We start from the raw sequence: 115,343 nt of genomic DNA, 5'->3' as shown, positions 1-115,343 counted from the left end.
GGGCCGAAAAAAAGATAATAACCAGAACAATAAAAGCCGATGGCAGCAAATGGCGCGCTGTGCGGTCCAGCTTCTGGCCAAGCGTTAGGCGTGGTTCAAGATCTGGGTCCCATGATGGGGGTGAGGGATCGGACATCAGGTTACCCTTCCTGCCCTTGTCCCAGAAGTGTTTTGAACGGCAATGCTAATGGCCTATGCGGGCGGGTAAGTGGCACGTGGCCCGGTGCATCAGGTGGTTCAATTTCAGATTGTCCAAAATCAAACACGCGTAGCATGGTCAATTTATCCAGTTGCACAAAGGGCTGCACAACCGGTTGTCCGGGGTGCAGATAATGTACCGTGCCAATAGGCAGCCCCATGGGGAAGGCGCCCGCCTGATCACTGGTGACAACACGCTCCCCTTCAATGGGGCGTGAATCCTGCGGGTAATACATCAACCTTGGCATGGGGGAGTTGTCGCCTGCCATTATGGCCGTGGCATGGCTGGATTCCAGCTCAATGGGGAGGCGGCTGGCAATATCGGTTATTAACAAGACGCGTGCTGCATGAGGGCCAACTTCGGTAACCCGTCCTGCCAGACCATTTGTTGCCAAAGCCACATTGCCAACATGCACACCACTGGTGGTGCCAGCTACAAGCAACACAGCACGGGCATACATGCCGCCACTATCTGCCACCACCCGGCCTGTTACAAAGGCCGGGGTAGGTTCTGGCACCCAATGCAGCTCAGTTTTCAGGTTATCATTTTCCCGCGCGAGGGAGACAGCCACATCATACCAACGGCGCAACTTGGCGTTTTCGGTTTGGAGCTTGGCGTTTTCTTCAGCCAAATGCCGGGCGTCTTTCACGCCCTGCACAAGGTGGCTGACATCTGTTTGCGTATGAGCAATAAGCCCCCACAAAGGGGCTAAGGCATCTGCTACATACATGCGGGCCGTATCAGCCAGCCTTCTATCGGCTTGTCCAGCAATAATAATCCCAACAGACAATAGCAGCAGCACTGGCAAAACCAGTTTGCCAAGAGCTTGTCTTACCTGGATGGAAACCGGGATCATGAAAGCCGGGAACCCCAATTAGAGGGAAGGAAAGCGGAAGGCATGCCCGTTTGCATTCTGGCGCCGGATTACAGCCAGATAGCTGGTGCCTTGGGTTAATACATTGTTGTCAGCACGTTGCGCAGACGTTTCATTTCTTCCAAGGCACGGCCTGTGCCCAAAGCTACGCAGGAAAGTGCATCTTCAGCTACTGTAACTGGCAGGCCTGTTGCAAGGCGAAGTACATCGCTTAGCCGGTAGAGCAACGCGCCACCGCCGGTAAGAACAATGCCTTTATCAACAATATCGGCAGCAAGTTCTGGTGGGGTGTTTTCCAGCGCAGTTGTTACGGCATCCACAATCTGGCTTACGGGCTCCATAAGGCTTTCCGCAATTTGGGCTTGTGAAACCTGCACTTCACGCGGGACACCGTTAATCAGATCACGCCCTTTAACATCTTGCCACGGGCCGTTTTCATACGGTTCATCCGGCATCATGGCGGAGCCAAGGCTGATTTTGATACGCTCTGCTGAGCTTTCACCAATCAACAAGCTGTGGGTGCGACGAATATAGGAGATAATGGCTTCATCCATTTTATCTCCGCCTACGCGTACGGAACGTGCATACACAATACCGCCGAGGGAGATAACGGCCACTTCTGTGGTACCGCCGCCAATATCTACAATCATGCTGCCAGAAGGCTCTGTAACCGGCAGGCCAGCACCTATAGCGGCTGCCATGGGCTCTTCAATCAGGAACACACGCCGCGCTCCGGCACTTTCTGCGCTTTCCTGAATGGCGCGGCGTTCCACAGCAGTGGAGCCGGAGGGCACGCATACAATAATCTGGGGGCTGGCAAAGGCGCGGCGATTATGAACCTTGCGGATGAAATGTTTGATCATTTCTTCCGCCACTTCAAAATCAGCAATCACGCCATCACGCATGGGACGAATGGCCGTAATATTACCCGGTGTACGGCCAACCATCTGCTTGGCTTCTTCCCCTACGGCAAGAAGCTGCTTTTTTCCTCGTATATCTGCAATAGCCACAACAGACGGTTCGTTCAGAACGATACCCCGTCCTTTTACGTAAACAAGGGTGTTGGCAGTACCCAGGTCAATAGCCATGTCGGCAGACATGAGACCGAGCAGACGAGAAAACATCCAGGACTCCTGGTTGAAGCGGGCACCATACAACAGAGGACGAGAAAGCCGGGCACGCTAACCTGCCCCTGCTGCTTTGGAAATATGTGAGCAGGAATTACCGGTGCGTAACGAGGCAGACAAGACCTTCCGTCAAGAAACTGACATATAATCTCAAGGTAAGGTCTGTCTGCCCGGTTTTGCAGGAGGGTCTGAAAAGTTTTTTCAGACTGTCAGGGCTTCTGGTTCTGTCCGTGCACGTTTAACCAGCAGCTTGTTCAGTGCATGCACATAAGCGCGTACGGCAGAAACAACTGTATCTGCATCTGCACCCTGACCGTCTACCATTTTGCCGGCTTCTTCCAGACGCACGGTTGTGCGGGCCTGTGCATCCGTGCCTTCCGTTACAGCACCTACAGAGAACAGGGCGAGACGCGCTTCATGCGGGAAGGCCTTGCGCAGGGCATTAAACGCAGCATCCACAGGGCCATTGCCTGTGGCTTTGGCTTCAATGGCCTTGCCATCCACGCTCAGTTCCAGATAAACTTCGGAAGGCTGGCCAGAAATGGATTTCAGGCTCAGCGCACCAAAACGGATGCGGTCGTGGTCACGGGCTTCATCATCCACCAGTGCGATGATGTCATCATCGTACACAACCTTTTTACGGTCAGCCAGATCCTTAAAGCGGGTAAAGGCTTCGTTCAGGCGTGTTTCATCCATACCTTCATAACCCAGCACCTTCAGCTTATCGCGGAAGGCAGCGCGCCCGGAATGCTTGCCCATAACCAGGGAAGAACGGCTCCAACCCACGCTTTCGGGGGTCATGATTTCATAAGTGGCGGCGTTTTTCAGCACACCATCCTGATGGATGCCACTTTCATGCGCAAAGGCGTTACGGCCCACAATGGCCTTGTTAGGCTGCACATCAAAGCTGGTGATGGTGGCCAGCATACGAGAAACCTTCAGCAGGCCTTCTGTATGGATGCCGGTCGTGAAGGGGTATTGGTCATGCCGTGTGCGCAGCGCCATCACAATTTCTTCCAGCGCGGCATTTCCTGCACGTTCGCCAATACCATTGATGGTGCATTCCACCTGCCGCGCACCACCACGGATAGAAGCCAGCGTATTGGCAACAGCCAGACCCAGATCATTGTGGTTATGGGCAGAGAAAATCACCTGATCTGCACCCGGCACACGCTGGCGCAGCATGGAAAAGATTTTTTCCATGTCTTCCGGTGTGGCGTAACCAACCGTATCGGGAATGTTGATGGTGGTGGCGCCAGCCTTAATGGCGGCTTCCACGCAGCGGCACAGAAAATCCGGTTCTGTGCGGGAGCCATCTTCAGCAGACCATTCCACATCATCTGTCAGATTGCGGGCTGCGGCATTGCCAGATGTAATCAGTTCCAGAACAGTTTCTGGCTCCATCCGCAGCTTGTATTTCATGTGCAGCGGAGAGGTGGAAATAAAGTTGTGGATACGCTTGCGTTCTGCCGGGGCCAGAGCCTCACCCGCAGCAGCAATATCCTTGGCGCCACCACTACGTGCCAGTGCGCAGATAACGGAACCCTTGGTATTTTTGGCAATTTCGTTAACGGATTCGAAATCACCTTTGGAAGCAACCGGGAAGCCCGCTTCAATCACGTCCACGCCCAGACTGGCCAGCGCTTCCGCCATGCGGAGTTTTTCTGCCAGGTTCATGGAAAAACCGGGAGATTGTTCGCCATCACGCAGGGTGGTGTCAAACACAATCACGCGGTCTGGCGTCATGCGGCCAAAGGACGGATGATTGAAGCTGGTGGTATCAGCAGACATGGAATTCTTCCTGAAAAAGTCTGGTCTGGAACAAGAATAGAGGGGCTGTGCCATATTCTGCCCGTTTATGCACGGGCGCTCTTTTCGTTCTCCCCTGGGCGTGGCAGCGTTGGGCCACCTGGCTCGCTCAGGGGCAGATTAGTCGAAGGAGAAGATCCAGACGGAGGGCCACGCCGCCCGCACCCGCTAATTTGCGGGTCTGCAGGGAATCGGACGTGAACCACTCGGAATTCATGCGCAGCACCATACCGTCCAGTTTTTCAAACGCAACACTAAAACGTTCTTAAAGGCTCTCTCAGGCCACAGCCTTGGTGCCGCGCAGGCAATGCAGCACATACAGCATAACGCCCAGCAACACGGCAGCGAATGTTTGGTGCACAGCACCAGCCCACACAGGCACCACCAACAGCAGGGTGGTTACGCCAAGCGCGTACTGAATAACCACAGCCCATCCCAGCAGAATGAAGGCGTTATGGGCTTTGGACCCCAGATCCGTTGCTTTCAGGCCAACAAGAAGCACAGCGCCAATACTCAGGGCTGTAAGAGTGGCCAGAAGGCGATGGTCAAACTGCACAGCCGCTTTGTTGATGAACCAGTTCATCCAGAAAGGGGAAAGCTGGGCATAATCAGTCGGGATCAGATGCCCATCCATCAGCGGGAAGGTGTTGAACAGGAACCCTGCATGTGTGCCAGCCGTAAACCCACCGGCAATAATGGTGGTGCACAGCAGCACGATGGTGAAGCAAGCCAACCGCTTGGCCAAACGTGCGGCGGAAGATGAGCCATGGCTTTCTGGCGTAGGCCAGCGGATAGAAAATGCCGTCCACAAAATAGCGCCATACAGTAGCAGGGCTGCACTCAAGTGTAGCACCAGACGGACAGGTTCCACCGCCGTGCTGTTGGGACGGAAGCCAGAAGCCACCATAAACCACCCAATGGCACCCTGTAGCGCACCCAGAATAAAAAAGATGAACAAGCGCAGGGCCAGCCGACGCGTAATCATCCCTCTCACAACAAACCAGATCAGGGGCAGCAGAAGCACCAGCCCCATCAGGCGGCCCCAGAAGCGGTGAATCCATTCCGCCCAGAAAATTTTCTGGAACCCTTCCAGCCCAAATCCTTCATGCTGAAGGTGATATTGTGGAATGGTTTGATAAAGCGCGAACAATCTTTCCCATTCAGCGTGGGAAAGGGGCGGGATAAAGCCGCTTACGGGCTGCCAGTCCATAATGGAAAGGCCAGAACCCGTCAGGCGCGTTACGCCGCCAATGGCGATCATGCCCAGCAGCATGAAGCAAAGCAGAAACAGCCAGCCTGAAATGAGCTTGCGATGGGCGGGTGTCATGTCTGTCTGGGGGGATGATGAGGTGGGCATGGCAGCCTTTGGCGCTGTGGGTTAAATTTCTGTATCGGGTTTACAGCCAGCTTGCGGGCTGCTGCAAGAAGATGGTACCGCTAGGCTGGATGGAACAGCATATTCGTCCTCCCTCTCGGTCCTCTGTATCGCTTTTGCGTCCACTGCTCATGCTGCTTGTATTGGTGGTGGGGGCGGTTGGGTTGCGGCATGTGCCAGCTCTTCATACCATGCTGCATGGTACGGATGTACTGCGCCAAGGCGTATGGGGCCGCATGGTGTTTCTATCTGGTGCTGTTTTGTGGTGCGGGTTTGGGCTGCCACGTCAAGTGGCCGGATTTGCCGCCGGATTGGCTTATGGATTGTGGGAAGGCCTTGCACTTATCACCATAGCCTCCACATTGGGGTGCTTGGCCGGGTTTTTCTGGGCCAGATGGGGTGGGCGTGCATGGGCGCGGCAGAAATTGGGGCAACGTTTTGCCCAAATGGACGCATTTCTGACACGTCAGCCGTTTTCTAGTATCCTTACCTTGCGGCTGCTGCCCGTGGGGTCCGCATTACTGCTGAACCTTTTGGGGGGCATTTCAGGTATGGATGTGCTGCCGTTTTTTACAGCAACCCTTTTGGGCGGTATCCCGCAGAACCTTGTTGCCGTTTTGTTGGGGGCAGGGGTTCAGGTAGGTACTTTCTGGCAGTATGCCGCAGGTGGCGCGTTGTTTGTGCTGTCTAGCGCCATTGGGGTGTGGTTATGGCGGCATGCACGTATAGCCCGGCAGGTTTCCTGATCCGTATATGGTCTGGCTGTTTCTGAGGTGTCAGGAACTAAGGGCTCATTCTAACCCTCTTGTAAAATAGTAAGGCGCTGGCCCGCAGAGCTGTTAGCGCTGTTTTTGCCAGACATTTTTCTTTTTCCTTCTGTTTTTGTTTGTTTTTGGAGTGCTGCTTATGGCTTCTCCCTCTGCTGTGCGGGATGCCGGAACGTCTTTTATTGGTGGGCGCATCCCCATGTGGGTACCTGTGCTTTTAGGGTTCCTGACAGCCGTTGGACCTATTTCGACAGATATCTATCTGCCTGCTTTTCCGGCCATGGAGCAGACCTTCCATACAAGTGCGGGCAATGTGCAGTTTACGCTGTCCATCTGGTTTGTGGGGTTGGCTATCGGGCAGATTACGGTTGGCCCTTTATCGGATAGGTTTGGGCGCCGTAGCCCCATGCTTATAGGCAATGCCCTGTATGCCGTGGCTTCTGCCGTATGTGCATTTGCGCCAGATATCACCACGTTTTCCATTGCGCGGTTTGTGGCATCCGTTGGAGCATCGGCCAGTCTGGTTATTCCCACCGCCTGTGTGCGCGATATGGTGCCAGACCGTAATGCCGGGGCACGCATGATGTCTCAGTTGGTCATGGTTATGGGGGTTGTGCCTATTTTGGCCCCCATGCTGGGTGGTCTGGTTGTAGAGTTTGTGTCCTGGCGGATTATCTTTTGGGCTTCTGCGGCCTATGGCGCGATATGCGTGGCGCTTATTCTGTTCGTGCTGCCAGAAACTCTTCCGTATGATCGGCGGGTTGCACTGTCTCCCTTCACGCTTGTGACACGTTACGTCACCCTCATCCGGGATCGGGCCTTTGCCAGCCATGCGCTGATAACGGCTTTTTCCACCTTCATGTCTTTCAGCTATCTTACGGCAGCTCCGTTTGTGTTTGTGCAGCTGTTTCATTTCTCACCGCTGCATTTTTCCATGCTGTTCGGCTTTTTTGCGGTGTTCATGATCGGGGCTTCCCAAGTGAACGGGCTGTTAGTGGGGCGTATTGATTCCGGCAAGCTGCTGATGGGCGCGATCTGCCTTTCCGTTACCGGAGGGGTTCTGCTGGTAGCAGTGAGTTTGTGGAGCGCGTGGTACGCACCTCCGGCATGGCAGCCATATGAGGTGTGGTTGGTTATTGCGGCCATGTTACTGGCCCTTGCGCCTACAGGTATTATTTTCCCCAATGCCATGATGGGGGCTTTAGCAGACCATCCCTCTCTTGCCGGGGCGGCCTCGGCTCTGGCTGGCACGCTGCAATATGTGCTGGGTGCTGTGGCGGGTGTTGTGGTTGGCCAATTTCCGGCTGTGTCTGCAATTCCTATGGCAGGATGCATGTGTTGTGGTGCTATTCTGATGTTCCTGATGGGGCTGCTGCGGCCTAATCGACAGAATGTGAACTAAAAATTGTACAAAAAGCGGTTATGCCCGCTCTGCTCTTGACGGCGACAGGGCTGCGGCCCAGTCCAGATGAAAAGATGGGGTGAGGGAAGGGAGCGTGCATAACATGCCACGGCATCCAGCAAGACGGGCCCACGTTCTGGCGCTTATTGGCGCCGGGCTGCTGATTGTAACTTTTGGTACAATGGGGATTGAGCTGGGCAATGAAATGGCCCGGCATGGTAATCTGGACCGTCAGAGCACCGCGGCAGGCAATTACTTGCGCGGGCTGCACCACGCTACCAGTGATGCCCGTATATGCCATTATGCATGGATGGCCGAACATAAGCCGCAGGATGGCAGTTGTTATGTGCAGGCCATTCAGCAGCTTTCTGATGCACGGCGTGGGTTCGAATCCTTTCGTGTGGTGCAACTGCGTGAAGGCGGTGGCCGCGTAGAACCACTGCAAAGCGTGTGGCAGCAGCTTGAAACCATAAGTGCATGGCCCCATTCACCAGAGGGCACGCCCGCCGGAGGGGCGCAACTTCTGGCGGATCTGGATCAGAACCTTTCCATTCTCAGCCGGGCCAGCACGCTTGATCAGGCAGACCGTGTTGCCAATATGCTGCGCAACACAAGCTGGCAGCGCCGTTTGGCGTTGCTGGGGATTCTGACAGGTGTTTTCAGCCTTGTTTCAGCAGGTTGGGTGCTGGATCGTTCTTCCTTGGCAGCAGCACGGGCCGAGGCTTCATCGCGTGATCTGGCTTTGCGTTTGCGGGCAACGCTGGACAGTTTGAGCCTTGGCGTGGCCGTATTTGGTGCCGATGGCCACTTATGGCACTGGAACGAACAATTGGCTGTGGCGCTGGGTTTGGAAAAGAGTTTTTTCAAACCTGGCCTGTCTTACAATGATTTAAGCGCAGTGCTGGTGGTAGATGGTGTGCCGCTGCTTGAGCCATTGGAGCATGTGGAAACCAGCTTGGCCAAAGGGCAGCCCGCACCGCCTGTAGTGGTGGAATGCAAGGGCATTAATGGCGCAGATCTGGAACTGTGCCGCACATTGTTTTTTGCTCCAGATGGAGCAGCAGAACGGCGTGGCTTTGTGCTGACAGCCGCAGATATCACCATGCGTTTGCGTAGTGAGCGCGCATTGGGTGAGGCGCAAAAGCTGCGCGCGCTGGGGCAGTTTACCGCAGGCATTGCCCACGATTTCAAAAACCTTCTGACCGTTATCTTGGGAAATCTGGAGCTTGCAGCAGAGCATGATTTGCCAGATCAGGTGGAGCAGCGGCAGGAATATCTGTCTGCCGCAACACATGCGGGGCATAGGTCTGAAGCTCTTACAAGCCAGCTTCTTTCCTTTATGCGCAGGCAGCAAACTGGCGTGCCAGACTGCTTTGATCTGGCCGATCTGTTTTCCCTGCTCGATGGGCTGTTGGCGCGCGTGATTGGCCCCAGAATTGTGGTGGAATGTGCAGATGTTTCGGGCGTATGGCCCGTGCGGGCAGACCCGGCACAGCTTGAAAGTGCGGTGCTTAATCTGGCTATTAATGCGCGGGATGCCATGCCTTCTGGTGGTCGGCTGCGCATTGCCGCCCGGAATGTGACATTCTCCGTGAACGCAGATCTGATGAGCCTGCCCGTTGAGGAAGGCCGCAACATGCGCGTGGTGTCCGATCCGACTCCGCTTCCTGCCGGGGATTGGGTGCGGCTGGACGTGATTGATAGCGGCAGCGGTATGACACGTGAGGTGTTGGACCATCTGTTTGAACCGTTTTTTACCACCAAGCGAGAGGGTGCAGGAACAGGGCTTGGCATGGCCATGGTTCTGGCTTTTTCTCAACAGGTGAAGGGGCGCGTTGTGGTGGCAACTGGCAGTGGGAGTGGAACGGAGGTTTCCTTGTGGTTGCCCAAGGCGACAGCTCTTTCCGCCGCGCAGGTTTTGCAGCCGACAGCGCTGCCTAAAATAAGCAAACCAGCGCCATCACAGGCTTTGCAGGTGCTGGTGGTGGAAGATGACGCAGCTATTCGCGATATTGTCGTGACTATTCTGAGCATGGCGGGCCACCGCGTGTTGGAGGCAGGCGATGGTGAACAGGCGTTTGATGTGGCTGCGGCTGCGGAAGGGCCTCTTGATCTGCTGGTAACGGATATCCAGCTTCCCGGCCCGTTGGATGGTTTAACCCTTTCACGCGTGTTGGTGGAACGGTATCCTGAACTGGCTGTGGTTTATATGTCAGGGGATCTCACAGCGGATTCCAAACTGCCAGAAGGTGGTGTGGCAAACGCGCGGCTATTGGCCAAACCCTTCCGCCGGGATGGCTTGATGGAAATGGTCACAGCAGCACTGAGTGCACGTACCGGGGCATAAGCAGACCATAAGGGAAAAGCCGCCATACCTTGCAGAACCGGCGCATGCAGGATAGAGCGGGCGCCGGATTGCCCGAACGTGTTCTTCTTTTTGGCAGGATACAAGGCAGAAGTAACAGAGGGTCAGCCTTGGGCTGGCACGCAGGAAGGATTATTAAGGCCATGACGGCACATGAGGAAATCGACCTCAAGCGCTTTATCCGGCACGTTCCCGATTTTCCTAAACCGGGCATTCTATTTTACGATATTTCCACTCTTATGCGGAATCCAGATGCGTGGCAGCTGGCCATGGGGCGTTTGGCGCGGCAGGTAGCGCCACTTAAGCCAGACTTGCTTGCAGCCGTTGAATCCCGCGGGTTTTTAACAGCTGCACCGCTGGCGGATCGCTTGGGATGTGGGCTGCTGATGCTGCGTAAGTGTGGCAAGCTGCCGGGTGCAACCATTTCTCACACCTATGATCTGGAATACGGCAGCGATACGCTGGAAATTCAGGCAGACGCCATTCAGCCCGGCCAGCGCGTTGTGGTTATGGATGATCTGCTGGCAACCGGTGGCACCTTGGCCGCTTCTGTAGCACTGCTGCGCAAGGCAGGAGCCAACGTGGTAGGCGCTTCTGTTATGGTAGAGCTAACCAGCCTGGGTGGCCGTAATAAAGTGGATGCACCAGTTTCCACTTTATTAACTTACGAAGAATAAGCACTTTTCAATATTCATATGTTCTGTTTGCACATCTGGGTGCAGAACAGAACATATGAGGTGTGAATACGCTTTTCTGCCATGTTGGGGTAAGAGAAGATGTATGGCACGTTGTTTCCCCATTAGCACCTCAGGTTTGGCCGCGTGAAAAGCATGACGCTTTCCTTGGGGCAGCTTTGGCGGTCGGTCTCTATTATTGTCCGGCAGGCGCTTGTTGGTGGCGGTCCACCACGCAAGCTTGACCACTTGCGCTGGCTGTTTGCGCCCAATCTGCTTTCTTTTGGGTATGCGCTTCGCACCACCATTTCATCCTTAATCGCTCTTGGCATTGCCTTGTGGTGGGAATTGGGGAGCCCGCAATGGGCTGCTCTTACCGTATGGATGGTGGCGCAGGGCACGCGTGGTAAATCCATTGCCAAGGCGCGCTGGCATATGTTCGGCATGGTGGTGGGCACAATATGCGCCATCGTGCTGGTGGCCAGTATGCCGCAATCACCACTGCTCTATATCTTTTTTGTGGCTGTAGGGATTGGCACTTTCTGTTTTATAGGCACGTTGTTGCCCGGGCCCGCGGCTATGACCAATTACCGTATCCATGGTATGCGGGCATCGGGTTTTACATACGTTATTATTGCGCTGGACGGCATAGTAGCGCCCGATCATATTTTTCAGATCGCAATGGCGCGTGCCACCTACATTACGCTTGGTATTGTGGTGGAAACCACAATTTCTTCCCTATTTCAGTATCAGTTGGGGCTGCGGGCCAGAACACGTCTGGCAACCAACTTTGTGCAGGCCCTTAAAGGCGCGGTGCCCGCCATTTTGCGCTTGTTGCAGGGCGATAGGCGCGCAGTGGCAAATTCGCCCGGTGTCTTCTCCACTCTTATCGCACTGAGCGATCAGGTCGAGTTTGCTGAAATTGAAATGGGGAAGCACCAGCACGAGGGTGACCACGCCCGAGCTGCTCTGGCAGCCATTACAGTGTTGCTGTCACGCGGGTTGGATTTGGGCGCGCTGCTGGAAGTGCCGCATAGTCAGGGGGCGGAGTATCAGGATACAGCCCGGCAGGTGAGCACTTTTTTGCAGGCTCTGCCAGACAGGCTGGATAATGATCAGCCTATTGAGCCGGTTTTACGGGATCTCACGTCTTTACGGGCAACCTGCCGACAACTGGCCGCGAGTTGTCTGGAAAAAGAAATGGAAGCCGCCACGCATCCCCCAATGGATGTGAATCAGGAGGAAGTGCTCACCCGGCAAGGGCAACTGTTGCATAAGCTGGATACCATGCTGGAAGAATTGTATCTGGCCATTGAACAGTTTGAAATGAGCCGCAATCCGCAACCGCATGATCACTTCCGCTACCCCATGAAGTCTTACCGAGACTGGCGGATGGCGTTTACCAATAGCTTGCGGGCTTCCGTCACCATCTTTCTGGCTGGTGTTATATGGATTACCACCGCGTGGCCTGATGGCCTTACATTTATTATGTTTGTGGGCATTGTGTGTGCGCTGTTCTCTACTTTGGAGCAGCCTGCTCTTGCCACACAGGCGTTCCTGCATGGCACTGTATGTGTCATTGGCATGAGCGCACTGCTTGATCTGTGGGTAATGGCCCAGCCGACCATTTATGAAATGATGGCCATGTGTCTGGCTGTGCCCATGTTGATTGGTGGGTTAGCCTTTGCATGGCCTCCGTTAGTGCTTGCGGCTGTGGCCTATAATCTGTTTCTGCCTATTCTGGTGGGGCCAATCAATCAGGGCCGGATGGATGAAATCATGTATTTCAACACCGCCATGCCGCTCTTGTTGGCTATGATGTTCTGCATGTGGATGTACCGCGTGTTTCTGCCGTATGATCCAGATGGTTTGCGGTGGGATATGCGTGTGAACATTCTGCGTGGCTTGCGCCGTTTGGCAGGGCAGCGCAGACCACCTGCGGTAACGGAAATTATCGGGCGCAGTGTAGATGGTTTTGTGCGCCTTTCCACCATGGCAACGGATGATGGAAATACCTATGTCTTGGAACGGTATTTAAGCGGCGTGCTATCTAGCATGACCATAGCATTGAACGTGCTGCGGTTACGTACCGTTCTGGCCAAGAATATTCTGCCGCCAGAAGCACAAAAGGCCGTAGAAGTTATGATGGAACGCATGCAGCGTTTTACAGGCCGATATGGCGGACAATATGGTCGGACTGCGCGCGCAACACATATAGCTGTAGAGTATTTGTTAAATTGCGAAGAAACCGAAGCAAATCTTTCAGTTCGTGAAGAAATGTTGCGGGCATTGGCCAGCCTGCGCGTGATAGAAACAGAATTGGCAGAGAACCGAGCGTTCTTTGATGCGTCTTCTCCATATCTGGATAAAGCATTTACCTAAACCAGATGGGCCATAAACAGGTTCTGATATTAGGGTAAAGCATTGCAGGAGAATGTTTCATTGGCGCAGTCAGACATCAAAATAGAACAGGATGAGCAAGCCCGTATCCTGTTGCGCAGCATGTTTGATGCAGCGGTTGCTGCAGCAGATCCATTTAAGGTGTTGGCAGAATATTTGCCGGAAAAACCCAAAGGCCGCTGCATTGTTGTGGGGGCGGGCAAGGCCTCTGCCGCTATGGCGGCCGCGCTGGAAGCTGCGTGGCCAGATGTGCCTTTGCAGGGTGTTGTGGTTACGCGGGATGAGCATGCTGTTCCAACGCGCCATATTACAATTCTGGAAGCGTCACATCCCGTGCCAGATGCGCGGAGCGAACAGGCGGCGCATGATATCTTGCGGGCCGTTCAAGGGTTGGGATCAGATGATCTTGTTATTGCCCTGATTTCAGGCGGAGGGTCTGCGCTACTGGCTTTGCCGGTAGAGGGCATCACTCTGGCAGAAAAGCAGAATATTGGCCGCCAGCTTTTACATTCTGGCGCGGCAATTTCTGAAATGAATACAGTGCGTAAGCATTTATCAGCTATTAAAGGTGGCAAGCTGGCTTTGGCAGCCGCACCTGCGCAAGTGGTGACACTTGTGATTAGTGATGTACCCGGAGATGACCCGGCAATTATTGCCAGTGGCCCTACCGTGCCAGATGCCACAACACCTCAAGATGCTTTGCGTATTCTTGATAAATACAATTTAGACGTGCCTGAATCTGTTCGTCATGTTCTGGAGAAAAATACCACTGCATTTTCTGCTCAGCATTCTGTCAACGCAGACAATCGGGTTGAAATGATAGCAACCCCTTTTATGGCACTACAGGCAGCAGCAGAGGTGGCGCGCAAAGCAGGCGTTACTCCTTTGATTTTAGGAGATGCCCTGGAGGGGGAAAGCTGCGTCATGGGTGTGATGATGAGTGGTATTGCGCGTTCTGTTCAGGCGCATGCTGTGCCTGTGCGTGCTCCGGCTGTTTTGCTGAGCGGCGGGGAAACAACCGTGAGTATTCGTGCAGGTACAAAACCAGGAAAGGGCGGGCGTAATACGGAGTTTCTGCTTTCCTGTGCCGTCGCTTTACATGGGCAGGCAGGTATATGGGGTTTGGCAGGGGATACTGATGGCATTGATGGTACAGAAGATGCTGCAGGCGCCATATTTACCCCGGATACATTGGAACGCGGCTTGCAAAACAATGTAGCGGCCGAGGATTTTCTGGCACGGCATGATAGTTACAGCTTTTTTGAGAAATTGGATGACCTTGTCAAAACAGGTCCAACGTTAACGAATGTGAATGACGTGCGCCTGCTTTTGGTGCTCTAGCTCTGTTTAATCAGCCAGTGCCCGAGCCACTTCGCGCCGAAGAGCTGGAATGATTTTTTCCTGAAACATGGGGGTTTTACGCTCCCATGCTCCGGTGCGCCATGATGGGTGCGGCAAGGGAAAATATTGCGGGAGAAAATCCTGAAAATGCTCTGTCCGCTCATATACTTTGCCTTTTCCCAAAACGTAATTCTGAGCGTAGGATCCAACCAAAAGGGTTAGGCGCAGGTTTGGTAGTAAAGCCAGAATACGTTCGCGCCATAAGCTGGCACATTCCGGTGGCGGTGGACGATCGCCCCCCTTAGGCAACACGCCCGGATAACAAAGCGCCATAGGTAAAATGGCTACGCGGTTGGAATCATAAAAAATGTCTCGGCTCATACCAAGCCAACCTCGTAGGCGATCTCCCGAAGCATCGTTAAAAGAAACCCCGGTTTCATGTACGCGTGTGCCCGGTGCCTGTCCGGCAATAAGTAAACGTGCATGGGGGGAAACATGCAAAACGGGCCGTGGGCCTAATGGTAGCTTATGTGCACAAGCCGTACACTGTCTGATTTCCTGCACCAAACAGTTCAGTTGTGTTTCCACATCACTGCTTTCTGCAGAATGTGGTGTGTACAATTTCAATTTTGTCTGGGTCTGACTCATGTTGTTCAAACATGTGGGGATGATCTGCTCACTCACAATGCAAACAACATAAAAAAAGCGCTGTAGTGTTACCACTACAGCGCTTTTTAACCAGCCCGATGAAAGAGGCCAGTTATTTAGGCAGAAGCTTTACTGTGCTTCATCCACACCAGCATGTGTCTGCGGTGCGAAGGTCCAGCCAGCGCCGTAAGGCTGCGGCATGAAGAGGCCCCATGTAGCGGATTCTTCAGTTGCATTAGCCCAACCCGGTGTTGGCAGCGGCGTATGATCCAGACGGAGTTTCTGGATATCTGCTGCTGTTGTGTTAGCCGGTGCGCGGTTACCCCATGCAGAACGGATGAAGTTTACAACATCTGCAATCTGCTGGTCAGACAGGATGTTTTTGTAATCCGGCATGGCCACGGCAGAAGGTGCCCAGTTGGTAGGAGGCAGAACGCCACCATCAACTACAATGTGAGCAACAGATGTCGGGTTATCGGAAACAACAACCGGGTTACCAGCCAGCGGCGGGAACATACGGGCTACACCACCACCATCGTTACGATGGCAGATTGCGCACTGATCCACATATGTTTTTGCACCAGCATTGCCGGAGATGTTGTTGGAATCCAGCATCTGAGCCGTAGAAGCATCGTAGCTGTAATCACCACGTGCAGGCGGAACCGGCGGCAGGGATTTAATGTATTTCACCATGGCGTGCAGATCTGCATCGGTGAAGTACTGGGTGCTCCAGCCAACCACGTCTGCCATGCCACCAAAGGCCGCGGAGTGATCGGTACGACCGGATTTCAGGAACAGGAACAGGTCTTCATCAGACCAGCGGCCAAGGCCCAGAACCGGATCGTTACGCAGGCTTGGGGCAATCCAGTTGTCGATTACGCCACCGCCGCCAAGGAAGTCTGGCCCGCCAGATGCATCCAGAGCTTTTTCCTGCATACCAAAGCCGCGCGGTGTATGGCACGCACCACAGTGGCCAGGGCCGGTTACAAGGTATTCACCACGTGCAATTTCAGCATCCGTGCCGGGAGCCGGTGTGAAGTCCTTAGGAGCCGGAGCAAATACAGAGCGCCAGATAGACAGCGGCCAACGCATGGACATTGGCCAAGAAATATCAGTTGGATGATTTTTCTGAGCAATCGGCTGCACGCCATGCATGAAGTATGCGTACAGAGCCTTCATGTCATCCTGCGTCATACGGGCGAAGGATGGGTAGGGCATTGCCGGATACAGCGTAGCACCATCCTTACGCACGCCATGGCGCACGGCTTCATCAAACTCTTTAAATGTGTAGGTGCCAATCCCGTACGTGGGGTCTGGCGTGATGTTGGTGGAGTAAATTGTGCCGATGGGGGTCTTGATAGAAAGACCACCAGCATATTTCTGACCGTTCAGGGATGTGTGGCAAGCCACACAGTCCCCTAGGCGCGCAACATACTCGCCCTTCTTGATCAGATCTTCATCAGCGTTCTGTGCATGCGCCAGGGACGTTCCCGCAAGAAGCCCGACAGCGACTGCCCCCAGGGCAGCTTTTAGCCTGTTAATCATCATTTTTACCACTTATCGCCTGTGTGCTGAATGACGTCGTAACTCTGCCTAGGCATTAGGGGTTAATGCCAAGTGTCGGGTTTTCGGGAATATTCTTGTCATTCTTCCGAGCATCCACTTCACGCTGATACGTGTCGTTTGCCCGTTTGATCAGATACTGACGGATAGCTTCAATTTCATCCGGCGTCATGCTGGTGTCAAAGCGATCCATCCCGTAAGCCGTCAGCGCACCGCGACCAACCACATTGTAGAAGGCATCCTGGTGGCGGATAGCACCGGCCCAACGCAGATCAGGCAGCATGCCTGCACCTTCGCCGTTATCACCATGACAGGTCTGGCAGTAGGTCTGATACTGGAAGTAACCGTTATCAACGACCTTCTGGTCATACTGTGCAGGTGGTTTTACGGGCAGGAAGCCGCGGTTGTTCAGAGCTGGCAGCTTGGCTTTGCCATCCAGAGAGAACGCAGCGATGTAGGAGTGGTTAACTGTCCAGCCAGAAGTACGGCCCACACCACCCATGGAAATGGGGTAGATGCCGCCCCAGCCCACTTCAACAGCAACATACTGCTTGCCGTTGACGCTATAGGTCATAGGCGGAGCGATAATGCCGCTCTGTGCGTCAAACTTGTAAAGATCACTACCGTTCGTGGCGTCATAGGCGTGGAATTCACCATTGGCCAAGCCCTGGAACAGAAGATCACCGCCGGTTGCCAGAACGCCGCCGTTCCACGGACCTTTGTGGTCAATTTTCCAGACGGTTTCCATCTTGACCGGATCCCATGCTAGCAGCCAGCCGTGCAGATCCTTGATGTAGGCTGTACGGGCTTCTGGGGTATCAGGCAGACCGTTCTTGGTCATATCCAGACCAACGTTCCAGGAATCCGGGTGAGGCTTAAAGCCACCAACCTGGTTTTTATAACCGAACGGAATCTGGTGAGCCGGGATATAGACCAGGTGCGTTTTGGGGCTGTAGGCCATAGCCATAAAGTTATGCGCACCCAGTGGGCCGGGGATACCGTACCAGAACTTGCCGTTCAGGGTGTACAGACCATCTGGATTGTAGATCGGGCGACCTGTCAGAGGATCCAGACCATTAGCCCAGTTCTGGTAAACGTAGTTTTTGCCGGACAGGAACTCACCGGTCTTGGCATCCAGAACGTAGAAGAAGCCGTTTTTAGGTGCATGCACGATCACGTGGCGCATTTCGCCATTCACTGGCATATCCAGTGTCATGATCTGCTGAACCGAGGTGTAATCCCACTGATCCATCGGAGTTGCCTGGAAGTGCCAGACATATTCACCGGTTTCAGGCTTCAGTGCGACAATGCTACCCAGGAACAGGTTGGAGCCAATGCCTTCGGAACGATACTTATAGTTCCAGGGGGACCCGTTACCAACAGCCAGATAGATCAGATCACTGACCGGATCATAAACCAGAGAATCCCATACGGTGCCGCCGCCACCCTGGCGTACCCAAGCGCCTTTGGGACCCCAGGTTTTGTAGGCTTTGTTCATCAGAATATTATCTGATGCAGCGTGGTCAGGTTCGTTCTTGTTGTTCGGAACGGTGTAGAAGCGCCATTTCAGCTTGCCGGTTTCGGCATCAAATGCAGAAACAAAGCCACGGGCACCAAACTCGGCACCACCGTTACCAATCAGCACCAGGCCTTTTGCTACGCGTACCGCGCCATCCACTGTGTAGGAGCGCTGCTTGCCCAGAGAGGCATCGGCTGGGATGGTGTTAACTTCCCAAACCTTTTTACCGGTTTTTGCATCGGCAGCAACCAGACGGCCATCAAATGTGCCCCAGAAAACCTTGCCGTTCCAATAGCCTGCACCACGGTTAACCGTATCACAGCAGCCTTTGTCAGCAATGTTGCCTGGCACTTTGGGGTCATACTGCCAAAGCAGCTTACCTGTGGCAGCGTCCAGCGCTTCCATTTTGGACCAGTTGGTTGTGGCATACATAATGCCATCTACAACCAGCGGGGTTGCTTCCTGACCGCGGTTGGTATCCAGCGTGTAGTACCAAGCCAACTTAAGATCACCCACGTTGGAGCGGTTGATCTGATCAAGCGGGCTATAGCGCTGTTCGCTGTAGGTGCGACCATAAGAAAGCCAGTTTTCGGGGTGATCATCTGCATGGATGATCGCTTCCCCCGTATTACCCTGACCGTCAGCGCGGGCAGGGACTGCCGCGTAAGGCAAAGCAGCGGCACAGATTGTTCCGGCCGCGAGAATTCCTAGCAGTGAACGTCTCTTGGCGGAGGCGGGGCGGGTCATGCGTTCATGTCCTCGACTATTATATACGGTGAGGAAAAAGATAGCCGGCAGGCCGGTTTCTCACACAACAGCCAAGGGGAACGCTGTCTGTCAATCACGGGGAAGGAATAGCAGCTTCCATTCTGCGGGATAATTTCCCGTGCTTACAGGCCTGTAGAGCAGGAAATTATGCTCACAATCAGGTTATGAAAGGCGCTTACAATCCTTGTTATAACAAGGATGAGGGTGTGATGCAACCTGATGTAAACGCATAATCAGCCAGAAGTTCCATATCTGTCGTTTCACGATTTTTCCAAGAACTGAACAGGGTGAATTCATAAACCTCCTCTTCTGGTGCACGCAGGCTATGGTGGATACGTAACCAGTTGTGGACGTCTTCTGGGGGAACTGTTGAGATCGTGGCGAGTGGCACGCTGAGTGGGTGGCAGGTGCGCTTCACCTTCAGGCCTGCGTGTTGAGCCTGACGCCTGATTTTCACGGAAAGGTGATCACACACAGCCGACAGAATCTTGGCCGTAAGAATGATTCGTTCACCTTGCTGCACAACGTCTAACCCAGCGTGAACAAGTGTGGCCGGTGTTGATGTTTGGATAGAAAGCAGACCCGCATCCAGATTCTCCATGATGTCAGGATCAGAGGTTTCTCCCACAATCACCAGAGGCAGAAAGAGGAAGGGTTCAGGCTCCCATTCCCGGTTGGGGAAGAAGGTCTGAATCTGTTGGAAGAACTCCAACGTGGGGGCGGGGAGGCGGATCCCGGCAATCAGAAACATACTGGTACTTTATTCCTTGGCTTGTGAGAGCCGATTTGTGGGGGAATGCGTTATATTAAGAGATAACAATCAGGCGGGAATAAAACGCCCTGTTTTTGACCTGATTCTTTGTAACCCTTGACGACAGGGCAGGGCAGCCACAAGTATTAAGCAAAGCCGGCCTGTCCGGACAAGGAGAGTTAAACACCATGTCGTTTAGTCACGACTACCGATCCCCCGCTACGCCCACAGACTGGAATGCGCAGGCAGCCAATCTGGATGCTGGGCTGCGGGCCTATATGCTACGCGTTTATAACTGGATGGCATCTGGCCTGCTGCTTACCGGTATAGTGGCATATGTTATTGCCAACACAAGTTTGAGCCATCTGTTTTTTCAGGTGGTGCAAGTGCCGGGTGGCTTGGTGCCACGCCCAACATTGTTGGGTGACGTTGCCATGCTTTCACCATTGGCGTTTGTGCTGGTGATGTCCTTTGGTTTGAACAGGCTTTCCCTACAGGGTGCGCAAGCACTGTTCTGGGCGTTCTGCGCTGCCATGGGCGCCAGTATGGCCAATATCTTCGTTATTTATACAGATACATCCATTGTTCGGGTTTTTCTGGTAACGGCCTGCATGTTCGCCGCAACATCTTTGTGGGGATATGTCACCAAAGCCAACCTGTTGCGCTTCAGCTCTTTCCTGATGATGGGGCTTTTTGGGCTGTTGATTGCTGGTTTGGTGAACCTGTTCCTGAAGAGCCCGGCTTTGTACTATGTGTACAGCATTGTCGGCGTCTTCATCTTCACAGCGTTCAGTGCGTTTGATGCACAGCGTATCCGGGTCACCTATCCGCAGCTTGCTGCATATGAAGGCCCGGAAATGACAGCCAAGCGCAGCGTATATGATGCGTTGAGCCTGTATCTGAACTTCATCAACCTTTTCCAGTTTCTTCTGCAGTTTATGGGCGCAAGAAACTCCAACGACTAATTTATAAAGGAGTCGGCATAGGTTACTGGCTTTGTCGGCATCTTGGAAAAGAAAACCCAGCCTCTCAAAGGGCTGGGTTTTTTTGTATGGGAAGGTATGCTCTGGATGAATGGCGGCATGTTTGTCTGGAATGCGTACTAAAACAGGCCGTTATTGTGATTCAAGATTCTGTAACGAAAATGTGAGATAAATTTTTTTCATGTAACGGCATGAAATCGAAAGCGAAATTGTATTTCGATAAGATATAATGAAATATTTTGTAATATTTCGTGAAGTTGTTTGCCCCTGTTTTTATCGCACCAGCGTACCCATGCCGCAGCGCCATATCAGCTAACCTGATTATGACGAAAGGCTGATGGAACTTTTCCGACATTTGAGAATCTGCGCTTTAGGAATAAAGTGCCGACAAGGTGTTTTCGCACTCCGTTCATTTTGTCACCGGCATGATGTGCCGTGTTCCCTCTGTTTATGAGGGAAATAACGGTCTGGCATGTGTTAGTGGTAGGGGGGACGTGTTGAAACGCGGTTTTTCTTGCTGTTGTCAGGCTTCTATGGCAGCAGAACAAAGAGTCTTAGTGAGGCTAATTTGATGTCAGAACCAAGAGGCGTGCGATGAAAAACAAGTTACTGGCGAGAGTGGCGCGATTGGGCGGCCTATCGTCAGCATTGCTGCTTGCCGGGTGTGAACTTGATGTTCTCGACCCGAAAGGCCCGGTGGGTGAAGGGGTTAAAACCCTAATTGCCACCTCCACAGTCGCAATGCTGATTGTTGTGATTCCGACCATCCTGCTGACGCTTCTGTTTGCCTGGCAGTATCGCCAGTCTAACACGAGCGCCGAGTATCTGCCGAAGTGGTGCCACTCCAACAAAATTGAAGTGATTATTTGGGGCGTGCCTTCCCTGATTATCCTCTTCCTGGCAGTGATTACCTATCAGACCTGTCATTCTCTGGACCCGTATAAGCCACTTGAAGCAGAAGCTAATACCAAGCCTCTGCACGTTGAAGTGGTGGCTCTGGACTGGAAATGGCTGTTCATCTACCCAGAACAGGGTATTGCAACGGTCAATCAGCTGGCCATTCCGGTCAACACTCCGATTGACTTCAACATCACATCTGATTCCGTGATGAACTCCTTCTTCATCCCGCGTCTTGGTTCCATGATCTATGCAATGGCAGGCATGCAGACCCAGCTTCATCTGCTGGCGAGCGAACCAGGCGACTATCTGGGTGAATCTGCCAACTACAGTGGCCGTGGCTTTTCTGACATGAAATTCCACACGCTTGCTGTAAGCGGTGATGAATTCAATGCCTGGGTTGAAAAGGTGAAGTCTTCTTCCGAGCAGCTGGATAGCCAGACCTATCCGAAACTTGCTGCCCCAAGCGAAGCGAACCCCGTCGAGTATTTCGCGCATGTTGAACCCGGCATGTTCAACACGATCGTTGCCAAGTACAACAATGGCATGGTCATGGACAAAAGCACTGGCAAGATGATCCAGGTGCAGCAGTCTGCGATGTCCGACATGAATATGAAGGAATAGGATCTATGCTAGGGAGACTATCGCTCTCGGCCATCCCGTTGGATGTGCCGATCCTGGTAGGGACGTTCATCGGCGTTGTCATTGTCGGTGTCGCGGTACTGGGACTTATTACGTATTACGGTAAGTGGGGCTACCTCTGGAAAGAGTGGTTCACTTCTGTTGATCACAAGCGTCTAGCCGTGATGTACATCATCTTGGCACTGGTCGCTCTTTTCCGTGGTTTTGCTGACGCTATCATGATGCGTACTCAGCTCGCGCTGGCGTATGCAGGTAACCCAGGCTATCTACCACCACACCATTACGATCAGATCTTCTCCGCTCACGGAACGATCATGATCTTCTTCCTGGCCATGGCGTTCATGACCGGTCTGTTCAACTTCATCGTGCCTCTGCAGATTGGTGCGCGTGACGTTGCTTTCCCGTTCCTGAACAACCTGAGCTTCTGGATGACGGCTGTTGCGTTTATCCTGGTGAACGTTTCTCTGTTCATTGGTGAATTCTCGCAGTGCGGCTGGCTGGCATATCCGCCTCTGTCCGAAAATCAGTTCAGCCCTGGCGTTGGTGTTGATTACTACATCTGGGCCGTTCAGATTTCCGGTGTTGGCACGCTGCTGACCGGTGTGAACTTCTTTGTAACCATCGTGAAGATGCGCGCTCCGGGCATGACCTGGATGAAAATGCCTGTTTTCACCTGGACAGCTTTCTGTGCTTCCATCCTGATCATGGTGGCCTTCCCTGTTCTGACGGTTGCAGTTGCTCTGCTGGGTCTGGATCGTTACTTCGGGATGCACTTCTTCACCAATGATGGTGGTGGCAACCAGATGTTGTACCTCAACCTGATTTGGGCTTGGGGCCATCCAGAAGTTTATATTCTTGTTATCCCTGCCTTCGGTGTGTTTTCGGAAGTTGTTCCTGCATTTTCCGGCAAGCCGCTGTTTGGTTACAGCACCATGGTTTACGCAACCTGCTCCATCATGGTTCTGTCCTTCCTTGTGTGGGTTCACCACTTCTTCACAATGGGCGCTGGTCCGGACGTGAATGCCTTCTTCGGTATCGCGACCATGATCATCTCCATTCCTACTGGTGTTAAGCTGTTTAACTGGCTGTTCACCATGTATAAGGGCCGCATCCAGTTCCATGCTTGCATGTACTGGGCTGTTGGCTTCATGATCACCTTCACCATCGGTGGTATGACCGGCGTTATGCTGGCTATCCCGGGTGCTGACTTCGTTCTGCATAACTCCCTGTTCCTGATTGCTCACTTCCATAACACCATTATTGGTGGTGTGTATTTCGGTTACATCTGCGGCATGAACTTCTGGTTCCCGAAGGTGATGGGCTTCAAACTGAATGAAACCTGGGGCAAGCGCGCTTTCTGGTTCTGGTTTGTTGGCTTCTATTGCGCATTCGTACCGCTCTACATCGTCGGTTTCGAAGGCATGACCCGTCGTCTGAACCACTACGACAACCCGGCATGGCATCCGTGGCTGCTGGTTGCTGAAGTTGGTGCAGTTCTGGTTATGCTTGGTATCGCTTGCCAGCTTACACAGCTGTATGTTTCCATCCGTGACCGTAACCTGCCGCAGAACCGCGACGTGACCGGTGACCCATGGAATGGCCGTACGCTGGAATGGTCCACGTCTTCTCCGCCGCCGGTCTATAACTTTGCTATCGTTCCTCATGTGCACGAACTCGATGCGTTCATGCATGATAAGGAAAATGGTATTGATACCCGTCAGGCTGGTGCTCAGTACGAAGCAATCCACATGCCCAAGAACACCTCTTTGGGTCTGGCTTGTGGTATCTTTGCCCTGATCTTCGGTTTTGCTGCGGTTTGGTACATCTGGTGGCTGGCTGTTATTGGCCTTGTTGGTGTTATCGGTTCGGTAATTGCCCGCAGCGCTGATAAGGATATTGATTACTATATCCCTGCCGAAGAGGTTGCCCGGATTGAAAACGAGCACACCCGTAAACTGATGGCACAGGCAGCTGAATAACATGGCACAGAACACAACTGTTCAGACCGCAGGCCACGACGAACATCACCACGAATCTCCGGTGGTGTTCGGGTTCTGGGTCTATCTGATGACGGACTGCATTATCTTCGGCACGCTTTTTGCCGTGTTTGCAGTTCTGCGTAACCAGTTTAACGGTGGCCCAACCGGCCACGAACTGTTCGAATTCGGTGGGCTTGGGCTGGAAACAGCCCTCCTGCTGGTTTCGTCCATCACTTATGGGTTCGGCATGATTGCCGCCCATAAGAGCCAGGTTTCCAAGGTTATCCTTTGGCTTGGCGTTACCTTCCTGCTTGGCCTTGGCTTTGTGGGGCTGGAACTGCGTGAATTTGCGCACATGATCGCAGAAGGCGCCGGTCCGGATCGCAGTGCATTCCTGTCTGCGTTCTTTACGCTGGTGTCTACTCACGGTCTGCATGTCACGTGTGGTCTGATCTGGATTGTTACCCTGATCGCTCAGCTGATGGGTACGACTGAAATTCCGGAACGTATGATGAATAAGCTCACCTGCCTGAGCCTGTTCTGGCACTTCCTGGATATCGTCTGGATCTGCGTTTTCACCTATGTCTATCTGGCGAGCATGATCTGATGAGCAATCCGCATACATCCTCCTCAGGCGAGAGCCACGGTAGCGTATCTTCTTACATTATCGGGTTTGTTCTTGCCGTTGTCCTGACGGTCCTGTCGTTTGGCGTGGTGATGAGCCATAGCCTTTCGCCAGCCGGCACTCTGGCTGCTATTTCAGCTCTCGCTCTGGTTCAGGTTCTGGTGCATCTGCACTACTTCCTGCACATGGGCGGAGACTCCGAACAGCGCTGGAACAACATGTGCTTTGTTTTCACCGTTGCTTTCGTGGCCATCCTGATTGTTGGTTCGGTGTTCATTATGAACAACACCGCGCTGCACATGATGTCCCGCTAATATGGTGAGGTTTCTACCGCCACGTTAAGTGGCGGTGGGAAAGCAAGCTGAAAAAAGCCCCTGTAGCTATAATGGCTACAGGGGCTTTTTTTTATGGGCTATGTCTTTGGCGGACCTATGCAAGGCAACTGGTATCCACTGTTCTCTGCCGCGATATGAGCTGTGAATGAAGTGTGGAACATCCACCAAGCTGTTAGGTTCTGGGCATAAAAAAATGGTGCCAGCCTAGGGCCGACACCATTCCTTCAAACCCAAGTAAATAAGGGTTTTCAGTCTTTCTGCGGATTGGGAGAAAGCAGCTCTGTTTTGTTAGGCTTGTCTTTCCATTCTTCCGCATCGGCCGGGGGCGTGCCCTTGCGTGTAATGTTTGGCCACTGGGTGGCGTATTTTGCGTTGATTTCTGCCCACGCTGCTGCACGGTCGTCGCTATCAGGGAAAATGGCTTCGGCGGGGCATTCAGGCTCACACACGCCGCAGTCAATGCATTCATCTGGGTTGATGACCAGAAAGTTTTCACCAGCGTAGAAGCAGTCAACGGGGCAGACTTCCACACAGTCCATGAATTTGCAGCGGATGCAGTTTTCAGTGACCACGTAGGTCATTGCCATCTCCGAAAATATCTGGCGGTGGAGGAGGGGCTCTCACCGCGTGGGGTCAGATGGCAGTACCGTTATATAGAAGCCTGCCACCAAGGATGGCGCAGATATGAGGCGCTTTTGGCCTAATGGCAACCCGCCTGTGTAAGGAGGGCAGCTTTCTTTTTACAGCAGAGCTAGGGTTAGGGGTGTTGCCGAAGCGTTGCCAGCACAGCAAAGGGACTGTTGTGGTTATATTTTTCTGACGGAACTTTCCCTGTACGCTTTTTTGAGTGTTTCCGATTTTTTACAGTTTTCCGGGGGATAATTAGAAAAGGGGCAGGTGGTCCTGCGTGTGTATCCGGTAAAATCTGGGGTTTTTGCACATGTAACCCAAGGCTGCGCAAAATGCCCGGAAGAATAGCCTTTTTTACCCCTAACCGAGAGGCAAAGAAATTCGGAATCTGCCGTGATCCGTGTGCAATCAGGGAAACAGATTCTGCATACAGCGCAGCAGCAATATCGACGCTGATTTCTCACACTTGAGGCAATTTCGGGTTATTTTGTAGAATTCAGTCATCCCACAGGAGCCCGATCTGGAATATTGACGATATTCTGCTTCTGGCAGCGGGTTCTGAACGCAGTGAGGGTGTCACGGCCTGAGAAGGCAGTGTTGGTGGAAGCTATGTGGTCTGTGCACTGTCTGTTTCTTCAGATGGCCTGCCGGAGCCTTCGCAATCGTGCATGAGCGAGGGCGAATTCATGCTGACAGGGGAACATGTCCGGCATGGACAGGACAATCCGACGGACGCTGACCTTTACGACTGTTGCGATTTTGAGCAGTCGTGCGCGTATGGTGCCACAGGTCGCCGTCTCCAGGCTGGTCTGGCCAAGGGCCAGTCTTTGCAGAGCGGTCAGCAGGACATAGGCTGCGGCCGAGAACCACAGCCGGAGCTGGTTGGCCCGGATGGTGTGGGACGAGGTCCTGTCTGAGAACAGATCCATCTGGCATTCCTTGATGCGGTTTTCCATATCCCCGCGTGCGCAGTAAATCTGTTCGTAGAGATGGCGGGGGTCGGACATTCCCTGCGGTAGCGTGGTGACAATAAAGCGATGATAGCGGTTGCCGTGGCGCCATTCGGCCTTGGCCACGACCCGCCTGCGGCGCGTCCAGCTGTCCTTTGTGATCCAGTCAAAGGAGGCGAAACCGCGCGCAGCTCTGCCTGTCGTGGCGGCTTCGTCACGCACCTCAGCGGACAAAGAGGCAATCCGGTCATACAGGCGGGTGTTGCCTGCAAGCCCGAACAGGAAGTCAACGTGGTTGTCTTCGCACCATGTCATCAGACTATCCCGGGCGAAACCGCTGTCCCCACGCACCAGGATACGCACCCGGGGCCAACGGCTCCTGATCTGCTCCACGATCCGGCGGATGTCTGCCAGTGCTTCCTTCCCCGGGTCCCTGTCTGCCGTGCGCAGGGTAGCGCTGAGGAGATGGTCCCCGCAGAAGACATACAGGGGAAGATAGCAGTTATGGCCGTAATATCCATGAAAGGCGCGGCCTTCCTGATGGCCATGGATACGGTCATCGGTGGCATCCACATCCAGAACGATCCGGGCGGGTGCGTGCTCATGCTGGTCAAGGAAGAGCGTGACGAACAGGGTAGCCAGGGCCTCATGATCAGCAATGATGCGGCAGTAACGATCTGCCTTGTGCCCACTGCGCTCCAACCGGTTCAGTGTAGATTTGCCAGCCAATGCTGCGCAGTTTGCCCGGCCTCCTGACAGACGGCCCGAGGCCAGACCAAAGATCAGGTCATGCCGCAGGGCATCGTGATCATTGAGATCTTCATAGCCCAGTGCCAGGCCCATGATCCGCTGACGGACAAGGTCTTCAACCCGGTATTCCACAAAGCCGGGATGCCGTTCATCGCGAAAACAGGCAGCAAAGCGGCGACTGAGACCCAGAATGTCATCAGCCTGCTTCACCAGAATGACGCCCCCATCCGAACTCATGCGACCCCCGTCAAAACGGGCCACAACACGCCGTCCACAGGAGGCTGGAAACTCATACGCGCCTGCGCTACACTCTGTCTGCATCGGGTTTTCTTATAGCTTACGAAAATTTCTTTTACGTAAAACAGACTTTTTCATAACCTAACCCGATGTACAACCCTTCTGTGAGATTTCCGCGTCGAGTCGGATTAAGGTGCCTTCGGAAATAACCCACCCAAGTTGCATAAGCAGAGATTTTTGAGCCGCTGTTAGATTGGCGGGTAAAGGCGCAGAAACGGCACCTGGGCGTGGAAGTTCTGGCAATACAATGCCAGAGTGCAGGCTGAGCAAAAGCGCGCGCAAAGCCATGGCGCCAGGACGCATCATTTTACTACAGAACACCGTATTTTTTTGCTGGGTGATCTGAAGGCGCTTCAGTATGTGTCTAGCAGATGCAGGCAGGGTGGAAAGGTGCGGCACCTCCGCTACGCCACCGTTTTCTACCAGCATATGCACCATGCCGCGGAGTAACGGTTGATCTGCAACTGCTTTTTCTGCCCGAAAGAGCGGTGCCAGCTCTTTGTGGATGTATGCGTTCACAAAGGTAGCCAGCCGTTGCCGGATTTTTTCTTTCTGACCGGGTTCCAGAAATTCTGCCTCGCGCACTTCAATAACTGGGTGCAGCACATCTGCCCCGGCTTGCAAACGCGCAATCGTATCTTCCTGCCAATTGAGTGCGCCACTTTGCAGGTTCAGCGTTATTTCGGTGTCTGGTGCCTGTAGGAACTGCGCAACACGATGGGGAATCTGGTTACGTGCTGCTCTGCGCGCTGCTTTAAGAATCAATTTCTGGTCAGACTGCGCAGCTTCGGGGTCTGGTATAAAGCTAAAGCCCCGCATATGGCCTACAGCATGCCCTTCTACGCTTACTTCTCCCGTCCGCGTAATGGCCGAAAGCAAAGGGGTGGTGTCTGCTTCTTCTAGGCGTCGTGCCAAGCTTGCCGCGCGTTTATCTACAAAGCGCGTTGTCAGACGTTCATGTAATACATCAGAAAGAGCATCTTCCAGCCTTAGGGTATGGTTACGCCAATGTGCAGCGTTTTCCACCCAATCCGGTCTGGCAGAAACGTAAGACCACGTGCGAATGCCCATTAGGCGCTGCATCAGAACATCAATGTCCCCTTCCAATTGCTCCAAATTGGCAAGGCGAGATTTCATCCAAGCAGAAGGTAGGTGTCCTTTTTGGGCAAGAAGAATGAAAATTTGCTCACACAACCGGATGTGGCTGTCTTCTCCCAGTTTGCGAAAATCTGGAATCTGGCACACCTCCCACAATAGCTGAGTGCGCGCAGGTGTATGGGCCAGTTTTTGCACTGTGGCATTCTGCATGAGCGCAGAGAGTGCCAAGAGATCAGATGCTGGAGCGGCAGATTTCAGGCAGCGGTCAGGGGGCTTTTGGCACAAGCTGGCATAAAGAGTGCTGGGAGACGTAAAATTGAGCTTGCTGTTACGCCACCACAAAAACGGTAGCGGTTCAAAATGGTGGGTTTCTATGGCCTCCACCATTCCTTCGGGAAAGGCAGGACATTCCCCAGTTGTGCCAAAAGTACCGTCCTGCGTGCCGCGGCCTGCGCGGCCTGCAATCTGTGCGGCTTCTGCTGGGGTAAGCAGCCGGTTTCTGTAACCATCAAATTTGCAGATATTGGCAAAGGCTATGTGCCGAATATCCATATTCAACCCCATGCCAATGGCATCGGTTGCTACCAGATAATCCACTTCCCGGTTTTGATAGAGGGCTACCTGCGCATTGCGAGTACGTGGGGAAAGCTGCCCCATTACCACAGCACATCCCCCGCGTTTGCGGCGGATGAGTTCTGCAATGGCGTACACTTCGGCCATGGAAAAAGCCACAATAGCCGTGCGCGCTGGCAGGCGTGATAGGCGCATGTGCCCTGTATATGTCAGGTTGGAAAGGCGCGGGCGTGTGTCTATTTCTATGTCGCGGATCAGGGTTTTCAGCAGCGGCGCGATAGTTTCTGCGCCCAGAAAAAGCGTTTCAGACAGCCCGCGCGCATTCAAAAGCCGGTCTGTAAAAACATGGCCGCGTTCTGGGTCCGCACACAGTTGAATTTCATCTACGGCTACAAATTCCACCTTACGGTCAGATGGCATGGCCTCTACCGTGCAGGAAAACCAGCGTGCCTGTGGTGGGATGATTTTTTCTTCACCCGTAATCAGCCCAACAGAGCGCACGCCCTTAAGCTTGACCATGCGTTCGTAGTTTTCACGCGCCAGCAGCCGCAGTGGAAAGCCGATCATACCAGAGGAATGGGCCAGCATCCGTTCTAGCGCCAGATGTGTTTTTCCGGTGTTGGTGGGGCCCAGAATGGCCCGCACGGGAGCATCGTCCGGCATAGATGCGTGATGAGCGGCAGCAGCCATACGGCGGGAAGAAACCATCATGCAAACATCGTCTGCTGCTGCGTGTGGAAAAGCAAGCCATCAGATGCCATTATCCTTACAGACCGAAATATGCTGACAGGCCATTTGCCTGAAAGCGAAGGGAGAAATGTCATGCCTGTTCGTGAAGCCGATTGTCTGGTTGTGTCCCGCCGAGGAAGCAAGGTGCGTACTGTTCATGCTGTTCGCCCTTCAGATCAGGCAGTTTTGGGCTCATGGATAGGGGAGCAAGCAGCGGCTTTTGCAGAAAGTTGCGGCTTTAAGGCGCGTCCGGGCCAGCTGGTAATGGTGCCAGATACAAATGGGGTGCCAACAGCATTATTTGGAGTGCCCGAACAAGGTGTGGTGGACCCATTTGTTTTCGGGGCGCTGGCACAAGACCTGCCCGCAGGAGATTGGCGGGTAGAAGCGCCGGATGACATTGCGCGGCATGATGTCATTTTGGGTTTCTGCCTTGGGGCTTATCAGTATGGGCTGAAATCTGCATCCGCCAAAAAACCCACAACACGCTTGGTGGTTACGGCGCAGGAACGTGCAAGCGTGGCATCGGAAATGGCGCGTTCCATCTGGCTTGCGCGTGATCTGATCAATACGCCCGCCAATTTGTTGGGACCATCAGATCTGGCACGTGCAGCCAAAACGGTGCTCAAGGAATTTGGTGCCCATGTGGACGTTATAAAGGGTGCTGCGCTGGATAAAGCCTATCCTTTACTGGCGCATGTGGGGAATGGATCAGACCGCGGCCCACGCGTGGTGGTGGCGCAGTGGCAGGGCAGCACGGCAGATAAAAAAGCACCGCTGATTTCTTTGGTGGGTAAGGGTGTGTGCTTTGATAGTGGGGGTTACGATCTCAAGCCCTCCAGCGGCATGCTACGCATGAAAAAGGATATGGGTGGGGCAGCAACTGTTTTGGCTCTTGCCCGCCTGATTATGACGCAGGATTTGCCCGTAAGGTTGGAAGTGCGCCTGGGGTGTGTGGAAAACAGTGTGTCCGGTCATGCCATGCGCCCGTTGGATGTGGTGCGCAGCCGTTCTGGCCTTACAGTGGAAATTGGCAATACAGATGCAGAAGGCCGTCTGGTTTTGTGTGATTTGCTGCACGAAGCCGGGGAACAGAAACCTGATCTGTTGTTAGATGTTGCAACCCTAACAGGGGCTGCGCGTGTGGCGCTGGGGCCAGATTTACCCGCCTTGTTGTGTAATGATGAAGCTGTTGCCACGGCATTTTTGGAAGCCGGGCAGCAGGAAGCAGACCCCATGTGGCGCTTGCCCTTGTGGCAGGGGTATAAGGAATGGCTAGGAAGTTCTGTTGCAGATATTAGTAATATTTCATCAAGACCTATGGCAGGCGCGATTACTGCCGGATTATTTCTTGAACGATTTGTAAATCCAGATCAGCGCTGGGTGCATATCGACAGTTATGCCTGGAATGACAGCTCTCGCCCAGGACGGCCAAAAGGTGGGGATTCTCCTGGGGTTCGGGCCATTTTTAAAGCTATTACGCACCTTTTTTGTGAAGAACAAAATGCTGCTGCCACAAAGGTGTCATAAAAGAAGAGACAATATGTTTTTATTAATACTTTAAAAGAGTCGTTTCGCCTCCTATATGAAATCCCAAGGGGATTCGTTCCGTAACAGGAAGCGGGAACATGTCGCTTTATCCTGAGAGATCGGGATAAGCGTGCAGCAAAAGGAAAGTGAAGCTTATGCCTCAGGCAGCAGAAAAAACAGAGGATCTGGCCAAAACTCTGCGCGATACGATTGTGTCTTTGGTGCGTGGAGATGCTCCAGATTTATCCGCTCGCCAACTGGCAGTGTTTTTGACGTGCTATCTGGATGAAACCGGCCATACCGTACGTGGTTTGGCTGCTAGCCTGAATGTTTCCAAGCCCGCCATTACACGTGCTCTGGACCGGCTGAGTGAACTGGATCTGGCACGCCGTAAGGTTGATCCGCTGGATCGTCGTTCCGTGCTGGTGCAGCGTACACCTAAAGGTGCTGCTTACCTGAAGGAAATTCGCACCATTATGGGTGAAACTGTAGAAAACGCAGCCCGCAAGGCCCAGCGCTCTGCAGAGCGTGAACCCGCCGCCCGTCGTGTGCGCCGTGTGATGGCTGCCTGAGTTCTAGCTGCTTCGTCCAGTTTGAAACTTTTGTAGACAGTAAACGTTTTTTCTTCACGGTTTTCTGAAAAGCCTGCTGTTTTATATATTAAAGCAGCAGGCTGATTTTTCAGCCTGACCAACAAGAAGAAAGGAACGTTTCATGCGATTTTCTTCATTTTTTGCTGCAGCAGCGCTTGCGGCATCAGCTAGTTTTATTCCTGTTGCCCATGCTGAAGATGCTATGGGCTCGCCCACAGCTACGGTTACCATTACGGCAAGATCAGCCGATATTGGTGTAGGCTATACATGGGGTGGTGGCAGGCTGCGTTATGGCGGAAAAACTTATAAGTTTTCCATTACCGGTGGCACAATTGCTGCCGTTGGCTATTCCAAAATTGAAGGCAAAGGCACCGTTTATAATCTGCATCGTTTGTCAGATTTTAATGGCACCTATGGTGCTGCTCATGGCGAAGCAACGCTGGGCCAAGGCTTGGGTGGTGCTGTTCTGGAAAACAAGAACGGTGTGCGCATCAAGATCGAAACCATTTCTCAGGGTGCTCGGCTTGCCGGTTCCGCACAGGGTTTGACCCTAACGTTGGAAAAATAAAGCTATATTTACCACGCGCCAACAGGGTGTTGGCGCGTGCGTAAAATGGCAAAGCCTGTCCATACAAGTTGGGGCACACACACAAGTATAAAAGCCGTTATACTTCCCGCCACAACCGGCATGGGGGCTACAAAACAGCTTACCATCATACCCCAAAGCGTGAAGGCCCATTCCATAATGGAAAGGGCAGGGGCGTATATGCCGCTCCGGTGTAACACCTGATATAAATGTCCACGATGCGCCTGCACCAAGGAATGCCCGGCCAATTTGCGGCGAATAAGCGTAAAAATAACATCATAAATCAACGGAAACAGCAGTGCAGACCCAACAACCCACCCTGAGGGCAGTGGAGAATGTGCCGCGATATACAGGGCTGCAGCTCCAGCTAATAAGCCACACCCTTGGCTTCCTACATCACCCAGAAAAATACGCGCATTGGGGAAATTGAAAGGCAGAAAACCTGCCAAACAACAAGCCATGAGCAATGCAGGCCAGCGTAAGGCTGGCACGCCCAGATAAGTGGCGGCTCCGGCCAGACATAGTGCTGCAACACATAAACAGCCAGAAATCAGCCCGTTTAACCCATCCATAAAGTTGACGGCATTGGTGATAAATATCAGCCACAATATGGAAAGAGCAGCCCCAATAACCGGTGTGGGCCAAGGCAGAGTAATGCCTCCAGCTACAATTATGCAGGCTGCGGCACATTGCGCTGCAAATTTAATAGCCGGAGACCATTGATAAATATCATCCAGCCACGAAACAGCGCACAGCAACAAGGTGGCAGCAGCCAACGCGCAGGCTGAGAAAGAAAAAAGTGGCTGGCCAGTAACATACATAAGAACCGGCAAAACACCTGCAAAAGCAAGCATTACGCCTATGCCGCCTCCTTTGGGTGTAGGCGTATCATGGGCGCTGCGGTGGCCCGGTGTATCCATAACGGCAAGCCCGATCATACCCCGCACAAGGCAGGCTGAAAGAATGCAGGCACCTAACAGGCAAAAAATTGCCACACAGGAAAAAGAAAAAGACATGAAAAGACAGTCGTCCGGTTGAGCCGCTTCTAGGATGGCAGGTGCTACGCTATAGGTGCAAGATAATGGCATCACAACACTCTCAGCCCCTGCACCGTAATCCGCGCCTGCGCCCTGTAAACAGGATAGCCGTAAATATCCTGTTGGATGGCGTATTGGCAGCCTTGGCAGCACCTCTGGCACGGTGGTTGGCAGCCCCGCAAGATGGGTTGCTGCATCCACTCTGGTTTCTGGCCGGAGGGGCTATCACGCTGCTTGTCAGCGGGGTGCCATTTCGTATGCCGCAACAGTACTGGCGGTTTTCGGGCGTTTCAGATCTTTTGGGTATTGCCGGGGCCTCTATTGCCAGTTCCGTACTGTTTTCGTGCGGGCTTGTGGCTGTGGGCTTTCCGCTACCCAGTCTAACCTTTCCCATTATTTATGCGCTGGTTCTGTTGGTGATGTTGGGCGGGCTGCGTGTTGGGTACCGCTTGGCGCACAGAATAGCCCTCCGCCGCGCCAATTTGCGGCGTGTGGTGTTGATAGGGGCAGATACGGTTGCTGATCTGTATTTGCGTGCGTTGGAGCGTAACCCGGAAGCCGGGATTCGTGTTGTCGGGCTTGTGGCTTTGGGCACGCATCAAGCAGGTCGGCGCATCCATAACGTGCCTATTCTTGGGCACGTAGAAGATATTGGTGCCATTTTAGACCGGCTGGCAAAAAACAACGTACTGCCCGAATCCTTGGTGGTGACAGACCCTTCTTTCCGTGGTCGTGCCCTGACAAATGTTCTGGATGCTGCGGCTGTGCATGGTATCTCGGTATTGCGCACACCCGCTTTAACAGATCTTACTCCAGCAGAACGTGTGCAGTTGCGCCCTGTGCCGCTGGAAGATCTGCTCAACCGCCCGCAAGTGCCATTGGACCGGGAAGGTATGGAGCGGCTTGTGGGTAACCACACAGTTCTGGTTACGGGGGCCGGTGGCACCATTGGTTCAGAACTGGTGCGGCAGATTGCTCTGTTAGGCCCTGAACGCCTAATCCTGCTCGACCATGGTGAGTTTGAACTGTGGCAGATAGATGTAGAGCTGGCAGATTGTGCCCCCCATGTGCCGCGTGAAGTGGTCGTGGCCGATGTACGAGATGAAGCCCGGCTAGATGAGGTAATGGCCCGTTTCCGCCCAGAACTGGTGTTTCATGCTGCCGCCCTGAAGCATGTACCAATTGTAGAGGCAAACCCGGCAGAAGGGTTGCTAACCAATGTGCATGGTACACGCGTTGTGGCGGATACGGCATCCCGCCACGGAGCGCAGGCCATGGTGGTGATTTCAACAGACAAGGCGGTAAATCCGTCCAGCCTGATGGGGGCATCCAAGCGCGCGGCAGAAATGTACTGTCAGGCGCTGGATGTACGTGCCCGTGCATCGGGTAAGCCTGATGCCATGCGGTGTGTTACCGTGCGCTTTGGCAATGTGCTGGGGTCTACCGGTTCTGTGGTTCCTCTGTTCCGCCGGCAGCTAGAACGCGGTGGCCCACTTACAGTCACACACCCGGAAATGCGCCGGTATTTTATGACAGTGCCAGAAGCTGTGGGGTTAGTGCTGCAAGCCAGCGTGCGCGGCATGCGCCATACCGATGGTTCTGGCACTGATGACCTGCTGCGGCATGGTGGTATTTTTGTGCTGGATATGGGCGAACCCGTCCGTATTGTAGATCTGGCCCGGCAGATGATCCATATGGCCGGTTTGCGCCCTGATGAAGATGTAACCATCCGTTTCACGGGTCTGCGGCCCGGTGAAAAACTGTATGAAGAACTGTTTCACGGTCGGGAAGCCCCGGTGCCAACCGATGAACCCGGCTTACTGATGGCTACCCCTCGGTTGGTGGATCTGGAGCAGATACGCCAGGCGGTGGATCAGATTACGGCCTATGCGCGAGAAGGTGATGTGCAGGCTGCTTTGCGTATTCTGGCATTGCTGGTGCCGGAATTCGATCATAACCCAGCGGGAGAGGTGCGTGCCCTGGCGCCGGAATCTGCGGCGTCTGGTGCTATGGCTGCGGGTGTTGTACACAGCGGACAGGCGCAGGCCGATGGCAATGAGCAGGTGGCATTATGAGCAGTTCACAAAACAGGCCTATCGCTTTTCTTGATCTCGCAGCCCAGCAAAAACGGCTGGAGCCCGCATTGCGGCAGCGGCTGGAGGCTGTTCTGGCGCATTGTCGCTTTGTAATGGGGCCAGAAGTTCAGGAACTGGAACAGCGTTTGGCCCAGTGGTGTGGTGCGCAGGAATGCGTGGGTGTTTCCTCCGGCACAGATGCTTTGCAGATTGTGATGATGGGGGAGCAGATTGGCCGGGGTGATGCTGTGTTCCTGCCAGCGTTTACCTATACCGCCACGGCAGAAGTGCCTTTGGTTTTGGGTGCCACGCCCGTTTTTGTAGATGTTGACCCAAACACTTTCCAGATTGACCCAGAGCATCTGCGCAGCCGTATTCGTGCTGTGCGAAAAGCAGGTAAACTGAAGCCCCGCGCCATTGTTGGGGTGGATCTGTTCGGCCAGCCTGCACCGTGGGCAGATTTGCGCGCCATTGCGCAGGAAGAAGATCTTTTTCTGTTGGCAGATTGCGCACAATCCTTTGGGGCAAAGCTGAATGGTGCGCCTTTGGGGCGGGAAGCCACAGCAACAACGCTTTCCTTCTTTCCGTCCAAGCCTTTGGGTGGGTACGGAGATGGCGGCGCTATTCTAACGGATGACCCGGAACGCGCTGCTCTTTATCGTTCCCTGCGTACGCATGGCGAAGGCACAACCCGGTATGAGGTTTTGCGCACCGGTATGAATGGGCGGTTGGATACCCTGCAAGCCGCTGTGTTGCTGGCCAAGCTGGATGATTTTGCACGAGAACTGACGCGGCGTGAGGAAATTGCCTGCCAGTACGATGCAGGTCTGAAAGATGTGGTGCAGGTACCCGCGCGCGTGCCAGACAGCCAGAGCGCATGGGCCATTTATTCCGTATTGCTGAAAAATAGTGCCGAGCGTGAGCAGATGCAGGCCCGCCTGAAAGAGCAAGGTGTGCCTTCAGCCATTTACTATCCGCTGCCGCTGCATAAACAGCCAGCCTACCGTGATCATCATGATGGTACGGCGCTGCCTGTTTCTGAAGATCTGGCACAGCGGATTTTGGCGCTGCCAATCCACCCGGAACTGACTGATGAAGAAGTAGCCCGCGTTATTGCAGCGGTGCGCGGGTAAGAGAAAGATACAGATTATGCGGAAAGAGACGGCTTTTATTATTGGCTTTTTTATTTTTACGCTCAGTACGGCAGCGCTGATCTGGAAAGTGGCGCTACCTAACCTGAAGCCGGTTTCCTTTCCGCAAGTAGCCAGCGGCACTTTGGATGTTGGCCCCATGCACCGCACACGTGCTCTCAGCCCAGATGAAGTAAAAGCGGTGAATGACTGGTTTAAGGATAACAAAGGTGGCTGGGGGCCGTTAACACGTACGCCGCCATCATCGGGCGATGCCCGCATGGTGCTGAACGATGCCCAAGGCAAGGAAGCACTGGTGCTTACACTTTGGACAGGTATCAGTGCCGCAGATTGGAACTCTACCGTGTTTGTTGAAAACCCGGATGGCTCACAGGTGCATTACAGGTCATTTTCCAACAAGGAGTTTGCGCCTTTGCGGATGATGGTTGATCGCTACCCCTATAAACGGTCCAGCTTTCCCTGATTTTTACAAACGTATAGCACCATAAAAACAAAACCCCTTCTACCAATACGGTGGAAGGGGTTTTTGCTATGCGCTGAATGGCTGCGCCGGAGGTTTAGCCTGCAGGCCTGTCTGTGGCATCAAAACGGAAAGGCTCACCAATAGCTTTGTCTGCCAATGTGCCTTCCCACATCACCTGATGACCGCGGATAATGGTGCCAACAGGGCGGCCAGTAATGGTGTTTCCTGTAAAGGGAGACCACCCGCAGCGTGAGGCCAACCATTCTTCCTTGATCGTCCACTGGGCTTTTAGATCCACAATCGTGAAGTCTGCATCATACCCAACAGCAATGCGGCCTTTACGCACCAAGCTAAACAGACGCTGCGGACCAGCGGATGTTAAATCCACCAGGCGGCGCAGTGTGAGCCGATGGTGTGCAACATGGTTGAGCATAAGGGGCAGAAGCGTTTGCACGCCCGGCATACCAGAGGGAGAGGCCGGATAGGTGCGGCCTTTGGCTTCCTTGCTATGGGGCGCGTGGTCAGACCCAATCACATCTGGCAAGCCTTGGGATACCCAATGCCACAGGCCATCACGATGTGCACCAGAACGGATTGGCGGATTCATCTGCGCAAAGGTGCCGAGCCGGGGATAGGCTTCTTCCCCCGCCAGTGTCAGATGCTGGGGGGTGAGTTCACAGCTTGCCACGTCGCGGTGCTGGGCAATGAGGGCCAGTTCTGCGGGGGTGGTGATGTGTAGTACATGCACGCGTCGCCCGGTTTTGCGGGCTAGGTGCAACACACGTGTGGTGGCACGCAGGGCTGTTTCATCATCCCGCCAAACGGGGTGGGATGAAGGATCTCCTTCAATCCGTTCCCCCATGCGTTCTTTCAGCCGAGTTTCATCTTCGGCATGAATGGCCACGCGGCGCTGGCCAGATTTCAGCACGCGTTCCAGCATACTGTCTTCTGAAACCAGCAGACTGCCGGTGGAAGAGCCCATGAACACCTTGATACCAGCTGTGCCCGGTAGTTTTTCCAGTTCACCGCATTGGTCGGCGTTATCAACCGTAGCGCCTACGTAAAAGGCGTGTTCACACCACATGCGGCCTTTTGCGCGTGCCAGCTTGTCTGCCACCGCTTCTGGCGTAGAGGTGGTGGGTTTAGTGTTGGGCATTTCAAACACACCCGTTATCCCACCCAGCACAGCAGCACGACTACCGGATTCGAGGTTTTCGTTTTCCTCTGCACCCGGTTCACGGAAATGAACCTGCGTATCTATAACGCCCGGCAGAATGGTCAGGCCCGTGCAGTCTATGGTGCGGGCGGCATCAGCCTGCCCGCCAATGGCGGCAATGGTGCCATCTTTCACGTAAACAGTGGTTTCTACTGTGCCATCAGGCAGCACAACGGAACCACCTTTTAATGCCAGATCAAAGGGGCCGCGCTGGTCGCCAATAAAAGGGGCAGAAGGTGCCATAGGGAATTATCCTTCAGCTTTTGGGGTTTCCCGCGTGCGGGTACGCATGGTCACCAGCTCTTCAGCCGATGTGGGGTGAATACCGATTGTGCGGTCAAAATCTACTTTTGTCAGTTCAGCCGTTACAGCAATGGCAACACCCTGAAGCATTTCTGGTGCGTCATCCCCCAGAATATGCACGCCCACAACCTTCTGGCTTTTTTGGTCAACAACCAGCTTCATCACTGTTTTACGTGTGCGGCCGGTCAGAGTGTGCCGCATGGGGGTAAAGCGTGTGAAATAAATGTCTACCACGCCATTGCGGGCGGCTTCTTCCTCTGTCAGCCCAACAGTTGCCAACGGAGGAGAGAAGAAAACAGCCTTGGGGGTTGTGGCGTAGCACCATTGGCGGGCAGGCCCTTTGCCAAACAGGCGGTCAGCCAGATTATGGCCTTCTGCAATGGCAACAGGGGTAAGGTTGATACGGTCTGTAACATCCCCAATGGCGTAAACGCCCGGCTGGGCTGTCTCACTATTCATATCCACCTTGATGCGCCCATTATCTGCGGTGGTAATGGCTGTATTTTCCAGCCCCAACGCATCAATTTTAGGGCGTCGGCCCGTTGCCATAAATACGCAATCTGTGTGCAGGTGCTGGCCATTATCCAGCGTTACCACAAGGTCTGCGCCCTCTTTGGCAATGGCGGTGGAACAGGCGTGGCGGTGCTGGGTAATGCCGCGTGCATCAATGGCTTCCGCCATGGCGCTGCGCATTTCTTCATCAAAACCGCGTAAGGGCAAATCACGCCGATAGACCAGATCTACCTTGGAACCCAAGCCTGCAAAGATACCGGCAAACTCTAGCCCGATATACCCGCTGCCAATAATAACCACCCGTTCTGGCCGTTGCGGCAGGTGAAAGGCCTCGTCTGATGTAATGGCCAGTTCTGCGCCGGGGATATCAGGTTTTACGGGTGTGGAACCGGTGGCAATAACAATGCGTTCTGCCGTAATGGTGCGGGGGGATTCATCCGGCGCAAGGGGGGAAGGTTCAATGCGGACAGTGTGCCCATCTACAAATCGGGCATGGCCGGTCAGGAGCGTAATACCGGCTTTTTCCAGCATGGAGACATAAATGCCGTTCAGGCGGGTAATTTCCCGATCCTTGGCGGTCATCAGCTTGCCCCAGTCATGCGTGCCGCGGGTAGAGGTCCAGCCAAATCCGTGGCTGTCATCTACCATATCACCGTATTCACTGGCCTGTACCATAAGCTTTTTGGGCACACAGCCCAAATTCACACAGGTACCGCCCCAGTGTCGGCTTTCTGCAATGGCAACGCGCGCACCGTGGCTGGCCGCAATGCGCGCGCACCGTACGCCGCCGGAGCCCGCCCCAATAACCAGAAGATCAAAATCATAGCTCATGGGGCGTGCTCCTTTAATAATGTGTCTTAAGCGGCGGTGTTGGGCATAAAAACGCGTGCCTTATCGTTCGGCAAACGCTTTTTCCACCACGTATGCGCCCGGGGTGGACATGTTGCCTTCATCAAACCCACGCGCACGCAGCAGGGCTTCCGTATCAGCCAGCATTTCCGGAGAACCGCAGATCATGACGCGGTCATGTTCGGGATCAAGCTCAGGAATGTTCAGATCCTTGAAGATCTTGCCCGATTCAATCAGCTTGGTGATGCGTTCTGTTACGGCAAAGTCTTCACGCGTAACGGCTGGGTAATACAGCAGCTTTTCCTTGATTTCTTCACCAAGGAATTCGTGTTCCGGCAGTTCGTGGCGGATATGGTTGGAATATGCCAGTTCGCCAGACAGACGCACGGTGTGTGTCAGAATAACGTGGTCATACCGTTCGTAGCATTCCGGATCCTTGATCAGGCTCATGAACGGGGCCAGCCCTGTGCCGGTGGACAGGAAATACAGGTTACGGCCGGGGCGCAGGTTATCCAGCAACAGTGTGCCGGTTGGTTTGCGGCCGATCAGCACCGTATCACCCACTTTTACGTGGCGCAGGCGGGATGTTAGCGGGCCGTTGGGCACAGCAATGGAAAGAAATTCCATTTCATCCGCATAGTTGGGGGATGCAATGGAATAGGCACGCAGCAGGGGCTTGCCGTCTACTTCAATCCCGATCATGGCAAACTGGCCGTTTTCAAAGCGTAGGCCGGGGTCACGGGTGGTGGTGAAGCTGAACAGGCGGTCCGTCCAGTGATGAACGGTCAGAACCTTGGCGGGGTAAAGGTGCCCGTATTCTTTTGTAGGCGGGGCCAGATGCCACACGCCTTCCTGTCCATCAACAGGCAGCAGGCCGCTGGGCACTTCAGAGGCAGACATCCGTGGCAGGATATCGTTTTCAAGCATGGTTTCAGACATGGACCGCTATGTACTCCGCTTGTAGCAGATCAGAACAATGTGCCTTTGCGTAGTAGATACAAAAGCACCGTGAATTTCTTGCTGGCGGCGTTTTTAGAAGGGTGAGGCGTCTAATGCCAGTGTAAATTCATCACACAACGTGTTCGCGCAACACGTAACTGGCTGAAAACCGCCTGCCGCTTCTGTCTGCTGGGTAGGTTGGGGGCGCCACAATGGCCAAATCGGGCTGTAGGGGCAAGGCAGGTTTCTGATTTATTTTGCATGAAGTATGCCGCCAAGGCATTGTTCCGGCCCGCAGGATGACGCAAGAGAGAAAGCATGACGTCAGACAGCTCTGCTTCTCCAGCCCGTCAGGCTCTTGCCTGCGCTGTAGCCCGCACCACTATTGCCCCAGAGGCGAAGGAAGAACACGAAGTTCTCCGCCGCCTTGCCCGTAATCTTGAGCCCGGTGCCCATGAAGTGCCGGATGAAACCTACCTTCAGGTTTTGTGCCAGGTGCGGCGCAAGCGTTGGATTTCCCGCCTGCTGGATAAAACACGCCGCAGCGGACGTATCTGGATCAGCCGGGAAGAAATAGAAGAAGCTGTTTCTGGTATTACAGACCCACAGGCTGGTGATCAGGAGCTAGAGCGCGCGCTAGCACCTGTGGCCGAGTCTCGCCTGCGTGGATATGCTGCAACACCTCGGGCTGTGTTTGAAACAGTGCAGGCTGATCTGGTGGATACAGGGCGTGTGCTTTCCCCCGATCAGACAGATCTGCTGCTTATGGCTATTGCCGTGGCGTTTGGTTTGCCAGAGGGAGATCCGTTTCTTGAAACGGCCCGGCGGGAGGAAGCCCGCAGGCAGCAGACCGCCAGCAAAATAGAACAGACCGCCCGCCAGAAGCGCGACAAGGAAGAAGCGCAACTGCGGGAATGGGAAGAAAGTCTTGTTCCGTTTGCAGAAGTACCGCGCCTGCTGCGTTGCTCCCAACGTGAGGCTTTGCGCTGGATTGCAGAGAATCGTCTGCCAGTTGCCAGAAAGGTGCGCGAATCCGGCGGCCGTGAGAAGTGGGAGTTTGACCCCGCCGCATTGGTGGCTTTGCGTGGCAAGCTGGGTGAATGGCGGAAAGATAATGGCCGCGGGGCAGAATTTGGCGGCCCTAAAACGGCACCGGATATGGGCCGCAAGGTTGCCAACTCCGTTATTGCCCGTGTGGCTGCGCTAGACCGATATGCCGCGCATTTTCGTACTGCCCGCGCGCTTAACAGACAGATTACTCTTGTTACGGGGCCAACCAATAGCGGCAAATCCTATACGGCCCTGAATGCACTGGCGCAGGCTGAAAGCGGCTTGGCTCTGGCTCCGTTGCGGTTGCTGGCGCATGAATTTCGTGAAGCACTGGCTTCCAGAGGCGTTGAGGCCTCTCTTTCTACGGGTGAAGAGCGGATTGTGGTGCCGGGCAGCAAGCATCTGGCTGCAACGGTGGAAATGTGCCCGTTTTACAGCCCTGTAGATGTAGCCGTTATTGATGAAGCCCAGATGCTGTTTGATACAGACCGTGGTGCCGCGTGGACAGCCGCCATCATGGGCGCACCTGCACGGCACTTATATGTATTGGGCGCGCCAGATTGTATTCCCATGGTGCGGCGTATTGCCGAATTGTGCGGTGATCCACTGGATGAAATTTCTCTGGAACGCAAAAGTCCGCTGCGCGCAGCATCGCACCCTGTGCGGCTGGCGGATCTGGGGGCAGGGGATGCGTTGATTGCGTTTTCCCGCCGGGAGGTTCTGGATTTACGCGCAGCCCTGCTTCAGCACGGCAAGCGTGTGGCCGTGGTGTATGGGGCGTTAAGCCCGGAGGTGCGGCGTGCAGAAGCCCAGCGTTTTAATGATGGAGAAGCCGATATTCTGGTGGCCACAGATGCCATTGGCATGGGGCTTAACCTTTCCATCAAGCGCGTGGTGTTTGCGGCCCTGAAAAAATATGATGGCCGCCAGACGCGGGATCTGACCGTGCAGGAAGTAAAGCAGATTGGCGGGCGTGCAGGCCGTTTTGGCAAGCACGAAACCGGCGTTGTTGCCGTTCTTGCTGGTGCAGGCAGCCCAACCTTTATTCGTCGGCAGTTGGAGGCAGACCCCGAACAACCTGATGATTTGCGGCCATACGTGCAGCCTGATGCCGATATCGTAAAAGCTGTGGCAGCAGAAATTGGCTCTCAAAGTCTGTACGGTGTTCTTTCACGTATTCACCGTGCCGTGCTGCGTAAGGATGATCCGAATTATCGGTTGTCAGATATGGAGCAGGCTTTTGCCATTGCTTCTGCCTTGGAAGGGGTGGAAGGGCTGGATCTGACAACGCGCTGGTCTTACGCCATGTGCCCGGTGGATGACCGAGATAATGGAATCCGCCGTCTGGTAGGTTGGGCCGCAGACCATGCCGCAGGGCGGCGTGTGCTTCCGCCGGGAACGGGCCGTTTGCCTTCAAGTGAGCGGGCAGGGCGTGAAGAACTGGAACGTGCTGAAAAACGGCACAAGCGTTTGGTAGCATGGCGTTGGCTGGCGCTACGCTTTCCCGAAATTTACCCAGATCGGGAAGAAGCAGAAGACACAACACGCAGGCTGAATGACTGGATTGAAAGCGTATTACGGCAGCAGAGCCGTACACGCCGTTCGACTCGCTTCTGAATACAATAAAGGGTGGTGTCTGGTTTATGAGACACCACCCTTTTTATAAGATATTACCAGCTTGTACCGGTCAGTCTTTCAGAAACATCCCATAGGCGTGCGGCAGTGCTGCCTTTGCGCGCCGTAGGAGGAATATGGGCTGGTCCGGGTGGGCCGCGGCGTTCATGATGCCCTTGCGGGCCGTAATAATCCCCATCTCGGGCGGTGGGGGACAGTGCAGCGTATAAAATGGGCTCAGCCCCATGCGCGGCGGATTGCCCCATAACGCGTAGAATCATGCCGCCTAGAAATTGCTCAATACGACCAAGGGGCGCGGGCAGACTAGCAGCCTGCCCATTGGCAATAATGGATGTGCTGGCCCAACCGGGATGTGCTGCGCGTGCGTGCACATTCCATCCCTGTTCACCCGCCCGGCGCGCCAATTCCATAGCAAAAAGCAGGTTGGCGAGCTTGCTTTGCTGATATGCCCCAAAAGGGCTGTAGCGATAGCGGGATTGCAGATCATCAAACTGAATATGGCCCTTGCAGGCTGCCAAACTGGCCACACTCACAACAACCCCACCGCCCGGAGCGTTTTCCAGCAAATGTCGCAAATGGGCTGTCAGGGCAAAATGCCCCAGATGATTCACGCCGAACTGAAGCTCAAAGCCGTTTTTGGTTTCCTTGCGGCGTGTTGGGGCCATAACGCCCGCGTTGTTCACCAGCAGATGCAGCCGGTCTGTGTATTTTGTGGCAGCCGCAGCACATTCCGCGACAGACTGGAGCGAAGAAAGATCCAGCGGTAAAGGAATAATCTGTGCCGTTGGGCATTCTGCTTTGATGCGGGATATGGCTTCACGCCCACGCTCCGCGTGTCTTACGGGCAGCAATAAACGTGCCCCCCTGTGGGCAAGCCCTAAAGCAACCTGAAAACCCAGCCCGCTATTGCCACCGGTTACAAGGGCAACCTGCCCTTTCAGATCAGGTTGGCTGTGGTTAACGCGCCATGCTCTGCGCCCTGTCATGAGGGAAGAACTTTCAAGCGTTCATCCTGCTCGGCTGCTTTCATGGCTTCCTCCGTCAGACGTTTTTCATTGCGCTTGATGAATATGAACAAAGACCCGATGACAATACAGGCCACTGCCCCAAAGGCGATAGCCAGCGGCCCGGAAAGCCGAAGGATCTCGTTTCCCAGCAGGTAGGCAATAAGCGTGTAACCACCGGCCCAGAATATGCCACCAAGCGCGTTATGGAATAAAAACGTATGCCACGGCATATGGTTCGCTCCGGCCAGCAAGGCTACAAACATACGCAGTACGGCAATAAACCGTCCAAAAAATACAACCGGGCCACCGTGTTTGAGAAAAACATAGCGTCCTAACAAAAGGCGCTGAGATGTCAGGCCAATTTTGGGGCCATATTTCTGCAACATCCGCAGCCCAACAAGATGGCCAATCAGATAGCCGAAATTGTCGCCCATAATGGCACCCAGCACACCGGCCAGCGCTACGCCCTCAATATGCAACTTGTGCGTTGTGGCACAAAACAGCGCTCCGGTAATAAGCAGGCTTTCTGCAGGCAGCGGAAAGCCCATGCTTTCTAGCATTACCACAACCCCTACCACCCCATAACCGTATTGGGCGAAAAGGCTGCTCAGGTAATCTACCGAAAAGAAATTGTGCAAAGAGTGTAACAGAACAGAACATCCAATTTAGACAGAGCACGAGATTGCTCACGGCAGAAACCGTTCAGGTTCTGTTGTGTCAAGCATTCTGCGTAAGAGCGTATGGTGCAATGCTTAACACGTGCGGTGTCCGGGTGCATGTTTTTCTGGATGCAACTGCCAGAATGGTAAAAAATACCAGCATGAATAACACACCTCCTCTTTCTTCTTCTGTCACGCCAATGCCGTGTGGCACATGGCCTTCCCCTGTTACGCCGGATCTGGTGGCAGGAAAGACACTGTCTTTTTCCGAGGTTCGGGCTGTAGAAAATACGGTTTTCTGGCTGGAACGACGGCCCGCAGAGGCAGGCCGCTCTGTGCTGATGCGTTGGACGCAGGAAGAAGGTGCCTCTGAAGCGCTGGAGCCAGATACAGATGTGGCAACCCGTGTGCATGAGTATGGCGGTGGCGCTTATGCTGTAAAAAGAGGCTGCATTGCCTATTCCGATAAACGTGCAGGAAGCGTGTGGCTGCGCAGGGAAGAAGATACCGCAGCAGTTTTTGTGGCTGGAGAGACAGGGCTTCGGTTTGCTGATCTGCGGTTTGACGTAAGTTCCGAAACAGTGCTGGCCGTGCGGGAAGATCACCGAGAAGCGGGTGAGGCCAAAACGGCACTGGTGGCATTGCACCCTCAAGGCAACAAAGCCGGTACGGTGTTGAAAGCTGGAGCAGGTTTTTACGCAGCACCGGTTTTGTCACCAGATGGAACATTGTTGGTATGGGTTGAGTGGGATCACCCCAACATGCCGTGGGATGCCACGCGCCTGTGCCTTGCCCGTGTTCAGAGAAATGCTTCGGGTGACATCTGCAGTATTGCAGATGCTCGTGTGCTGGCGGGCGAACAAATAAGCGAATCGCTTATAGAGCCGCGCTGGACATCTGATGGGCAATTGCTTGTTTTGTCTGATCGTTCAGGAAGTTGGACGATATGGAACGTGAATTGGCAGGAAAAAAGCCCGACCTTATCCCGTTATCCTGCTCCTGAAGGGGAAGTAGGGCAGCCAGCATGGGTGTTTGGGCAGAGTAGCTATCAATTGTTCAAAAATGGTGGCTGTCTGGTTCTGGCCGTTACGCAGGGCCAAGCAACATGTTGGATAAAACAGGACGGTGCATCTGAGTATCGCATCTTCCATGCCAAACCGGACCAATGCCCTGTTCCCTTGGCAGATGGCCGTTTTACCTGGTTGCAAGCGCCACCAGATGCTCTGCCTTCTGTTGTGGTGGGCACGCCTGAGAAAGGTGCAGAGATTATTTTGCAGCGCGCATCAACTGAACAATTGGATGTTGCAGATATTTCTATACCCGAATCGATTTGTTTTTCAGTGGATGGAGAAGAGGGCTTGATGGGGCATGCCTTCTTTTATCCGCCGACTAACCGCCATGTGTGTGTGCCAAAGGGGGAACGTCCTCCTATGATTGTGCAGGTTCATGGAGGGCCTACTGCACGGGCGCAGGAAGGTTTGTCATTTAAAATCCAGTGGTGGACGTCTCGCGGGTTTGCCGTGCTGGATGTGAATTATGGTGGTTCTACCGGATTCGGTCGTGCATGGCGGAATCGTCTTAAAGGCCAATGGGGTGTGGTGGATGTGGCAGATTGTCTGTCTGCTTGCCGTGCCGTTGTAGAATCGGGGCGTGTAGACCCGAATCGTATTGCCATCCGGGGTTCCAGTGCAGGAGGTATGACTGTGCTGGTAGCGTTGGCTGTTTCAGATATCTTCGCGGCAGGTGTGAGCCTGTATGGCGTAACTGATTTGCGCGCTTTGGCGCAGGAAACACATAAATTTGAAGCACGCTATCTGGATGGTTTAATTGGCCCGTGGCCAGAAGCTGAGGCTCTTTATCTGCAGCGCTCTCCAATTTCCGTTGCGGATCAGATTCGCGCCCCTGTGCTGCTATTGCAGGGAATGGACGATAAAGTTGTACCGCCAGAACAGGCATATTCCATGGCCAAAGCTTTGAAAGCCGTGGGAACGCCTGTGACTTTACGAGAATTTGAAGGGGAGGGGCATGGCTTCCGCAAGGAAGCGACTATTCGCACGGCCTTTGCAGAAGAATTGGCTTTTTATGCCAATGTGTTTGGATTTGCTGTGCAGCACTAACCACGGCAATAAAAAAGGCTGAAGGAGCAAATGTCCTTCAGCCTTTTTTTAAGGGTTAGTCCGTATAGCGTGGTTTGTAGGTTAGATTTTCAATCCAAGCCCGAATGTCTTTGGGGCGTTCCACCGTCGCGGCGTTTTTATCAAAAATAAACTCCGCAATACGTGTGGCGGAGGTGATGGACACTTCCAGAATATCGCTTTGTGGCGGGAACAACCGTCCCCGTTCACGCGCTGCCGGATCTACTTGATCCGCCAGAGCCTGTGCGGCTTCAATTACCATTTCATCTGTAATCAGCTTGGGGCAGGTAGCATACACAGCCAGCCCCAGAGCGGGGAAGATGTAGAAGTTATTGGCCTGCCCCGGATAGAACGTGCGGTCATTATACGTCACTTCTGGGTACTGTAGGCCAGCAGCAAAAAGTGCACGTCCTTTAGACCATTCATAGGCCTGCTCAGCCGTGCATTCCCCATTTTTCTGCGGCAGAGAGAGCGGGAAAATAATGGGGCGTTCGTTCAGCTTGCTCATTTCTTCCACCACGTCTTGGGTGAAAGAGCCGCCAGCGGTGGAAACACCAATCAGCACTGTGGGTTTAACAGTTTTGATCATGCCCAGCAGATCACGTGATGGCGGGAGATTCTTGGCGAACCGTTCCTGTTCGGGCAGCAGATCAGTGCGTGAGGTTTCTAAAAGACCGTTCACATCCATTAACGTAATGCGGTCAATGGCTTCCTGCTCAGATAGCCCTTCCTGCTTCAAGGCGGAAACCAGCATATCGGCAGTACCAATGCCGGAGGAGCCCGCCCCCAGGAACAAGAAGCGTTGCTGAGCAAGCGATTCGTTCTTGATTTTCAGTGCTGTAATCAGGCCTGCTAAGGTAACAGCGGCCGTGCCTTGGATATCATCATTATAGCACAGCACGCGGTCATGATATTTTTTGAGGTAGCGTAGGGCATCCGTGCCCTTCCAATCCTCAAAATGGATACAGCTTTGCGGGAAGACTTCCTGCACGGCCTCAATAAATTCTTCTACAAAAGAATCGAGTTCTTCTAACGGGGGTGGTTCACGCCGCAGCCCCAGATACAGAGGGTCAGCTCTTAAAGCGCTGTTTGTGGTGCCAATATCAAGCTGCACAGGCAAAAGCGAATCGGGGGGCACTGCGCCGCAGGCTGTATAAAGATCCAGCTTGCCAATGGGGATACCCATACCGTTTACGCCAATATCACCCAGCCCAAGAATACGGCCGCCTGTGGTCACACACATGAAGCGGACATTTTCCATCGGCCAGTTGTGCAGCACATCCTTAATACGGCCACGCATATCCAAGCTGATATACATGCCACGGGGACGGCGATAGATATGGCTGAATTGCTGGCATACGGCGGCCAGTGTGGGCGCATATACAATCGGCACGAATCGGGCCGGGTTAGACATCAGAACTTTGTAAAAGAGGGTTTCGTTCTGATCGCGCAGGCCACTCAGATAAATATAGCGTTCCAGATTGCTGGGTTTGGCCTCAAGGTGGCGGTGGATGCGTTCTACCTGCCTGTCTAGGTTTTCAACCTGTGTGGGCAACAATCCTTCCAGCCCATAAAGGCGGCGCTCTTCCTCGGTAAACGCCGTGCCCTTGTTCAGGTGCGCATTATTAAGAAGGGCCATTCCTCGCAGTTGGGGCGTGGAAGCAGATGGCATGATAACTCCATGAATTGTGAGGCCAAGGGCAAGATTACAGCGGTTTTTTATGCAGAAAGAAAGAGCGCAAACAGCAAGTCTGGGTTAAGGCAATAAAAAAGGCGGCACTACGGCGTGTCGTCAGTTAAGCAGGATGATGATTGAGGCGAACTGCACGGCTGCGAGGAAGGTCGATTTCAGTTTATCGTAGCGGGTTGCGATAGCGCGAAACTGCTTGAGTTTATTGAAGAACCTCTCAACAAGGTTCCGTTCGCGATAGAGAGAAAAATCGGTTTTCCGTCGTGTCGTTCTGTTGCGTTTTGGCGGGATGACCGGGGTAATCCCGCGCTGTATCAGCCGATCGATCAACCTGTCCGCGTCATACGCCTTGTCAGCAAGGAAAGCATCCGGTTCGATGTTTTCCAGAAGTGGTTCTGCCTGGGTGATATCGGCATCCTGTCCCGGTGTGATGCCGAGTTCCACTGGATTGCCCAGAGCGTCGCAGATGGCATGGATCTTTGTAGTTAGCCCGCCTCGTGATCGTCCGATGGCCTGATCCGTGCCCCTTTTTTGAGAGCTCCGGCACTATGCTGATGCGCTCGGACAATTGTGCTGTCGATCATCATGTATTCGTTGTCGTAATCAGCGGCCAGATAACGAAATATCCGTTCGATGACGCCGCTTTCACACCAGCGGCGCAGACGCCGGTGCACGTTTTTCCAGTCACCGAAACGGGCAGGAAGGTCGCGCCATGGAATACCCGCGCGATAGCGATACAGCACCGCCTCCACGAACAGACGGTTGTTCACCGCAGTGCCGCCGACATAGCCTTCTCGACCAGGAAGAAGATCCTTTATCCGCTCCCACTGGTCATCGCGTAAACTATAGCGCCGCATCTGTCTGTCTCCCCAAAAAATGGGAAAACAGTCAGCACACGCAGACACAAAGTACAACCCTCACGTGCCACTCTCAGGGCTTAACTGACGACACGCCGTAAGGCCGCCTTGAGTTCTTTCGGATAAAAAAGCTGATTTTACAGCTTTTCCACCTGATTGTATTCCAGATCCACCGGTGTAGAACGCCCGAAAATAGAGACGCTGACTTTCAAGCGGCCTTTTTCTTCGTCCACTTCTTCAATCACACCATTAAAGGATGTGAACGGACCATCTGCCACGCGAATCTGCTCACCCACCTCAAACGAGACGGCAGAACGAGGATGCTGCACACCTTCTTCTGTCTGCTTGATAATGCGTTCAGCTTCAGCTGCAGAAATAGGGGTAGGGCGGTTTCTGGTTCCCAGAAAACCCGTAACCTTTGGGGTATCCTTCACCAGATGCCATGTCTCGTCAGTCATTTCCATTTTGACAAGCACGTAGCCGGGGAAGAACTTGCGTTCCGTATTTACCTTCTGGCCACGACGCACTTCAATGACTTCCTCAGAAGGCACCAGAATTTCATCAATATGGTCGCTCAGGCCCTTCTGTTCCGCTTCTTCACGGATGTGCTGGGCAATTTTCTTTTCGAAGCCCGAATAGACGTGAACCACATACCAGCGTTTGGCCATGTCGTTAGCCTCCCAGCCCGAAAAGTTGACGCACACCGAGACCGATCAGCTGGTCAACAAAAAAGAAGAAAATGGATGCCATGCCTGCCATGGCTAGAACGGCGCCCGTGGTTACCAAGGTAGCACGGCGGGTGGGCCATGTGACCCGTTCCGCCTCGGCACGCACATCATGCAGGAACTTACCGGGACTGAACGACACGAACCACCCTTTCTACACTGCACGAAAACCGGATGTTTTCCGGCGGCAGTCCTGAATACACCACACATTCCGCACAGGATTTCCGCGTTGAAACTTAGAAAAACAAGGCGGAAACTACGGCGCAGAACCTGCAATCTTAAACCTGGCAGGGGTGGAGGGTCTCGAACCCACAACCTCCGGTTTTGGAGACCGGCGCTCTAGCCAATTGAGCTACACCCCTACAGCCTGTCTGCCGTAGCTGGATCAATGCTATAACGGATAACCGTCAGCCTGACCAGCCACTTAACAGCAGCCTTTGCAGGTGGCGGAAGAAAATATGTTGCGGGCTTAAAGTCAAGAGGCAAACAACAAATGTCTGCCCTTTTTTGGCGGATGGTTAAAATTTTTATCTTCAAACTTGCAAAATGTCGCCTTTGCAGGTAGTGGCAAAAGCACATGGAGTATGCGGGCATAGCATAGTGGTAATGCAGTAGCCTTCCAAGCTACTGAGGAGGGTTCGATTCCCTCTGTCCGCTCCATCTTCCTTCCTGAAAATTTGGTTAGTCAAGAATTTCTCCCCCATCATCGTGGATGTTGGCAGGTGAGTTTTTTATTACGTGTCTGGCGTCTTTTTCTGTTTCGTGGTTTGTGGTGATTTATGGCCTGTTTTTGCGCGCTTTGGGTGGCACAAACGGGTGTGGAAACAAAAATGGCGCGTCAGGGATGTTGCGTGGGGCTGATGAGCATGCTAGAGGCCGCGCCGATGGTTGCGTGCTGTAAGACCTTTAACGGATAAGCCGCGGCACCGTCAGAGTTTGTTAGTGTGGAATGCCGGCGCGCACAGAAGGAAAGAACCAAAAGAGTGGTGGCCTCGGGCGTAACGACAGCACAACCGGTTGCTTTTGCTTCCAATGGTCTTGAAGGCCGTTATGCAACGGCGCTTTATGATCTTGCAGCCGAACAGCGCCAGTTGGATGCAGTGCTTGATGAAGGTGCCGCTCTTGCGCGCCTGATTGATGAAAGTGCGCCTTTGCGCACGGTCCTGGAAGACAGGCGTCTTGATATCCTTGTATCTCGCAAAGCCGTTTTGGCTGTGCTTGAGGCACAGGGGTTCGGGCAGACTCTTCGTAATTTTGTGGGCGTTGTGGCTGATAACCGCCGCCTGCCTGTTTTGCGCCGGATTCTGGCTGCGCTTGATGCGCTGGCCGTTTCCCGCCGGGGTGAAGTGGTGGCAGAAGTTGCCAGCGCTTATCCACTTACGCCTGAGCAACGTGCCCAAGTGCAGGCACGGCTGGCGGAAGCCGGATACTCCCGTATCAATATTCGCGAGCGTGTCGATTCCTCCCTCCTCGGCGGTTTGGTCGTGCGGGTGGGGGCAAAGCTTTATGACGCCAGCCTTAAGACTCGCCTGTTTCGTTTGCATTACGCCATGAAGGGAGCCGCGTGATGGAAATCCGTCCCGCAGAGATTTCGGATATCCTCAAGCAGCAGATTGCCTCGTTCGATAAGGAATCTGATGTTGTCGAAACCGGCACGGTTCTGTCTGTCGGAGACGGTATTGCCCGTGTGTTCGGCCTGCAGAATGTAATGTCAGGCGAGCTGGTGGACTTTCCAACCGCCGGTCAGAAGGGCATGGCCCTGAACCTGGAAAGCGATAACGTCGGTATCGTTATTTTTGGTGATGACACCAATATCCGTGAAGGTGACACTGTTACCCGTTCCGGTATGGTGGTGAGCGTTCCCGTTGGTAAGGGACTGCTTGGCCGCGTTGTTGATGGTCTGGGTAACCCGATTGACGGTAAAGGCCCGCTGGCAGACGTTGAGCTGCGCCGCGCTGAAGTTAAAGCGCCTGGCATTATGCCGCGTCAGTCCGTGCATGAACCGATGCAGACCGGTATTAAAGCCATTGACGCCCTCGTGCCGGTTGGACGCGGTCAGCGTGAACTGGTGATTGGTGACCGTCAGACCGGTAAAACCACCATTCTGACAGATACCATTCTTGCCCAGAAAACCGTGAATGATGAAGGTGACGACAAGAAGTCACTTTACTGCATTTACGTTGCTATCGGCCAGAAGCGTTCCACGGTTGCGCAGCTTGTGCGTCTGCTGGAAGAAAAAGGCGCGATGAAATATTCCATCGTCGTTGCTGCCACCGCATCTGATCCGGCTCCGCTGCAGTATCTGGCACCTTATGCCGCTTGCGCGATGGGTGAATACTTCCGCGACAACGGTATGCATGCCCTGATCTGCTACGATGATCTTTCCAAGCAGGCTGTGGCTTACCGTCAGATGTCTCTGCTGCTGCGTCGTCCGCCAGGCCGTGAAGCTTATCCGGGTGACGTGTTCTTCCTGCACTCCCGTTTGCTGGAACGCGCTGCGAAGATGTCTGATGAATATGGCGCAGGTTCGCTCACGGCTCTGCCTGTTATTGAAACGCAGGCTGGTGACGTTTCTGCCTATATTCCGACAAACGTTATTTCCATTACAGATGGTCAGATCTTCCTTGAAACCGACCTGTTCTATCGCGGTATTCGCCCTGCGGTGAACGTGGGTGGTTCTGTGTCTCGTGTGGGTTCTGCTGCACAGATCAAAGCCATGAAGCAGGTAGCAGGTAAGATTAAGCTGGAACTGGCGCAGTATCGTGAAATGGCTGCGTTCTCTCAGTTTGCATCTGACCTTGATCCGGCAACCCAGAAGATGCTGGCACGTGGTGCCCGTTTGGTTGAGTTGCTGAAGCAGAGCCAGTCTTCTCCGCTTACAGTTGAAGAACAGGTTGTTGTGCTCTTTGCCGGCACCCGTGGTTTTGTTGATGGTATTGCTGTCGATAAGGTTGTGAGTTGGGAACGTGCGCTGCTGAACGATGTGCGCAGCGCAGGTAAAGATATTCTGGATACCATTAAAAAGGAAAAGGCTCTTTCCAAAGATTTGGAAGCACGCCTGACAGAATACCTGACAACCTTCAACCGCAACTTTGCCGGCTAAGAGGGTAGAATCGTCCAATGGCTTCCCTGAAGGAACTCCGCGCGCGTATCGGAAGTATCAAATCGACACGGAAGATCACGAGCGCCATGAAAATGGTGGCGGCTGCCAAGCTGCGGCGGGCTCAGGCCAGTGCGGAAGCCGCACGTCCCTACGCAGCGGCCATGCGTCGTATGCTAGGTGAGCTTGCTGCTGCTACAAAAGGTGAGGACGGTGGTCCGCGCCTTTTGGCAGGCACAGGTCAGGATAAGGTGCATCTGTTGGTGCCGTTGACCAGTGACCGCGGGCTTTGTGGCGGTTTTAACTCCAATGTGCATCGCTTGACAGTGCAGACAATCCGTCGCCTTCAGTCTGAAGGCAAAACGGTCAAGTTGCTGCCTGTTGGCCGCCGTGCATTCAACTTCTTTTCTCGTGATTATGCTGATCTTATCATTGATAAGGTTATCGGCGTTAGCGGTAAGGAAGTACCTTTTTCTGCTGCCAGCAATCTGGGTGAAAAAATCAACACCCTGCTGGAAGCAGGAGAGATTGATGTCTGCTCCCTTGTGTTCAACAAGTTTAAAAACGCGATGACACAGGTGCCGACATGTCAGCAGCTGGTGCCCATGGTTATGGATGAGGCAGAAGAAAAACCTGCTGCGGCATCTAATGATGTGGCTCTGTATGAATTTGAACCAGATGAAGCAACGCTGCTGGAAATGCTGCTGCCGCGTAATCTACAAGTTCAGATTTATGCTTCGCTGCTTGAAACCGCAGCGGGCGAAAACGGTGCCCGTATGACGGCAATGGATAACGCAACGCGTAATGCTGGGCGTTCCATTGATAGTCTGAGCAAGGTTTATAACAGAACCCGCCAGACAAACATTACTAACGAACTGATCGAAATCATTTCGGGCGCACAGGCTGTCTGAGCCCGCTCGTTTGCCCCGCAGGAGCTGACCCATGTCGGATACCACAACCCAGACCCAGGCCCCTGCGGCCACGAAGACCAATGCAGTTGGCCGCATTACCGAGATTAAGGGCCCGGTTGTTGACGTGCAGTTCGAAGGTGAACTGCCTAAAATTCTGAATGCCTTGCACGTCAAGCTGGGTGATCAGACACTGGTGCTGGAAGTTGCGCAGGAAATTGGTGAGCACGAAGTGCGCTGCATTGCCATGGACAGCACAGACGGTTTGGTCCGTGGTGCAGAAGTGGCTGATACAGGCGCACAGATTTCTGTGCCAGTTGGCCCGGAAACACTCGGCCGTATCCTGAACGTTATTGGTGAGCCGATTGACGAAAAAGGTCCGATCCCGACCTCACGTCGCGCTCCTATTCACCGTCAGGCACCTGCTTTTGAAGATCAGGCCGCCGCATCAGAAATTCTGATGACCGGCATTAAGGTTGTTGATTTGCTTTGCCCCTACCTTAAAGGTGGTAAGATCGGCCTGTTTGGTGGTGCCGGTGTGGGCAAAACCGTTATTATTCAGGAACTGATCAACAACATCGCAAAGGCGCACGGTGGTGTGTCTGTGTTTGCTGGTGTTGGTGAACGTACCCGTGAAGGGAACGACCTGTATTACGAAATGCAGGACGCTGGCGTTATCAAACTGGGTGAAAACGGTTCTACCGAAGGCTCCAAAGTGGCGCTTGTGTTCGGGCAGATGAACGAACCGCCGGGTGCACGTGCGCGCGTTGCTCTGACGGGCCTGACGCTGGCTGAATACTTCCGTGACGAAGAAAATCAGGACGTTCTGTTCTTCGTTGATAACATTTTCCGCTTTACGCAGGCTGGTTCGGAAGTGTCCGCTCTGCTGGGTCGTATTCCTTCCGCTGTGGGTTATCAGCCTACGCTGGCTACGGAAATGGGTGCCCTGCAGGAACGTATTACATCCACCAAAAAGGGCTCCATTACATCTGTGCAGGCCGTGTACGTGCCAGCCGATGACTTGACTGACCCTGCACCTGCCGCAACTTTTGCCCATTTGGATGCAACCACGGTTCTTAACCGTTCAATTGCAGAAATGGGTATTTATCCTGCCGTGGATCCGCTGGATTCCACATCTCGTGCTCTGGACCCGCAGATTGTTGGTCAGGAACATTATGATGTGGCCTGTGAAGTGCAGCGTATTCTGCAGACCTACAAATCTCTGCAGGACATCATTGCCATTCTGGGTATGGATGAACTGTCTGAAGACGATAAGCTGATTGTGGCACGTGCCCGTCGTATCCAGCGCTTCCTGTCTCAGCCGTTCCATGTGGCAGAAGTGTTTACGGGTGCACCGGGTAAGCTGGTTTCTGTTGCCGATACCGTGCGTTCCTTTAAAGCCATCTGCGCTGGTGAGTATGACGATCTGCCAGAAGCTGCCTTCTACATGGTAGGTTCTATCGAAGACGTTGTTGCCAAAGCAGAAAAAATGAGAGAGTCGGTTTAATAACCGACTTCGGGAAGGAGCGCATTCATGCCGATCCAGATTGAGATAATCAGTCCTGAAAAGGTTCTGGTGTCGCGTGAAGTAGATATGGCTGTTCTGCCTGGCATGGAAGGTGATATTGCCGCCATGCCAGAACGGGCACCCATGATGCTTCTTCTGCGTGGTGGTGTTGTTGCCCTGTATGACGGGGATACAGTGAAGGATCGCTACTTTGTTGGCGGTGGCTTTGCAGACATTACCCCCACACGCTGCACCGTATTGGCTGACAAGGCTGTGCCGGTAAGCGAAATTTCTATTGATAATGCAACAGCTCAGCTGGAAGCGTTGTCTGAAGCTTGGGATCAGGCAGATAAAACGGATACAACCCGTTTGAGTGTGCTGCAGGATCAGATTCAGGCTGTGCGTGCTGAAATCGAAGCAGGCTCTCCCGCTAACTGAGGTTGTTGAGTATGTTCTAAAAAAAGCCACCTATATGGTGGCTTTTTTTTATGCCTAATTAGCCGCGACCACGATAAGTGGGCACATCTTGTGCAGGCACCCATACACCAGCAGGTGGTTCACCCGTTTGCCAGAATACATCAATCGGAATACCGCCGCGGGGGTACCAGTAAGCACCAATTCTCAGCCAGCGTGGTGCTAGCCTTTCAACAAGGGTATTCGCAATCTGGATTGAGCAAGCTTCATGAAAAGCACCATGGTTACGGAAGCTGGTGAGGTACAGCTTCAGTGATTTGCTCTCTACAATCCATTTATCCGGCACATAATCAATAACAATGTGTGCAAAGTCCGGCTGGCCGGTAATGGGGCAAAGCGATGTAAACTCTGGTGCGGTGAAGCGCACAAGATAGTGTTTATCTGGGTAAGGGGCGGGCACACGTTCCAGAATGGCTTCTTCTGGGCTTTGCGGGGCAGCAACCTGCTTTCCTAGTTGGGTTAACTGGTCGCGGCCATCATCGGCTGGGGTCATTTTGTTTTCCTGCACATGTGGTTTTTTGCAGATGTTCCGTGCCTTGGCTTTTTCGTCAAGTTTCACGTGTAACGTTTGGTCACTTCTTTTTCTAACGGTCTGGATGTATGAAGAAAAACATGGCCAGATCAGCAACCCCTGCATTCCCTCCCGCGCGCCTTATTTCCTCTACTCAGGAGTTAGAGGCGGCTCTTGCACCCTTTCATACTGAAAGCTTCGTAACGGTTGATACGGAGTTTATGCGGGAGCAAACGTACTGGCCAGAACTCTGTCTGGTTCAGATTTGTGCGGTTCATGATGTCGTGCTGATAGATGCGCTGGCAGAAGGTATTGATCTGACCCCGCTGAAAAATCTTTTTGCAGATACGGCAGTGCTGAAGGTGTTTCACGCAGCTCGGCAAGATCTGGAAATTTTTCTGCACCTGTTTGATGCCTTGCCGACTCCGCTTTTTGATACGCAAGTTGCCGCGATGGTTGCTGGGTTTGGAGATCAGGTTGGGTATGACAGTCTGGTTGGTTCTTTAACCGGACATATGATTGATAAAAGCCACCGCTTTACAGATTGGTCTGTGCGGCCATTGTCTCCCGCCCAGCTGACATATGCTGCGGGCGATGTAACGTGGCTGCGGCTGGTTTATGAGCGGCTTGTTAAAAAACTGGAGCAGGAAAAGCGTTTGGATTGGGTTGCGGCTGAAATGGCCGAGCTAGAAGACCCTGCCACATTTCGCCCAGACCCGGAAAAACAGTGGGAGCGTTTACGTGCACGCACCAATAACCGGCGTATGCTGGCAGTGTTGCGTGCCATTGCCGCCTTGCGTGAGCGTGAAGCCCAGCGCGTGAATGTTCCGCGCCAACGACTGGTGAAAGACGAAAGCCTGCTGGAAATTGCAGCAACGACGCCAGCAACAACTGAAGCTTTAACGCGTGTTCGCGGTGTTTCTCGTGGGTTGGCAGAAGGGCGTACGGGGCAAGCTTTGTTGCAGGCTATCAAGCAGGCACAGGCTTTGCCAGACTCGGAACTTCCGCGTTCTCCACGCAGCAAGAGCAAAGATACACCAAGGCCTTCAGCATCGTTGGTGGCATTGTTGAAGGTGCTTTTAACATCTTGCTGTGAAAAGCACGATGTCGCTCCGCGCTTAGTGGCATCTGCAGATGATCTGGATGCCTTGGCGCTTGATCCTTCCCAGCCTCATGCTGTGCTGGCTGGGTGGCGGCGCAAGGTGTTTGGTGAAACAGCTCAGGCTTTGTGCGAAGGGAAAATAGCCCTCTGCGTAAAGTCTGGTCGTGTTGTGGCTATTCCACAAAATACGGATGTGTCTTCCGTTTAAATAAAAACGGAAGACACAAAGCTATCAGGCTTAGAAGCCCATTTCTTCCCACAGGTTAGAAAGTGGGCGTGCGCCGTAATGTGAGATAATTTCAGATGCCGCGACTGAAGCTAGGCGGCCACATTCTGGTAATGTCCGGCCAGATGTCAGGCCTGCCATAAAGCCAGCGGCGTAGGCATCTCCAGCGCCTGTTGTATCCACAACCTGAGTTGGCACGGGGGCAACCTTGGTCATTTGTCCATCGTGCAGCACAACACTGCCCAAGCTAGAACGTGTAAGCGCAGCAAAGGTAGTGTCCTGCGCGGTATGGCGCGCGGCAACATCAAAGTTTTCTGTTTCGTACAGAGCGCAGATTTCATCCTCATTTGCAAAAAGGATGTCTACATGGCCTTTCACCAGATCCAAAAAGGCCTGACGGTGGCGGCCAACGCAGAATGGGTCTGAAAGGGAAAGAGCCACTTTGCGCCCAGCCGTATGTGCCAGCGCAGCTGCACGGCGGAAGGCTTCCTGCGCATGCGGTGGGTCAAACAGATAGCCTTCCAGATACACAATGCTGGAGTCTGCAATCATGTCTGGCAGCACGTCTTCTGGCGTAAAGCAGGTGCACGCGCCCAGATAGGTTGCCATTGTGCGCTGCCCGTCTGGTGTTACCATAACAATGCAACGTGCTGTTGGCAGGTTATCAAAAACCTGTGTGTTCAACGGCGCAGATGGGAAAGTAATACCATTGCCGCGCATATCTTCGGTAAACTGTTTGCCCGCATCATCTCGCGCAACTTTACCCAGGTAAGCAACGCGTGCGCCAAACTGAGCAGCCACAACGCAGCTATTTGCCACAGAACCACCGCCCATAATCTGTTCTGGGGCCAAAAGGGCCTGCAATGTGTCGGCCTGGTCTGCATCAATCAGCGTCATGCTACCTGGGGTCAGGCCTTGTTTTTGCAGAAAGGCAGGTTCTACACGGGCAAGAATATCCGTAATGGCATTACCAATGCCGAGGATGTCATATTTTACATCTGAAACAGTCATGATAGCGGCAGATTTTCCTGAAAAATTTCACATACCAGCTGTTTCGCTACAGTGCTGCCATAAAAAGGGCAACACTAGGGCTTATGGAATGCTTGCCGCAGAACCGCCTGGCTGTATAAGAAAATGAGCACATGGCGAGACGGTTTGATGCGGACGGGTGCCTGAGTAGTGGGGCCTGTCCAAGAGTGAACAGCCAGCAAGGCGGGGGATTTTCTTGTTTAAAAGACGTAAGCCCGAAGATAATCGGCCATCTGAGCAGTCTGGTTCCGCCAGTCAGGCGGGCGCGCAGCGTTCCGCTGGCGGGTTTGGTTCCATTTTTTCTTCTAATCCAGCGGGAACGCCAGCAAAACCTGCGCCCCGCCCTGACACAGATACAGTAAAGGAGACCTCATCCATGGGTCGTGCGCCTCTTCCTTCCGGTTCCCCTCTTCCTTCCGGTGCAGGTATGCCGCCGTTTCCTGGTGCGGCTGCAGCACGCGGTATGCCGCAGCAACCTCAGCAGCCTAAAAAGGATGAGCCGGAACAACGCACTTTGGTGGTGGGGCGTGGCATTAGCGTGCAGGGAACCGTGCAGGACGCAGAACGTCTTGTGGTTGAAGGCACTGTTGAATCCAGCATGATTACAGCCAAGGAACTGGTGGTTAAGCCCGGTGGCCTGTTCCGCGGTGGTGTAGAAGTGGAAAATGCAGAAATTGCTGGTACCGTTGATGGTACGCTCACGGCGCGTGGTAGCCTGACACTGCAGGGCAGTGGCCGTTTGCTTGGCAAGGCAGCCTGTCATCGCCTGAAGGTTGAAGATGGTGGCCAGATTACAGGTCAGCTGGAAATGCTGAGCGGTGATTCTGCTTCCAAGCCTTCTTCTTCATCAGCAGCGCCGGCGCCAGAAAAGCCAGCAGCAGCCGAAGGCTGAGTATAACGCCCCTGACTTGCCCCTGAAGGCCTACTTTATAAGGCCCTCAGGGGATGGGGTTTATATTATTTTAGAAGATATAGATTTAGGCGACGTTATCGCGCCTATCGCGCAGCCTTACATAGGTGTCAGGTTGTGAGACGTCATTGGCGTAATCAAGGATTTCGTCGACCTGTTTCATGATGTCACGACCAGCCGGTTTGATATAGTCTTGATTACGTGACGCGGGATGTTTTTCAAGCCATGAGATGATGCATTGGGCGGGAGCGATGCCGCCCAGAACACGCTGCGGGCGATGATTGTAGGCGAAACAGAAGCCTCTGAGCAGAATTTCCAGATCTTCATGGTTTGAGACACAGACCTGCAGTACTTCTGTAGCGACACGGCCATTGAAGCGTTCCACCATTCCATTGGTCTGAGGGGAGTAAGCCTTGGTCCGGCGTCGGTCGATTCCCATGTCATGACAGGCTTTTTCGAAGGCGTCCGCTGTAAAGCAGGAGCCACGATCGGTCAGGATATGGGTGATCCGGAAAGGAAAGGCCGATTTGACGGCATTGAGGAAATCAACGGAATTATCCGCATTTTCCGCGTCATAAACAGCCAGGTGCACTGAACGGGAACAGCGATCGATGGCGACATACAGAAAACGTTTCCGCCGGTCCCCATCTGCTGTCTGTAATTTTGGCAGATGTTTCACATCGATATGGACATAACCGGGATCGTAATCGCGGAACTTTCCCTGTCCCCGAACTGGTCCGGCCTTTGGAACAGGAGGCAGCCTGTTCAATCCGGCGTCTTTCAGTATCCGCCAGATATTGTCCCGGTTCAGATGCGGCAGGAAATGCCGTAAGACAAAGGTCAGATCATCCAGACCAAAACCGGTAGAACGCCGAAGCTGACAGACAATGGCGCGCTCCTCCTCCGAGGCTTTCCAGGCCAGCCTCCAGGGACGGCTGCTGCGGTCCTGACAGGCGTCCGAACCACGCCTGCGCCACTTGCGGACTGTTTCATCGCTGATCCCGTAGCGTCTGGCGAGCACGGATGTCGGTTCTGACGAACGAGCTATCTCAGCCCGGACAGCCGGTGTCGTGCGTGCCTGTGGGTGGATCTGAAGCATCATTCGGTCTCCCTGCAAACGGAAGAAAACAACGAAGCATAACGCGGTATCGCCCACGCTACATCATCCCAATGACGTCTCACAACCTGACACATAGGCAATCTGCGCATGTTCCTCACAATATGGTTTGCCCGGTATCGGGGTGGCACCACAAAAGTGGAAGCCCGGCGTGCCAGGGTCACCGATCGGCCAGCAGCAAGATGGGCCGCGGCGTTTTTGTGGTTCCGGATCAGAAATGCTGCGCAAAGGCGCCTTGGGCTTGCTTTTGCTTGAAGCCGCAGGTTTTTCTTTTTTTGCGACTTTTTCTTCCACAGCAGGAGCAGGCGCGGCTTCCGGTGGTGCAGAACGTGCAGGAGCTTCGGCTTTTTCTGCTGTTTTGGGCTTGGCATTACGCCGAATGGGGGATGGCCGCGCTGGCAATCCCAAACGATGCGCCTTTCCGACAACCGCATTTTTGGTGATGGAAAGACGCCTACCAATTTCTGCCGTTGAAAGACCTTCCGCCCATAATGCCTTGAGCTGGGCGATAATTTCTTCGGTCCACTCCATTTACGGCCACCTTACTATAAATATTGCATCGTTCGCGGGGAAAATACCACGCTTTCAGTCGCGGATATATTACGGTGATGCCCGTTTCATCTCAAGAAGAAAGCCTGCAAGACAGGTTGCACTATAAGAATAAGTTGGGTGCGATGGTTAGCCCTGCTTGTTTGGGGTGTCTGATGTTCCGAGTAGATCATCGGTTAGCGTGATGGAAGATTGTGTGGGGGGAACAAGGTGAATGGGCTTGTGGCTGAAGGTTTTCCAGCCAACAAACAGGATGATGGCCAGAATGGGAATACAGGCCACAGAGAATGATCCTGTTGGGTAATCAAACGCCATGAGCACAATGATGCTGCAAAAGAACAAAATGGTTGCCCAAGATGTAAATGGTGCACCCGGCATGGCAAACCCGGTAGGTGCTATGCGGCCTGCATTAATGGCTTGGCGCAGCTTGATCTGGCTAAGCAAAATAAAGCACCAAGTGCTGATAATTCCCAGAGAAGCCAGATTGAGAACAATTTCAAAGATTTGCGAAGGCAGTAAATAATTCAGAAAAACGCCAACAAGGTAAATGCCAACGGTTGTAAGAATGGCAGCAGAAGGAACGGACTGTTTGCTCATATGCGTCAGATAGCGCGGGGCAGAGCCATTCAAAGCCAATGCGCGTAAAACACGGCCTGTAGAATATAAACCAGAGTTCAGGCTGGAGAGTGCTGCTGTAAGCACTACGATGTTCATAATGGAATCCACGCCCGATATACCCAGATGCGAGAAAAATGTCACAAATGGGCTGGTGCCAGCCTGATAGGCAGACCAAGGCAGCAGAAGAACCAGCAAGGTAACCGTGCCAACATAAAAAATGGCAATGCGCCACATCACGTTATTGATGGCCGTGGGCAGAACGGTGCGCACGTCCTGACATTCACCAGCAGCGGTGCCGATCATTTCTATGCCTGAATAGGCAAAAATAACCCCTTGGGTAAGTGCCAGCGCCGGTAAAATGCCATGAGGGAACAGGCCACCATGCTGTGTAATCAGGTTCAATCCTGTTTCATGGTGATCTATGGGCACGCGTAGGCCCAAAATGGCACTTCCGATAATGAGAAAGAGAACCAGCGCGACAATTTTGATGAGGGAAAACCAGAACTCCATCTCCCCAAACCATTTCACGCCAATCAGGTTCATGCCGGTTATGAGCAAAAGCGCCAGCATGGCAAATACCCATTGGGGCATGTGCGCAAATGTGCCCCAAAAATGCATGTAAAGCGCCACAGCGGTAATATCGACAATGCCCGTCATGGCCCAGTTGAAGAAAGACATGGCGCCAGCAATGTAAGATGCCTTGGGGCCGAGAAATTCCAGAGTGTAGGAAACAAAGCTGCCACTGGTAGGGCGATACATGACCAACTCACCCAAAGCGCGCAGCATGAGAAAACAGAAAATCCCACACACCAGATAGATCAGGGCTAACGAGGGCCCCACGGCTTGCAGGCGTCCACCCGCACCCAAAAACAAACCCGTGCCAATCGCGCCACCAATGGAGATCATCTGGATCTGCCGTTTATTGAGGGCGCGATGATAACCTTCTGCCGTATGTGCTGGTTTTGTGTGCGGAGTGGAGGTTTTGTCGGGCATACAAACATTCCGTGCAGATAGAAATTCTGTATTTTCACAATAAATTGAAAATACAGAATCAATTTATACAGAAATGCAAAAGGTTATCTAAGTTCTTGCATATCAACCGTTATTTTAACGCAACATATAAAATCTGTGCTGTCAATCCGGCTTATGGGCAGAGCTTTATCCTACGGCAGATTTGAGAAGATTTTGCCATGTGAAATATCCAACCCAAATTGTTCACTTTCGGAAATTTCAGTTGGCATTGGTGTTGTAATATCAAGCGCTTTTTGCGTGGTCTGCACGGTATAATGATACAACCCGTTGGGGTTGCGGCTGCGAGAAAGGATATGAGCCGCTCCTTTGCCGCGTATAAATTGCACATCGCAAGGACGGATAAATACGGTTGTTTTGCCGTTCTTTTCACTTACCGGAAATGGCAGGGCATCAGTATCTTCCAGGATAAACTGCCCATTCTGTATTTCCCCCGCAAATTCGAGTGTCTCACCCAAAAATTGCATAACAAATGGTGTTTGCGGAGATGTGTTGAGCGTATTGGCATCAGCATCCTGTACAATACGGCCATCCTGCATGACCACCAGCCTGTCAGCAATATCCAGAGCTTCCTCATGGTCGTGCGTAACCAGAATGGTTGTAAGGCCCAACTTGTCATGGAGCTCTCGCAACCAGCGGCGGATGGTGCGGCGTACAATTGGGTCCAACGCTCCAAATGGTTCATCCAACAAGAGCAGCTTGGGTTCTGTTGCAAGGGCACGCGCCAGAGCAACACGTTGCCGCTGCCCGCCCGAAAGCTGATCCGGGCGGGCAGCGGCTAAATGTGGAAGCTGAATAAGTTCCAGCAGATCCTGCACGCGGGCGGCAATAGCTGTGCGATCTGGGCGCTGTTTGCGCGGTAGAACATCCAGCCCAAAGGAAATATTGCGTGCTACACTCATATGCCTGAACAGCGCATAGTTCTGGAATACAAAGCCAGTTTTACGTTTTGGCAAATCTGCATGACCAATGGGGAGACCATCAATCAGCAACTGCCCTTCATAGACTGGGGAAAGGCCACCAATAGCGCGCAGCAAAGATGTTTTGCCTGCACCAGAAGGGCCAACCAACGCAATAAAGGCGCCGTCTTCAACTGTCAGATTGATATTGTCCAAAATCTTGCGGGAGGAACCAGGAGCATATTGTGTAAAAGAGTGCAGGTTAACGCTCATGAAGGCTGTTTCCTAAAAGAATGCTCAAATAGTGTGCGAAGCAGAACTGTGCTCATGGCACATAGGGCAAGAAGTGCGGCCATGCTGAAGGCCGCTACTGTTTGGTATCCATTGTAAAGGGTCTCGATATGCAGTGGCATCGTTTCTGTCACACCCGGAATATGGCCTGAAACAACAGAAACGGCGCCAAATTCACCAATGGCGCGGGCAGTGGTGAGCAGAATGCCAGAGAGGAGTGCCCACCGAGCATCTGGCAGGGTAACTTGCCACAATGTTTGCCAGAAATTTGCCCCCAGCAAAAATGCTGCTTCTTCTGCATCGCGGCCCTGCTGTTCCATATAGGGCATAAGTGTGCGCGTGACGTAAGGGAAGGTAACAAACAGGGTGGCCAGCACGATGCCAGGCACAGCAAAGGCAATTTGCATATTATGGGTGGTTAACCAGTTGCCCCACCAGCCTTCCTGCCCAAACAGCAAAAGCCATATCAGGCCGGCAATAACGGGAGATACGCTGATAGGCAGCTCTATGAGCATAATGAGAAAACGTTTGCCTGCAAAAGAATATTTTGTCAGGCACCATGCGGCGGCAATACCACCCAGCGTGTTTGTTATGGTGACAATGACGGTTACAAATGCAGTCAACCGAATGGCGGCCAGAGCATCGGGTTCCAGCAAGGTAGATACGGCAGCATGCATTCCTTGCCTCAGCGCTTCTGTAAAAATAAGCACGAGTGGCAGCAGGAGCATAAGCAGCACAATAGCGTAACTGCATCCGCACAGAATAAAGCGGCTTATGGAAAAACGTACGGTTGTCATTTTGTTTCTTCCATAATCAGCCCGCGTGAGGCGCGCTGGCGCAAGAAGCTTACACCACCAAGGCAGAACAAGGCGGTAAGCAGCAGCATGACAGCAATAGTGGTGGCACCAGAATAATCGAATTCCTGCAGGCGCATAACAATCAGCAGAGGCGCAATTTCACTGCGGAAAGGCTGATTGCCTGCAATAAAGATAACAGAGCCATATTCACCAATGCAGCGTGCAAAGGCCAACCCAAAACCGCTTAATGTTGCAGGCAGAATGGCGGGCAGAATGACGCGGTAAAATTGCTGAAAAGGTGTTGCTCCCAGCAGGAAAGCGGCTTCTTCCACTTCTGATGGAAAGTTTTGCAATACAGGTTCGATGGTACGCACCAGAAACGGAAGGCCCACAAACATGAGGGCAATGACAATACCGGTTGGCGTAAAGGCGACTTGTAAACCGGCATGGGCCAGCAGCTTTCCCATCCAGCCATTGGGGCCGTACAAAGTGGCAAGCGTAATACCTGTTACGGCTGTGGGGATAGCAAAAGGCAGATCAATGCACGCATTAATGATTTTGTAGCCCGGGGGACGAAGCCGCACTAATGTCCATGCCAGCAAAATGCCTAAAGGCAGATCAAGCAAAGCCGCCAACAGCGCACAACCAAAGCTAACCCGAAAGGCCGCAAATACCCTGGCATCATGTAGGGTTTGCAAAATGGCAGCCGTGCCATCCTGCCAAGGGCGTAAGATAAGGGCCAGCAAGGGCAGAATAACAAGCAATCCTACCCATAAAAGCGTGATGCCAAAGGTAAGCGGAAAGCCGGGCAGAGTATGGCGGCGCAGAAAAAACATAGGCAAGCAGGTAAATCCATCGTAGCGGCACGTTATACGTATGATTTGTTTTGAAGATGGAATATGCCATGCGGCATACTCTGTGGGTCAAACCATGCTGGGTTTTGAGAGTCTTTCCTTACGCTGAATGTTATTAAAACCTATCCTATCGCTGGAAATAAAAAAATACGAAAAATGGACGTGTTAAAAAATTTTCTGCGATTCTCAGGGGTGGTGTCTGCTGATATAAAAATTTTTCCGAACAGGAGTTTTTAGTTAGAGGATTGATTTAACAATGAAAATTAACATGCGTAGATTTTTGTTGTTAAAAAAAATAACCATTCGTAATGGTTTATTATTGCGTGGTTGTGTGTTTGCTCATAATGTCTTTCAGGTGACAACGTAGCAGAATCACAAAGGGTGATGTGCATGTATCCGGTTTGTTTACGAATGTGCTGCACGGTTCGATGTCGTGCTGCAAAGGCGTTTGAATATGCGCCTGTATTCCTTTCCTGATCTGGCCGGATAATCAGTTTGCCGGCTGGGTGTGTTCTTTATCCAGAGGCATTAAAATGCTGGAATCTCAGATTATCGAAGTGAATGGTACTTTTTTGGGTACTGTTATTTTGGAAGCAGATCGTTCCACACGTCGTTTTTATGCGGCGCATGAAAGCGTAAAATCTTTACATAACAGCAGATTTACGCAAACGGATAATCCAATCTTGTCTGTTACATGCGTGTTCCGTCGTGGGAGCCAAGGGCGGGGTGGGATACGCACCTAAAAACAGGTGTTTCGTGTATTAAAGCAACCTGACTGATCTATTGGGTGTATGCAGAAATAAAAGCCTTTCCAAACAGTGTTTTATGTTTTGACAGGAAGGGCTTCTGCAAGCTAAATAGTTCTCGGTTCGAAATAATATACGTAAAAGCGTATTCAAGTAAAACAACAAGTATTTCCCATGTGGGTTAAAAACAACCAAAGTGGTTGTTGGGGGCGCTTAATGACTGGTTCCGTTCGCTCTGGTTTTTTGCTGACAACAGCCATATCAGGTCTGTTTTTTCCGTGCGTATTACATGCAGAAACATCAGAAGCTGAAGTTGCGGCTTTGCGGCGTGAAATGGCCATGATGCGGCGTGACATGCAGGGTGAAATCCATCGCCTGCAAATGCGCGTTTCACGATATGAGCATATTGCGCAAAGTAAGGGCAACAATGCCAAGGTTGCATCCCGCACTACGCACCCGCACCTTGTGGCCGCTGGGGCGGAGGAGCCTCAGCCTGTGTTTGCAGAAGAACCTTCAAATCCTGTGCATCATGGCCCCCGCACCGGGGCGGAAGGTCACCCGGCTTTGCCGGAAGGTCCTGTGGCTTCATGGGCTGAATTCAAGGCTGCTTCAGCAAAGGAAGAAACAGTTCATATTGGTGGCATTCAGGTTGGTTTTCCTAAAGGACGTCCAACCATTGCATCAGATGATAAAGCCTACGCGTTTTCTATTGGCTTGCTAGCTCAGGAAGATGTGGGCGGATGTTTTGGTATGTCCCCACGCAATGGGGAAACCAAAGGCAATTTCAATTCTTTAACACAGAATGCACGTCGCCTACGGCTTTATCTTTCATGGCGGTATAAAGATTGGGTTGTGAACGTCACACCAGATTTTGGATCCAGCAGTGTTGATGGAACCGTAGGCTTGTTTGAAGCAAACCTGAATTATACAGGGTTGCGGAATACAACGCTAACAGTTGGGTACTTCCAGCCGCGTATGGAAGAGGAAAGTGCAGAACGTTCTGGCGCTTTTGAGTTTCTGGAACGTCCCACCATTGTGGATCTGGTGCGTAATCTTGCTGGTGGCGTGGCACGCTTTAGTGTTGGTGGTGAGCATTACGAAAAACGTTGGCTTGTTTCAGGTTATTTTACGGGACAAAAGTTTGGGGACCGTTCCAAGGATACCACGATAGTTGATAGCCAGACAGGTGCGGTTATCCGTGCGGCTGGTCGTCCTTATGTTTCAAAAGACATAGATGTGCATGTAGGTGCCGGTGCAACTTCTGTATTCAAGGTTAATGAAAACAGTAGTGGTCGCCAGTTGAAATTGTCAGACAATATGGAAGTGCCGCTGGGGGAAACCAGCCTGTTAACATCAGGCGCTCTTACAGATGTTGCGCAAATCTGGGCTGCTGGGCCACAGTTGGCATTACGCTGGAAGCGCTTTTTGCTGAAAGGTGAATACTACCATATTGGCGTACAGCGTGATCATCAGGCCCAAACTGTGCATTTGCCTTCCCTTGGGTTTGATGGTTGGTATGTAGCTGCAAACTATACACTTTTGGGAACTCCCCGAGTGTATAGTGAGAAAACGGCAGCATTTACCACACCCGGTGTAACGTATGACTTTGATCCGGCCACCGGTCACTGGGGCGCGCTGGAAGTAAGTGGGCGCTGGAGTGTGACAGACTTGTACGGCACGGAAAATCAGGGTGGAGAAGGCGTTAACGGCAACCAGCAAACAGTCTGGCAGGGTGGGTTTAACTGGTATCCTAACCGGCATATCAAGGTGATGTTGGATTACGCACACTTTATTGTCACGCGTTCCAAGGGTGTATCTGGTGGCGTTAATCTGTTTGGGCGCGATGGAAATGCAGTTGTTGGCCGCGTGCAGGCGGCATTCTGAAAAACTGTTTTGAAGGTCTGATACTCATGAAAAACAAAGACTTTTCTCTTTCTCGTCGTCGCCTGCTTGTTGGGGCTGCTGCTTTAGGGGGTGGAGCCTTCTTGGGTATGCATGCTGGGCAGGCACAGGCAGCCTCTTTCAACCTTTTGAATGTTTCTTATGACCCCACGCGTGAGTTGTATGCTGATGTAGACAAAGCTTTTGCAAATGTCTGGCATCAGGCACATCCAGAAGACAGTGTCACTGTCAAAACAGCGCATGGGGGATCTGGTGCACAGGCGCGTTCTGTTCTGGAAGGTGTACCCGCAGACGTGGTCACATTAGGTTTGGCCTATGATATTGATTTGCTTGCGCAGAAAGGTTTGATCGCATCAGATTGGCAAACACGTCTGCCGCACAATTCTACACCATACACGAGCACAATTGTTTTTCTTGTGCGCAAGGGAAATCCGAAAAACATCAAGGATTGGCCAGATCTTGTGCGGGATGGTGTGCAGGTTATTACACCTAACCCCAAAACCTCTGGGGGTGCCCGTTGGAATTATCTGGCGGCATGGGGATGGGCATTGCACCAGAATAAAGGTTCGGAAGATGCAGCCAAAGATTATCTGAAAAACTTGTTTAAGCATGTTCCAGTTTTGGATACCGGGGCACGCGGTGCAACAAACAGTTTTGTACAACGCCACCTAGGTGATGTTTTACTGGCATGGGAAGACGAAGCATTAATGGCCGCACGTGATATCGGGCCAGACCAGTTTGATATTGTTGTACCTTCACAAACCATTTTGGCAGAACCGCCTGTTTCTTTGGTGGATAAAAATGTGAAGGCACATGGCACAGAAGCTGTTGCCAAAGCGTATCTGGAGTTTTTGTTTAGCCCAGAAGGCCAAAAAATTGGTGCCAAACATTATTTTCGCCCCGTAGACCCAGCAGTATTGGCGGAATATGGGCAGGTGTTTCCTAAGGTAGAAACCTTTGATGTTGCAAGCCTTGGTGGATGGACAAAGCTGCAAAAAGACCATTTCTCAAATGGTGGAATTTTTGACAGCCTTTATAGATAATATCTGAGACGTAGGATTTTTGATCTTAGATGCTGGATGGCGCTGGTATGTATTGCTGGCGCCATGTGCGTGGAGAAACACCACTCCATTTGCGAAAAGCTCTACTAAACGCACTGGTTTCTGAATATCCTAATAATCTGGAAATATGGCTGATGTCATATTCTGGCTTTTCCAGTAAACCACACGCTTGTTTATAGCGTGTGGTTTCCACGAGATCAGAATAAGATATTCCATGATCAGCAAGACGCCTTTGCAAAGTCCAGGCAGGCATATTCATGCGTGTAGCTAATAAGGTGAGATGCCCACCTTCCGGTAAAATCTCTTCAAGTGCTAACAAAACCTGCTCTTTAAAAGATACGTACGGATGAGGTGTGTTGTGCCCGTTGCGGGCGAGTGAGATAAGAGATGCTTTTACAATTTCCAGCGTATGCGGTTGCGCATCCGGCATTGCGCGTTCCAAACCAATATCGCGGAAAATAAGTGCATTGGTGGGGCGGCCAAAATGAACATTTGCCTGAAAGGCATTTCGATGTTCGTGTGCCTGTTCAGGTTGTGTATGCGCAAAATGCACTTCTTCTGGGTGCCACGCAGGCCCTAAAGCATAGCGCAGCACATTGCAGAACATGCCGAGTGTGAGTTCTGCATCTTGCCGGCGTTCTGTAATGGTTGGATCTGTAATGGCGTATTCAAGCCGCAATAGGTTGCCCTGCTGTACAAGGCGCGTGTGCGTGCAGCTTTGATGATACATAAAGTGCGTTGCAAGATTATGAATGGCGTCTTTTACCGTAGGGGAAAGAAGCGCCACAAACCCGATCAGCCCCAATGTTTGAGGTTGAAACTGCTGCCCAAACCATAGGCCCAGATTGCCGTGCTGGGTTTCTTTTGCTGCTTCCGTAAACAGGCGGCAATATGCGTTCAGGCTCAGCATATCTGTGGGCAGGGCCAACTTGCCTGGAGCTAACCCCGCGCGGCCAGCAATGCGGTCAATATCGCCCCCATGGCTTGTAATAAAGCCTTCTGCGCCAGAAGCGGCGGCGGCCATAACGCCAGAGGCAGAAAAGGCGGGCAGGGGAGACATTGCAATCCTTTGTCTGAAGCAGGTGTGTAATCTGCAGCCTTCTTTGTGGTGAAATGTTAAAAATATGTAGCGAGCAGTCAAGTCGCAAATCATTTCTCTATGATATCATTCCGAAATAGATATGATTTGAATGCATGCAGAAAGTGAATCACATCTCTTTCGCGCGTAGCTAAGGAGTTCCTTCAATGGTGTATCGTTGCACTCTGGGGGGTGAAACATACAGCTTCGATGATCTGAAAACGTTGCTGGCAGTAGCATCGTCCGAGCGATCTGGGGACCAGTTGTCTGGTGTTGCGGCACAGTCGGATGTGCAGCGCATTGCAGCGCGCTATGCCTTGGCTGATCTGCCGTTGCAGACCTTTTTGGATGTCGCACTCGTTCCGTATGAGGAAGATGAAGTGACGCGCCTTATTATGGATACGCATGATAAGGCAGCCTTTGCGCCGCTAGCACATATGACAGTCGGGCAGTTTCGGGATTGGCTGCTCTCGCATGAAACTAATACCGCAACACTGGCGGCTGTTGCTCCGGGCATTACGCCAGAAATGGCTGCGGCGGTTAGCAAGTTGATGCGTAATCAGGACTTAATGAGTGTTGCGCGCAAAATTCGTGTCATCACGGGTTTTAGAAATACCATTGGTTTGGAAGGATGTTTGTCTTCCCGCTTGCAACCTAATCATCCTACGGATGATCTTAAAGGCATTGCGGCATCCACGCTGGATGGTCTGCTGTACGGTATGGGGGATGCCGTTATTGGCATTAACCCGGCTACAGATAGTGTTGCAAATGGCATGGCCTTATTGGACATGTTGGATCATGCGCGCCAGCGTTATGATATTCCTACCCAAACTTGTGTGCTGACGCATGTGACCAATACATTGGAAATCATGAATAAGGGCGGGGCGGTAGATCTGGTTTTTCAATCTATTGCGGGTACACAAAAGGCAAATGAAGGGTTTGGCATCAATCTTTCTATTCTGGCAGAAGCGCAAGATGCTGCGGTAGGGCTTAAGCGTGGCACGGTTGGCCAGAATGTCATGTATTTTGAAACAGGCCAGGGTGCGGCTCTTTCAGCTAACGCGCATCATGGTATGGATCAGCAAACAGCAGAAGCACGCGCCTATGCAGTGGCCCGTGCGTATAATCCCTTACTGGTAAACACAGTTGTTGGATTTATCGGCCCTGAATATCTGTATGATGGAAAGCAGATTATCCGCGCCGGTTTGGAAGATCATTTCTGTGCCAAGCTGTTAGGTGTACCAATGGGGTGTGATGCCTGTTACACCAACCATGCTGAAGCCGATCAGGATGATATGGATAATTTGATGGTGCTTCTTGGCACAGCGGGTATTACCTTTCTGATAGGTGTGCCAGGTGCTGATGATGTGATGCTGAATTATCAAAGCCTTTCTTTTCATGACATTCTGACACTGCGCAATTTGTTGGGTTTAAAACCTGCTCCAGAATTTGCGGCATGGCTGGAGAAAATGGAACTGTACGATAGCAAGTACAACCGCATGAAAGAAATTGCACCGGGACAAACCAGACTAGGGCAGTTGGTAGGTGCAGCATGACAGATAAAAAGCTGCTTTCTACAGGTTCAGCACCATTGGAAAAGCGTGATGACTGGCAGGATTTGCGGCAGTTCACGCGGGCCAGAATTGGTTTAAAGCGTTCTGGAAATGCACAGTGCACAAAAGATGTTTTGGCGTTTCAGAAATCTCATTCCAAAGCACGGGATGCTGTGCATATTCCTTTGGATGTTGCGCATTTACAGGCAGAAATGGAAGATGTGCCTGTGATTTGCGTTTCTAGCCAAGCGCAAGATAGGCAAACGTATTTGCGCCGTCCAGATCTGGGGCGCAGGCTGAATGCTGCATCACTTGAGGCTTTGCCTCATGGGCAATGGGATGTGGTGTTTGTTGCTGCAGATGGACTATCTTCTATTGCAACGCAAAAGGAAGCCCTGCCGCTGTATAGGGTTATGTGCAAGCGGTTGGTTGGGTGGCGTATTGCACCTTTGGTTGTGGCAACGCAAAGCCGGGTAGCTCTGGGTGATGAAATTGCCCAGAAAATGGGTGCAAAAATTGTTGTCATGATGATTGGGGAGCGCCCCGGTCTAAGTGTGGCTGACAGTATGGGAGTGTATCTGACATACGCACCTTATGTGGGCTGTCCAGATTCTTCCAGAAACTGTCTGTCAAATATTCATTCATATGGTCTTTCAACGTCTGCTGCGGCCGATAAACTTACCTGGTTGATGCAGGAAGCCATGCGTTTGAAAGAAACAGGAATTGGTTTGAAAGATTCTTCCCCAGAGAATGGAATAATCGAAAATACACCGAAAATTTCTTGATAATTCTCTGATACAAAAGGATGTACTGAAGCATGGGCGAGGGTTCAACGCATCTCAATAAATCTCTCAGCACGTTCCATTTATGGGGTATTGCTGTTGGTCTGGTTATTTCCGGCGAGTATTTTGGCTGGAGCTATGGCTGGGGCACGGCTGGAACTTTAGGGTTTTTGGTAGCCACAGTTTTTGTGGCCGTTATGTACACAGCGTTTATCTTTAGTTTTACAGAACTTACCTGCGCCATTCCGCACGCTGGTGGGCCATTTGCCTATAGTTTTCGGGCATTAGGGCGCTGGGGTGGTTTGTTGGCTGGGCTTGCCACATTGGTGGAATTTATTTTTGCACCACCGGCTATTGCGTTGGCTATTGGTGCGTATCTGAATGTGCAGTTTCCACATCTTTCTCCAAAAGTTGCGGCATTGGGGGCATATTTGGTGTTCATGACACTGAATATTGTGGGGGTACATATTGCTGCGACATTTGAACTGTTTGTGACAATTGCAGCTATTATCGAGCTTCTTGTGTTTATGGGGGTCGTAGCTCCTGCGTTTTCATGGCACAACTTTCTTCAGAATGGCTGGGGTGTTGCACCTCATTTTGGCTGGGAAGCTATGGGCGGTATTTTTGCAGCCGTTCCATTTGCAATCTGGTTCTTTCTAGCCATCGAAGGCGTTGCCATGGCGGCAGAGGAGGCAAAAGATCCGCGCCGCTCTATCCCTATTGCATATATTGCGGGTGTGCTTACCCTTGTTTCATTGGCATTTGGTGTCATGCTTTTTGCTGGCGGTGTGGGGGATTGGCATACTCTTGCCAATCTGAATGACCCTTTGCCTCAGGCCATGAAGGCCGTAGTGGGCAGCAACAGCGGCTGGTTGCATATGTTGGTGTGGCTGGGACTGTTTGGTCTGGTTGCGTCTTTGCATGGTATCATCATGGGGTATGGTCGGCAGATCTTTGCATTGGCACGTGCTGGGTTTCTGCCTGCTGTATTGGGTAAACTGCATCCACGTTTCAAAACGCCTTATACGGCCACGTTGGCTGGTGGCAGCATCGGAATTGCAGCGATTTTTTCAGATGACATTATCTCTATCAATGGGCAGTCCTTAACGGCCACATTGGTAACTATGTCTGTGTTTGGTGCTTTGACCATGTATCTGCTGAGCATGATCAGCCTGTTTCGCTTGCGTCTGAAAGAGCCCGCTTTGTCTCGCCCGTATCGGGCACCGTTGTATCCGGTTTTGCCTGCAATTGCGTTGCTGGGGGCCATTATCTCACTTGTGGCAGTTATCTATTATAATCTGTCAATATTTTTCATCTATGTTGGGTTTATCGCGGTTATTACATGCCTTTTCATGGCCTTTTCGCGCAAACCACAGTCAGATTTTTAATGCTGCCAAATATTATACAGTAACGTATTGTTAGATTATATTTTATTGGTACGTTTAGTGCTGTGTTATAACGTTTGGGCATATTCCAAGCGTTATAACACTTTTTGTTTTTAATTTTTATTCTCGCGTAAATGAGAATGTAAATGCATCTCAAGCCTTGCATGTACTGTCGTGCAAAGGCATATAATCACGCAAAAGTGATCATGACACGACAAGATGCAGACTGCTATGCCGGAAGTTCCTAGAGCCCGGTAGCATTGTTGCGTTTCAGGCAAGCCAGATATGAATATAGTGTTTGACAAGCCGCAGATTTATGCAAGAAACAGGACTAAAATGATCTTGTTTGTGCGGCTTTGAATTGTATTCTGAATGGTTTGCATTGTTCAGGTAAAACATATGGTTTTTTGCAGGTACAGGGTGAGTAAGATGTTATTTTAAAACAGTATCTGCAAATGTTGGAGCAACGATTATTTCAAAATTTCTTAAAAGGATTCCCATATGAAGCGGGAAGTCAGTAGTTTAACCCATGCTGCTGTTGTGGGTGTGCTCATAGGGCTGTCAGGATGCGATCAGAAGGCATCTACCCCTGAAATGCCACCGCAAAGTGTGCAGATTCAGGTTATGAAAAAGCAGCCTGTTGCGGTGCATACCACTCTTCCTGGTCGTACGGATGCTTTTGAAATTGCACAGGTTCGCCCACAGGTTACAGGTGTTATTGAAAAGCGCCTGTTCCGTGAAGGTGCGGATGTTGTTGTTGGCCAGCAGTTGTACCAGATTGATCCTTCACGTTATAAGGCGGTGTATGACACGGCACGTGGGCAACTGGCAGAAGCCCAGGCAGCCGAAGTTACAGCGCGCGCCAAACTGAATCGCTATCGCGGGCTTGTGCAGTCTCATGCCATTAGCCAGCAGGATTACGATGATGCCGTGGCAGCGGAAAAGGAAGCGCAAGGGCGCATTCTGAACGCACAGGGGCAGGTAGAAAGCGCACAGGTGAATCTGGGCTATACAAAGATGTATGCGCCCATTTCTGGCCGGATCAGCCGTACGCTGATAACCGTTGGTGCGCTGGTAACAGCAAACCAGACAGACAATACGGCCATTATCACGCGGCTGGACCCTATATATGTTGACGTCAATTTGCCTGCCATCACGTTGCTGCGCCTTAAGCGTGAACTGGCAGAAGGACGTATTCAACGGCAGGAAGATGGTAAAGTTCCGGTAAGGGTCACGCTGGAAGATGGCTCTGTCTATGAACACACAGGCCAGATGGCGCTTTCTGAAGTGAATGTGGATACGGCTACGGCCACTGTTATTGTACGTGCCATTATGCCCAACCCAGATAAGCTGTTGCTGCCCGGTATGTATGTGCATGCCCAATTGGATGAAGGGATAGACCCCGCAGCCCTTATGGTGCCGCAGGATGCCGTAATACGGAATACACATGGTGATCCTCAGGTATGGGTTGTTAAACCCGATAACACGGTGGATCTACGCCAGATCACGACAGGGCAAACCGTTGGTACCAATTGGATTGTGACATCTGGGCTGAAGGAAGGCGAACGCATTGTTGTGGAAGGGCTGCAAAAAGTAATGCCCGGCGCCAAGGTTGATCCGCACGAAGAAGCCCCACAACCAGCAGCCAATGCCGCCAGCCCCGCAGATCAGAACTCTCAAAAGAGCCAGTAACCAGCATGAGCCTTTCACGCTTCTTTATTGATCGGCCAATTTTTGCGTGGGTGATCAGTCTTATTATTATGCTGGTTGGGGGGCTGTCTATTTTTCGGCTGCCTATTTCCCAGTACCCCAGCATTGCGCCGCCGCAAATTGCTATCAGTGTAACGTATCCGGGTGCTTCGGCTGATACGGTGAACGATACTGTGGTGCGCCCGATCTTGCAGCAGATGTTTGGGCTGGATCATCTGGAATATATTTCGGCTCAGTCCTACGCGTCTGGTCAGATGGAAATTGACCTGACCTTTGCGCAGGGAACAGATCCGGACATTGCGCAGGTGCAGGTGCAAAACAAGCTCCAGCTTGCGCAGCCCAAACTGCCAACGGAAGTTACTGCTCAGGGTTTGAGCATTACCAAAGCTGTTAAGAACTTCATGCTCGTGGTGGCCTTTATCTCCACCGATGGCAGCATGAACGGTGGCGATATTGCCGATTACGTGGCGTCCAATATTTCAGACCCGCTCAGCCGTGTTTCCGGCGTGGGTGACCATACGCTGTTTGGTTCTGAATACTCCATGCGTATCTGGATGGATCCGGCCAAGCTGTTTAACTATGGCCTGACGGTAAGAGATGTTGAAACAGCCATTCAAACCCAGAACATCCAGCTTTCATCTGGTGAACTTGGCGGTTTGCCGGCAACCAAGGGTATCCGGCTGGATGCCACCATTATTGGCCCGCAGCGTCTGACATCACCGGAAGAGTTTGAAAGAATTCTGCTGAAAGTGCAGCCTGATGGCTCGCAGGTGCGTATCCGCGATATTGCCAAGGTTGAGCTTGGCCCACAGACGTACAATACCAATTCCTATTATAATAATATGCCAGCTTCGGGCATGGCGCTTAAACTCGCGCCGGGCGCAAACCAGATTGCAACAGAAGCCGCAGTGCGTGCCCAGTTGCATGAGCTGGAACAGTTTTTCCCACCGGGTTTGAAAACTGTTTATCCGCTGGATACCGAACCGTTTATTACCCTTTCTATTGAGGAAGTGGTTGAAACACTGCTGGAAGCCATTGGTCTGGTCTTTTTGGTCATGCTGGTGTTTTTGCAGAACTTCCGCGCCACGCTTATTCCCACCATTGCGGTGCCCGTTGTGTTGCTGGGTACGTTCGGTTTGCTGAATGTGCTGGGCTATTCCATCAATACACTTACCATGCTGGCCATGGTGCTGGCTGTTGGTTTGCTGGTGGATGATGCCATTGTGGTGGTGGAAAATGTTGAGCGTGTGATGACGGAAAAGCAGCTTTCCCCGCGTGAGGCTGCCCGTGTTTCCATGGATGAAATTTCGGGCGCGCTTGTGGGCATTGTGCTGGTTCTGTCTGCCGTGTTCCTGCCCATGGCTGCGTTTTCTGGGTCTGTTGGGGTTATTTACCGGCAGTTCTCCATTACTATTGTTTCGGCCATGTGGCTTTCCGTGCTGGTGGCTATGGTTCTTACGCCAGCGCTGTGCGCCACTATGCTCAAGCCGGGGCAGCATGAAAAAACCAAAGGTTTGGCAGGGTGGTTTAACCGTAACTTTGCAAGGTTAACCAATGGGTATCTGGGTGGTGTAAACTATCTTCTGCGGCACTTTATGCTGGCAATGGGGGCTTTTGTTCTTATTACAGCCGTAGTGGTGGTTTTGTTCCTACGGGTGCCCGGTGGCTTTTTGCCAGATGAAGATCAAGGGCTGATTTTTGGGCAGATCACTATGCCGCCCAATGCCCCTATGGAAAAAACAGCCGAGATTAACCACGCTGTTGCAGATTATATTCTGAAGACGGAAGCTGATTCTGTTGAATCCGTTTATTCTGTAAACGGGTTTAACTTTGCCGGGCAGGGCCAGAACTCTGGTGCGTTCTTTATCCGCCTGAAAGATTGGTCTGTCCGTCCCAAGGCATCGCAATCTTCTGCTGCAATTGCCATGCGGATTATGATGCATTTCTGGGGGAGCCCCAAAGCGCAGATTCTGGCCTTTAACCCGCCAGCCGTTCTGGAGTTGGGTAACGCAACGGGCTTTGACCTTGAGTTGGAAGACCGTGCACATTTGGGCCATCAAAAACTTCTGGAAGCCCGCAACATGGTGTTGGGTATGGCGGCGCAAGACCCTAGCCTGCTGGCAGTGCGCCCCAATGGCATGGAAGATGCTGGCCAGTATCATCTGGATATTGACCGGGAAAAAGCAAATGCCCTTGGTGTGACAATTGATGATATCAATACCACTATTGAAGGGGCGTTGGGCTCTATTTACGTGAACCAGTTTACGCGGAATGACCGTGTGAAACAGGTATACATCCAAGGTGTTGCCAGCTCTCGCATGCAGCCGCAGGATCTGGATAAATGGTATATACGTAACTTTACGAACACATTGGTGCCGCTGAATGCCTTTGTAAGCGCCCACTGGATTTCTGGCCCGCAGAAGGTTGAAAACTATAACAGCTTCAATGCTTTTGAAATTTTGGGCCAACCCGCTGAGGGGTATAGTTCCGGGCAGGCATTGGCAACAATTACCAATATCCTGAAAAAGCTGCCCGCAGGTATTGGGTATGAGTGGACTGGTCTCTCTTTCGAGCAGAATGCATCGGGGTCTTCTACAGGTCCACTTTATGCTCTGGCCATGATTGTTATTCTGTTGTGTCTGGCAGCGTTGTACGAAAGTTGGGCTATTCCGCTGGCGGTTCTGCTGGTTATTCCGTTAGGGGTTGTGGGCGCAATTATTGCCACGTTGATGCGTGGCTTGGCGAATGACGTCTATTTCCAGGTGGGGCTCCTTACAACGGTTGGGTTGGCAGTTAAGAACGCCATTCTGATTGTTGAGTTTGCCAAAATGGGTTTTGAACAAGGCAAATCCTTGGAAGAGTCCGTTCTCACTGCTGCACGTGAACGTTTGCGCCCGATTTTGATGACATCTATTGCCTTTGTGGTGGGCGTATTTCCACTGGCTATTGCATCTGGTGCTGGGTCTGCTGCGCGTGTTGCCATTGGCACGGCCGTGGTGGGGGGCATGGCATCAGCAACGTTGCTGGCTGTCTATTTTGTGCCTGTGTTCTTTGTGGTTGTTCTTCGGCTTTTCAAGGTGAAGCGCATAAGCGAACGCACAGACCCGCACGCCCAGATTATGAATTCTGACGGACACGAGTAAAACTATGACGCATTTTTCCGTATCACGTCAGTCGCGTTTGTATCGTCAGGTTGCATGTTTTGCAGTGTCTGTCGGGCTTTTGGGTGGCTGCACCATGATACCCAAATACAAGCGGCCACAGCCGCCGCTTGCACAAACATGGGCAGATTATCAGCACACAGATAATGTCATGCTGCAAAAAGCAGCATCCGATATTGGCTGGCGGGACTTTTTTATAGACCCGCGTTTGCAACAGCTGATTACCATTGCTCTGCGTGAAAACAGAGATATCAGGCAGGCTGCGGCCAGCATTGTAGAAGCCCAAGGGCGTTATGATATCCAGCATGCTGGCCTATTCCCCAGCATTGGGGCAACGGGTGGGCCAATGTATCAGGCCCCATCTGATGCTGCGGGTTTGAGCTTTGCCCCGGGGTTGGATACCGATAAAACCAGCAATGGTATGGCGCGTGATCCGTTCCGTTTTTATCAGGGCGGTATTGGGTTTTCGGCTTACGAAATTGATATCTTTGGCCGTATTCGCTCCCTGAGCCGGGAAGCAGCGGAAGAAACACTTGCCCAGCGTGAAAACCTGCGTGGTGTTACCATCAGTATTATTGCACAGGTTGCTAATGCCTATATCGCATGGTTGGGTGATAGGCAGGCTGTTGCATTGGCGCAGAATACCTTAAGCAGCCAGAAAAGCACATTGCAGCTGATTCAGGATAAATATAACCACGGAGAAGCTGATTTACTGACTGTTCGGCAGTCAGAAACGCAGGTTGCGCAAAGTGCTGGTTTGCTGGCTGATTCTCAAAGAAAGGTGGAGCAGGATGAAAACCTTATCAGCTTGCTGATAGGTGCGCCTATTCCTGCAGATTTACCACCACCTTCTGATTTGGGGCAGCAAACTGTTCTGGCAGATGTGCCTGCTGGTTTGCCATCGGATCTGTTAAACCGTCGGCCGGATATTGTGCAGGCTGAACATGACCTATTGTCTGCGCAGGCGGATATTGGTGCGGCACGTGCTGCGTTTTTCCCGCGTATTACACTTACGGCGAGTGATGGTATTTCCAGCTTGCAGTTTCATAAGCTGTTTACATCTGCGGCAACCACTTGGGGTGTTAACCCAAACATCCAGATTCCCTTGTGGACATGGGGGCAGAATTCAGGAAACCTGAAAGCCTCCAAAGCGCGCCGGGATAGCAAAATTACGACGTATGAAAAAACAGTGCAGACAGCATTTCGGGAAGTAGCCGATGCGCTGGCTGGCAGAAAGGCATATCTGGATGAGCAGAAAGAAGTGGATGCCTTGGTAAATGCTTCGGGAGATGCTTATCGTCTTGCCAAAATGCGTTATGAGGCAGGAATAGATTCCTACTTAACAACTCTGGAATCGCAGCGTTCTTATTTACAGGCACAGCAAAATCAAATTTCGGTAGATGTACTCAGATATCAAAATCTGGTCACGCTTTACCGGTCATTGGGCGGTGGCTGGAAGGAAAAAGGATAATACAAAATTGCAAATAAAAAGCCGCCCCAAAGGGCGGCTTTTTACAGCATCATATGCAGCTTAAAGCAATTAGATTGCTTTAATGCTTACTGCAGATGTCTTGCCGTTACGGCCAGCTTCAAGCTCGTAAGAAACCTGCTGACCTTCGGTAAGGGTATGCATACCGGCGCGCTCAAGCTCAGAGATATGAACGAACGCGTCCTGTCCCCCATTGTCCGGCTGAATGAAACCAAAACCCTTTGTGGGGTTAAACCATTTTACGGTGCCTGTTGCCATAACAAGGCTCCTTTTTTACAACAGCGGTCGTGCACAAAATACACACGAAATCATAACTTTTAAGGAGAAAAACTGACGCAACATGCGCCGATGACTCAGATAAAAGCATCCGCTTGCGCTATCAATGTGCGCAAAACACAAGGAATGCAAGGATAAACTGAGGGGCACCCAAAATTAAATCATTATTTCTAGGCCAACAGGCTGTATAATAACGCTTTTTAGTATTTTTATTTTTGAATTTATAAAGTTAAACAAAACACCGGTATAAAATTTAATAAGGCATTATTTATGTGTCAGGATGGGGAGTGGGGCAGACGATCATTCCTGATATAGACGGAAGATCCCGCAGGCATGGGTGTATAGTCTGTGCGTAGAAGATTAACCACGCAGGACATGAACTTTTTTGGATCATGCACACCCCAGATAATCCAGCTATCAAAATAAATGGCTGGAGGTTTATTTTTAGGTAAATCAACGCATAAATCTCGATCATATCCATGCCACGGGTGGGCGGCGTAATCGGCCTCCCACGGAAGATACGCATGATATTTCTTTATGGGTAAACGGTGGGCCAGTAGATACACATCAGGGCTATACGGAACAGCTAAAATCCGTTCATCGGGGCGCGTATAGGTACGAATGGTTCTGGCAAAATCAACAGAGTCATTTTGCGTCAAGCGCCATCCGGTGGCGCGTCTTTGCTCCAGTGTTTGCCCCCAAGGGGAGGAAAGGGCGTGTTGGGAGGATAGAAATATTCCTCCAATGCTGCCGCATGCCAAGAGCGATAAAATATGAGGATGATTTTTTAAGCAAGCTGAGATCATCAAGCTTGCCAAAGCAAAAGCAGCCATAAGGAAAGCCCCATTTTGAAAGCCATCCATGCCTCGTATCTGAAGTGTCATGAGGCCGCAGAGAGCCAGAAGGGCACAAATCTTATAGGTGCTTTTCCAAACAAGAAGAATACTACCAAGACCGATGGTGATGACAGCCAGGGTTTCTATAATGCGAGCGGGCGTAAAGGAAAGCTCCATGCCATGTAAAAAGGCATCTACGCCAAAAGGTATGTAATGCGCGTACCATTTCTGGTTGGCGATAATATGGAAAGCAATCATGCCTCCAATATCACCATAGAGAATGAGCCATAAGGTCATTACCAAAAAGGCGCAAAAGCCTCCCAGTGTAACTCCTTTTATAGTTTCTCTATAAGTTGCATGACTAAATACACCAATCACACACGGAATAACGTAAAAGAACAGAGCAAGTGGGCCAAATGCATAAGCCGCAAAAGGTAAAAGCGCTGTAGCAAAACCACCGCAAAAAGCCTGAGACATAGAGACCGGTCTGTTAAGGCACAGTGGCACCACAAAAGTAGCCATACTGATAACAGTTAATGCACCACCAATGGGCCAATAACTATCCAGGTTAAGGCCTTGTACAGTCCATACAGAGGCAATACTTCCCAGCCACATGGCAGTGGCCAGATAACGCTGCCAATTAAAAGTAAAAAGAGGTGTACAAAAAATGGCCAGCCCGGCAAGGCTGGCCATAAAGGTAGAAACAAACCGGAAAACCCAGAGGTATGAAACACCAGCTACAGGGCCAAGTATCCACGAAAGCATGAAAACAAGAGGCCCATGCGCATCAATATAGTCCCGATAAAGCCGATCACCATGTTGCATGGCGAGAACACCTAAAAAGTGTCCGGATTCATCGCTAAAAGGCAGGCCGCCAAAGCCTTCTATATTTCTGAATATGAAAAAACTGATGCAGATGGAAAATAGAACCAGCGGAGTTATCAACCTATTGGTAACGCGCATGTTGGCTCTATTTTCCGTGCGTTTGTTTATGCGGAAAAAGTATCAGAACTCCGCAGAGAAAGTGAAGTGATAAACACGTGGCAACCCTGCATACAAGCTGGATGCAGCACCAGATGTACCACTTGGTGCGCCTGTATAAACAGAGGCCCAGTAGCGTTCATTGGTTGCGTTGCTTACCCCAAAACGCACAACCCATGGAAACTGCGCCACATGGAAGGCGTAGCGCGTGCCTAGATCCAACGTGGTGTAGGATCCGGTATGGAGTGTGTTGGTAACATTTGCTGCACGGTTGCCCATGTAATGAACATTGGCATTAAAAGCCCAGCCAGATGCGAATGATCCCATGGAAGCTGGTAGGCGGTAATCCAGCAACATATTGGCCTGCAAAGGTGCTGCGCCAACAATTTCCTTATTGTTCAGTGAGGAAGATGCAGCATGCACCAGTTCTGCATCCAACCATGTCATGCCAGCAAGTACAGAAAGGTTAGGTAGGACTTCGCCAGAAATCTGGGCTTCCACACCATAGTTCCGCTGCGTGCCGCCATATTGATAGGTCTGGCAGTTGGTCATGGCCGCGCAGCCAGCGTTTGGATTCCGTGCGGCAACATACATTGCGTAAGGTGATGTCATACGGAAACCGGCAACGTTAAACTGCATTGTTTTATAACGCAGTTTATAACCCACTTCATATTCTTCAGAATGCGCAATGGGCAGCGCCATGTTGGTATTGGTGTAGCTTGCACTGTTAGGGGTAACAGGCCCAGCTTCAACAGAACGACCATAAGTGAAATAGATGGTCTGGTTATCTGTTGGTTTATACATCACGCTGGCTGTCGGGCTGAAAGCTGCTGATGTATCAAATGTTTTTCTCAGAGGTGTTTTGGAATTAAGCGCACTTTCCTGATTGATCCAGCTCCAGGCAAGGGTGCCCATAACAGACCAATGTTTGTTAATGCGCATGGTGTCACCAATAATAAAAGACTGGCTGGTGACACTGCTGGATTTATAGCGCCCATGATAATAAGGCTGTGTGCCCTTGGAGGGGGAGGCGCCGTAAAGGTTATATACCCCCAGGTTCTGCGCGCTTGTTACAGCTCCTGTAGGGTTGTAATTGCCCATCATGTAGCCGTTGGTGCCAATCACCAGATCATGCTGCAAGGGGCCAGTGTGAACACGTCCGTTAAAATAGGCCATGTTACTGCCTACACGGAAATCATTCGCCGTCGTTGTGGCTGTTGCTTTGGAGCTGAACCAGCCATCGCTGCCTCTCAGACCGCCACAGGTTTTACTGCCATCGCACAGCGTATCTGCTACGCCAAAGGATTGTCTGGCGGCATCCTGGTACAGCCCGCCCAGCGTGAAGCTCCAATCCTTGTTGATCTGGTGCTTGATTTTGGCAAGAAACGTATTGGTTTCCATATTGTAGCCGCTCCATTCAGGAGCAAGCCGCTTGCTGAGATCCGGCGCTTCAGGAAGCTTATCTCCGCCTACGCCGGTTGCAAGAATGCCAAACCCGGGCGCAGTGCCGCGCTGGTCAAAAGTGTAGTGGCTGGCATCAATTTCGATAACCGTCTTGTCATCAAGGTGGATATCAAAATCACCGCTAACCATTTCGCGGCGGACCATACTGCCTTGTGTATAAGCCGTGCCATTAGCATGCAGCATGTTCAGGCGGTAACCAAACCAGCCGTTTCGGCCTAAACGCCCAGAAATATCACCATTCACAGTTGGCGTGCCGATGGAATCCACACCAACGGAAAGGCGTTCAGTACGCCGATCTGTCGGGCGTTTCAGAGTGTATTCAAAAACACCGGCTGGGTTTTCTGGTCCATACATTGCGCCAGCCAAGCCGTTAAGAACCTGCAGGTTATCTACCCATTCTGCCGCATAAGGTGTGGTGGCAACAACGTTTAGACCATCAAGGCGAGAGTTGGAGATAACATCAGCTTCAAACCCACGGGATTGAGGGCGAGATGTGTTGGGGTCCCCGCGAACTTCCAGCTGCACGGATGGAAGATATTGCGCCATATCATTGAGGTTGCGGATCTGCTGGTTTACCACAACATCATGCGGAACACCCATAACAGAATAGGGTGTATCCAGAGTATCTCGGTTACCTAATGGACCAAGATAAACAATTTTGTTCATGTATTTGGCGGCGGTGCCATCTGCGGCATGGTGACCATGAACATTCACGGTTTCACCATTGGAGCCATCCAGTATCCCCGCAATAGGGGCTGCGGTGGCCTGTTTTTTGGGTGCGGCTGTTTTGATGGCAGTTTGTTTATTGCCTGTAGGCAGGTTTGTAGAAGCAGGCGTTGCAGCCAGTGCCGAGGTTGTCAACAAAAGGGCGCCAAACGTTCCGGCGGCGCAAAAAGTATGGAAACGATCGTGCATAGATCTGGCAGGTCCGGGGTTAAAGTAAAATTAAAGGGGTGAGCCTCTTTTGCCGGGCCTGATATCAGTTTGTCTATATATATTGGTACATAAATCTGTATATGCATAAATATGGATGGAGAGTGATGCCAAAATAATACAGTTATGCGGAAGAGGCTGCAGCGCGCTAAGAGATGCAGCCTTTTTATTTAAGGTTTTGCTTTTGCAGCCTGCTTTAGAGTTTATGGGCGGCAATGCCGCAATAACAAACAGGCTCCACATACAAAGTAGAGCCTGTTTGAAAGAATTATTACGCCAGTTTATCAGGCAGAACGTTTGGTATCCACGTTTTGATGATTGATCAAAAAGGGACCAGCCGCACGAAGAGTGATAGACAAGATGCCAATATTGCCGGGGGAGAGATAGCCCTCCAAAGGGAGTTCAGCGTTACCATTGGTCCATGCACAATCAGTCCAATCGGTATCATGCCAACCATCTGGTTTTTGGGCCTGAAGATGAGCCGTGATTTTATGTTGTTGTTGTGCCGACAGCAAAAGCACATCGCTCACAGCAACACCCATAAGACGACGGTCATCTACAAATGGCCCGATAACGTCTGCTGGACGGTTGGCACGCGAAACAATGCGTACGGAATGTGTATTGGCTGGGAGCATGAAGTTGTAGCGCTTCCCATCCTGCCGGATAGGACGGAGCATGGTTTCGTTGTCTGTTATGAGATGCAGATACGGATCATCTGTGCGTTCAGAAGATGTTATGGGCGTTTCGGAAAAATTATTGCGTGCTGCTAGTTTGTGGAACAAGGGTTCAACAAAAGCACGATCCACGCATAAAGGTGCTGCGGCATCTTTTTCCCAATCACGACGAGTGCTACCAAAAGGGATCACTGTTCCTTCCTGATGGAACACACGGCGGTTCCCTGTATCCAGATAACTTTCTGTCAGCATGCCATCAGCAGTTATGACAGAGTGCTGCGCAGTTTCCACGTGGTAGTAATCGTAAGAAGTGATGGATTTATCGTAAAAAATGGAAACTCCATTTACCAGCATACGCGCGGGCACAAATTTACCATCAAAGAACAAGCAGTGTTCGGCAGTAATCAGCATATCCTTATAAGGTACGCCATCTGCAATAGCATTTTTGCACACACGTACAGGATACCCAGCTTCATCATCAGGTAAATGAGAACGAACGCTGCATTGAGCTTTTCCTACCCATACCACTGGGCGTGTGATTTTCTGTTGGGTGTTGCTGTCATAGGCAATAACTTCATCACCAGTCAGAAGGTTTTCGACAGCAACATCTCCTTTAGGAGTGCGGATCATACTTCCACGCAAGAAGCAGACCTCATAAATCAGGTTGCCATCATCGCCAACAACCAAGGCATTGCCGTGCTTCGATACACCATCAATAGTTAAACCTATGGAGTGGCCATTTTTCAGGTTAATCCATATTTTATTACGGCGTGTCGTCAGTTAAGCAGGATGATGATTGAGGCGAACTGCACGGCTGCGAGGAAGGTCGATTTCAGTTTATCGTAGCGGGTTGCGATAGCGCGAAACTGCTTGAGTTTATTGAAGAACCTCTCAACAAGGTTCCGTTCGCGATAGAGAGAAAAATCGGTTTTCCGTCGTGTCGTTCTGTTGCGTTTTGGCGGGATGACCGGGGTAATCCCGCGCTGTATCAGCCGATCGATCAACCTGTCCGCGTCATACGCCTTGTCAGCAAGGAAAGCATCCGGTTCGATGTTTTCCAGAAGTGGTTCTGCCTGGGTGATATCGGCATCCTGTCCCGGTGTGATGCCGAGTTCCACTGGATTGCCCAGAGCGTCGCAGATGGCATGGATCTTTGTAGTTAGCCCGCCTCGTGATCGTCCGATGGCCTGATCCGTGCCCCTTTTTTGAGAGCTCCGGCACTATGCTGATGCGCTCGGACAATTGTGCTGTCGATCATCATGTATTCGTTGTCGTAATCAGCGGCCAGATAACGAAATATCCGTTCGATGACGCCGCTTTCACACCAGCGGCGCAGACGCCGGTGCACGTTTTTCCAGTCACCGAAACGGGCAGGAAGGTCGCGCCATGGAATACCCGCGCGATAGCGATACAGCACCGCCTCCACGAACAGACGGTTGTTCACCGCAGTGCCGCCGACATAGCCTTCTCGACCAGGAAGAAGATCCTTTATCCGCTCCCACTGGTCATCGCGTAAACTATAGCGCCGCATCTGTCTGTCTCCCCAAAAAATGGGAAAACAGTCAGCACACGCAGACACAAAGTACAACCCTCACGTGCCACTCTCAGGGCTTAACTGACGACACGCCGTAGCACGCAAATTGAAAGCTGGCCATGGAATGCGTATCTTCCGTTCTGAAAACGAAAATTTCTATCCCTTTTCTGACTAAGGTTTCTGGTAAGTCAGCATCGCAATTTGAATTGGTTGTTGAAGGGTGGTTTGGGTCTACTTAATGCTGCTTTAGAGCACTTGAACGAAGGCTCTGAATGAATGGCATGAATGCATTGTGGCCCGGTGTTTTCATACAGCGTGAATGTTTGGTTTCAGGAAAAAATATCATTGTCCAAGTCATCTTGGAATAAAATAATCTGGTTGTAATCTTCCATGAATTATAAACTACCAATGCTGGCTTTCGGTCATCTCTTCTTGATAGCTGACTATTTACATCGCCTCTCAAAGCTGCCTGTCTGCTGCAAAAAATGAGTAAACAAGCAATAATTCCCTTCGTGCGTGACGTAAAAGGGTTCGCATAAGCTTCCTCATTACGGATAGGGCCACAATCGTGCCGAATTAGTTGCTTGAGGCGAGGCACTAAAGTCGATAACTTACGCAGATGATATGATCGCTAACCGCGTGTCCCGATAACAGCTATTTTTTTCCTTACGCATATAGCAGGTATCATTACGGCTCAGCTTTCGTGACTGTTTAAAGGAGCAACGGTCATGAAGAACCACAAGACGGTAAGAATGCTGGTGTGCTGGAAGGATGTTGTTTTATAGCGACCTGGCGCTTCGAAGATATTGGCTTCCGGGTGAGTAAAGTGGACAGTCGCTTAATTTCCTGACGGGCACTATCTTTTTCGGGTTGGTGTACCATATTCCACTGCTGGATCCGTTGAGCTCTGGCGTCGACCAGTCTGTCAAAACGGGATGAAAGCCAGACATTAAGCGTTGCCTGATCGGCCATGGCTGAGAATTCGGCATCATGCCTCTTGCGGAACGCTTCAAGGGCCGGTCTGTCATTTTCTGTCACACTGCTCCGGAGTGGTGTGGCTGGTGTTGAGCGCAGCCCGACAATATGCAGCAGCGTTTGCACGACAAAGCGGAGAACTTCCAGAAATTCCAGTAAAAGCCGGTCACAAATCTTTTCGAGGCGTCTGCTCTTTCCGTTCATACGAAGCCAGACGCTTTTTTGAGCCCTCGTCCACGCCTGTTTTGCCGAATGATAACGGTTAAAGCTGTCTCTGAGCTGCCTCTGGTAGGGCGTGAGCTGCTTGTGCCATTTCGCAAGAGTGGCATCCCGTTCCAGAGCAGCCCAGCCTGTTTCCGGAGCCTGCTGGTCAAGAATGGCTTGTTGCAGAGCAATGGCGTCTCTGATTTTACGGTGGAAACGCGCCTCTTCGGCCCTTATGATACGGAGAGGGGGTTCGGGGAGGTGTGGCTCTGTCGCTGGCGTATTAACCTCGGACATGCGCTTAAGCCAGAGTTCGGTTTGCCATTTGTTCATTTGAGGACGTTTGGTAACGTGGCGTTTGCTGAGGACTGGCAGGGTGTCAGAGGCTTTGGGGATAGGGTATTCATTGTAAAAGTCTGCGGTTGTCCGGCGGATTGGCAGATGGGTGCTCTTGATATCCATCTCCGGCTTGCTAACAGTCTGTTGCTGCTCTTCTGCAAGAAGTTTCCTGAACTCGGCTACCCTGACTTTTGTCAGGCGGATAAAGCTGCCAATCAGTTTTCCGTCCTGATTTTCAATGATATGCGCTCCGGGCCGTCTGTCTCTCCGGTCCCCTTCACGCATGGTCAGACCATGCTCGACCAAAGCTATCCGAAAGGCTTTCAGGTTATCTGATTGGCTCCAAAGGGACCGTATGACGGAAAGAATGGAATGTCACCGCGTCTGGCAGGCCAAGGCGTTTTTTGTGTTTTGAAAATGATCTGGCAAAGTTATCTCCTCGTTCACCTGATGCTGAAACAGTCAGATCAGGAAAGAGGTATTTTTCATCACTGTTCTCAAGCAGATTCAGCCCTTCCATTCTGAGCAGGTTGGAGTGAATGGGAATGATCCGTGTTCCCGCTGCCGTTTTGGGTGACCAGTTATCTTCCGTATGTGGTCTGACATGGAAGCAAGGAATAGTGTCGACGCGGAAATCTCACAGAAGGGTTGTACATCGGGTTAGATTATGAAAAAGTCTGTTTTGCACAAAAGAAATTTCCATAATCATCAAGAAAACCCGATGCAGACAGAGTGTAGCGCAGGCGCGTATGAGTTTCCAGCCTCCTGTGGACGGCGTGTTGTGGCCCGTTTTGACGGGGGTCGCATGAGTTCGGATGGGGGCGTCATTCTGGTGAAGCAGGCTGATGACATTCTGGGTCTCAGCCGCCGCTTTGCTGCCTGTTTTCGCGATAAGCGGCATCCCGGCTTTGTGGAATACCGGGTTGAAGACCTTGTCCGTCAGCGGATCATGGGCCTGGCACTGGGCTATGAAGATCTCAATGATCACGATGCCCTGCGGCATGACCTGATCTTTGGTCTGGCCTCGGGTCGTCTGTCAGGAGGCCGGGCAAACTGCGCAGCATTGGCTGGCAAATCTACACTGAACCGGTTGGAGCGCAGTGGGCACAAGGCAGATCGTTACTGTCGCATCATTGCTGATCATGAGGCCCTGGCTACCCTGTTCGTCACGCTCTTCCTTGACCAGCATGAGCACGCACCTGCCCGGATCGTTCTGGATGTGGATGCCACCGATGACCGTATCCATGGCCATCAGGAAGGCCGCGCCTTTCATGGATATTACGGCCATAACTGCTATCTTCCCCTGTATGTCTTCTGCGGGGACCATCTCCTCAGCGCTACCCTGCGCACGGCAGACAGGGACCCGGGGAAGGAAGCACTGGCAGACATCCGCCGGATCGTGGAGCAGATCAGGAGCCGTTGGCCTCGGGTGCGTATCCTGGTGCGTGGGGACAGCGGTTTCGCCCGGGACAGTCTGATGACATGGTGCGAAGACAACCACGTTGACTTCCTGTTCGGGCTTGCAGGCAACACCCGCCTGTATGACCGGATTGCCTCTTTGTCCGCTGAGGTTCGTGACGAAGCCGCCACGACAGGCAGAGCTGCGCGCGGCTTTGCCTCCTTTGACTGGATCACAAAGGACAGCTGGACGCGCCGCAGGCGGGTCGTGGCCAAGGCCGAATGGCGCCACGGCAACCGCTATCATCGCTTCATTGTCACCACGCTACCGCAGGGAATGTCCGACCCTCGCCATCTCTACGAACAGATTTACTGCGCACGCGGGGATATGGAAAACCGCATCAAGGAATGCCAGATGGATCTGTTCTCAGACAGGACCTCGTCCCACACCATCCGGGCCAACCAGCTCCGGCTGTGGTTCTCGGCCGCAGCCTATGTCCTGCTGACCGCTCTGCAAAGACTGGCCCTTGGCCAGACCAGCCTGGAGACGGCGACCTGTGGCACCATACGCGCACGACTGCTCAAAATCGCGACACGTGTAACGCTCAGCGTCCGTCGGATTGTCCTGTTCATGCCGGACATGTTCCCCTGTCAGCACGAATTCGCCCTCGCTCATGCACGATTGCGAAGGCTCCGGCAGGCCATCTGAAGAAACAGACAGTGCACAGACCACATAGCTTCCACCAACACTGCCTTCTCAGGCCGTGACACCCTCACTGCGTTCAGAACCCGCCGCCAGAAGCAGAATATCGTCAATATTCCAGATCGGGCTCCTGTGGGATGACTGAATTCTACAAAATGACCCGAAATTGCCTCAAGTGTGAGATGGGGTGGTTGCCGTCCTCCCCGCACGGCATCGCAATGTGCCAGAATGGTCGTTGGAAGAAACGACTGCGCGAAAGGACGGCAGATGAAGGATACAGTGATAGGCGTTGATCTGGCAAAGAACATTTTCCAGGTTCATGGAGCTTCGCGTGCGGGCGAGGTGATGTTTCGCAAAAAGCTGCGTCGTCAGCAGTTTATGCAGTTCATGGCCACGCAGCCGCCTGCTCTGGTCGTTCTTGAAGCGTGCGGGAGCGCGCATTACTGGGCTCGCGAACTGGCAGGAGCTGGTCACGAGGTCAGACTGATCGCTCCGCAGTATGTGAAGCCTTTCGTGAAGCGCCAGAAGAACGATGCTGCTGATGCGGAAGCGATCGTCATTGCGGCCCGGCAGCCGGAAATGCGCTTTGTCGAACCACGCACTGAAGCGCAGCAGGCGCGTGGCGTTCTTTTCCGGGCCCGGCAGCGTCTGGTGCACCAGCGCACGGAACTGGTGAATGCCCTGCGTGCCGTTCTGTATGAATTCGGTCTCGTCGTGCCACAGGGGATTGCGCATATCAGACACATTGAAACCATGCTGGATGAGGCGGTTCTGCCAGAGGCTGTGAAGCAGGAATGCCTTGATCTGCTGCGACAGATTTCGGAGCAGAGTGTGCGGATTGATGTCAGAACAAAGAAGATCAGGATGCTTGCCCAGGAAAGTGAAAACACCTGCAGATTGCAGAGCATGCCTGGAGTGGGTCCTCTGACCGCTCTTGCGATTGAAGCTTTTGCGCCTGACCTGCAGAGCTTCCGGCGCGGGCGCGACTTTGCTGCGTGGCTGGGGCTGGTGCCCCGTCAGTTCTCATCTGGCGGAAAGGAAAGGCTGGGGAAGATATCAAAAGCCGGGCAGGCTGATATCCGCAGGCTTCTCATCATGGGCGCCATGACCCAGGTGAACTGGGCCAGCCGTAAGGCCCCTGCACCGGGAAGCTGGCTGGCACGGATGCTGGCCCGCAAGCCCCGTATGCTGGTAGCCATTGCGCTGGCCAACAGGATGGCACGAGCCATCTGGGCCATGGCAACAAAACAGGAGGATTATCGGGATCCGGCCCTGTCCCTGGCAGCCTGAGCGATGGCTCGGCTCCCGCGGATGGAACCGGTAGGGGTGTGAGAGGGCGATGACCTGAATGGGCGCATGATCGTTTGATCCGGATCGGAAAAACCAGTGGATTTCTCTGTGCTTTAAAGCACGCCTGTGAGATTTGGATCTGATCCGCTGATCACCATACCGGCCAGTGGCTTCTGAAAGGCCACATCAACAGGCATTACAGAAGACCGCACACGATCACACGTCAATATTGGTCAGAAAACTCTTGCATAACGGACGGTAACCACAGAAGAAATCCGCGTCGATGACCTCAATGTCCTGTCTTCGCAAGTTGCAGATTTCACCCAGCCTCATACCGGTGAACATGCCTATGGTAATAATGCCTGCCCATGGGTTCTTGTCTACAAGATCACGCTGGACAAGATGGCTCCAGAGTGAAGACATGCGTGAGAAGTGGTTTTTGACTGTTTTCCCGCTGACAGTTTCTTGTCCCTGCTCCTGTGCCTGAGCGATCACCATGCGTAAGGGGAGAACAGTTTTTCCTTTGCCATGCGTAGCGGGCAGGGAGGACAGAAGGTCGAAGAACTCACCGGCCACCGTGCCCGTGATGTGTCGAATGGGTTTGTCGCCGAAGGCCTCAATAAACAGATCAATGGTCTTACGAGTGGCTTTGAGCGTGTCGGGGCTTTTGGTGGTGTCTGAATAGATGAATTTTTCGGCCATGACAGACAGGCGAGGAGAGGACGGTTTAGCTGGGGCAGGCTTTTCTTCTGCGTCCACTTCCTCAAGAGGGGGGGAGATGATGCCGGAAGGTTTCCAGCCTGCTGGGCCAGTGCCTGATTGCTGCGAATATCCACAATCATAGCTGCAAGTCGGTTTGCCTCCCCCCGAAGCATTTCTTTCTCTTTAGTGCTTACGGCTGAGCCTGTTTTGAGGCGCTGGCTGAGAGATTCCAGTCGCGTCTGTATGGCAGCAAGGTGATCCCTGCTCTGTTGGAGGAAGGCGCTTTCTTTTTGAACCTGTGCCAGCATCTCCATCGCATGACGGGCTTTCTCAGCCTTTTGCTCCAGTGCGTGGCACTCTTCTGCGAGGGAGAGAGTGGTTTCCTGATCCCGGATCATCTGGGTTTGCAAGGCCAGAAGCTCTTGCAGAAAAGTAGGGGAAGCCTGTTCGTCCAAAGTCCGGGCCTTATGAAAGAAGTCGCCTGTACGCGCATACAGATCAGCAGCTCTTTCGCGGACGATCAACTTTTTATCGGTGCGCAGGGAGAGGGAGATTTCAGACCGGCCCAGAAGGGCTTTGAGGTCCTGCGGGATGGCACGGCGGAAGTGGTAGTGTGAGCCAATGAGTCGGAGCATCTGCGTTTCCCATTCTGGGAAGACAAACGGGAAAATCCCGCAGACCCGTCAAATTCTTATTTTACTGTTATATTTCAAGAGGTTAGTGGTGCGAACTGCGGGACTCGAACCCGCACGCCCTTTACGGGCTGGAGATTTTAAGTCTCCTGCGTCTACCATTCCGCCAAGTTCGCGTAGGTGCAATGGGTGCATCTAAAGTAGTTGGAAGCGTTTTAGCATGGTCGGCAAGAACTGCAACAGGATGTTTATCGAACAGCCTGTAAAATAGCCCCAAAATGTCGCAGCCAACTTTCTGCTTGCTGTCTATGAGGGGTTAATGTGTCAACCATTTTCCAGAATTGGAGACTATGGTTCATATGCTGTAGATGGCTTAATTCATGGGCAATCAAATAATGGCGTACAAAAAATGGTGCCATTACGAGCCGCCAAGACAACATGATACGCCCAGAAGAAGAACAACTGCCCCAGCGGCTTGATGTGTCACGAATATCCAGGCGTGTAGGGTGTAGCCCGACAGTTTGGGCCATCTGGTGTATTTCTTCAGCGAGAACTTTGGTTGCGTATTGTTTGAGAAAGTCTTCTACCCGGCGGGCAAGAAAAGAGGGATCTCCACTTACAAAAAGGCACTCATTTTCTAGCCATGCACCTCCTTTGCGATCAGGCGCATGGCAAATGAGATAATCTTTGTCTTGAATGGAAATGTTTGAGCCAATTGTAAAGCGCGGCGTCTGTACTAATTTTTCAAGTCGCGTTGTAATCCAGTGTGCTTGTTTATGTAAAAATGCCAAGGCCTGTGTGTGCGGAAAATTTTTTGGTAAAGTAACAAGCACAGCCTGTTCTTTTGCAGAAATGCGTATGATGCAGCGCTTGGCTTTTGTTGAAATGTGCCAGATTATTTTTGCAGCACCATACCCTTGCAACATTACATGGTCTGGCCAGGAGGAATTCTCTTTACAATTCAAGAAAACATCCTTTCTGGGTAAAGATTTTTACTAAGATTCCTCAGCAGGAAGGCCAGGCCAACTGACAATGTAGTCTTCCAGTGTACCTGCACGTCTTTCACTTACGCAGCGTCCTGCAGCAGATTCACCGGCAGCGATAACAGATTCAGCAGTATGCGTCAGCAATGGGTGCCATTGTGGCAGGCCTCGACCTTCTGAAAGGCGGCGATACGCACAGTCTGGTGGCAGCCAATCAAGTTCAGGAATCATTTTTGGTGTCAGGGTAATACAGTCTTGCACTTTACGGTGGCGTTGCGCGTAGTCAGTGCATTGGCAGGTTTTCACATCTAGCAGGCGGCATGCAACGGATGTGTAATGCAGTTCTTCTGTGTCATCATCACGCAGTTTATGCAAACAGCAGCGCCCACAGCCATCGCACAGGCTTTCCCATTGCTCTGTGCTCATTTCTGCAAGTGGAGTGGTTTCCCAAAAAGGTTCTGTCATTGTGCAATGCCAAAAAAGAGGGAGAGAAAAACGCTTGTGAATAAAGGTTTTTTAAGAAGAGGCCAGATAATGAGCCGTAGGCAGGTGCTGCGGTTGGCTCCTAGCTCATGCGCTGTTGGTCCCCATGCTTCTGGTAGGGTTTGAAGTTTAGCCAGCGGCCAGAGGGCAAGTAGAGGCAAGCTTAAAGCGCCCTGTAAAAAAGGAGTATAGGATGCGTTGGTGATAACGGGCAGGAAAATACCCAGAACTGATGTAGGAATAAACAGCATAAAGAATGAAATATAAAAAATACGCCCAGCATGTGTGGCAAATGCCAGAATAAGCAGAACAAACATCAGAAATATGCTTGTCATACTTATGCTGACAAATCCCCACAAAAAAGAATAAGGCAACGCGATGTGCATGAGAGAAGGGATCACTTGCGAAGCGCCCATTGTTCAAAATGTTCTGCAATGATGTTTAAGTGATTTATCCAAAAGATATCATCAACAACAAGCGGAGCCGCCAGGTGGCGTAAGTTGTTATCTACGGCCATATCTCTCATGGAAGGCAGAGATGGCCATGCATTGGAAAAAGCCTGTTGCTGCTGTGCCTGATCAAGCCATGATACAAAACTGAGTGCGGCAGCGGTGGAGGCGGAGCTATGAGGCACCCCCCATCCATAGCGTATCTGCAGGCGTTGCTGCCAGCATATGCCAAACCGTTTGGTGTCTCCTACGGTTGTGTTCAGCATTTCTCCTGTGGGGGCCAGTCCCATCAGGGCACCGCCACTTTTTAAAATCTGTCCGGCTTCTTCCGGGGTGGACCACCACACAATGTAAGGGCGCAACTGATCCAGTTTTCGGAAGGCGCGCATTAACCCGTCTTGGGTATTGAGTGTGCGGTACACCATTTCAGATGGTACACCATCAGCCAGCAGGGCAATTTCCAAGGTTGTGCGTGGGTCACGTCGTAAGCTGCGGCGCCCCGGGTGGCGGGCAACATCCCAAAAGTCACCCCAGTTGGGGGGCGTATCAAAACGTGAGCTATCCCACGCAATGGCATAATCAATGCTGGTTGAATAGTTAGGTTCTGCGGCATCTTCCGGTAAAGGGGCAAGCAAGCCTGCGCTGCCACCTAGCGCCAGACTGCTATTTTCCATCATGACGGCAGCCCAATGTTTGGGATTGGTTTTTTCCTGCTGCTGAAGAGCGGTGAGAGATCCGTCCCACCCGGAAGTTATGATGCGATGATGTGTCTGACGCGTATATCCGGCAAAAAGGATTTTTTTCTGTGTCTCACAAATCTTGCCCGAGAATGTCAGAACCCTTAGGGCGGCGTCTGTATGCGCAACCGCGTGTTTACGTGCAGAGCGTGCCAGAACCGTGTGGGGAGCAAGAGAGATTACACCGCCGCCCAACCCAGCTAGCAGGGTTTTCCGTCGGGAGATGGTCCCGCTAGAAGGCTCTTGTTTCTGAGAGTGGGGTGACGGAGTCCCGCTGGAGCGACCGTGCAGGAAAGAAAAAGAAAACAGGGTAACCTCGCGCATATAGTGCAGCCAGATGAAGGCAGGTTAGTTTAGCCTTATTTTGCATCCATCGGAAAGGCGATAGCGTTCTGTGGTTGCCAGGCCAAGATGGCTTTGTTGCCTGGGCGTAGCTCACGCGGCAAATGTACCAGTGGCCGGTGGGCTATAATTTCTGTTCCATCCAAAGTGCGAAAGCGCATGGCAATGGCGTGGCCAATGTGGTGGGCCGAAACAAGAGTGCAGGCAATATCAGTTTTGTCTTCTATTTCAAACCCGCCAGAGCGCGGAAATAAAACAGAAAGACGGTCTGGCAGGATACAGATGCTGGCAAGGTCATTTTCTTCCAGATTGTAATCGGCCACAGCCTCTACTGTCTCGCCTGATGGTAGGCGTAGTTCGGCAATGTCATCTTCTATAAGAAGTACCTTGCCGCTGATAACATTGGCATCGCCAAACTGTTCCGCCACGCTCAGGCAAGCTGGGCGGTTTAGAAGGGTGGCAACATCTCCTATTTGTAACAGGGTGCCATTTTGCATAATGCCAATCTGGTCTGCCGCCATCATGCAATCCTGCTTCTGTCGTGAAAGCAGTAGAATGCTCAATCCTATGGCATGGCGTAACCGGTCCAGAAACGTGATTGCACGCCGGATGGTTGGCTGATCCATTTTTTCGAAAGGCTGGTTCAGAACCATAACCTCAGGCTGTGTAATCAGGGCACGGGCGAGCTGTGTCCGAAAGATCTGTTCTGCATTGAGTGTGCGTGCCGGTTGGGCGCGCAGGGCTTCCAATCCGGTTAGGGCCAGTATTTCAGCCCCGCGGTGTGAGACCTCAGTTTTATGGAGTGTGCCATTGGCGCGGAGGGGCAGGAGAATATTGTCCAAAACGGAAATATGCGGAAACAAGGGCGCATGCGGGCCTATTGTTGCCAGTTTTTTATGGCCTGATGTGCCTAAGTTATATGGTGTGCCATTAATTTCTATCTGCTCAACCGTGCAGGGGCGTCTGCCGGCCAATGTTTCTGCCAGATAGGTCAGATCCTCATTGTCCTGCCCGATTCCCAGTATGGCTGTGCAGCTTCCCGCCGGTAGAGAAAGCGTGAGGGGTTGTGCGTCGTGAAAGAACGCTAGATTGTGAACCGCCAGTGCTGTGGATGAGCCATGCGTGGTATGCATGCAACTATGTCCCTTTCCGTGGGTTAGAAGTAAAGTGCACTATATTTCAGGCAGGTAAACGGAGGTTTCTTTCATGTCTTCAGATAAAATCAAAGAAGTAAAAGCAGCAGGCGAAGCCGCAGCCGACACGGCACGGGACGAATTGGAAGCCGTAAAAGCACATCTTGAACGTCTTGTGACCCAGCATCTGGTGCCCGCACTGGGCCGCGCAGGGGATAAAGCCGGTACGCTGAAAGAGCAGGCGGTTGCCAATGCGCGCGAACTGGCCGATCATGCACAAAGCGATCTTGCTAAGCGTAATCGTGGTCAGTCTTCCTGGTTGTCCATTGCCATTTCCGGCGTGGTGGGCTTTATCCTTGGGCGTCTGTCACGCTGACGCTTGTGCGTCATCTGAACAAAGGTAGCCTCGGAGCCCATGCGTATCTTTGATCTTGGTAAATCCGCCCTGAATGCTCAGTCCAACCTGATGCAACAGATGGCCATACGATACGGCAAGCAGGCCGTATTGTTGGCAATGGCGGCAGTATTTGGACTATTTGCCTTGATTACAGGGCATGGGCTCCTTTGGGTGCTTCTGGTTTTTGTGGGGCATTTTGGCCCAGTAGGCGCGGCCTTTACGGTATTCGGTCTGGATCTCTTTGTAGCTCTGGTTTGTGTACTGTTTGGCCGCCGCTCTTACCTGACAGTTCAGGAAGTGGAAGCCCGCATCGCCCGTGACCGCAACATCACCATGATGCGCGACTCCATGACCATGGCAGCTGTAACGGCAACCGTTGCAACAGCCATGGGCCGCGGCGGATCCCGCAAAGTGTGGGACGTTGTGCGGCGGAAAAAGGACTGAAATCGTCCACTCTGGACGAAACCATAGGTTCCATTCCAAATTTGCATTGGCGCGCAGGATTTTTTCTGTAAATGATGGCGCTGTCTTTCGTGAGTGTGCAAATTGTTTGCACGCTCACTAGTGTGGGTAGGGAATGGAACCGAATCATCATCCCGTTATGGCCAATGAGCCCCGCCGTTTCTTTGGATATCGGCTGGCGCGTCTTGCTGCTGTGTGGCGGCGGGAGATTGATGCCGATCTGCGGGCCTTTGGCCTGACAGATGCCACATGGCGGCCCATTTATTATCTAAACTTCTCCAAAACACCTATGCGCCAGACAGATCTGGCCCGCTCCCTCTCTTTGGAAGCCCCTTCACTTGTGCGGCTTTTGGATGTGTTGGAAAAGCGCGGCTACGTGGTGCGTGAAACGGATGAAGAAGATCGCCGCTCCAAATTGGTCAGCATTACGGAAGAAGGGCGCAGTGTTGCTGCTCTTGTCAGCCGCGTGGCTGATGAAGTGACAGCCCGCCTGACGGAAGATGTTTCCAGCCAGGAGTTGGAAGAATGCTGCGGCGTTCTTGACCGGGTTGAGCAAGCCGCCCAAAACCACCGGGATACCGTTGGTGGTGATAAAAGAGGCGTGCGGTAATGCCAGTTTCCAGAACAGTGCCATGCTAGCTGAATTCAATATTTTTGGTGTTTTTATTGCACCTATTGTCGTGTACGCCCTAGCGGCGCTGCCGATTACAATGTTTGTTCGCTTCGTGTTGTGGTGGAGCGGCCTTCTGGGCTGGTTCTGGCATATCGCGTTGTTTGAAGTATCGTTATACGTCAGTATCCTTTGCCTGCTGATCCTCTACGTCTGACCCGAAAAGGCTTTTGAGTCTCCGCAATGCCCCTTCTGCGCACCCTGATACGAGTTGTTCTGACCCTTGCGGTCGTCTCACTGGCCATCGTTCTGGGGATTACCCTGTGGAACGTGTATATGATTGCACCCTGGACCCGAGATGGCCGTGTGCGTGTGTACGTTGTGGACGTGGCACCTGAAGTTTCCGGCACCGTGGTGCAGATTCCCATCGTGGATAACCAGTTCGTGCATAAGGGTGACCCCCTGTTTGTGCTCGATCCGGTACGTTTCCGTCTTGCTATCCGCGAGGCACAGGCCCGGCTTGACGGTGCCTTGGAAGATTTGAAGCTGAAACGCAACGATGCCCGCCGCCGTATGGGCTTGGGTGGCATTGTGTCGGCCGAAGAACAGGAAGTCTTTAACTCTAATGTGGCAACGCAGATTGCATCTGTTGATGCCGCACGCGCTGCCTTGGATGTGGCTAAACTGAACTTGCAGCGTTCGGTTCTGTATTCTCCGGTAAATGGCTACATCACTAACCTGAACTTGCGAGTGGGTGATTACGCGTCTGCCGGGCAGGCCCGTATGGCCGTTATCGATTCCGACTCCTACTGGGTTTACGGGTATTTCGAAGAAACAAAGATGTGGGGCGTGCACGTGGGTGATGAAGCCCGCGTTAAGCTGATGGGCTACAAGCCTATTCTTACAGGCCACGTTGTCAGCATTGCGCGCGGTATTAATGATACCAACGGCACACCAGATAAACTTGGGCTGCAGGATGTGAACCCGATCTTTACCTGGGTGCGTCTGGCGCAGCGTATTCCTGTGCGTATTCACATTGACCATGTGCCCGATAGTGTCACGCTGGCGGCAGGCATGACGGCAACTGTCAGCGTAGGCCCTGAACCCAGAGGCCGCCGCGGAAAGTTGACGACCTGGCTGCAAGATCATCTGTAAGCGCAGGATATGAGACAGAACATGAAGGGTCGTCGTCGCCTTGGGCTGTTTCTGGCAACATCCATGTTGTTGTCAGCCTGTACCGTAGGGCCAAATTATCAGCCAGACCGCATGAAGGTTCCGGCCGCGTTCAAGGAGACGGAGGAAGAGCATCCGGCTACACCTGAAGAAATTGAACGCACCAATAAGGAAATGACAGAGTGGTGGTCTTTGTTCAAAGACCCCATTCTGACCCGCTTGGTTGAGGATGCCATTAAAGGCAACTATGACCTACAAATTGCCGGGCAGCGTATTTTGGCAGAGCGGGCTATTCGTGATCGGTCTGCCGCGCAGTGGTATCCGCAAATGGATGCCAATATGGGCGGTGGTGATGTGCGCTATTCCATCAACATCGATAACTGGCCAATCCGCCCCGGCAACCCTCAGAACCGGCCAGAAGCCTCCATGCTCACCTATGGTGTGATGGCATCGTGGGAGCTGGATATGTTCGGGCGTATCCGCCGTGATGTGGAAGCGCATGAACATCAGGTAGAAGCCAATATTGAAGGCCGCCGTGCACTGCTGATGGGGCTTTTGTCCGAGCTTGCGTCCGACTATATGTTGCTGCGCGTGACACAGCTGCAGATCAAGATTGCTACAGATAACATTCGTGTTGCCAAGGATGCGCTGGACCTAACCAACAAGCTGTATCTGGAAGGTGTGGGTAACACCCTGCAGATTGCACAGGCACAGGCAGAAATGGATGCGCAGATTGCTGCGCGTGAGCCGCTCAAAACGCGTGTTTCCCAAGTAACACACGCCATTGCGGTGTTGTTGGGCAAAATGCCGGGTGAACTGGAAGAGGAGCTGAAGATACCGCGGCCTCTGCCAATTGTGCCGGAATTTCCTGCCACACTGCCATCCATTGTTATCGCTAACCGCCCGGATATCCGTATGGCAGAGCGGCAATACGCTGTAGCCACGGCTCAGATTGGCGTAGCTGTTGCCAACCTGTACCCACACTTTGTGGTGCCGCTCACCTTTAACCCCAATGCATCCGCCATGTATCAGGCGTTTCAGGCAAACGCGATGAGCTGGCAGTTCCTGCTGATGGCCAGTATGCCATTGATGCACGGCGGCAAGATGACAGCGGAAGTTCGTGCAGCACAGGCTGCGGCAGAAGCCGCGCGTCTGACATATCGCCAGACAGTGCTGCAGGGCTTTAAGGAAGTGGAAGATGCCATGGCTGCATGGCATGATGACATTGAATATGCCGAACAACTGCATAAAGCCGCAGAAGATAGTGCAACTGCCAGTGAGCGCGCGCGTAAACTCTATGGTGCTGGTCTGGTAGGATTTTTGGAAGTGCTGACAACGGAACGCACAACCTTGAACGCGCAGAACATGGAGGCGCTTGCCAAGCTGGAGCGTCTGCGTGATGCGGTAAACTTGTACACGGCTCTGGGTGCCGGGTGGAAAGGCGTTGCCCTTACCAACACCACGTTGCCCGTATCACTTGAAACGCAGAACTTCCTTGCCCGCGCCTTCAAACAGTAATCCCGATCAGAAAAACGCCCTGGCGTCACCTTACGTCAGGCGCGTTCTGCTCATTGCTTTGTTAGTGGGCGGTGGTTTTACGCTGATGTGCGTTACCGGCTGGCTGGCGGTAGCATATAGCCACCCGCAAGATAGCTGGGCCATGCTGGCTTTGCGATGGGTGTTCCCTGTTTCAGGCGCTATCATGGTAGCGGCTGGGTTTGTGTTTCTCAATCGCCCGGTAGCACAGAATGTCTGGGAAAGTTTTGAAGCGTCCTCAGATGATGAGGACGCAGATGAAATTGTATCCGATATGGATGGGCGCTAAGCGAATGAGCTGCCAGCAAGCCGTTTGAAAGCTGGCGTTTGTGCCTGCGCTGTTAGAAACGAGATCATGGCCTTACGTGCCAGAGCGGCGTCCTGCCCAAGGTGAATAAGCCCACCAATCTGTGTAGGGTGGCGTAAGACATCACATATCAACTTGCCGATTTGCAGCCCCCCTTCAGGGGAAAGAACCGATCCTGCAATAGGGGGCAGGGAACGGTCTGCTGGATCGCACACAACCCGCAGTACCGCAAAAGGTAGACCAGCTTCTTCTGCTGCTTTGGCAAGAAAACCACTTTCCATATCCAATGCAGGGCAGTGAGATTGCGCAAAAAGCTCTGCCTTATGGGCTGCATCCATCACAACAGTATCACTATGCAGCAACGTACCGCCCTGCACACCGGTCTGATCTCCGCCTAAAATATGGCGCAAGGTGGCATCGCACACGGCATCTGCACCCCAGCAAGAGACTTTCTCGGGGATAACAATGGTGCCAGCAGATAATGCGGGGTTGAGCCCGGCAGCCAAACCAAAGGAAAGCAGGCAATCAGCCCCACTGGCCACTAATCTGGCAGCCTCCCGCTTTGCTCCGGCATGTGTGGCGCCACTGGCTGCAATGGCAGCATGAGGGAAAATAGAACGTATAAGGCGTGCTTCCGCTTTTAACCCCACCAAGATACCGGGGCGAGATGGGGAAGGCTGCGCAGAAGCTGATGATGTCATTGATTTAGAACCCAAAGGAAACGCGTCGGCTATTGCTGTTTTCAAGGTTGCGGTATCGGGCTAACGCCATCAGTGGGAAGAACTGCTTGTAGCCGTGGTAACGCAGGTAAAACACTTTGGGGAAGCCAACAGCATTATAGGGGTCTTCGTGCCATTCTCCGTTAGCATCCTGCTGGTCTGCCAACCATGAGATCCCGCGCGCTACGGCAGGATCATCCCGACGTCCTGCAGCCATAAGGCCCAGAACAGCCCATGCGGTTTGTGAGGGCAGGCTTTCACCATATGTACCGTGTGGGCCGCCTTCATAAGATTCACACCCTTCACCCCAGCCACCATCAGCACGCTGAACGGAACGTAACCATTCCACGGCTTTCACCACGGCTGGGTCATCGTGAGAAACGCCAGCAGCATTTAGGGCGCACAGGGCAGACCATGTGCCGTAAATATAGTTTGTGCCCCATCGTCCAAACCAGGAGCCATCTTTTTCCTGCTCTTTGCGCAGATACTCCAGCCCGCGCTGGATAACGGGCTCATCTTCCGGGTTGCGCAACTGGGCTAAAAAGGAAATGCAGCGCGCAGTGACATCTGCTGTCGGTGGGTCCAGCAAGGCGCCATGATCGGCAAAGGGAATGTGGTTGAGCACATCTTTGTTGTTGTCGATATCAAAAGCGCCCCAGCCACCATCTGTGCTTTGCATACCCACAATCCATGTGCGCGCGCGCTCAATGGATTCAGCATTTGCAGGGTCGCCTTCACGGTGCAGCAACATGCCCACTACGGCTGTATCATCCACATCCGGGTAATAGTCGTTTCCGTATTGAAAAGCCCATCCGCCGGGAGCCAGATTAGGGTTACGAACAGCCCAATCTCCCTTCACGTTCAGGATCTGCTTGCTACGAAGCCATGCACAGGCTGTTTTCAGCTTACTAAGGGTTTTTTCTGGTGCAATTCCATTGGGGCCGGAAGCCGCCTCAATCATAGCATGGCCAGAAAGCCCGGTATCCCAAATGGGGGAAACACAGGGCTGGCAGTAAGCTTCATCGTCTTTTTCAACAATAAGGGCCTGCACGGCTTCCCATGCTGTTTTTGCACGTGGGTCTTCATCTGGCACGCCCATGGCCCGATACATCATCACCACGTTGGCCATGGCGGGGTAAATGGCCCCCAATCCATCTTTGCCATTCAGGCGAGGCTCGATAAAATCAAGGGCGGCTTGAATAGCCTTTTTATGTGTTTTTTCGGGAATAAACGGCACAACTGGCCGCAAAACGCTATCCAGCCCTTTAAAAACATATCCCCATGCAGAGCGATAAGGGCCGCGGATCCAGTCCTGCACTTTTTCTGGTGGCGTTACAAACAACTCCCGCACATGGACCTGGCGCGGGTTTGCAGCCACAGGGCGCAGAGCTGCCAGCACCAGAAGCGGGGCAATAACCGTGCGGGACCAGTAAGACATATTCCATACGGAAAAGAATGCTTTGGCAGGCAGAAGCATCAATTCCACCGGCATAACCGGGGTTGCGCGCCACGGCACTTCCCCAAACAGAGCAAGCTGGGAGCGTGTGAACACGTTTGAGCGTTCTGCGCCGCCATGATCCAGAATGGCTTCTCGCGCCCTTTGCATATGGGGGGCGTTAATATCATCTCCCACAGCTTTGAGCGCGAAATAGGCTTTTACAGTGGCCGAAAGGTCAAACTTGCCATTGTGGTAAAGGGGCCAGCCGCCGTGTTCTTCGCTTTGGATGCGGCGCAGGTAGATGGCAATTTTCTGCTCCAGCGCATCGTCAATCCTGTCCATGAAATGTTCGAGCAGGATATATTCAGCAGGAATGGTGGCATCGGCTTCCAGTTCATAAACCCAATGCCCATCATCTTGCTGGGCCTGACTGAGCGCCGTATGCGCACTAAGGACCGCACGATCCAGAGCCTCTGAAGAAAGGCGTGATTCGGAAAGAGCACTCCCATCGGCGGCCATGTCAGAAAATCCTTTCTGCTTGCAAGCGTAAAGCTGTTTAGAGCGCAGTGCGTTTTAAGGGATAGTTTACCGTGGGTGTTTGATGCCCAGAGTATGAACAGCCTGCACGCCAGACCGCATGGCCCCTTCAAGGGTTGCGGGCAGGCCGGTGTTTGTCCAGTCTCCGGCCAGAGCCAGATTTACCAAAGGTGTGGCTGGGCCGCAGCGCAGGCGGTTTTGTTCTGGCGTGGCGGCAAAGGTTGCGCGTTTTTCCCACACAACGCGTTGGGCTGCCGGTGCGGCCGGGAGGGGTTGCTCCAGCACGGCATCACAAGCGCGGCAAACTTCCTGCCAGATGGTGCGGGCCAGATTATCCTGATTCTGGTCTGCATAGCGGTTGGCGGCACTTACGGTAACGGACAGAATATTTTCACGCAGGAAAACCCATTCCGTTACCCCACCAATAACGCCCATAAATCCACATTGCGCAAAAGAGCCTTGTGGAATGGGGCGCTCATCCAGCCGGAAATGCAGGTTCAGAATACTTTCAAATTCCGTTGGGGCAGTTATGCCAGCAATCTTGTTGGCCAACAGCGTGTGCGCCACAGGGGCGGGCACAGCCATGATGATGGAATCATCAGGCTCCAAGATAATGTCTTCTTCGGGGGTATGCAGGGTTGTAATGCGGCCGCGCGCTTCTTCCACGCCGGTAATACGGCTTTGGGTGCGCACTTCTACATTCATATCCTGCAGGTGCTTGAGGGCCGGATCTACCAAGGTTTCGGAAAGACCATCCTTGGCAAACCACGGAATACAGGCTGCCCCACCCAAGGAAAGGGATTCACGGATAACAGCGCCCAGCAATGCGGCACTTCCGGTATCTGTAAGTGTATTGAGGGCCGAAATAGCAAACGGTTCTAAAAGCCGCCGGGCCAGGGCACCGGGTAGCAGGCAATCTGCAACGGTTTCGTTTTCATGTGCATTCATCAGCCGGTAAAGGCTGCGCAAATCTGGCAGGCGCATATCCGGCACACGCCGATGCGGCTGGAACACCCACCACGGCATACGCCCGCGGGAGAGGTTTAATGTCCAGCGGGCATCTTCGGCCAGATCAACAAAGGGGAAGAGCGGTGCGTGGGGGCCCGTTAAGGTATCCAGCGCACCAGTAAGCCCCAGGTAACGGAAAACGGTTTTGTTGGCAGAAAGCAGCAGGTGGTTGCCATTATCAATCCGGCAACCAAGCTGACGGTCCATATAAGAGCGTGCACGCCCACCACAGGCGCGGCCAGCTTCGTGCACGATAATACGTGGGCCGGAGCCAGCAGCTTCTACCGCAGCAGCCAAACCGGCCATGCCCGCGCCAATAATATGCAAAGTGCCTGTCATCACCGTTTCCTTGTCGTGCGATCAGGGAAGATAAGAGCAGGCGAGCGCGTAAACCTTACCCACGGTGGAGCTTTCTGGCAGCTGACGTAGCACATCAGGCCCCCAGCCACGTTTGCGCAGGTTTTTCAGCACCGTTTCATAGCTGGCGCCCATAATGCGGGCTGGCAACATGGTGCGTGGGCGGCAGAGCTTCATGGTGGCAAATGCCGTGGTGAAGTGGTCCTGCGCGCGGGCTGCGATAATTTTGGTAACTTCCTGCAGGCCGGGGGAGGTAAGCGCCTTTACCGGATCATGCGGCACATTAAACCGGTCAAGCAGATCGGATGGCAGATACAGGCGGCCACGGGCGGCATCTTCTGGCAAATCACGCAGGATATTGGTCAGTTGCAGGGCGCGGCCCAGATGATAGGCAACTTTATTGCCTTCATCGGAACATTCACCAAAAATACGCACAGACAAACGGCCAACAGCTGCGGCAACGCGGTCACAGTAAAGGTCCAGCGTTTTTTCATCCGGCGCCACAATCGGGCTAGATGTATCCATCAGCATACCATCAATGATGGCATCAAAATCCGCTTGTTGCAGGGCAAAGAACGGAATGGCGGCCAGCAGAACGCGTTCTAGCGGTTCATGTGGGGTTTCAAGCCTGTCCTGATACAGGTGGGCAATCTTTTTATGCCACTCTTCCAACGCCTGCGTGCGTTCTGCCAATGGGGCGAGCCCGTCGGCAATATCGTCCACCACACGGCAGAAAGCGTAAATGGCATACATGCCGTAACGGCGCATGGGCGGCAGGATGCGCATGCCAGCGGCAAAGGATGTTCCTGCCTGTTTGACCGTGCTTTCCACCCAGGCAAGATCAGCAGGATCACACCCAAGGGGGGTCGGCTCGTCATGCATCTGGATGTCTGGGGTTGTCACGCGCTTCTCACTTGTTGTTCGATTGTCAAAGTTATTTGGTCAGGCTCTTTTTACAGAAGTTCTGCCATTCGGGAAGGTCATGCCCATGCCCGCAGGGCCGCAATGGCTGCATGCATGCCGTCTGCTCGGCGCAAGGCCACACGTCCTGCCAAGGGGTCTTCACGCCGTAGGCGGCGGGTCAGGCAGTGTGCCAGCTCTACAATAGCGGCACATTCCATACGGAACCTGCGGTCACGGATATGGGCCGCTAAGGCGGATGCCTGCTGGTTCAGGGCATCCACGCCATCTAGCATGGTGTTGAAAACACGCCGCATGGCAGGAGAGGTGCTGCCCGCCAGCAGATCATCTTGCGATGTGCCGCAGCGTTGCATCATGTCTGCCGGAATATAGCAGCGTTTCAGGCGTTTGAGGTCTCCCGCGCAATCCTGAAGGTGGTTCAGAATTTGCAATGATGTGCAAAGTGCATCGGAAGGGACAAAGGCTGCGGAAGATTCTTCATGCAGGCCTATCAGATAACGGCCCACAGGGTTGGCGGAATACCGGCAGTATTGCAGCAGATCATCCCATGTCTGATAGACATGCCCGCGCGAATCGTCACGGAAGGCAATCAGCAGATCGGTTGCTGTTTCAAACGGCACATGTGTTTGCAGCAAAGACCGGCGCAGTGTGGCCGCACTCTGGGCATCGGGCCGGTTGATAGGTTCGCGCTTGCCCAGCAGAACCTCTTCCATGGCATTCAGGCGTGTAATCTTGTCATCGGGGGCAAGAGCTTCGCTGTCTGCAATGTCATCAATAACGCGCGCATAGTCATAATAGGCATGCACATGCGGGCGCAGCCTTTTGCTGATGAGCAGGGAGCCGACGGGAAAGTTTTCATCGGAAGCTCCCTTCCCGGATGAAACGTCTGCTGTTCCCCATACGCTGGTTGTGTTGGTCATGCCTGGCTCAATATGATTGCGCGATAAGGGCAGCCCCGTGATTTACATGAGGCTGCCGGGAATGCCTATCCCTTAACTGCGGCCCTGCCCAGAGGGGAACTTCAGATATATTTCAGGCACGCCGGCTTTTTTGTTCCAGCGTACGCCCATCATTGGGGATGGCTTCGGTGTAAGCACGGTCTTTCCAGACCACACCTTTGCCCCGGCGATGGTTAAGGGCAGACCCGATAGTGGCGGCTGTATAAAACAGTGCGATAAACGGCAGTGCCAATGCCCATAAGGGCGAAAGGCGAAAGCGCCGAAGTGTAGGGATAAAGGCGCAAAGAGAAACCACAAGTGTGGCTGCTCCCACCCATTGTGCAGGTCCATGTGCCAGAAAAGCAAGTGCCGCAGGGGCAAGCCACACTACAATCATGGCCAATACTGTCAGCACCAATAGCGTAGGGGAAAAGCGTAACTGCACATAGGCCGTGCGCGCAATCATACGCCAGATATCACTAGCGGTTGGATAGGGGCGCACAGATTTGGCCAGACAGGAATGGCCTAGATATAAATGGCCGCCCGCCTGTTTAACGCAGCTTGCCAATGTGCAGTCATCTATCAGGGCGCCACGCAGGGCTTCAATGCCACCAATCTGGCGGAGCATATCGCGGCGCAGCAAAATGGTGCCACCGGCTGCACCGGCAGTTTTGTCCTTGGGGTTATTTACCTTGGCAAAGGGGTAAAGCAGGGCAAAAAAGAAGACAAAGGCTGGCACCAGAGCGCGCTCGGCAAGGCTTTCGCACTGAAGTTCCACCATTTCGGAAACCATGTGCAGGCGGTCTGTTTGTGCCTTGGCTACCAAGGTGGAAACATGTGCAGGCGCATGAAGGATGTCTGCATCTGTAAACAGCATGTAGCCGCTGCCATCTGCGCATTGGCGTTCGGCTTCTGCCACACCTTGGGCAACGGCCCATAGTTTGCCGCTCCACCCGGCAGAAGGATCTGCCCCATCTATAACTGTCAGCCGGTTATGGGGGGCTGGCAATGCACGTGCCAATCCCCCGGTATTATCCGTGCTGCGATCATTTACTAAAATAACGGAAAGACGGCCCACGTAATCCTGCGCCAGCAGTGAGGAAAGGGCTGGTTGGATGGAGTCAGCTTCATCTCGGGCAGGCACAACCACCGTAACATCCGGCGCAATGTCCATATGCGTTCGGCCTGCTTCTGCGGGGCGCAGAATGGGGCCAGCCTGCCAAAACTTTCCATGAAAAAATATCAGCCCGATCCAGATAATGGCGCATAAAATAGCCAGAGCCAGTATCACCGCAGCTCTCCTATTTCAGCATGCCATTATTGCGGAACCAGGTAATGGCATCTTCTACCGCCTTGCGCGCAGGGCGTGGGTTATACCCCAGTTCACGCTTGGCTTTATCAGATGAGAAGAACATTTTTTTGCGGGACATGGCCAGCATCTCACGCGTAACGCGCGGATTGATGCCAAAGGAGCGAGAAAGCCATTCAGACACAATAGCTACAGGCCAGATCACTTCCTGCGGTAGTTTGATTTTTGGCGGCGGCACGTGGGCAATTTCTGAAACCATGGCGAACAGATCGCCCAGCAGGTAGTTTTCTCCGCCCAGAATGTATTTTTCGCCAATTGTGCCGCGTTCCAGCGCCAGTGCATGGCCTTCTGCAACATCATCTACATGCACAATGTTCACGCCTGTATCCACATAGGCCGGCATGCGGCCAGCGGCGCAATCCAGAATCATCTGCCCGGTGGGGGTGGGTTTGATGTCTCGTGGGCCAACGGGGGTGGAGGGGTTAACGATAACAGCCGGCAACCCCTGATCGCGCACCAGTTGCAGCACTTCCTGCTCGGCCCGGTATTTGGAGCGCTTGTAAATGCCAATAACGGCATGTTCCTGCACAGGCGTGTTTTCATCGGCAATGGAGCCGTCACCAATCAGGCCCAATGCCGCGACAGAGGAGCAATACACAATTTTTTCAACACCAGCCGCTTGTGCGGCAAGCATAAGCTGGCGCGTGCCCTCTACGTTTGCCGTCATCATGGGGGCGGGGTCTGGCACCCACAGGCGGTAATCAGCCGCAACATGAAACACGTAGCGGCAGCCTTCTACCGCACGGGCAAAGGTTTCGGGGCGCGAAAGGTCACCGTCCACCAAATCGGCAGGAATGTCCGCAATATTGCGTCTGTCGCTGCCATCGCGCACCATTAGCCGCAGGGAATGCCCCCGTTCCAGCAAAGTGCGGGCTACGGCGGAACCAACAAAGCCTGTTGCGCCGGTTACGAGGGTATGGGCAGTCATGAGAATATACGCTCCCCCAGAGGTACGATACGTAAATAAAAGTGGTAAGGACGTTAATCCCGAACGGCAGGTCTGTTTCTTTATCCTGCTGTCCGAGGTGGCGCCAGACCCCGTGGTGGTGTAAGGGGACGGACCAATCACACACACACACTGATGCGCCGGTTGCTTTTTACCACATGGCAAAGGGCCTTGGGTGTGCTGGACAGACAGAGCTGGGGCCTTGAAGAAGCTTACGGTTTTTCTTACTTTTCTCGGGCTTGTGGCCGTTACGGCAGCAATGGCATGGAGCGGTTTCGATTCCGTTTTGCATGCTGTTATGCGTATAGGTCTGGGCGGCTTTCTTGTAATGGTATGCTGCCAGTTGCTGGTAGATGGCGTTCTGGGGCTGGCCTGGCATGCAGCTTTTCCCGAACTGGGCTATTTCCGGCTGCTGTCCGCCCGTATGGTGCGCGATGCGGCGGCTACATGTCTGCCTTTTTCTCAGCTTGGTGGCATTGTTATCGGGATTCGGGCCACGTGTTCACCGCATGGGTTTTATAAAGGCGATAAGCGGGAAGTCGCGTTGCCAGAGGCGGCTTGCGCCAATCTGGTAGATATCACCACGGAAGTGATGGGGCAGGTGGCTTTTGTGCTGCTGGCCGTTGCTTTTCTGGTGGCGCATCAGCGTTCCAGCCCGTTTGTTGTGCCCGTGGTGTGTGGCGCGGTGTTTCTGATTGCGGGTACGGCCGGGTTTATCTGGACCCAGCGGCATGGCGGTAATCTGTTCCGCAAATTTGGTGGCACATTTACCCGCAGCCTTGCTTCTCAATGGCATGAAAACCTCACACAAGGCGCGGATGATCTGCAAGAGCAGATGGAAGCCGCATGGAGCCGCCCGTGGCATATTTGCCGCTCTGCGCTGTACCATTTTGTGGGGTGGCTGGGCAGTGCGGCCATGCTGTGGCTGACGGCGCGTTTTCTGGGGGCGCATCTTTCCTTCCCCAATGCCATTGCTGTGGAAGGTGTTACCTGTGCCATCATGTCTTTGGGCTTTTTAGTGCCCGGTAGCTTGGGTGTGCAGGAAGGGGCCTACATGGCGTTGGGCCATGCTTTTGGCATTGATCCTTCTGTGTCTCTTGGGCTTTCTCTGCTGCGTCGCGGACGTGAGATTATCATCGGCATTCCCGTTCTGCTGGCATGGCAGTTCATGGAAATGCACGGCCTGCGCGGTAATGATAAAAATGATGAGGACAAGGCCGCTTATCCTCCATCTTCTTCAGTGGTGAAGGATACCCACCTTGGCTGAGGATACAGTACCTGTTTTTGATACACTGGTTGTTATTGGGCCGGGGCTTATTGGATCTTCCGTGCTGCGGCGCGCGCAGGCGGAGGGCAATCTGGCCCGCAGGCTTATAGCGGTGGATCAAAGCCCGGATGTATGCGCCCGTGTGGCAGAACTGGGTATTGCGGATGAAGTAACAACAGATGCCGCAGCCGCAGCCGCACAGGCAGATTGTGTGATGTTATGCGTGCCGGTAGGCGCTATGGGGCCAGTGGCCGCGCAGGTTATTCCGGCCATGAAGCCCGGCGCAGTGTTAACGGATGTCGGTTCGACCAAGGTCTCCGTGATTGAAGCCATCAGTCCTTCACTTCGGACAGATGTGCCATATGTGCCCACGCACCCCATGGCAGGCACGGAGTTTTCTGGCCCAGATGCCGGGCTGGCAGATTTGTTTGAGAATCGCTGGTGCCTGATTACGCCGTTAGACTGCACCACCACAGAAGCGCTGGAAAAAGTGCGTACCTTGTGGGAGCGTTGCGGTGCCCGCTTGCGGGAAATGACACCAGCACATCATGATCGTGTTTGTGCGATTGTAAGCCATTTGCCGCATTTGCTGGCCTTTACCATTTGTGGCACAGCAGATGATCTGGCGAGTGAAACCCGGTCTGAAGTGCTGGATTTTGCGGCATCCGGCTTTCGGGATTTTACGCGCATTGCGGCATCAGACCCCATTATGTGGCGGGATATTTTTCTTTCTAACCGTGAAGCACTGCTGGAAATGCTGGGCCGGTTTATGGAAGATGCGCAAGCCATGGCGCGCGCCATTCGGTGGGGAGATTCTGATTACATTGTGGATCGGATTGAGCGGGGCCGCAAAATTCGCAAAAGCCTGATTGAGAACAAGCAGGCCTAACGCCCTACCTCCTGCTCAGGTGGGTTGCCCGTAGGCTTTAATGTGCAGTGCATCCAGCCGCTTGTGGTTGCGGTCTGTCATGGGGCTGAGTTCCAGCACTTTCTGCCATGCCTTCAGGGCGGCTTTGCCATCATTCCGATGTTCTTCAACGCTCGCCAACAGACTCCAGCTTTCCACGTCTAGTGGATCACGCTGCAAGGCTTCACCAATATCGGTGATGGCCCCTTTTAGGTCTCCAGCCACAAGGCGCATCTGGGCGCGTGTGCGCCATAGAATGGCTTGGTCGGGTTGCAGGGCCAATGCATCGCCTATGTCTTCCACCGCATCATCTGGCTTATCGGTTGTCAGGTCTTTTTCAGCCCGACGCACCAGAAGCTGCGTGGTGGGGGAGAGTTTGGCAGAGCGGAGGGCTTCCAGCTTTTCTTGCAGGTCATGAGCCTCTTCTGGCGTTTTGGCATGAGCCAAGGCCGTGGAGAGCTGTTTGATCTGCTCAGCAACGCTGTTGGGATGCTGTGCTGCCGTATTTGCTTGTAAGGGAGCGGAGGTAGCTGGTGGCGTACTGGTTTGTGCCCATCCAGTAGCGGGAAGGCCCAGATGTATTGCGCAGAGGCCGACAAACAAAAACCCGTTTCTCCGGCAAGCGGAAAAACGGGTTTTACGCATGACATGCGTGTTCAGCCAGCCAAAAAGGGCCGGATGACGCATGCAATTAGCCCTGACGAGCTTTCATGCGAGGGTTCTTCTTGTTGATAACATAAACCCGGCCGCGACGACGCACTACACGGCAGTCTTTATCGCGCACTTTGGCCGACTTCAGGCTGTTTCTGATTTTCATGGCCCGTTTTCTCCGCCGATGCTGATGGACGTACAAAATAAGTTGGCTCGGCACATACCGGGTGCGTGCGTTAGAGTCAATATTTCTCGCAGTTTCGGGCGCATTTTCTTACAATTTAACGGCTTTATTTGTTTTGCGAGAGGTAGATACAGGTGGAGCCAATGCCGCAAAGGTTGCGGCAAGTGTCTGAAAATCTGCCGCGCGGGGAGATCTCGGCCGCCATGCCAGCCCAATGGTACGCCGCGCCAGATCACTGGTGAGAGGCCGTGCAATAAGATTGCGCCCCTGCAGAATGCCGGCATGGATGGCCAGTTCGGGCATGATGGCAATGCCCAACCCCAGTTCCACCATTTCTGCCATGGAGTGGAGAGACATGGCGGTAAAAGTGGAGTCGCTTTCTCCTTCAGATCCGCTACGGCTTGGGCTTTGGCGGCAAATGGCCAAAGTTTGATCACGCAGGCAGTGCCCATCTTCCATCATAATCATGCTGTGTTCGGATAACTGAGAAGCGGGCACGGCAGATAAGGCAGAAAATGGGTGATCAGGCCGCATAATCACCCGGAAAGGATCTTGCCATAATGGGTGTGTTTCCGTGCCATCACACAGGCAGGGCATGGCCAGCACCAGTATGTCCAATTGGCCGAGTGAGAGTTTTTCTAGCAGATGTTCGGTGGTGTCTTCCGTAATGGAGAGCA

Annotated in this window: 97 protein-coding genes, 3 tRNA genes and 4 pseudogenes (2 of these 104 only partly in view); 47 read left to right on the top strand and 57 right to left on the bottom strand. The window is 52.7% G+C overall.

Annotated features, from left to right (window positions below; genetic code table 11):
- The 5 genes from ABNV41_RS13435 to ABNV41_RS13415 form a co-directional block, all read right to left on the bottom strand.
- On the bottom strand, positions 1–136 hold the beginning of the coding sequence (locus ABNV41_RS13435; protein WP_003629849.1) for a hypothetical protein. The gene continues 428 nt to the left of window position 1, outside the view; the window shows 136 of its 564 coding nt (coding positions 1–136); the start codon lies at positions 134–136; its stop codon lies beyond the left edge, outside the window.
- A 4-nt stretch (positions 137–140) separates the two neighbouring features.
- The gene (mreC, locus tag ABNV41_RS13430; protein WP_003629848.1) at positions 141–1,055 is read right to left on the bottom strand and encodes a rod shape-determining protein MreC; all 915 of its coding nucleotides are present in this window, start codon (positions 1,053–1,055) and stop codon (positions 141–143) included.
- 95 nt (positions 1,056–1,150) lie between these two features.
- Positions 1,151–2,197 carry a rod shape-determining protein gene (locus ABNV41_RS13425; protein WP_003629847.1) on the bottom strand — a complete coding sequence of 349 codons (1,047 nt, stop codon included), beginning with the start codon at positions 2,195–2,197 and terminating at the stop codon, positions 1,151–1,153.
- Positions 2,198–2,401: 204 nt separating this feature from the next.
- A complete protein-coding gene (locus ABNV41_RS13420) occupies positions 2,402–3,991 on the bottom strand; it encodes a 2-isopropylmalate synthase (protein ID WP_050818991.1) in 1,590 nt (529 codons plus the stop codon).
- A 295-nt stretch (positions 3,992–4,286) separates the two neighbouring features.
- Complete coding sequence (locus tag ABNV41_RS13415; RefSeq protein WP_035362195.1) at positions 4,287–5,336, bottom strand: heme A synthase; 1,050 nt, start codon at positions 5,334–5,336, stop codon at positions 4,287–4,289.
- 14 nt (positions 5,337–5,350) lie between these two features.
- Here ABNV41_RS13415 and ABNV41_RS13410 point away from each other — a divergent pair, with 14 nt between their 5' ends.
- The 6 genes from ABNV41_RS13410 to ABNV41_RS13385 all read left to right on the top strand — a co-directional run bounded on the left by ABNV41_RS13410 (position 5,351) and on the right by ABNV41_RS13385 (position 14,333).
- Entirely contained in the window at positions 5,351–6,130 is a 780-nt protein-coding gene (locus ABNV41_RS13410) for a TVP38/TMEM64 family protein (protein ID WP_050818992.1), read from the top strand.
- Between the two features lie 160 nt (positions 6,131–6,290).
- Positions 6,291–7,553 (top strand): multidrug effflux MFS transporter, encoded by a 1,263-nt coding sequence (locus ABNV41_RS13405; protein WP_197687377.1) that lies wholly within the window; start codon positions 6,291–6,293, stop codon positions 7,551–7,553.
- Positions 7,554–7,656: 103 nt separating this feature from the next.
- Positions 7,657–9,900: an ATP-binding protein gene (locus ABNV41_RS13400; RefSeq protein ID WP_050818993.1), complete on the top strand. Its 2,244-nt coding sequence runs from the start codon at positions 7,657–7,659 to the stop codon at positions 9,898–9,900.
- A gap of 161 nt (positions 9,901–10,061) precedes the next feature.
- The gene (locus tag ABNV41_RS13395) at positions 10,062–10,595 is read left to right on the top strand and encodes an adenine phosphoribosyltransferase (protein ID WP_050818994.1); all 534 of its coding nucleotides are present in this window, start codon (positions 10,062–10,064) and stop codon (positions 10,593–10,595) included.
- A 144-nt stretch (positions 10,596–10,739) separates the two neighbouring features.
- Positions 10,740–12,974 (top strand): FUSC family protein, encoded by a 2,235-nt coding sequence (locus ABNV41_RS13390; RefSeq protein WP_050818995.1) that lies wholly within the window; start codon positions 10,740–10,742, stop codon positions 12,972–12,974.
- Between the two features lie 120 nt (positions 12,975–13,094).
- A complete protein-coding gene (locus tag ABNV41_RS13385; protein WP_050820301.1) occupies positions 13,095–14,333 on the top strand; it encodes a glycerate kinase in 1,239 nt (412 codons plus the stop codon).
- Between the two features lie 6 nt (positions 14,334–14,339).
- Here the strand turns inward: ABNV41_RS13385 and ABNV41_RS13380 are convergent, their stop codons facing one another.
- The 4 genes from ABNV41_RS13380 to ABNV41_RS13365 form a co-directional block, all read right to left on the bottom strand.
- Positions 14,340–14,981, bottom strand: a complete 642-nt coding sequence (locus ABNV41_RS13380) for a uracil-DNA glycosylase family protein (protein ID WP_196332604.1) — start codon at positions 14,979–14,981, stop codon at positions 14,340–14,342.
- Positions 14,982–15,110: 129 nt separating this feature from the next.
- A complete protein-coding gene (locus tag ABNV41_RS13375) occupies positions 15,111–16,529 on the bottom strand; it encodes a cytochrome c (RefSeq protein ID WP_050818996.1) in 1,419 nt (472 codons plus the stop codon).
- Positions 16,530–16,581: 52 nt separating this feature from the next.
- Positions 16,582–18,810, bottom strand: a complete 2,229-nt coding sequence (locus tag ABNV41_RS13370; protein WP_050818997.1) for a PQQ-dependent dehydrogenase, methanol/ethanol family — start codon at positions 18,808–18,810, stop codon at positions 16,582–16,584.
- A gap of 208 nt (positions 18,811–19,018) precedes the next feature.
- Positions 19,019–19,582 carry a hypothetical protein gene (locus tag ABNV41_RS13365; RefSeq protein ID WP_050818998.1) on the bottom strand — a complete coding sequence of 188 codons (564 nt, stop codon included), beginning with the start codon at positions 19,580–19,582 and terminating at the stop codon, positions 19,019–19,021.
- A 188-nt stretch (positions 19,583–19,770) separates the two neighbouring features.
- On the opposite strand from ABNV41_RS13365, the gene ABNV41_RS13360 reads away from it, so the two are divergent.
- The 5 genes from ABNV41_RS13360 to cyoD all read left to right on the top strand — a co-directional run bounded on the left by ABNV41_RS13360 (position 19,771) and on the right by cyoD (position 25,022).
- Positions 19,771–20,547 carry a Bax inhibitor-1/YccA family protein gene (locus tag ABNV41_RS13360; protein ID WP_003629831.1) on the top strand — a complete coding sequence of 259 codons (777 nt, stop codon included), beginning with the start codon at positions 19,771–19,773 and terminating at the stop codon, positions 20,545–20,547.
- Between the two features lie 612 nt (positions 20,548–21,159).
- Positions 21,160–22,086 (top strand): ubiquinol oxidase subunit II, encoded by a 927-nt coding sequence (gene cyoA / locus ABNV41_RS13355; RefSeq protein WP_006116679.1) that lies wholly within the window; start codon positions 21,160–21,162, stop codon positions 22,084–22,086.
- Between the two features lie 5 nt (positions 22,087–22,091).
- Positions 22,092–24,083 (top strand): cytochrome o ubiquinol oxidase subunit I, encoded by a 1,992-nt coding sequence (gene cyoB / locus ABNV41_RS13350; RefSeq protein ID WP_050819000.1) that lies wholly within the window; start codon positions 22,092–22,094, stop codon positions 24,081–24,083.
- Between the two features lies 1 nt (position 24,084).
- On the top strand, positions 24,085–24,690 hold the full coding sequence (gene cyoC / locus ABNV41_RS13345; protein ID WP_003629826.1) for a cytochrome o ubiquinol oxidase subunit III: 606 nt from the start codon (positions 24,085–24,087) through the stop codon (positions 24,688–24,690).
- The gene (cyoD, locus tag ABNV41_RS13340; protein WP_050819001.1) at positions 24,690–25,022 is read left to right on the top strand and encodes a cytochrome o ubiquinol oxidase subunit IV; all 333 of its coding nucleotides are present in this window, start codon (positions 24,690–24,692) and stop codon (positions 25,020–25,022) included. Before cyoC ends, cyoD begins: the two co-directional genes overlap by 1 nt.
- Positions 25,023–25,291: 269 nt before the next feature.
- Here cyoD and fdxA read toward each other — a convergent pair whose 3' ends face one another.
- From fdxA to ABNV41_RS13320, 4 genes and pseudogenes are all read right to left on the bottom strand, one after another.
- Positions 25,292–25,624 (bottom strand): ferredoxin FdxA, encoded by a 333-nt coding sequence (gene fdxA, locus ABNV41_RS13335; RefSeq protein ID WP_012812302.1) that lies wholly within the window; start codon positions 25,622–25,624, stop codon positions 25,292–25,294.
- A 176-nt stretch (positions 25,625–25,800) separates the two neighbouring features.
- Positions 25,801–26,130: pseudogene (locus ABNV41_RS13330) on the bottom strand (DNA helicase); the annotation flags it as partial.
- Positions 26,131–26,308: 178 nt separating this feature from the next.
- A complete protein-coding gene (locus tag ABNV41_RS13325; RefSeq protein ID WP_349934794.1) occupies positions 26,309–27,694 on the bottom strand; it encodes an IS1380-like element IS1380A family transposase in 1,386 nt (461 codons plus the stop codon).
- A gap of 93 nt (positions 27,695–27,787) precedes the next feature.
- Positions 27,788–30,004, bottom strand: a pseudogene (locus ABNV41_RS13320) (helicase-related protein); the annotation flags it as partial.
- A 9-nt stretch (positions 30,005–30,013) separates the two neighbouring features.
- On the opposite strand from ABNV41_RS13320, the gene ABNV41_RS13315 reads away from it, so the two are divergent.
- From ABNV41_RS13315 to ABNV41_RS13305, 3 genes are all read left to right on the top strand, one after another.
- Positions 30,014–31,600 carry a M17 family metallopeptidase gene (locus ABNV41_RS13315; protein ID WP_080986734.1) on the top strand — a complete coding sequence of 529 codons (1,587 nt, stop codon included), beginning with the start codon at positions 30,014–30,016 and terminating at the stop codon, positions 31,598–31,600.
- A 155-nt stretch (positions 31,601–31,755) separates the two neighbouring features.
- Positions 31,756–32,172 (top strand): MarR family transcriptional regulator, encoded by a 417-nt coding sequence (locus ABNV41_RS13310; protein ID WP_035353907.1) that lies wholly within the window; start codon positions 31,756–31,758, stop codon positions 32,170–32,172.
- A 142-nt stretch (positions 32,173–32,314) separates the two neighbouring features.
- Entirely contained in the window at positions 32,315–32,761 is a 447-nt protein-coding gene (locus tag ABNV41_RS13305; protein WP_003629818.1) for a hypothetical protein, read from the top strand.
- Positions 32,762–32,769: 8 nt separating this feature from the next.
- Here ABNV41_RS13305 and ABNV41_RS13300 read toward each other — a convergent pair whose 3' ends face one another.
- Positions 32,770–33,867, bottom strand: coding sequence for a UDP-phosphate alpha-N-acetylglucosaminephosphotransferase (locus ABNV41_RS13300; protein ID WP_050819002.1), 1,098 nt, complete (start codon positions 33,865–33,867; stop codon positions 32,770–32,772).
- Here ABNV41_RS13300 and ABNV41_RS13295 point away from each other — a divergent pair.
- Genes ABNV41_RS13295 through ABNV41_RS13285 form a run of 3 tightly spaced genes read left to right on the top strand, consistent with a single transcriptional unit; the run spans position 33,861 to position 37,505 of the window.
- The gene (locus tag ABNV41_RS13295; RefSeq protein WP_050819003.1) at positions 33,861–35,891 is read left to right on the top strand and encodes a nucleoside-diphosphate sugar epimerase/dehydratase; all 2,031 of its coding nucleotides are present in this window, start codon (positions 33,861–33,863) and stop codon (positions 35,889–35,891) included. The genes ABNV41_RS13300 and ABNV41_RS13295 overlap by 7 nt on opposite strands.
- Positions 35,888–37,024 carry a DegT/DnrJ/EryC1/StrS aminotransferase family protein gene (locus ABNV41_RS13290; RefSeq protein ID WP_087651678.1) on the top strand — a complete coding sequence of 379 codons (1,137 nt, stop codon included), beginning with the start codon at positions 35,888–35,890 and terminating at the stop codon, positions 37,022–37,024. Before ABNV41_RS13295 ends, ABNV41_RS13290 begins: the two co-directional genes overlap by 4 nt.
- Before the next feature lie 16 nt (positions 37,025–37,040).
- Positions 37,041–37,505 (top strand): hypothetical protein, encoded by a 465-nt coding sequence (locus ABNV41_RS13285; protein WP_003629813.1) that lies wholly within the window; start codon positions 37,041–37,043, stop codon positions 37,503–37,505.
- A gap of 94 nt (positions 37,506–37,599) precedes the next feature.
- Here ABNV41_RS13285 and ABNV41_RS13280 read toward each other — a convergent pair whose 3' ends face one another.
- From ABNV41_RS13280 to ABNV41_RS13270, 3 genes are read right to left on the bottom strand one after another with little or no spacing between them, the layout of a single operon-like run.
- A complete protein-coding gene (locus ABNV41_RS13280; RefSeq protein WP_050819005.1) occupies positions 37,600–38,964 on the bottom strand; it encodes a dihydroorotase in 1,365 nt (454 codons plus the stop codon).
- A gap of 6 nt (positions 38,965–38,970) precedes the next feature.
- Complete coding sequence (gene gorA / locus ABNV41_RS13275; protein ID WP_349934793.1) at positions 38,971–40,368, bottom strand: glutathione-disulfide reductase; 1,398 nt, start codon at positions 40,366–40,368, stop codon at positions 38,971–38,973.
- A 60-nt stretch (positions 40,369–40,428) separates the two neighbouring features.
- Positions 40,429–41,325, bottom strand: coding sequence for a ferredoxin--NADP reductase (locus ABNV41_RS13270; protein WP_050819007.1), 897 nt, complete (start codon positions 41,323–41,325; stop codon positions 40,429–40,431).
- A 318-nt stretch (positions 41,326–41,643) separates the two neighbouring features.
- On the opposite strand from ABNV41_RS13270, the gene ABNV41_RS13265 reads away from it, so the two are divergent.
- Positions 41,644–43,992: a helicase-related protein gene (locus tag ABNV41_RS13265; RefSeq protein ID WP_050819008.1), complete on the top strand. Its 2,349-nt coding sequence runs from the start codon at positions 41,644–41,646 to the stop codon at positions 43,990–43,992.
- Positions 43,993–44,045: 53 nt separating this feature from the next.
- Here ABNV41_RS13265 and ABNV41_RS13260 read toward each other — a convergent pair whose 3' ends face one another.
- Both ABNV41_RS13260 and ABNV41_RS13255 read right to left on the bottom strand, forming a co-directional pair.
- A complete protein-coding gene (locus tag ABNV41_RS13260; protein ID WP_050819009.1) occupies positions 44,046–44,996 on the bottom strand; it encodes an SDR family oxidoreductase in 951 nt (316 codons plus the stop codon).
- A complete protein-coding gene (locus ABNV41_RS13255; RefSeq protein WP_050819010.1) occupies positions 44,993–45,655 on the bottom strand; it encodes a DedA family protein in 663 nt (220 codons plus the stop codon). Before ABNV41_RS13255 ends, ABNV41_RS13260 begins: the two co-directional genes overlap by 4 nt.
- Before the next feature lie 110 nt (positions 45,656–45,765).
- On the opposite strand from ABNV41_RS13255, the gene ABNV41_RS13250 reads away from it, so the two are divergent.
- Positions 45,766–47,793 carry a S9 family peptidase gene (locus tag ABNV41_RS13250; RefSeq protein ID WP_349934792.1) on the top strand — a complete coding sequence of 676 codons (2,028 nt, stop codon included), beginning with the start codon at positions 45,766–45,768 and terminating at the stop codon, positions 47,791–47,793.
- A gap of 55 nt (positions 47,794–47,848) precedes the next feature.
- On the opposite strand, the gene ABNV41_RS13245 is transcribed toward ABNV41_RS13250, so the two are convergent.
- The 5 genes from ABNV41_RS13245 to ABNV41_RS13225 all read right to left on the bottom strand — a co-directional run bounded on the left by ABNV41_RS13245 (position 47,849) and on the right by ABNV41_RS13225 (position 51,445).
- Positions 47,849–49,483 (bottom strand): NAD-dependent malic enzyme, encoded by a 1,635-nt coding sequence (locus tag ABNV41_RS13245; protein ID WP_050819012.1) that lies wholly within the window; start codon positions 49,481–49,483, stop codon positions 47,849–47,851.
- Positions 49,484–49,603: 120 nt separating this feature from the next.
- Positions 49,604–50,358, bottom strand: a protein-coding gene (locus ABNV41_RS13240; protein WP_087651418.1) for an IS5 family transposase whose coding sequence is annotated in 2 segments (ribosomal slippage) — positions 49,604–50,019 and positions 50,019–50,358 — 756 coding nt in all. Because the reading frame shifts where the segments join, the coding sequence is not laid out codon by codon here.
- Positions 50,359–50,495: 137 nt separating this feature from the next.
- Complete coding sequence (nusG, locus tag ABNV41_RS13235; protein WP_003629802.1) at positions 50,496–51,026, bottom strand: transcription termination/antitermination protein NusG; 531 nt, start codon at positions 51,024–51,026, stop codon at positions 50,496–50,498.
- 4 nt (positions 51,027–51,030) lie between these two features.
- A complete protein-coding gene (secE, locus tag ABNV41_RS13230) occupies positions 51,031–51,225 on the bottom strand; it encodes a preprotein translocase subunit SecE (protein ID WP_003629800.1) in 195 nt (64 codons plus the stop codon).
- A gap of 143 nt (positions 51,226–51,368) precedes the next feature.
- Positions 51,369–51,445, bottom strand: a tRNA-Trp gene (locus ABNV41_RS13225).
- Between the two features lie 224 nt (positions 51,446–51,669).
- Between ABNV41_RS13225 and ABNV41_RS13220 the strand changes: the two genes are divergently transcribed.
- The 6 genes from ABNV41_RS13220 (at position 51,670) to atpC (ending at position 57,036) form a co-directional block, all read left to right on the top strand.
- Positions 51,670–51,743 (top strand) — tRNA-Gly (locus tag ABNV41_RS13220).
- Between the two features lie 284 nt (positions 51,744–52,027).
- The gene (atpH, locus tag ABNV41_RS13215) at positions 52,028–52,651 is read left to right on the top strand and encodes an ATP synthase F1 subunit delta (RefSeq protein WP_012812312.1); all 624 of its coding nucleotides are present in this window, start codon (positions 52,028–52,030) and stop codon (positions 52,649–52,651) included.
- Entirely contained in the window at positions 52,651–54,186 is a 1,536-nt protein-coding gene (atpA, locus tag ABNV41_RS13210) for a F0F1 ATP synthase subunit alpha (RefSeq protein WP_050819014.1), read from the top strand. The genes atpH and atpA overlap by 1 nt, the downstream gene beginning before the upstream one ends.
- A gap of 17 nt (positions 54,187–54,203) precedes the next feature.
- Entirely contained in the window at positions 54,204–55,094 is an 891-nt protein-coding gene (locus ABNV41_RS13205) for a F0F1 ATP synthase subunit gamma (protein ID WP_035365852.1), read from the top strand.
- 31 nt (positions 55,095–55,125) lie between these two features.
- A complete protein-coding gene (atpD, locus tag ABNV41_RS13200) occupies positions 55,126–56,598 on the top strand; it encodes a F0F1 ATP synthase subunit beta (protein ID WP_050819015.1) in 1,473 nt (490 codons plus the stop codon).
- Positions 56,599–56,625: 27 nt separating this feature from the next.
- Complete coding sequence (atpC, locus tag ABNV41_RS13195; protein ID WP_050819016.1) at positions 56,626–57,036, top strand: ATP synthase F1 subunit epsilon; 411 nt, start codon at positions 56,626–56,628, stop codon at positions 57,034–57,036.
- A 58-nt stretch (positions 57,037–57,094) separates the two neighbouring features.
- Here the strand turns inward: atpC and queF are convergent, their stop codons facing one another.
- A complete protein-coding gene (queF, locus tag ABNV41_RS13190; protein ID WP_035362188.1) occupies positions 57,095–57,565 on the bottom strand; it encodes a preQ(1) synthase in 471 nt (156 codons plus the stop codon).
- Between the two features lie 119 nt (positions 57,566–57,684).
- On the opposite strand from queF, the gene rnd reads away from it, so the two are divergent.
- The gene (gene rnd / locus ABNV41_RS13185; protein ID WP_050819017.1) at positions 57,685–58,893 is read left to right on the top strand and encodes a ribonuclease D; all 1,209 of its coding nucleotides are present in this window, start codon (positions 57,685–57,687) and stop codon (positions 58,891–58,893) included.
- Positions 58,894–58,923: 30 nt separating this feature from the next.
- Here rnd and ABNV41_RS13180 read toward each other — a convergent pair whose 3' ends face one another.
- The gene (locus tag ABNV41_RS13180; protein ID WP_050819018.1) at positions 58,924–59,922 is read right to left on the bottom strand and encodes an adenosine kinase; all 999 of its coding nucleotides are present in this window, start codon (positions 59,920–59,922) and stop codon (positions 58,924–58,926) included.
- A 214-nt stretch (positions 59,923–60,136) separates the two neighbouring features.
- On the opposite strand from ABNV41_RS13180, the gene ABNV41_RS13175 reads away from it, so the two are divergent.
- Positions 60,137–60,832, top strand: coding sequence for a polymer-forming cytoskeletal protein (locus tag ABNV41_RS13175; protein WP_196332605.1), 696 nt, complete (start codon positions 60,137–60,139; stop codon positions 60,830–60,832).
- Positions 60,833–60,917: 85 nt separating this feature from the next.
- Here the strand turns inward: ABNV41_RS13175 and ABNV41_RS13170 are convergent, their stop codons facing one another.
- The 6 genes from ABNV41_RS13170 to cysT all read right to left on the bottom strand — a co-directional run bounded on the left by ABNV41_RS13170 (position 60,918) and on the right by cysT (position 66,986).
- On the bottom strand, positions 60,918–61,949 hold the full coding sequence (locus ABNV41_RS13170; protein ID WP_349935112.1) for an IS481 family transposase: 1,032 nt from the start codon (positions 61,947–61,949) through the stop codon (positions 60,918–60,920).
- Positions 61,950–62,012: 63 nt separating this feature from the next.
- Positions 62,013–62,498 carry a GcrA family cell cycle regulator gene (locus ABNV41_RS13165; RefSeq protein WP_349934791.1) on the bottom strand — a complete coding sequence of 162 codons (486 nt, stop codon included), beginning with the start codon at positions 62,496–62,498 and terminating at the stop codon, positions 62,013–62,015.
- A 147-nt stretch (positions 62,499–62,645) separates the two neighbouring features.
- The gene (locus ABNV41_RS13160; RefSeq protein WP_087651680.1) at positions 62,646–64,127 is read right to left on the bottom strand and encodes an amino acid permease; all 1,482 of its coding nucleotides are present in this window, start codon (positions 64,125–64,127) and stop codon (positions 62,646–62,648) included.
- 170 nt (positions 64,128–64,297) lie between these two features.
- The gene (locus ABNV41_RS13155; RefSeq protein ID WP_050819021.1) at positions 64,298–65,335 is read right to left on the bottom strand and encodes a sulfate/molybdate ABC transporter ATP-binding protein; all 1,038 of its coding nucleotides are present in this window, start codon (positions 65,333–65,335) and stop codon (positions 64,298–64,300) included.
- A complete protein-coding gene (locus ABNV41_RS13150) occupies positions 65,332–66,150 on the bottom strand; it encodes a sulfate ABC transporter permease subunit (RefSeq protein WP_349934790.1) in 819 nt (272 codons plus the stop codon). Before ABNV41_RS13150 ends, ABNV41_RS13155 begins: the two co-directional genes overlap by 4 nt.
- The gene (cysT, locus tag ABNV41_RS13145; RefSeq protein ID WP_050819023.1) at positions 66,147–66,986 is read right to left on the bottom strand and encodes a sulfate ABC transporter permease subunit CysT; all 840 of its coding nucleotides are present in this window, start codon (positions 66,984–66,986) and stop codon (positions 66,147–66,149) included. The genes ABNV41_RS13150 and cysT overlap by 4 nt, the downstream gene beginning before the upstream one ends.
- 551 nt (positions 66,987–67,537) lie before the next feature.
- On the opposite strand from cysT, the gene ABNV41_RS13140 reads away from it, so the two are divergent.
- The 3 genes from ABNV41_RS13140 (at position 67,538) to ABNV41_RS13130 (ending at position 70,695) form a co-directional block, all read left to right on the top strand.
- The gene (locus ABNV41_RS13140) at positions 67,538–67,747 is read left to right on the top strand and encodes a hypothetical protein (protein ID WP_050819024.1); all 210 of its coding nucleotides are present in this window, start codon (positions 67,538–67,540) and stop codon (positions 67,745–67,747) included.
- Between the two features lie 219 nt (positions 67,748–67,966).
- Entirely contained in the window at positions 67,967–69,634 is a 1,668-nt protein-coding gene (locus tag ABNV41_RS13135; protein WP_349934789.1) for a porin, read from the top strand.
- A gap of 26 nt (positions 69,635–69,660) precedes the next feature.
- Positions 69,661–70,695, top strand: a complete 1,035-nt coding sequence (locus tag ABNV41_RS13130; protein WP_050819025.1) for a sulfate ABC transporter substrate-binding protein — start codon at positions 69,661–69,663, stop codon at positions 70,693–70,695.
- Between the two features lie 25 nt (positions 70,696–70,720).
- On the opposite strand, the gene ABNV41_RS13125 is transcribed toward ABNV41_RS13130, so the two are convergent.
- Positions 70,721–71,866, bottom strand: a complete 1,146-nt coding sequence (locus tag ABNV41_RS13125; RefSeq protein ID WP_196332606.1) for an AraC family transcriptional regulator — start codon at positions 71,864–71,866, stop codon at positions 70,721–70,723.
- Between the two features lie 92 nt (positions 71,867–71,958).
- Between ABNV41_RS13125 and ABNV41_RS13120 the strand changes: the two genes are divergently transcribed.
- The 6 genes from ABNV41_RS13120 to ABNV41_RS13095 all read left to right on the top strand — a co-directional run bounded on the left by ABNV41_RS13120 (position 71,959) and on the right by ABNV41_RS13095 (position 81,853).
- Positions 71,959–73,347 carry an ethanolamine ammonia-lyase subunit EutB gene (locus tag ABNV41_RS13120; protein WP_050819027.1) on the top strand — a complete coding sequence of 463 codons (1,389 nt, stop codon included), beginning with the start codon at positions 71,959–71,961 and terminating at the stop codon, positions 73,345–73,347.
- The gene (gene eutC / locus ABNV41_RS13115) at positions 73,344–74,129 is read left to right on the top strand and encodes an ethanolamine ammonia-lyase subunit EutC (protein ID WP_050819028.1); all 786 of its coding nucleotides are present in this window, start codon (positions 73,344–73,346) and stop codon (positions 74,127–74,129) included. Before ABNV41_RS13120 ends, eutC begins: the two co-directional genes overlap by 4 nt.
- A gap of 32 nt (positions 74,130–74,161) precedes the next feature.
- Positions 74,162–75,514 carry an ethanolamine permease gene (gene eat, locus ABNV41_RS13110; protein WP_050819029.1) on the top strand — a complete coding sequence of 451 codons (1,353 nt, stop codon included), beginning with the start codon at positions 74,162–74,164 and terminating at the stop codon, positions 75,512–75,514.
- Between the two features lie 498 nt (positions 75,515–76,012).
- A complete protein-coding gene (locus ABNV41_RS13105; protein WP_050819030.1) occupies positions 76,013–77,203 on the top strand; it encodes an efflux RND transporter periplasmic adaptor subunit in 1,191 nt (396 codons plus the stop codon).
- 5 nt (positions 77,204–77,208) lie between these two features.
- On the top strand, positions 77,209–80,364 hold the full coding sequence (locus ABNV41_RS13100) for an efflux RND transporter permease subunit (protein WP_050819031.1): 3,156 nt from the start codon (positions 77,209–77,211) through the stop codon (positions 80,362–80,364).
- A gap of 4 nt (positions 80,365–80,368) precedes the next feature.
- A complete protein-coding gene (locus tag ABNV41_RS13095; protein ID WP_050819032.1) occupies positions 80,369–81,853 on the top strand; it encodes an efflux transporter outer membrane subunit in 1,485 nt (494 codons plus the stop codon).
- Positions 81,854–81,922: 69 nt separating this feature from the next.
- Here ABNV41_RS13095 and ABNV41_RS13090 read toward each other — a convergent pair whose 3' ends face one another.
- The 6 genes and pseudogenes from ABNV41_RS13090 to ABNV41_RS13065 form a co-directional block, all read right to left on the bottom strand.
- Positions 81,923–82,129 carry a cold-shock protein gene (locus ABNV41_RS13090; RefSeq protein ID WP_003623691.1) on the bottom strand — a complete coding sequence of 69 codons (207 nt, stop codon included), beginning with the start codon at positions 82,127–82,129 and terminating at the stop codon, positions 81,923–81,925.
- 293 nt (positions 82,130–82,422) lie between these two features.
- The gene (locus ABNV41_RS13085) at positions 82,423–83,808 is read right to left on the bottom strand and encodes a hypothetical protein (protein ID WP_230844606.1); all 1,386 of its coding nucleotides are present in this window, start codon (positions 83,806–83,808) and stop codon (positions 82,423–82,425) included.
- Positions 83,809–83,988: 180 nt separating this feature from the next.
- A complete protein-coding gene (locus tag ABNV41_RS13080) occupies positions 83,989–86,343 on the bottom strand; it encodes a TonB-dependent siderophore receptor (protein WP_050819034.1) in 2,355 nt (784 codons plus the stop codon).
- Positions 86,344–86,645: 302 nt separating this feature from the next.
- Positions 86,646–87,800: pseudogene (locus ABNV41_RS13075) on the bottom strand (Hint domain-containing protein); the annotation flags it as partial.
- 11 nt (positions 87,801–87,811) lie between these two features.
- A protein-coding gene (locus ABNV41_RS13070; protein ID WP_087651418.1) for an IS5 family transposase occupies positions 87,812–88,566 on the bottom strand; the annotation gives its coding sequence in 2 pieces (ribosomal slippage) (positions 87,812–88,227 and positions 88,227–88,566; 756 coding nt in all).
- 729 nt (positions 88,567–89,295) lie between these two features.
- Positions 89,296–90,372 (bottom strand): hypothetical protein, encoded by a 1,077-nt coding sequence (locus ABNV41_RS13065; protein ID WP_050819036.1) that lies wholly within the window; start codon positions 90,370–90,372, stop codon positions 89,296–89,298.
- A gap of 436 nt (positions 90,373–90,808) precedes the next feature.
- Between ABNV41_RS13065 and ABNV41_RS13060 the strand changes: the two genes are divergently transcribed.
- Positions 90,809–92,194, top strand: a complete 1,386-nt coding sequence (locus ABNV41_RS13060) for an IS1380-like element IS1380A family transposase (RefSeq protein ID WP_088364685.1) — start codon at positions 90,809–90,811, stop codon at positions 92,192–92,194.
- A gap of 261 nt (positions 92,195–92,455) precedes the next feature.
- Positions 92,456–93,478, top strand: a complete 1,023-nt coding sequence (locus tag ABNV41_RS13055) for an IS110 family transposase (RefSeq protein ID WP_050818395.1) — start codon at positions 92,456–92,458, stop codon at positions 93,476–93,478.
- 216 nt (positions 93,479–93,694) lie between these two features.
- On the opposite strand, the gene ABNV41_RS13050 is transcribed toward ABNV41_RS13055, so the two are convergent.
- The 8 genes and pseudogenes from ABNV41_RS13050 to ABNV41_RS13015 form a co-directional block, all read right to left on the bottom strand.
- Entirely contained in the window at positions 93,695–94,237 is a 543-nt protein-coding gene (locus ABNV41_RS13050) for a hypothetical protein (RefSeq protein WP_050819037.1), read from the bottom strand.
- A gap of 458 nt (positions 94,238–94,695) precedes the next feature.
- Positions 94,696–94,815, bottom strand: a pseudogene (locus ABNV41_RS13045) (DUF6538 domain-containing protein); the annotation flags it as partial.
- Between the two features lie 86 nt (positions 94,816–94,901).
- Positions 94,902–94,988: transfer RNA gene (locus ABNV41_RS13040), tRNA-Leu, on the bottom strand.
- Between the two features lie 72 nt (positions 94,989–95,060).
- On the bottom strand, positions 95,061–95,738 hold the full coding sequence (locus ABNV41_RS13035) for a M48 family metallopeptidase (RefSeq protein ID WP_050819039.1): 678 nt from the start codon (positions 95,736–95,738) through the stop codon (positions 95,061–95,063).
- Positions 95,739–95,807: 69 nt separating this feature from the next.
- Positions 95,808–96,260, bottom strand: coding sequence for a YcgN family cysteine cluster protein (locus tag ABNV41_RS13030; protein ID WP_349934788.1), 453 nt, complete (start codon positions 96,258–96,260; stop codon positions 95,808–95,810).
- The gene (locus ABNV41_RS13025; RefSeq protein WP_050819041.1) at positions 96,257–96,694 is read right to left on the bottom strand and encodes a hypothetical protein; all 438 of its coding nucleotides are present in this window, start codon (positions 96,692–96,694) and stop codon (positions 96,257–96,259) included. The genes ABNV41_RS13030 and ABNV41_RS13025 overlap by 4 nt, the downstream gene beginning before the upstream one ends.
- A complete protein-coding gene (locus tag ABNV41_RS13020) occupies positions 96,676–97,788 on the bottom strand; it encodes an extracellular solute-binding protein (protein ID WP_050819042.1) in 1,113 nt (370 codons plus the stop codon). The genes ABNV41_RS13025 and ABNV41_RS13020 overlap by 19 nt, the downstream gene beginning before the upstream one ends.
- 35 nt (positions 97,789–97,823) lie before the next feature.
- Complete coding sequence (locus ABNV41_RS13015; RefSeq protein WP_050819043.1) at positions 97,824–98,939, bottom strand: ATP-binding cassette domain-containing protein; 1,116 nt, start codon at positions 98,937–98,939, stop codon at positions 97,824–97,826.
- A 73-nt stretch (positions 98,940–99,012) separates the two neighbouring features.
- Between ABNV41_RS13015 and ABNV41_RS13010 the strand changes: the two genes are divergently transcribed.
- The 7 genes from ABNV41_RS13010 to ABNV41_RS12980 all read left to right on the top strand — a co-directional run bounded on the left by ABNV41_RS13010 (position 99,013) and on the right by ABNV41_RS12980 (position 103,406).
- The gene (locus ABNV41_RS13010) at positions 99,013–99,315 is read left to right on the top strand and encodes a hypothetical protein (RefSeq protein ID WP_003625602.1); all 303 of its coding nucleotides are present in this window, start codon (positions 99,013–99,015) and stop codon (positions 99,313–99,315) included.
- A gap of 39 nt (positions 99,316–99,354) precedes the next feature.
- Positions 99,355–99,780: a phage holin family protein gene (locus ABNV41_RS13005; RefSeq protein WP_003629184.1), complete on the top strand. Its 426-nt coding sequence runs from the start codon at positions 99,355–99,357 to the stop codon at positions 99,778–99,780.
- Between the two features lie 133 nt (positions 99,781–99,913).
- Positions 99,914–100,408, top strand: coding sequence for a MarR family winged helix-turn-helix transcriptional regulator (locus ABNV41_RS13000; protein WP_050819044.1), 495 nt, complete (start codon positions 99,914–99,916; stop codon positions 100,406–100,408).
- Between the two features lie 22 nt (positions 100,409–100,430).
- Positions 100,431–100,625, top strand: a complete 195-nt coding sequence (locus ABNV41_RS12995) for a DUF1656 domain-containing protein (protein WP_019088863.1) — start codon at positions 100,431–100,433, stop codon at positions 100,623–100,625.
- Positions 100,626–100,651: 26 nt separating this feature from the next.
- Positions 100,652–101,563 (top strand): HlyD family secretion protein, encoded by a 912-nt coding sequence (locus tag ABNV41_RS12990; protein ID WP_003625609.1) that lies wholly within the window; start codon positions 100,652–100,654, stop codon positions 101,561–101,563.
- Positions 101,564–101,572: 9 nt separating this feature from the next.
- On the top strand, positions 101,573–103,099 hold the full coding sequence (locus tag ABNV41_RS12985) for an efflux transporter outer membrane subunit (protein WP_050819045.1): 1,527 nt from the start codon (positions 101,573–101,575) through the stop codon (positions 103,097–103,099).
- The gene (locus ABNV41_RS12980; RefSeq protein WP_230844609.1) at positions 103,077–103,406 is read left to right on the top strand and encodes a hypothetical protein; all 330 of its coding nucleotides are present in this window, start codon (positions 103,077–103,079) and stop codon (positions 103,404–103,406) included. The genes ABNV41_RS12985 and ABNV41_RS12980 overlap by 23 nt, the downstream gene beginning before the upstream one ends.
- Here ABNV41_RS12980 and ABNV41_RS12975 read toward each other — a convergent pair.
- The 7 genes from ABNV41_RS12975 to hpnA form a co-directional block, all read right to left on the bottom strand.
- Entirely contained in the window at positions 103,403–104,125 is a 723-nt protein-coding gene (locus tag ABNV41_RS12975) for a hypothetical protein (RefSeq protein ID WP_349934787.1), read from the bottom strand. The two genes, ABNV41_RS12980 and ABNV41_RS12975, sit on opposite strands and share 4 nt — an antisense overlap.
- Positions 104,126–104,129: 4 nt before the next feature.
- Positions 104,130–106,100 (bottom strand): squalene--hopene cyclase, encoded by a 1,971-nt coding sequence (gene shc, locus ABNV41_RS12970; RefSeq protein WP_050819047.1) that lies wholly within the window; start codon positions 106,098–106,100, stop codon positions 104,130–104,132.
- Between the two features lie 66 nt (positions 106,101–106,166).
- Positions 106,167–107,465 carry a hydroxysqualene dehydroxylase HpnE gene (gene hpnE / locus ABNV41_RS12965; protein ID WP_050819048.1) on the bottom strand — a complete coding sequence of 433 codons (1,299 nt, stop codon included), beginning with the start codon at positions 107,463–107,465 and terminating at the stop codon, positions 106,167–106,169.
- Between the two features lie 21 nt (positions 107,466–107,486).
- Positions 107,487–108,365 carry a presqualene diphosphate synthase HpnD gene (gene hpnD, locus ABNV41_RS12960; RefSeq protein WP_050819049.1) on the bottom strand — a complete coding sequence of 293 codons (879 nt, stop codon included), beginning with the start codon at positions 108,363–108,365 and terminating at the stop codon, positions 107,487–107,489.
- Between the two features lie 98 nt (positions 108,366–108,463).
- Entirely contained in the window at positions 108,464–109,324 is an 861-nt protein-coding gene (hpnC, locus tag ABNV41_RS12955) for a squalene synthase HpnC (RefSeq protein ID WP_050819050.1), read from the bottom strand.
- A gap of 112 nt (positions 109,325–109,436) precedes the next feature.
- The gene (locus ABNV41_RS12950) at positions 109,437–110,633 is read right to left on the bottom strand and encodes a glycosyltransferase (RefSeq protein WP_349934786.1); all 1,197 of its coding nucleotides are present in this window, start codon (positions 110,631–110,633) and stop codon (positions 109,437–109,439) included.
- A gap of 10 nt (positions 110,634–110,643) precedes the next feature.
- Positions 110,644–111,639, bottom strand: coding sequence for a hopanoid-associated sugar epimerase (gene hpnA / locus ABNV41_RS12945; protein WP_050819052.1), 996 nt, complete (start codon positions 111,637–111,639; stop codon positions 110,644–110,646).
- A 193-nt stretch (positions 111,640–111,832) separates the two neighbouring features.
- On the opposite strand from hpnA, the gene ABNV41_RS12940 reads away from it, so the two are divergent.
- Both ABNV41_RS12940 and ABNV41_RS12935 read left to right on the top strand, forming a co-directional pair.
- Entirely contained in the window at positions 111,833–112,924 is a 1,092-nt protein-coding gene (locus tag ABNV41_RS12940) for a lysylphosphatidylglycerol synthase domain-containing protein (protein WP_050819053.1), read from the top strand.
- Positions 112,917–113,813 carry a prephenate/arogenate dehydrogenase family protein gene (locus ABNV41_RS12935; protein ID WP_050819054.1) on the top strand — a complete coding sequence of 299 codons (897 nt, stop codon included), beginning with the start codon at positions 112,917–112,919 and terminating at the stop codon, positions 113,811–113,813. The genes ABNV41_RS12940 and ABNV41_RS12935 overlap by 8 nt, the downstream gene beginning before the upstream one ends.
- A gap of 15 nt (positions 113,814–113,828) precedes the next feature.
- Here ABNV41_RS12935 and ABNV41_RS12930 read toward each other — a convergent pair whose 3' ends face one another.
- The 3 genes from ABNV41_RS12930 to ABNV41_RS12920 all read right to left on the bottom strand — a co-directional run.
- Entirely contained in the window at positions 113,829–114,518 is a 690-nt protein-coding gene (locus tag ABNV41_RS12930) for a tetratricopeptide repeat protein (RefSeq protein ID WP_349934785.1), read from the bottom strand.
- A gap of 4 nt (positions 114,519–114,522) precedes the next feature.
- The gene (ykgO, locus tag ABNV41_RS12925) at positions 114,523–114,648 is read right to left on the bottom strand and encodes a type B 50S ribosomal protein L36 (protein WP_003625637.1); all 126 of its coding nucleotides are present in this window, start codon (positions 114,646–114,648) and stop codon (positions 114,523–114,525) included.
- A gap of 108 nt (positions 114,649–114,756) precedes the next feature.
- On the bottom strand, positions 114,757–115,343 hold the 3' portion of the coding sequence (locus tag ABNV41_RS12920) for a hydrogen peroxide-inducible genes activator (RefSeq protein ID WP_050819056.1). It continues 376 nt past the right edge of the window; 587 of the gene's 963 nt are visible here — the last part of the coding sequence; its start codon lies beyond the right edge, outside the window; its stop codon occupies positions 114,757–114,759.

The sequence above is a fragment of the Acetobacter sp. A11-2 genome, assembly GCF_040208445.1.
Classification (GTDB): domain Bacteria; phylum Pseudomonadota; class Alphaproteobacteria; order Acetobacterales; family Acetobacteraceae; genus Acetobacter; species Acetobacter oryzoeni.
Note: the sequence above shows the minus strand (reverse complement) of the source record. Positions and strands in the feature narration are given on the sequence as shown.

What these genes read in the sequence shown, in the direction of transcription:
- mreC (WP_003629848.1), bottom strand. Translation starts at nt 1,055, where the DNA reads ATGATCCCGGTTTCCATCCAGGTAAGACAAGCTCTTGGCAAACTGGTT.
- ABNV41_RS13425 (WP_003629847.1), bottom strand. Translation starts at nt 2,197, where the DNA reads ATGTTTTCTCGTCTGCTCGGTCTCATGTCTGCCGACATGGCTATTGAC.
- ABNV41_RS13420 (WP_050818991.1), bottom strand. Translation starts at nt 3,991, where the DNA reads ATGTCTGCTGATACCACCAGCTTCAATCATCCGTCCTTTGGCCGCATG.
- ABNV41_RS13415 (WP_035362195.1), bottom strand. Translation starts at nt 5,336, where the DNA reads ATGACACCCGCCCATCGCAAGCTCATTTCAGGCTGGCTGTTTCTGCTT.
- ABNV41_RS13410 (WP_050818992.1), top strand. Translation starts at nt 5,351, where the DNA reads ATGATGAGGTGGGCATGGCAGCCTTTGGCGCTGTGGGTTAAATTTCTG.
- ABNV41_RS13405 (WP_197687377.1), top strand. Translation starts at nt 6,291, where the DNA reads ATGGCTTCTCCCTCTGCTGTGCGGGATGCCGGAACGTCTTTTATTGGT.
- ABNV41_RS13400 (WP_050818993.1), top strand. Translation starts at nt 7,657, where the DNA reads ATGCCACGGCATCCAGCAAGACGGGCCCACGTTCTGGCGCTTATTGGC.
- ABNV41_RS13395 (WP_050818994.1), top strand. Translation starts at nt 10,062, where the DNA reads ATGACGGCACATGAGGAAATCGACCTCAAGCGCTTTATCCGGCACGTT.
- ABNV41_RS13385 (WP_050820301.1), top strand. Translation starts at nt 13,095, where the DNA reads ATGTTTGATGCAGCGGTTGCTGCAGCAGATCCATTTAAGGTGTTGGCA.
- ABNV41_RS13380 (WP_196332604.1), bottom strand. Translation starts at nt 14,981, where the DNA reads ATGAGTCAGACCCAGACAAAATTGAAATTGTACACACCACATTCTGCA.
- ABNV41_RS13375 (WP_050818996.1), bottom strand. Translation starts at nt 16,529, where the DNA reads ATGATGATTAACAGGCTAAAAGCTGCCCTGGGGGCAGTCGCTGTCGGG.
- ABNV41_RS13370 (WP_050818997.1), bottom strand. Translation starts at nt 18,810, where the DNA reads ATGACCCGCCCCGCCTCCGCCAAGAGACGTTCACTGCTAGGAATTCTC.
- ABNV41_RS13365 (WP_050818998.1), bottom strand. Translation starts at nt 19,582, where the DNA reads ATGTTTCTGATTGCCGGGATCCGCCTCCCCGCCCCCACGTTGGAGTTC.
- ABNV41_RS13360 (WP_003629831.1), top strand. Translation starts at nt 19,771, where the DNA reads ATGTCGTTTAGTCACGACTACCGATCCCCCGCTACGCCCACAGACTGG.
- cyoA (WP_006116679.1), top strand. Translation starts at nt 21,160, where the DNA reads ATGAAAAACAAGTTACTGGCGAGAGTGGCGCGATTGGGCGGCCTATCG.
- cyoB (WP_050819000.1), top strand. Translation starts at nt 22,092, where the DNA reads ATGCTAGGGAGACTATCGCTCTCGGCCATCCCGTTGGATGTGCCGATC.
- cyoC (WP_003629826.1), top strand. Translation starts at nt 24,085, where the DNA reads ATGGCACAGAACACAACTGTTCAGACCGCAGGCCACGACGAACATCAC.
- cyoD (WP_050819001.1), top strand. Translation starts at nt 24,690, where the DNA reads ATGAGCAATCCGCATACATCCTCCTCAGGCGAGAGCCACGGTAGCGTA.
- fdxA (WP_012812302.1), bottom strand. Translation starts at nt 25,624, where the DNA reads ATGACCTACGTGGTCACTGAAAACTGCATCCGCTGCAAATTCATGGAC.
- ABNV41_RS13325 (WP_349934794.1), bottom strand. Translation starts at nt 27,694, where the DNA reads ATGCAGACAGAGTGTAGCGCAGGCGCGTATGAGTTTCCAGCCTCCTGT.
- ABNV41_RS13315 (WP_080986734.1), top strand. Translation starts at nt 30,014, where the DNA reads ATGAGCGGCAGCAGCCATACGGCGGGAAGAAACCATCATGCAAACATC.
- ABNV41_RS13310 (WP_035353907.1), top strand. Translation starts at nt 31,756, where the DNA reads ATGCCTCAGGCAGCAGAAAAAACAGAGGATCTGGCCAAAACTCTGCGC.
- ABNV41_RS13305 (WP_003629818.1), top strand. Translation starts at nt 32,315, where the DNA reads ATGCGATTTTCTTCATTTTTTGCTGCAGCAGCGCTTGCGGCATCAGCT.
- ABNV41_RS13295 (WP_050819003.1), top strand. Translation starts at nt 33,861, where the DNA reads ATGGCATCACAACACTCTCAGCCCCTGCACCGTAATCCGCGCCTGCGC.
- ABNV41_RS13300 (WP_050819002.1), bottom strand. Translation starts at nt 33,867, where the DNA reads ATGCCATTATCTTGCACCTATAGCGTAGCACCTGCCATCCTAGAAGCG.
- ABNV41_RS13290 (WP_087651678.1), top strand. Translation starts at nt 35,888, where the DNA reads ATGAGCAGTTCACAAAACAGGCCTATCGCTTTTCTTGATCTCGCAGCC.
- ABNV41_RS13285 (WP_003629813.1), top strand. Translation starts at nt 37,041, where the DNA reads ATGCGGAAAGAGACGGCTTTTATTATTGGCTTTTTTATTTTTACGCTC.
- ABNV41_RS13280 (WP_050819005.1), bottom strand. Translation starts at nt 38,964, where the DNA reads ATGGCACCTTCTGCCCCTTTTATTGGCGACCAGCGCGGCCCCTTTGAT.
- gorA (WP_349934793.1), bottom strand. Translation starts at nt 40,368, where the DNA reads ATGAGCTATGATTTTGATCTTCTGGTTATTGGGGCGGGCTCCGGCGGC.
- ABNV41_RS13270 (WP_050819007.1), bottom strand. Translation starts at nt 41,325, where the DNA reads ATGTCTGAAACCATGCTTGAAAACGATATCCTGCCACGGATGTCTGCC.
- ABNV41_RS13265 (WP_050819008.1), top strand. Translation starts at nt 41,644, where the DNA reads ATGACGTCAGACAGCTCTGCTTCTCCAGCCCGTCAGGCTCTTGCCTGC.
- ABNV41_RS13260 (WP_050819009.1), bottom strand. Translation starts at nt 44,996, where the DNA reads ATGACAGGGCGCAGAGCATGGCGCGTTAACCACAGCCAACCTGATCTG.
- ABNV41_RS13250 (WP_349934792.1), top strand. Translation starts at nt 45,766, where the DNA reads ATGCTTAACACGTGCGGTGTCCGGGTGCATGTTTTTCTGGATGCAACT.
- ABNV41_RS13245 (WP_050819012.1), bottom strand. Translation starts at nt 49,483, where the DNA reads ATGCCATCTGCTTCCACGCCCCAACTGCGAGGAATGGCCCTTCTTAAT.
- nusG (WP_003629802.1), bottom strand. Translation starts at nt 51,026, where the DNA reads ATGGCCAAACGCTGGTATGTGGTTCACGTCTATTCGGGCTTCGAAAAG.
- atpA (WP_050819014.1), top strand. Translation starts at nt 52,651, where the DNA reads ATGGAAATCCGTCCCGCAGAGATTTCGGATATCCTCAAGCAGCAGATT.
- ABNV41_RS13205 (WP_035365852.1), top strand. Translation starts at nt 54,204, where the DNA reads ATGGCTTCCCTGAAGGAACTCCGCGCGCGTATCGGAAGTATCAAATCG.
- atpD (WP_050819015.1), top strand. Translation starts at nt 55,126, where the DNA reads ATGTCGGATACCACAACCCAGACCCAGGCCCCTGCGGCCACGAAGACC.
- atpC (WP_050819016.1), top strand. Translation starts at nt 56,626, where the DNA reads ATGCCGATCCAGATTGAGATAATCAGTCCTGAAAAGGTTCTGGTGTCG.
- queF (WP_035362188.1), bottom strand. Translation starts at nt 57,565, where the DNA reads ATGACCCCAGCCGATGATGGCCGCGACCAGTTAACCCAACTAGGAAAG.
- rnd (WP_050819017.1), top strand. Translation starts at nt 57,685, where the DNA reads ATGGCCAGATCAGCAACCCCTGCATTCCCTCCCGCGCGCCTTATTTCC.
- ABNV41_RS13180 (WP_050819018.1), bottom strand. Translation starts at nt 59,922, where the DNA reads ATGACTGTTTCAGATGTAAAATATGACATCCTCGGCATTGGTAATGCC.
- ABNV41_RS13170 (WP_349935112.1), bottom strand. Translation starts at nt 61,949, where the DNA reads ATGCTTCAGATCCACCCACAGGCACGCACGACACCGGCTGTCCGGGCT.
- ABNV41_RS13165 (WP_349934791.1), bottom strand. Translation starts at nt 62,498, where the DNA reads ATGGAGTGGACCGAAGAAATTATCGCCCAGCTCAAGGCATTATGGGCG.
- ABNV41_RS13160 (WP_087651680.1), bottom strand. Translation starts at nt 64,127, where the DNA reads ATGCCCGACAAAACCTCCACTCCGCACACAAAACCAGCACATACGGCA.
- ABNV41_RS13155 (WP_050819021.1), bottom strand. Translation starts at nt 65,335, where the DNA reads ATGAGCGTTAACCTGCACTCTTTTACACAATATGCTCCTGGTTCCTCC.
- ABNV41_RS13150 (WP_349934790.1), bottom strand. Translation starts at nt 66,150, where the DNA reads ATGACAACCGTACGTTTTTCCATAAGCCGCTTTATTCTGTGCGGATGC.
- cysT (WP_050819023.1), bottom strand. Translation starts at nt 66,986, where the DNA reads ATGTTTTTTCTGCGCCGCCATACTCTGCCCGGCTTTCCGCTTACCTTT.
- ABNV41_RS13140 (WP_050819024.1), top strand. Translation starts at nt 67,538, where the DNA reads ATGCTGGAATCTCAGATTATCGAAGTGAATGGTACTTTTTTGGGTACT.
- ABNV41_RS13135 (WP_349934789.1), top strand. Translation starts at nt 67,967, where the DNA reads ATGACTGGTTCCGTTCGCTCTGGTTTTTTGCTGACAACAGCCATATCA.
- ABNV41_RS13130 (WP_050819025.1), top strand. Translation starts at nt 69,661, where the DNA reads ATGAAAAACAAAGACTTTTCTCTTTCTCGTCGTCGCCTGCTTGTTGGG.
- ABNV41_RS13125 (WP_196332606.1), bottom strand. Translation starts at nt 71,866, where the DNA reads ATGATTTGCGACTTGACTGCTCGCTACATATTTTTAACATTTCACCAC.
- ABNV41_RS13120 (WP_050819027.1), top strand. Translation starts at nt 71,959, where the DNA reads ATGGTGTATCGTTGCACTCTGGGGGGTGAAACATACAGCTTCGATGAT.
- eutC (WP_050819028.1), top strand. Translation starts at nt 73,344, where the DNA reads ATGACAGATAAAAAGCTGCTTTCTACAGGTTCAGCACCATTGGAAAAG.
- eat (WP_050819029.1), top strand. Translation starts at nt 74,162, where the DNA reads ATGGGCGAGGGTTCAACGCATCTCAATAAATCTCTCAGCACGTTCCAT.
- ABNV41_RS13105 (WP_050819030.1), top strand. Translation starts at nt 76,013, where the DNA reads ATGAAGCGGGAAGTCAGTAGTTTAACCCATGCTGCTGTTGTGGGTGTG.
- ABNV41_RS13100 (WP_050819031.1), top strand. Translation starts at nt 77,209, where the DNA reads ATGAGCCTTTCACGCTTCTTTATTGATCGGCCAATTTTTGCGTGGGTG.
- ABNV41_RS13095 (WP_050819032.1), top strand. Translation starts at nt 80,369, where the DNA reads ATGACGCATTTTTCCGTATCACGTCAGTCGCGTTTGTATCGTCAGGTT.
- ABNV41_RS13090 (WP_003623691.1), bottom strand. Translation starts at nt 82,129, where the DNA reads ATGGCAACAGGCACCGTAAAATGGTTTAACCCCACAAAGGGTTTTGGT.
- ABNV41_RS13085 (WP_230844606.1), bottom strand. Translation starts at nt 83,808, where the DNA reads ATGCAACATGGTGATCGGCTTTATCGGGACTATATTGATGCGCATGGG.
- ABNV41_RS13080 (WP_050819034.1), bottom strand. Translation starts at nt 86,343, where the DNA reads ATGCACGATCGTTTCCATACTTTTTGCGCCGCCGGAACGTTTGGCGCC.
- ABNV41_RS13065 (WP_050819036.1), bottom strand. Translation starts at nt 90,372, where the DNA reads ATGCGTGAAGGGGACCGGAGAGACAGACGGCCCGGAGCGCATATCATT.
- ABNV41_RS13060 (WP_088364685.1), top strand. Translation starts at nt 90,809, where the DNA reads ATGCAGACAGAGTGTAGCGCAGGCGCGTATGAGTTTCCAGCCTCCTGT.
- ABNV41_RS13055 (WP_050818395.1), top strand. Translation starts at nt 92,456, where the DNA reads ATGAAGGATACAGTGATAGGCGTTGATCTGGCAAAGAACATTTTCCAG.
- ABNV41_RS13035 (WP_050819039.1), bottom strand. Translation starts at nt 95,738, where the DNA reads ATGTTGCAAGGGTATGGTGCTGCAAAAATAATCTGGCACATTTCAACA.
- ABNV41_RS13030 (WP_349934788.1), bottom strand. Translation starts at nt 96,260, where the DNA reads ATGACAGAACCTTTTTGGGAAACCACTCCACTTGCAGAAATGAGCACA.
- ABNV41_RS13025 (WP_050819041.1), bottom strand. Translation starts at nt 96,694, where the DNA reads ATGGGCGCTTCGCAAGTGATCCCTTCTCTCATGCACATCGCGTTGCCT.
- ABNV41_RS13020 (WP_050819042.1), bottom strand. Translation starts at nt 97,788, where the DNA reads ATGCGCGAGGTTACCCTGTTTTCTTTTTCTTTCCTGCACGGTCGCTCC.
- ABNV41_RS13015 (WP_050819043.1), bottom strand. Translation starts at nt 98,939, where the DNA reads ATGCATACCACGCATGGCTCATCCACAGCACTGGCGGTTCACAATCTA.
- ABNV41_RS13010 (WP_003625602.1), top strand. Translation starts at nt 99,013, where the DNA reads ATGTCTTCAGATAAAATCAAAGAAGTAAAAGCAGCAGGCGAAGCCGCA.
- ABNV41_RS13005 (WP_003629184.1), top strand. Translation starts at nt 99,355, where the DNA reads ATGCGTATCTTTGATCTTGGTAAATCCGCCCTGAATGCTCAGTCCAAC.
- ABNV41_RS13000 (WP_050819044.1), top strand. Translation starts at nt 99,914, where the DNA reads ATGGAACCGAATCATCATCCCGTTATGGCCAATGAGCCCCGCCGTTTC.
- ABNV41_RS12995 (WP_019088863.1), top strand. Translation starts at nt 100,431, where the DNA reads ATGCTAGCTGAATTCAATATTTTTGGTGTTTTTATTGCACCTATTGTC.
- ABNV41_RS12990 (WP_003625609.1), top strand. Translation starts at nt 100,652, where the DNA reads ATGCCCCTTCTGCGCACCCTGATACGAGTTGTTCTGACCCTTGCGGTC.
- ABNV41_RS12985 (WP_050819045.1), top strand. Translation starts at nt 101,573, where the DNA reads ATGAGACAGAACATGAAGGGTCGTCGTCGCCTTGGGCTGTTTCTGGCA.
- ABNV41_RS12975 (WP_349934787.1), bottom strand. Translation starts at nt 104,125, where the DNA reads ATGACATCATCAGCTTCTGCGCAGCCTTCCCCATCTCGCCCCGGTATC.
- shc (WP_050819047.1), bottom strand. Translation starts at nt 106,100, where the DNA reads ATGGCCGCCGATGGGAGTGCTCTTTCCGAATCACGCCTTTCTTCAGAG.
- hpnE (WP_050819048.1), bottom strand. Translation starts at nt 107,465, where the DNA reads ATGACAGGCACTTTGCATATTATTGGCGCGGGCATGGCCGGTTTGGCT.
- hpnD (WP_050819049.1), bottom strand. Translation starts at nt 108,365, where the DNA reads ATGCATGACGAGCCGACCCCCCTTGGGTGTGATCCTGCTGATCTTGCC.
- hpnC (WP_050819050.1), bottom strand. Translation starts at nt 109,324, where the DNA reads ATGACCAACACAACCAGCGTATGGGGAACAGCAGACGTTTCATCCGGG.
- hpnA (WP_050819052.1), bottom strand. Translation starts at nt 111,639, where the DNA reads ATGACTGCCCATACCCTCGTAACCGGCGCAACAGGCTTTGTTGGTTCC.
- ABNV41_RS12930 (WP_349934785.1), bottom strand. Translation starts at nt 114,518, where the DNA reads ATGCGTCATCCGGCCCTTTTTGGCTGGCTGAACACGCATGTCATGCGT.
- ykgO (WP_003625637.1), bottom strand. Translation starts at nt 114,648, where the DNA reads ATGAAAATCAGAAACAGCCTGAAGTCGGCCAAAGTGCGCGATAAAGAC.